Annotated in this window: 102 protein-coding genes and 4 pseudogenes (1 of these 106 only partly in view); 45 read left to right on the top strand and 61 right to left on the bottom strand. The window is 62.5% G+C overall.

Features of this window, described 5'->3' with window-relative positions:
* A protein-coding gene (locus ACF8R4_RS22960) for a glycosyltransferase family 39 protein (RefSeq protein WP_104834796.1) crosses the window boundary here: on the top strand, nt 1–928 show its 3' portion. 599 nt of this gene lie to the left of the window's left edge; the window shows 928 of its 1,527 coding nt (coding positions 600–1,527); its start codon lies beyond the left edge, outside the window; its stop codon occupies nt 926–928.
* Here ACF8R4_RS22960 and mqo read toward each other — a convergent pair.
* The gene (gene mqo / locus ACF8R4_RS22955) at nt 909–2,474 is read right to left on the bottom strand and encodes a malate dehydrogenase (quinone) (protein ID WP_392493525.1); all 1,566 of its coding nucleotides are present in this window, start codon (nt 2,472–2,474) and stop codon (nt 909–911) included. The genes ACF8R4_RS22960 and mqo overlap by 20 nt on opposite strands.
* A gap of 151 nt (nt 2,475–2,625) precedes the next feature.
* Here mqo and ACF8R4_RS22950 point away from each other — a divergent pair, with 151 nt between their 5' ends.
* Together ACF8R4_RS22950 and ACF8R4_RS22945 are read left to right on the top strand one after the other, a co-directional pair.
* Nucleotides 2,626–3,846, top strand: coding sequence for a putative DNA modification/repair radical SAM protein (locus tag ACF8R4_RS22950; protein ID WP_060499029.1), 1,221 nt, complete (start codon nt 2,626–2,628; stop codon nt 3,844–3,846).
* Nucleotides 3,837–4,724, top strand: coding sequence for a TIGR03915 family putative DNA repair protein (locus ACF8R4_RS22945; protein ID WP_104834799.1), 888 nt, complete (start codon nt 3,837–3,839; stop codon nt 4,722–4,724). The genes ACF8R4_RS22950 and ACF8R4_RS22945 overlap by 10 nt, the downstream gene beginning before the upstream one ends.
* On the opposite strand, the pseudogene ACF8R4_RS22940 reads toward ACF8R4_RS22945, so the two are convergent.
* From ACF8R4_RS22940 to ACF8R4_RS22910, 7 genes and pseudogenes are all read right to left on the bottom strand, one after another.
* Nucleotides 4,679–4,933 (bottom strand): annotated as a pseudogene (locus ACF8R4_RS22940) (PAAR domain-containing protein); the annotation flags it as partial. The gene ACF8R4_RS22945 and the pseudogene ACF8R4_RS22940 sit on opposite strands and share 46 nt — an antisense overlap.
* Complete coding sequence (locus tag ACF8R4_RS22935) at nt 4,930–5,199, bottom strand: DUF6708 domain-containing protein (protein WP_392493523.1); 270 nt, start codon at nt 5,197–5,199, stop codon at nt 4,930–4,932. The pseudogene ACF8R4_RS22940 and the gene ACF8R4_RS22935, both read right to left, overlap by 4 nt.
* Before the next feature lie 26 nt (nt 5,200–5,225).
* Nucleotides 5,226–5,339 (bottom strand): annotated as a pseudogene (locus ACF8R4_RS22930) (hypothetical protein); the annotation flags it as partial.
* A pseudogene (locus ACF8R4_RS22925) lies at nt 5,336–5,614 on the bottom strand (DotU family type IV/VI secretion system protein); the annotation flags it as partial. The pseudogenes ACF8R4_RS22925 and ACF8R4_RS22930, both read right to left, overlap by 4 nt.
* 197 nt (nt 5,615–5,811) lie before the next feature.
* Entirely contained in the window at nt 5,812–6,789 is a 978-nt protein-coding gene (locus ACF8R4_RS22920; protein WP_060499025.1) for a biotin-dependent carboxyltransferase family protein, read from the bottom strand.
* Nucleotides 6,786–7,673 (bottom strand): allophanate hydrolase subunit 1, encoded by an 888-nt coding sequence (locus ACF8R4_RS22915; RefSeq protein WP_200928462.1) that lies wholly within the window; start codon nt 7,671–7,673, stop codon nt 6,786–6,788. The genes ACF8R4_RS22920 and ACF8R4_RS22915 overlap by 4 nt, the downstream gene beginning before the upstream one ends.
* 89 nt (nt 7,674–7,762) lie before the next feature.
* Nucleotides 7,763–8,521 carry a 5-oxoprolinase subunit PxpA gene (locus tag ACF8R4_RS22910; protein ID WP_104834800.1) on the bottom strand — a complete coding sequence of 253 codons (759 nt, stop codon included), beginning with the start codon at nt 8,519–8,521 and terminating at the stop codon, nt 7,763–7,765.
* Nucleotides 8,522–8,642: 121 nt separating this feature from the next.
* On the opposite strand from ACF8R4_RS22910, the gene ACF8R4_RS22905 reads away from it, so the two are divergent.
* The 4 genes from ACF8R4_RS22905 (at nt 8,643) to ACF8R4_RS22890 (ending at nt 13,251) form a co-directional block, all read left to right on the top strand.
* Nucleotides 8,643–9,560, top strand: coding sequence for a LysR family transcriptional regulator (locus tag ACF8R4_RS22905; protein ID WP_016714094.1), 918 nt, complete (start codon nt 8,643–8,645; stop codon nt 9,558–9,560).
* 200 nt (nt 9,561–9,760) lie between these two features.
* The gene (treS, locus tag ACF8R4_RS22900; RefSeq protein WP_060499022.1) at nt 9,761–11,827 is read left to right on the top strand and encodes a maltose alpha-D-glucosyltransferase; all 2,067 of its coding nucleotides are present in this window, start codon (nt 9,761–9,763) and stop codon (nt 11,825–11,827) included.
* Nucleotides 11,828–11,910: 83 nt separating this feature from the next.
* Entirely contained in the window at nt 11,911–12,540 is a 630-nt protein-coding gene (locus tag ACF8R4_RS22895; RefSeq protein ID WP_060499021.1) for a riboflavin synthase, read from the top strand.
* Nucleotides 12,541–12,549: 9 nt separating this feature from the next.
* On the top strand, nt 12,550–13,251 hold the full coding sequence (locus tag ACF8R4_RS22890; protein ID WP_060499020.1) for a YoaK family protein: 702 nt from the start codon (nt 12,550–12,552) through the stop codon (nt 13,249–13,251).
* On the opposite strand, the gene proP is transcribed toward ACF8R4_RS22890, so the two are convergent.
* From proP to glaH, 6 genes are all read right to left on the bottom strand, one after another.
* Nucleotides 13,252–14,754 (bottom strand): glycine betaine/L-proline transporter ProP, encoded by a 1,503-nt coding sequence (proP, locus tag ACF8R4_RS22885; protein ID WP_060499019.1) that lies wholly within the window; start codon nt 14,752–14,754, stop codon nt 13,252–13,254.
* 186 nt (nt 14,755–14,940) lie between these two features.
* Nucleotides 14,941–15,915, bottom strand: coding sequence for a porphobilinogen synthase (hemB, locus tag ACF8R4_RS22880; RefSeq protein ID WP_013972900.1), 975 nt, complete (start codon nt 15,913–15,915; stop codon nt 14,941–14,943).
* Nucleotides 15,916–16,089: 174 nt separating this feature from the next.
* The gene (locus ACF8R4_RS22875; protein WP_060499018.1) at nt 16,090–16,983 is read right to left on the bottom strand and encodes a PA4780 family RIO1-like protein kinase; all 894 of its coding nucleotides are present in this window, start codon (nt 16,981–16,983) and stop codon (nt 16,090–16,092) included.
* A gap of 87 nt (nt 16,984–17,070) precedes the next feature.
* Nucleotides 17,071–18,462, bottom strand: coding sequence for a GABA permease (gabP, locus tag ACF8R4_RS22870; protein WP_104834802.1), 1,392 nt, complete (start codon nt 18,460–18,462; stop codon nt 17,071–17,073).
* Between the two features lie 152 nt (nt 18,463–18,614).
* On the bottom strand, nt 18,615–19,865 hold the full coding sequence (lhgO, locus tag ACF8R4_RS22865) for an L-2-hydroxyglutarate oxidase (RefSeq protein WP_060499016.1): 1,251 nt from the start codon (nt 19,863–19,865) through the stop codon (nt 18,615–18,617).
* 114 nt (nt 19,866–19,979) lie between these two features.
* Nucleotides 19,980–20,957 (bottom strand): glutarate dioxygenase GlaH, encoded by a 978-nt coding sequence (gene glaH, locus ACF8R4_RS22860; RefSeq protein WP_060499015.1) that lies wholly within the window; start codon nt 20,955–20,957, stop codon nt 19,980–19,982.
* Nucleotides 20,958–21,151: 194 nt separating this feature from the next.
* Here glaH and csiR point away from each other — a divergent pair, with 194 nt between their 5' ends.
* From csiR to ACF8R4_RS22845, 3 genes are all read left to right on the top strand, one after another.
* A complete protein-coding gene (gene csiR / locus ACF8R4_RS22855; protein WP_012272506.1) occupies nt 21,152–21,847 on the top strand; it encodes a DNA-binding transcriptional regulator CsiR in 696 nt (231 codons plus the stop codon).
* Between the two features lie 74 nt (nt 21,848–21,921).
* Nucleotides 21,922–22,602: a response regulator transcription factor gene (locus tag ACF8R4_RS22850; RefSeq protein WP_016714103.1), complete on the top strand. Its 681-nt coding sequence runs from the start codon at nt 21,922–21,924 to the stop codon at nt 22,600–22,602.
* Complete coding sequence (locus ACF8R4_RS22845) at nt 22,580–23,971, top strand: HAMP domain-containing sensor histidine kinase (protein WP_060499014.1); 1,392 nt, start codon at nt 22,580–22,582, stop codon at nt 23,969–23,971. Before ACF8R4_RS22850 ends, ACF8R4_RS22845 begins: the two co-directional genes overlap by 23 nt.
* A gap of 38 nt (nt 23,972–24,009) precedes the next feature.
* Here ACF8R4_RS22845 and cysS read toward each other — a convergent pair whose 3' ends face one another.
* Both cysS and ACF8R4_RS22835 read right to left on the bottom strand, forming a co-directional pair.
* Nucleotides 24,010–25,392, bottom strand: coding sequence for a cysteine--tRNA ligase (gene cysS / locus ACF8R4_RS22840; protein WP_060499013.1), 1,383 nt, complete (start codon nt 25,390–25,392; stop codon nt 24,010–24,012).
* Nucleotides 25,393–25,401: 9 nt separating this feature from the next.
* Complete coding sequence (locus ACF8R4_RS22835) at nt 25,402–27,105, bottom strand: glutamine--tRNA ligase/YqeY domain fusion protein (protein ID WP_060499012.1); 1,704 nt, start codon at nt 27,103–27,105, stop codon at nt 25,402–25,404.
* A 248-nt stretch (nt 27,106–27,353) separates the two neighbouring features.
* Here ACF8R4_RS22835 and ACF8R4_RS22830 point away from each other — a divergent pair, with 248 nt between their 5' ends.
* Nucleotides 27,354–27,854: a peptidylprolyl isomerase gene (locus ACF8R4_RS22830; RefSeq protein ID WP_060499011.1), complete on the top strand. Its 501-nt coding sequence runs from the start codon at nt 27,354–27,356 to the stop codon at nt 27,852–27,854.
* Complete coding sequence (locus ACF8R4_RS22825; protein WP_182408729.1) at nt 27,851–28,573, top strand: UDP-2,3-diacylglucosamine diphosphatase; 723 nt, start codon at nt 27,851–27,853, stop codon at nt 28,571–28,573. The genes ACF8R4_RS22830 and ACF8R4_RS22825 overlap by 4 nt, the downstream gene beginning before the upstream one ends.
* A gap of 105 nt (nt 28,574–28,678) precedes the next feature.
* Here ACF8R4_RS22825 and ACF8R4_RS22820 read toward each other — a convergent pair whose 3' ends face one another.
* A complete protein-coding gene (locus ACF8R4_RS22820) occupies nt 28,679–30,985 on the bottom strand; it encodes an acylase (protein ID WP_182408730.1) in 2,307 nt (768 codons plus the stop codon).
* Between the two features lie 196 nt (nt 30,986–31,181).
* On the opposite strand from ACF8R4_RS22820, the gene ACF8R4_RS22815 reads away from it, so the two are divergent.
* A complete protein-coding gene (locus ACF8R4_RS22815) occupies nt 31,182–31,556 on the top strand; it encodes a hypothetical protein (protein WP_060499009.1) in 375 nt (124 codons plus the stop codon).
* A 36-nt stretch (nt 31,557–31,592) separates the two neighbouring features.
* Here the strand turns inward: ACF8R4_RS22815 and ACF8R4_RS22810 are convergent, their stop codons facing one another.
* Complete coding sequence (locus ACF8R4_RS22810; RefSeq protein WP_003248064.1) at nt 31,593–31,781, bottom strand: hypothetical protein; 189 nt, start codon at nt 31,779–31,781, stop codon at nt 31,593–31,595.
* A 151-nt stretch (nt 31,782–31,932) separates the two neighbouring features.
* Between ACF8R4_RS22810 and ACF8R4_RS22805 the strand changes: the two genes are divergently transcribed.
* The 4 genes from ACF8R4_RS22805 (at nt 31,933) to ACF8R4_RS22790 (ending at nt 34,357) form a co-directional block, all read left to right on the top strand.
* Nucleotides 31,933–32,391: a hypothetical protein gene (locus ACF8R4_RS22805; RefSeq protein ID WP_060499008.1), complete on the top strand. Its 459-nt coding sequence runs from the start codon at nt 31,933–31,935 to the stop codon at nt 32,389–32,391.
* A gap of 250 nt (nt 32,392–32,641) precedes the next feature.
* Nucleotides 32,642–33,022: a Mor transcription activator family protein gene (locus tag ACF8R4_RS22800; RefSeq protein ID WP_060499007.1), complete on the top strand. Its 381-nt coding sequence runs from the start codon at nt 32,642–32,644 to the stop codon at nt 33,020–33,022.
* Between the two features lie 61 nt (nt 33,023–33,083).
* Nucleotides 33,084–33,728 (top strand): DUF2589 domain-containing protein, encoded by a 645-nt coding sequence (locus ACF8R4_RS22795; RefSeq protein WP_060499006.1) that lies wholly within the window; start codon nt 33,084–33,086, stop codon nt 33,726–33,728.
* A gap of 74 nt (nt 33,729–33,802) precedes the next feature.
* On the top strand, nt 33,803–34,357 hold the full coding sequence (locus ACF8R4_RS22790; protein ID WP_060499005.1) for a DUF2589 domain-containing protein: 555 nt from the start codon (nt 33,803–33,805) through the stop codon (nt 34,355–34,357).
* Between the two features lie 18 nt (nt 34,358–34,375).
* On the opposite strand, the gene ACF8R4_RS22785 is transcribed toward ACF8R4_RS22790, so the two are convergent.
* Genes ACF8R4_RS22785 through ACF8R4_RS22775 form a run of 3 tightly spaced genes read right to left on the bottom strand, consistent with a single transcriptional unit; the run spans nt 34,376 to nt 40,492 of the window.
* Nucleotides 34,376–38,050, bottom strand: a complete 3,675-nt coding sequence (locus ACF8R4_RS22785; protein WP_392493515.1) for a translocation/assembly module TamB domain-containing protein — start codon at nt 38,048–38,050, stop codon at nt 34,376–34,378.
* Nucleotides 38,047–39,789 carry an autotransporter assembly complex family protein gene (locus ACF8R4_RS22780; RefSeq protein ID WP_060499003.1) on the bottom strand — a complete coding sequence of 581 codons (1,743 nt, stop codon included), beginning with the start codon at nt 39,787–39,789 and terminating at the stop codon, nt 38,047–38,049. The genes ACF8R4_RS22785 and ACF8R4_RS22780 overlap by 4 nt, the downstream gene beginning before the upstream one ends.
* 52 nt (nt 39,790–39,841) lie before the next feature.
* The gene (locus tag ACF8R4_RS22775) at nt 39,842–40,492 is read right to left on the bottom strand and encodes an N-acetyltransferase (RefSeq protein ID WP_019097051.1); all 651 of its coding nucleotides are present in this window, start codon (nt 40,490–40,492) and stop codon (nt 39,842–39,844) included.
* A gap of 162 nt (nt 40,493–40,654) precedes the next feature.
* Between ACF8R4_RS22775 and xthA the strand changes: the two genes are divergently transcribed.
* Nucleotides 40,655–41,467, top strand: coding sequence for an exodeoxyribonuclease III (gene xthA / locus ACF8R4_RS22770; protein ID WP_392493512.1), 813 nt, complete (start codon nt 40,655–40,657; stop codon nt 41,465–41,467).
* Nucleotides 41,468–41,528: 61 nt separating this feature from the next.
* On the opposite strand, the gene ACF8R4_RS22765 is transcribed toward xthA, so the two are convergent.
* Together ACF8R4_RS22765 and ACF8R4_RS22760 are read right to left on the bottom strand one after the other, a co-directional pair.
* A complete protein-coding gene (locus ACF8R4_RS22765; protein ID WP_060499001.1) occupies nt 41,529–42,281 on the bottom strand; it encodes an anti-sigma factor in 753 nt (250 codons plus the stop codon).
* Nucleotides 42,278–42,799 (bottom strand): sigma-70 family RNA polymerase sigma factor, encoded by a 522-nt coding sequence (locus tag ACF8R4_RS22760; RefSeq protein WP_392493510.1) that lies wholly within the window; start codon nt 42,797–42,799, stop codon nt 42,278–42,280. The genes ACF8R4_RS22765 and ACF8R4_RS22760 overlap by 4 nt, the downstream gene beginning before the upstream one ends.
* Before the next feature lie 123 nt (nt 42,800–42,922).
* Here ACF8R4_RS22760 and ACF8R4_RS22755 point away from each other — a divergent pair, with 123 nt between their 5' ends.
* The 4 genes from ACF8R4_RS22755 (at nt 42,923) to ACF8R4_RS22740 (ending at nt 46,420) form a co-directional block, all read left to right on the top strand.
* Nucleotides 42,923–43,975: a catalase family peroxidase gene (locus ACF8R4_RS22755; RefSeq protein ID WP_104834816.1), complete on the top strand. Its 1,053-nt coding sequence runs from the start codon at nt 42,923–42,925 to the stop codon at nt 43,973–43,975.
* A complete protein-coding gene (locus ACF8R4_RS22750; RefSeq protein ID WP_104834817.1) occupies nt 43,972–44,505 on the top strand; it encodes a cytochrome b in 534 nt (177 codons plus the stop codon). Before ACF8R4_RS22755 ends, ACF8R4_RS22750 begins: the two co-directional genes overlap by 4 nt.
* Before the next feature lie 82 nt (nt 44,506–44,587).
* Nucleotides 44,588–45,793 (top strand): MFS transporter, encoded by a 1,206-nt coding sequence (locus ACF8R4_RS22745; protein WP_104834819.1) that lies wholly within the window; start codon nt 44,588–44,590, stop codon nt 45,791–45,793.
* Between the two features lie 81 nt (nt 45,794–45,874).
* A complete protein-coding gene (locus ACF8R4_RS22740; RefSeq protein ID WP_003248033.1) occupies nt 45,875–46,420 on the top strand; it encodes a cupin domain-containing protein in 546 nt (181 codons plus the stop codon).
* A 50-nt stretch (nt 46,421–46,470) separates the two neighbouring features.
* Here the strand turns inward: ACF8R4_RS22740 and ACF8R4_RS22735 are convergent, their stop codons facing one another.
* On the bottom strand, nt 46,471–47,070 hold the full coding sequence (locus ACF8R4_RS22735; RefSeq protein WP_060498996.1) for a 2-hydroxychromene-2-carboxylate isomerase: 600 nt from the start codon (nt 47,068–47,070) through the stop codon (nt 46,471–46,473).
* Between the two features lie 30 nt (nt 47,071–47,100).
* Nucleotides 47,101–47,832, bottom strand: coding sequence for an SDR family oxidoreductase (locus tag ACF8R4_RS22730; RefSeq protein WP_105947693.1), 732 nt, complete (start codon nt 47,830–47,832; stop codon nt 47,101–47,103).
* An 89-nt stretch (nt 47,833–47,921) separates the two neighbouring features.
* On the opposite strand from ACF8R4_RS22730, the gene ACF8R4_RS22725 reads away from it, so the two are divergent.
* Nucleotides 47,922–48,485, top strand: a complete 564-nt coding sequence (locus ACF8R4_RS22725) for a TetR/AcrR family transcriptional regulator (protein ID WP_156866679.1) — start codon at nt 47,922–47,924, stop codon at nt 48,483–48,485.
* On the top strand, nt 48,472–49,065 hold the full coding sequence (locus ACF8R4_RS22720; RefSeq protein WP_060498993.1) for a DUF4157 domain-containing protein: 594 nt from the start codon (nt 48,472–48,474) through the stop codon (nt 49,063–49,065). The genes ACF8R4_RS22725 and ACF8R4_RS22720 overlap by 14 nt, the downstream gene beginning before the upstream one ends.
* Nucleotides 49,066–49,112: 47 nt before the next feature.
* On the opposite strand, the gene ACF8R4_RS22715 is transcribed toward ACF8R4_RS22720, so the two are convergent.
* Nucleotides 49,113–50,105 carry a bile acid:sodium symporter family protein gene (locus ACF8R4_RS22715; RefSeq protein WP_392493506.1) on the bottom strand — a complete coding sequence of 331 codons (993 nt, stop codon included), beginning with the start codon at nt 50,103–50,105 and terminating at the stop codon, nt 49,113–49,115.
* A gap of 119 nt (nt 50,106–50,224) precedes the next feature.
* On the opposite strand from ACF8R4_RS22715, the gene ampC reads away from it, so the two are divergent.
* Together ampC and ACF8R4_RS22705 are read left to right on the top strand one after the other, a co-directional pair.
* Nucleotides 50,225–51,367, top strand: coding sequence for a class C beta-lactamase (gene ampC, locus ACF8R4_RS22710; RefSeq protein ID WP_060498991.1), 1,143 nt, complete (start codon nt 50,225–50,227; stop codon nt 51,365–51,367).
* A gap of 301 nt (nt 51,368–51,668) precedes the next feature.
* Entirely contained in the window at nt 51,669–52,001 is a 333-nt protein-coding gene (locus ACF8R4_RS22705) for a hypothetical protein (RefSeq protein ID WP_003253895.1), read from the top strand.
* A gap of 46 nt (nt 52,002–52,047) precedes the next feature.
* Here the strand turns inward: ACF8R4_RS22705 and ACF8R4_RS22700 are convergent, their stop codons facing one another.
* From ACF8R4_RS22700 to ACF8R4_RS22680, 5 genes and pseudogenes are all read right to left on the bottom strand, one after another.
* The gene (locus ACF8R4_RS22700) at nt 52,048–52,359 is read right to left on the bottom strand and encodes a hypothetical protein (protein WP_060498990.1); all 312 of its coding nucleotides are present in this window, start codon (nt 52,357–52,359) and stop codon (nt 52,048–52,050) included.
* 142 nt (nt 52,360–52,501) lie between these two features.
* A complete protein-coding gene (locus tag ACF8R4_RS22695; RefSeq protein ID WP_003253897.1) occupies nt 52,502–52,690 on the bottom strand; it encodes a hypothetical protein in 189 nt (62 codons plus the stop codon).
* A gap of 138 nt (nt 52,691–52,828) precedes the next feature.
* On the bottom strand, nt 52,829–53,149 hold the full coding sequence (locus tag ACF8R4_RS22690) for a YbjQ family protein (protein WP_060498989.1): 321 nt from the start codon (nt 53,147–53,149) through the stop codon (nt 52,829–52,831).
* Between the two features lie 69 nt (nt 53,150–53,218).
* On the bottom strand, nt 53,219–54,103 hold the full coding sequence (locus ACF8R4_RS22685; RefSeq protein ID WP_019099052.1) for an O-acetylserine/cysteine exporter: 885 nt from the start codon (nt 54,101–54,103) through the stop codon (nt 53,219–53,221).
* Between the two features lie 121 nt (nt 54,104–54,224).
* Nucleotides 54,225–54,335: pseudogene (locus tag ACF8R4_RS22680) on the bottom strand (class II aldolase/adducin family protein); the annotation flags it as partial.
* 186 nt (nt 54,336–54,521) lie between these two features.
* On the opposite strand from ACF8R4_RS22680, the gene ACF8R4_RS22675 reads away from it, so the two are divergent.
* A complete protein-coding gene (locus ACF8R4_RS22675; RefSeq protein WP_156866681.1) occupies nt 54,522–56,474 on the top strand; it encodes an FAD-dependent oxidoreductase in 1,953 nt (650 codons plus the stop codon).
* A gap of 39 nt (nt 56,475–56,513) precedes the next feature.
* Nucleotides 56,514–57,113 (top strand): helix-turn-helix domain-containing protein, encoded by a 600-nt coding sequence (locus ACF8R4_RS22670; protein ID WP_392493503.1) that lies wholly within the window; start codon nt 56,514–56,516, stop codon nt 57,111–57,113.
* A gap of 361 nt (nt 57,114–57,474) precedes the next feature.
* Here ACF8R4_RS22670 and ACF8R4_RS22665 read toward each other — a convergent pair whose 3' ends face one another.
* The gene (locus ACF8R4_RS22665) at nt 57,475–58,086 is read right to left on the bottom strand and encodes an FMN-dependent NADH-azoreductase (RefSeq protein WP_060498984.1); all 612 of its coding nucleotides are present in this window, start codon (nt 58,084–58,086) and stop codon (nt 57,475–57,477) included.
* Nucleotides 58,087–58,219: 133 nt separating this feature from the next.
* On the opposite strand from ACF8R4_RS22665, the gene ACF8R4_RS22660 reads away from it, so the two are divergent.
* The gene (locus ACF8R4_RS22660; RefSeq protein ID WP_060498983.1) at nt 58,220–59,122 is read left to right on the top strand and encodes a LysR substrate-binding domain-containing protein; all 903 of its coding nucleotides are present in this window, start codon (nt 58,220–58,222) and stop codon (nt 59,120–59,122) included.
* Nucleotides 59,115–59,474, top strand: coding sequence for an MmcQ/YjbR family DNA-binding protein (locus ACF8R4_RS22655; protein WP_060498982.1), 360 nt, complete (start codon nt 59,115–59,117; stop codon nt 59,472–59,474). The genes ACF8R4_RS22660 and ACF8R4_RS22655 overlap by 8 nt, the downstream gene beginning before the upstream one ends.
* Before the next feature lie 57 nt (nt 59,475–59,531).
* On the opposite strand, the gene ACF8R4_RS22650 is transcribed toward ACF8R4_RS22655, so the two are convergent.
* Nucleotides 59,532–59,945 (bottom strand): DUF1294 domain-containing protein, encoded by a 414-nt coding sequence (locus ACF8R4_RS22650; RefSeq protein ID WP_392493500.1) that lies wholly within the window; start codon nt 59,943–59,945, stop codon nt 59,532–59,534.
* Nucleotides 59,938–60,768, bottom strand: coding sequence for an undecaprenyl-diphosphate phosphatase (locus ACF8R4_RS22645; RefSeq protein ID WP_060499048.1), 831 nt, complete (start codon nt 60,766–60,768; stop codon nt 59,938–59,940). The genes ACF8R4_RS22650 and ACF8R4_RS22645 overlap by 8 nt, the downstream gene beginning before the upstream one ends.
* Nucleotides 60,769–61,068: 300 nt before the next feature.
* Here ACF8R4_RS22645 and mcpP point away from each other — a divergent pair, with 300 nt between their 5' ends.
* The 11 genes from mcpP to ACF8R4_RS22590 all read left to right on the top strand — a co-directional run bounded on the left by mcpP (nt 61,069) and on the right by ACF8R4_RS22590 (nt 72,821).
* Nucleotides 61,069–62,703 carry a methyl-accepting chemotaxis protein McpP gene (gene mcpP / locus ACF8R4_RS22640; protein ID WP_104834827.1) on the top strand — a complete coding sequence of 545 codons (1,635 nt, stop codon included), beginning with the start codon at nt 61,069–61,071 and terminating at the stop codon, nt 62,701–62,703.
* A 137-nt stretch (nt 62,704–62,840) separates the two neighbouring features.
* Entirely contained in the window at nt 62,841–63,407 is a 567-nt protein-coding gene (pnuC, locus tag ACF8R4_RS22635) for a nicotinamide riboside transporter PnuC (protein WP_060498979.1), read from the top strand.
* A complete protein-coding gene (locus ACF8R4_RS22630; protein WP_060498978.1) occupies nt 63,404–63,973 on the top strand; it encodes an AAA family ATPase in 570 nt (189 codons plus the stop codon). The genes pnuC and ACF8R4_RS22630 overlap by 4 nt, the downstream gene beginning before the upstream one ends.
* Before the next feature lie 297 nt (nt 63,974–64,270).
* Complete coding sequence (locus ACF8R4_RS22625; protein ID WP_060498977.1) at nt 64,271–64,711, top strand: hypothetical protein; 441 nt, start codon at nt 64,271–64,273, stop codon at nt 64,709–64,711.
* A 1-nt stretch (nt 64,712) separates the two neighbouring features.
* The gene (locus ACF8R4_RS22620) at nt 64,713–65,291 is read left to right on the top strand and encodes a hypothetical protein (RefSeq protein WP_060498976.1); all 579 of its coding nucleotides are present in this window, start codon (nt 64,713–64,715) and stop codon (nt 65,289–65,291) included.
* Between the two features lie 51 nt (nt 65,292–65,342).
* Nucleotides 65,343–66,794 (top strand): hypothetical protein, encoded by a 1,452-nt coding sequence (locus ACF8R4_RS22615; protein ID WP_060498975.1) that lies wholly within the window; start codon nt 65,343–65,345, stop codon nt 66,792–66,794.
* Between the two features lie 63 nt (nt 66,795–66,857).
* Nucleotides 66,858–67,538 carry a C39 family peptidase gene (locus tag ACF8R4_RS22610; RefSeq protein WP_060498974.1) on the top strand — a complete coding sequence of 227 codons (681 nt, stop codon included), beginning with the start codon at nt 66,858–66,860 and terminating at the stop codon, nt 67,536–67,538.
* A gap of 45 nt (nt 67,539–67,583) precedes the next feature.
* Complete coding sequence (locus ACF8R4_RS22605; protein ID WP_104834828.1) at nt 67,584–68,336, top strand: hypothetical protein; 753 nt, start codon at nt 67,584–67,586, stop codon at nt 68,334–68,336.
* 46 nt (nt 68,337–68,382) lie between these two features.
* Nucleotides 68,383–69,660 carry a hypothetical protein gene (locus ACF8R4_RS22600; RefSeq protein ID WP_060498972.1) on the top strand — a complete coding sequence of 426 codons (1,278 nt, stop codon included), beginning with the start codon at nt 68,383–68,385 and terminating at the stop codon, nt 69,658–69,660.
* Nucleotides 69,661–69,796: 136 nt separating this feature from the next.
* Nucleotides 69,797–71,998 carry an LTA synthase family protein gene (locus ACF8R4_RS22595; RefSeq protein WP_200928467.1) on the top strand — a complete coding sequence of 734 codons (2,202 nt, stop codon included), beginning with the start codon at nt 69,797–69,799 and terminating at the stop codon, nt 71,996–71,998.
* Nucleotides 71,999–72,092: 94 nt separating this feature from the next.
* Complete coding sequence (locus ACF8R4_RS22590; RefSeq protein WP_156866683.1) at nt 72,093–72,821, top strand: thioredoxin family protein; 729 nt, start codon at nt 72,093–72,095, stop codon at nt 72,819–72,821.
* 121 nt (nt 72,822–72,942) lie between these two features.
* On the opposite strand, the gene ureG is transcribed toward ACF8R4_RS22590, so the two are convergent.
* From ureG to ACF8R4_RS22505, 17 genes are all read right to left on the bottom strand, one after another.
* Entirely contained in the window at nt 72,943–73,566 is a 624-nt protein-coding gene (ureG, locus tag ACF8R4_RS22585; RefSeq protein WP_010953755.1) for an urease accessory protein UreG, read from the bottom strand.
* Between the two features lie 11 nt (nt 73,567–73,577).
* Complete coding sequence (locus ACF8R4_RS22580) at nt 73,578–74,252, bottom strand: urease accessory protein UreF (RefSeq protein WP_392493495.1); 675 nt, start codon at nt 74,250–74,252, stop codon at nt 73,578–73,580.
* Nucleotides 74,252–74,797, bottom strand: a complete 546-nt coding sequence (locus ACF8R4_RS22575) for a HupE/UreJ family protein (RefSeq protein ID WP_060498968.1) — start codon at nt 74,795–74,797, stop codon at nt 74,252–74,254. The genes ACF8R4_RS22580 and ACF8R4_RS22575 overlap by 1 nt, the downstream gene beginning before the upstream one ends.
* A gap of 18 nt (nt 74,798–74,815) precedes the next feature.
* A complete protein-coding gene (gene ureE / locus ACF8R4_RS22570) occupies nt 74,816–75,313 on the bottom strand; it encodes an urease accessory protein UreE (RefSeq protein WP_060498967.1) in 498 nt (165 codons plus the stop codon).
* Between the two features lie 10 nt (nt 75,314–75,323).
* Complete coding sequence (gene ureC, locus ACF8R4_RS22565; RefSeq protein ID WP_392493494.1) at nt 75,324–77,027, bottom strand: urease subunit alpha; 1,704 nt, start codon at nt 77,025–77,027, stop codon at nt 75,324–75,326.
* Nucleotides 77,024–77,341 carry an urease subunit beta gene (locus ACF8R4_RS22560; RefSeq protein WP_060498965.1) on the bottom strand — a complete coding sequence of 106 codons (318 nt, stop codon included), beginning with the start codon at nt 77,339–77,341 and terminating at the stop codon, nt 77,024–77,026. Before ACF8R4_RS22560 ends, ureC begins: the two co-directional genes overlap by 4 nt.
* Nucleotides 77,342–77,360: 19 nt before the next feature.
* Nucleotides 77,361–77,663, bottom strand: coding sequence for an urease subunit gamma (locus ACF8R4_RS22555; protein WP_003253929.1), 303 nt, complete (start codon nt 77,661–77,663; stop codon nt 77,361–77,363).
* A 9-nt stretch (nt 77,664–77,672) separates the two neighbouring features.
* Nucleotides 77,673–78,506 carry an urease accessory protein UreD gene (locus ACF8R4_RS22550; RefSeq protein ID WP_392493493.1) on the bottom strand — a complete coding sequence of 278 codons (834 nt, stop codon included), beginning with the start codon at nt 78,504–78,506 and terminating at the stop codon, nt 77,673–77,675.
* Nucleotides 78,507–78,785: 279 nt separating this feature from the next.
* Entirely contained in the window at nt 78,786–79,700 is a 915-nt protein-coding gene (gene xerC, locus ACF8R4_RS22545) for a tyrosine recombinase XerC (protein ID WP_060498963.1), read from the bottom strand.
* Nucleotides 79,701–79,925: 225 nt separating this feature from the next.
* Complete coding sequence (locus tag ACF8R4_RS22540; RefSeq protein ID WP_223625311.1) at nt 79,926–82,184, bottom strand: ATP-dependent DNA helicase; 2,259 nt, start codon at nt 82,182–82,184, stop codon at nt 79,926–79,928.
* Complete coding sequence (locus tag ACF8R4_RS22535; RefSeq protein WP_392493490.1) at nt 82,181–83,830, bottom strand: VRR-NUC domain-containing protein; 1,650 nt, start codon at nt 83,828–83,830, stop codon at nt 82,181–82,183. Before ACF8R4_RS22535 ends, ACF8R4_RS22540 begins: the two co-directional genes overlap by 4 nt.
* A 73-nt stretch (nt 83,831–83,903) precedes the next feature.
* Entirely contained in the window at nt 83,904–85,205 is a 1,302-nt protein-coding gene (locus ACF8R4_RS22530) for an MFS transporter (protein WP_060498961.1), read from the bottom strand.
* 99 nt (nt 85,206–85,304) lie between these two features.
* Nucleotides 85,305–86,525, bottom strand: coding sequence for a fumarylacetoacetate hydrolase family protein (locus ACF8R4_RS22525; RefSeq protein ID WP_060499046.1), 1,221 nt, complete (start codon nt 86,523–86,525; stop codon nt 85,305–85,307).
* A 20-nt stretch (nt 86,526–86,545) separates the two neighbouring features.
* Nucleotides 86,546–87,604, bottom strand: a complete 1,059-nt coding sequence (locus ACF8R4_RS22520) for an Ldh family oxidoreductase (RefSeq protein ID WP_104834838.1) — start codon at nt 87,602–87,604, stop codon at nt 86,546–86,548.
* Between the two features lie 35 nt (nt 87,605–87,639).
* The gene (locus tag ACF8R4_RS22515; RefSeq protein WP_060498959.1) at nt 87,640–89,181 is read right to left on the bottom strand and encodes a UxaA family hydrolase; all 1,542 of its coding nucleotides are present in this window, start codon (nt 89,179–89,181) and stop codon (nt 87,640–87,642) included.
* 184 nt (nt 89,182–89,365) lie between these two features.
* Complete coding sequence (locus ACF8R4_RS22510; RefSeq protein WP_060498958.1) at nt 89,366–90,319, bottom strand: LysR family transcriptional regulator; 954 nt, start codon at nt 90,317–90,319, stop codon at nt 89,366–89,368.
* Nucleotides 90,320–90,347: 28 nt separating this feature from the next.
* Nucleotides 90,348–91,295 (bottom strand): LysR family transcriptional regulator, encoded by a 948-nt coding sequence (locus tag ACF8R4_RS22505; RefSeq protein ID WP_104834841.1) that lies wholly within the window; start codon nt 91,293–91,295, stop codon nt 90,348–90,350.
* Nucleotides 91,296–91,396: 101 nt separating this feature from the next.
* Between ACF8R4_RS22505 and ACF8R4_RS22500 the strand changes: the two genes are divergently transcribed.
* Both ACF8R4_RS22500 and ACF8R4_RS22495 read left to right on the top strand, forming a co-directional pair.
* A complete protein-coding gene (locus ACF8R4_RS22500; protein WP_104834843.1) occupies nt 91,397–92,710 on the top strand; it encodes an L-fuconate dehydratase in 1,314 nt (437 codons plus the stop codon).
* Nucleotides 92,711–92,776: 66 nt separating this feature from the next.
* A complete protein-coding gene (locus tag ACF8R4_RS22495; RefSeq protein WP_060498955.1) occupies nt 92,777–94,078 on the top strand; it encodes an MFS transporter in 1,302 nt (433 codons plus the stop codon).
* Between the two features lie 64 nt (nt 94,079–94,142).
* On the opposite strand, the gene ACF8R4_RS22490 is transcribed toward ACF8R4_RS22495, so the two are convergent.
* The 3 genes from ACF8R4_RS22490 to ACF8R4_RS22480 form a co-directional block, all read right to left on the bottom strand.
* Nucleotides 94,143–95,495 carry a GntR family transcriptional regulator gene (locus ACF8R4_RS22490; protein WP_104834846.1) on the bottom strand — a complete coding sequence of 451 codons (1,353 nt, stop codon included), beginning with the start codon at nt 95,493–95,495 and terminating at the stop codon, nt 94,143–94,145.
* The gene (locus ACF8R4_RS22485) at nt 95,495–96,874 is read right to left on the bottom strand and encodes a hypothetical protein (protein ID WP_104834847.1); all 1,380 of its coding nucleotides are present in this window, start codon (nt 96,872–96,874) and stop codon (nt 95,495–95,497) included. The genes ACF8R4_RS22490 and ACF8R4_RS22485 overlap by 1 nt, the downstream gene beginning before the upstream one ends.
* A gap of 514 nt (nt 96,875–97,388) precedes the next feature.
* Nucleotides 97,389–98,411: a zinc-dependent alcohol dehydrogenase family protein gene (locus tag ACF8R4_RS22480; protein WP_104834849.1), complete on the bottom strand. Its 1,023-nt coding sequence runs from the start codon at nt 98,409–98,411 to the stop codon at nt 97,389–97,391.
* Nucleotides 98,412–98,617: 206 nt separating this feature from the next.
* On the opposite strand from ACF8R4_RS22480, the gene ACF8R4_RS22475 reads away from it, so the two are divergent.
* A complete protein-coding gene (locus tag ACF8R4_RS22475) occupies nt 98,618–99,532 on the top strand; it encodes a LysR family transcriptional regulator (protein ID WP_060498951.1) in 915 nt (304 codons plus the stop codon).
* Between the two features lie 280 nt (nt 99,533–99,812).
* A complete protein-coding gene (locus tag ACF8R4_RS22470) occupies nt 99,813–100,121 on the top strand; it encodes a transposase (RefSeq protein ID WP_392493533.1) in 309 nt (102 codons plus the stop codon).
* A gap of 92 nt (nt 100,122–100,213) precedes the next feature.
* On the opposite strand, the gene ACF8R4_RS22465 is transcribed toward ACF8R4_RS22470, so the two are convergent.
* From ACF8R4_RS22465 to tnpB, 7 genes are all read right to left on the bottom strand, one after another.
* Entirely contained in the window at nt 100,214–101,656 is a 1,443-nt protein-coding gene (locus ACF8R4_RS22465) for a multidrug DMT transporter permease (RefSeq protein WP_186723348.1), read from the bottom strand.
* Nucleotides 101,656–106,149, bottom strand: coding sequence for an ATP-binding protein (locus ACF8R4_RS22460; RefSeq protein WP_186723347.1), 4,494 nt, complete (start codon nt 106,147–106,149; stop codon nt 101,656–101,658). The genes ACF8R4_RS22465 and ACF8R4_RS22460 overlap by 1 nt, the downstream gene beginning before the upstream one ends.
* Nucleotides 106,142–109,342, bottom strand: a complete 3,201-nt coding sequence (locus tag ACF8R4_RS22455; protein ID WP_186723346.1) for a helicase-related protein — start codon at nt 109,340–109,342, stop codon at nt 106,142–106,144. Before ACF8R4_RS22455 ends, ACF8R4_RS22460 begins: the two co-directional genes overlap by 8 nt.
* Nucleotides 109,339–111,114: a phospholipase D family protein gene (locus ACF8R4_RS22450; RefSeq protein WP_186723345.1), complete on the bottom strand. Its 1,776-nt coding sequence runs from the start codon at nt 111,112–111,114 to the stop codon at nt 109,339–109,341. The genes ACF8R4_RS22455 and ACF8R4_RS22450 overlap by 4 nt, the downstream gene beginning before the upstream one ends.
* On the bottom strand, nt 111,108–112,319 hold the full coding sequence (locus ACF8R4_RS22445) for a DUF6361 family protein (protein WP_367616163.1): 1,212 nt from the start codon (nt 112,317–112,319) through the stop codon (nt 111,108–111,110). Before ACF8R4_RS22445 ends, ACF8R4_RS22450 begins: the two co-directional genes overlap by 7 nt.
* Before the next feature lie 65 nt (nt 112,320–112,384).
* On the bottom strand, nt 112,385–113,917 hold the full coding sequence (gene tnpC / locus ACF8R4_RS22440; RefSeq protein WP_392493486.1) for an IS66 family transposase: 1,533 nt from the start codon (nt 113,915–113,917) through the stop codon (nt 112,385–112,387).
* A gap of 18 nt (nt 113,918–113,935) precedes the next feature.
* Nucleotides 113,936–114,295 carry an IS66 family insertion sequence element accessory protein TnpB gene (gene tnpB / locus ACF8R4_RS22435; RefSeq protein ID WP_054913089.1) on the bottom strand — a complete coding sequence of 120 codons (360 nt, stop codon included), beginning with the start codon at nt 114,293–114,295 and terminating at the stop codon, nt 113,936–113,938.
* Between the last annotated feature and the right edge of the window lie 245 nt (nt 114,296–114,540).

Raw genomic sequence — 114,540 nt, 5'->3', positions numbered from 1 at the left:
GCACGGTGTAGTCGCCATGCCTGGCCAGAGCTGGCGCTGGAGCCTGGGGCTGCTGTGGTTGCTGGCCGGTTGCGCGGTGTGGCTGCTGCCCCTGTTGGTGTCGATCGCCCATGGCGGTGGCGCGGCGGAGCTGGCGTACCTCAAGGAGATTTTGCTACGCCAGACCGCAAGCCGCTATGCCAACGCCTGGGACCATCGCGAGCCATTCTGGTACTTCTTCGTCAAAGTCATTCCCAAATACTGGCTGCCACTGATCCTCGCCCTGCCTTGGCTGGTGCCCGCCTGGCGCCGGCAATTGCAGAAGCGCGATGGGCGCTTTCTGCTGTTGCTTGGCTGGGTGGCGCTGGTGCTGCTTTTTTTCAGCCTCAGCAGCGGCAAGCGCAAGCTGTATATCTTCCCCGCGCTGCCAGGCCTGGTGCTGGCCATCGCACCACTGGTGCCATGGTTACTCAAACACTGGTTTCAACGCCGACCGGGATGGCGCAGCGTATTCACTGCCGTGGCCTTGGTGTGGTTTGCCCTGTGGTTTGCACGTGGCTTTGTCGAGCCGCTAAAGGAGGGTCGCAACCCGCATGAAACGCTGATGAGCGAGGCGAAACGCGCCACCGGTGGCGCTGAGCTGGTGTTGGTAAGCTGGCGCGAGGGGCATTGGCTGTTTGCCCGGCAACCGATTGTGCATTTCGGCTTCACCGGCCAATCCAACGCGGATACGGCGGCCTACTGGCTACGCCAGAACCCTGCCGCTTTCGCCCTGATTCCAGCCACCGAACTGGGCCGCTGCTTCAGTGCCAGCAAGGCCCGCAAGCTGGGCCAGACCTCGCGCGCCGAATGGTATGTGGTGGGCGCCGACGCCGACAACGGCCAATGCCAAAGCGCAGCGCCCAACCACATCTACCGTTTCACATGGGCTAAGGCGCAGCCGGATTGAGCTGCAGCACCTCATTGGTGTATGCCCATTCCTTCTGTACCTGGTCCGGGTGGTCATTCAGGCGAATGCCATAGGACGGGATGATCTCCTTGATCTTGGCCTGCCATTGCGGCGTTGCCACCTTGTCCTTGAACACCTTGTTTAGCACATCGAGCATGATGGGTGGTGCGGTCGAGGCACCCGGCGAAGCCCCCAGCAAGCCGGCGATAGTGCCGTCCTTGGATGTCACCACCTCGGTACCGAGCTTGAGCACGCCACCCAATGCGTCGTCTTTCTTGATGATCTGCACCCGCTGGCCGGCCTGCCACAGCCGCCAGTCTTCCTTCTTCGCCTCGGGGAAGTAGGTGCGCAGCGCTTCGAAGCGGTCATTGTCGGATTGCAGCACCTGGCCGATCAGGTACTGCACCAGGTCAAACTCGCGTACGCCCACCCGCACCATCGGCCAGGCGTTGTGCACACTGGTACTGGCAAGCAGGTCGAGCAGCGAGCCCTGTTTGAGGAACTTGGTCGAGAACGTGGCGAACGGCCCGAACAGGATCATGCGCTTGCCATCGAGCACCCGGGTGTCCAGGTGCGGCACCGACATTGGCGGGGCACCGGTCGCGGCAATGCCGTAGGCCTTGGCCATGTGGCGCTGGGCGATGGCCGGGTTGTCGGTGACCAGGAACGAGCCACCGACCGGGAAGCCGGCATAGTCCTTGGCTTCCTCGATGCCCGACTTCTGCAGCAGTGGCAACGCCGCACCACCGGCACCAATGAACAGGAACTTGGCGTCGGTAGCCGACTTGCTGCCATCTTTCAGGTTCTTGTACTCGACGTGCCAGGAGCCGTCATCGTTACGGGTGATTTCCTGCACCTCGCTCGACAGCTTGAGGTCAAAGTTAGGCCGGGTCTGCAGATAGCCCACGTACTGCCGGGTGATCTCGCCAAAGTTGACGTCGGTACCAATCGGCGTCCAGGTCACGGCCAGCTTCTGGTTGGGGTCGCGCCCCTCCATCATCAACGGCACCCATTTGCGGATCTGCTCGTGGTCTTCGGAATACTGCATGGGCTTGAACAACGGGCTGGCCTGCAGCGCCTCATAGCGCCTTTTCAGGAAGCGGATGTTGTCGTCCCCCCACACGAAGCTCATGTGCGGCGTGGTATTGATGAAGGAATGCGGGTTCTTCAATACGCCCTGCTTCACCTGCCAGGCCAGGAACTGGCGGGTGACCTGGAACGACTCGTTGATCTCCACGGCTTTGCTGATGTCGATCTTGCCGTCTTTTTCCGGCGTGTAGTTGAGTTCAGCCAGGGCCGAGTGGCCGGTGCCGGCGTTGTTCCAGCCGTTGGAGCTTTCTTCGGCCACCTTGTCCAGGCGTTCGACCATCTCCATCGACCAGCCTGGCTCCAGCTCATTGAGCCAGACGGCCAGCGTAGAACTCATGATGCCGCCGCCCACCAGCATCACATCCACCTTTCTGGTTTCCGCTGCCTGCGCATTGAGCATGCTCAATGCCAGCGCCAGCCCGGCCAGCGCCAGTTCCGGCTTGATGGTGATCTTCATAACCTCTCCCGTGCCTCGTTGCTGTCCGTTAGTCCAGCACAAGCTTAGCTGACGGATTTACTCGGTTATGCTCAATGCGAAGCTTCGTGCCTCTTGCAATTCACCAATTCTCAAAATACTGTATGAATATTCAGTGTTGCGAGTCAGTCACATGCAGCTCATCGCCAAACTCGGCATCCTCGCCGACGCCGCCAAGTACGACGCGTCCTGCGCCAGCAGCGGCGCGCCCAAGCGTAATTCACGCGGCGGTGACGGCCTGGGCGCCACCAACGGCCTGGGCATCTGCCACAGCTACACCCCCGACGGCCGCTGCGTGTCGCTGCTCAAGGTGCTATTGACCAACTTTTGCCTGTACGACTGCCAGTACTGCGTCAACCGCCGCTCCAGCAACGTACCTCGCGCGCGCTTTACGCCCGAAGAGGTGGTCCGCCTGACGCTGGACTTCTACCGGCGAAACTGCATCAGTGGCCTGTTCCTTAGCTCCGGCATTATCCGCTCGGCGGACTACACCATGGAGCAACTGATCCGCGTAGCCCGGTTGCTGCGCGAAGAACACAACTTCCGCGGTTACATTCACCTCAAGACCATCCCGGATGCCGACCCTCTGCTGATCGAAGAAGCCGGCCGCCTGGCCGACCGACTCAGTGTCAACATCGAGCTGCCCACCGACGCCAGCCTCAAGCGCCTGGCACCGGAAAAACAGGCGCATACCATCCGCCAGGCAATGGGCGTGATTCACCTGGGCCAACAAGCCGTGGCCAACGAACCCAAGGCCCCGCGCTTCACCCCTGCCGGGCAAAGCACCCAAGTGATCGTCGGTGCCGACAGCACCGACGACAGCACCCTGCTGCGCAATGCCGAGTCGCTGTATCAAGGCTACGGCCTCAAGCGCGTGTATTACTCTGCGTTCAGCCCGATCCCCGACAGCCCCGGCAGCGTGCCCTTGGCTGCCCCGCCGCTACTGCGCGAGCACCGCCTGTACCAGGCTGACTTCCTGCTGCGTGGCTATGGCTACAAGGCGGGTGAACTGCTGGGCCAGAGCGGCAACCTGGCGCTGGACATCGACCCCAAGCTGGCCTGGGCGCTGGCCAACCGGGAGGTATTCCCGCTGGACGTGAACCGCGCCGAGCCCGCGCTGCTGGCGCGTATTCCCGGCATTGGCCTGCGTAGCGTACAGCGCCTGGTCGCACTGCGCCGAGAGCGGCGCATTCGCTATGACGACCTCATTCAGCTGCGCTGCGTACTGGACAAGGCACGGCCGTTCATCGTCACCAGCGATTATCGCCCGGCCCAGGCCGAGTTGCGCAGCGGCCTGCTAAGGGCACGTTTGCGTGAGCCGCAGGCGCCTGTGCAGATGGGGTTGTGGGGATGATCGCGCTCGATTGTGATGACCAGTTCGCCACCTGGCGGGATCAGGCCCGGGTGTTGCTGGGGCATGGCATCGACCCCGCCGAGGTTACCTGGTCGCAAGGCCCGATGGCCGACCTGCTGGCAGTACCGGCAGCGCCCCCGGAAGGCCCAGGCCCCTTTCGTGCCAAAGTCCCAGCCGTGCTGCTGAGCCAGTTGGAGCAGGCTGCCCGTTATCGTGGCGAACAGCGCTGGAACCTGCTGTATGAAGTGCTCTGGCGTGTTGCCCATGGCGACCGCACGGCCATGCTGGCGGGTGACCGGTTGGGCAGTGAGTTGCAACGGCGTATCAAGCAAGTCACCCGGGAGGCGCATCACCTGCATGCCTTTGTGCGCTTCGTACCGCTGCCAGAGGCGTTGGCTGATCGCCTGCAACTTGATCTGGTGGCCTATCACGAACCGGCGCATGACGTTCTGGAAAGTGCCAGCCCTCACTTTGCCGACCGTCTGGGGCGTTTACGCTGGTTGATCGCCACGCCACGGGATGGCATTCGCTTCGACGGCCGGGATTTCGATTACCAACGCCATTGCCCTGAGTATTGGCAGCAATGGGCACGCAATGCCGACGACCCTGGCGCCGAACTGTGGCGCACCTATTACCGCCATACCTTCAACCCTGCTCGCCTCAACCCGGACGCCTTGCGCCTGCACATGCCCGGGCGGTTCTGGCGGCATTTGCCGGAAGGCATGCTGATACCGCAGCTTGAAGGCCTTGCCCGCCAAGGCAAGCAACGGGACGGCCAGGCCCTTGAAGTGGCTTCCCAGGCCGGCAAACAGATCAGCAAACCCACACGGTCCTCCAGCAACCACCCGACATCGCCCTCATCCAGCACACCCCCATGATCCGTTCGGTCGCCTTTGCGCGCCACCGCCGCGCCTTCGATCAGGAAATGCTCTGCCCCACTCTCGATAACCGCACCACACGTGGTGCGGTCACCTACCCTCGCAACTGCCCTGCCGTTGAAGGTATAGGTAGCACTTCCGCTCTCTACCTGATTGACACCATGCAGCGGGCATTCATGTCGGTGGCCTACAAGTACAACCGGGTTCATTGGGTTTCTCCTTCAGACGGTGCTGTACGGGATTCACGGTCAATGTCTGCTGGCCACTCAACCTTTGGGGCAAGGCAATGCATGTGGCTGAGGCCATCGTCATCGTTCCAGTCGCGGGGAGGGTGCACGAATTTTGGCAAGGCTTTGGGGCCTTGTTGCATGAACAGACGGGCGATGGCCCAGTAGGCTTCGCCCTGATGCAGGGTATGCGTGAAGAAGACACGGTCAATGACTTCGTCAGTCTCAGGGTTACGGACTGAGAGCATGACGTTTTCAATCAGGCCGCCGTGGCGATGCGCGGCCGGGGCAACGGGGCCGGCCGCCATTCGGTTCTGCCGGGGACCAGCACGGCGTCCTGCTTGTAGCGTGTGCCTTGCTGGGCAGCTGCGGCTTCCTCTTGCAAGCTACGGAGTAGCCGTGCTGCCGGATTTCTTCGCGGATGTTGCGGACCTGATTCTGCACGGTCTTGTGCACGTAGGCGATGTTGGGCAGGTCATCCAGTGTGTTCAGGCGAATGGCCAGGCCGAACAGCGGGGTGGCAGCGTCGAGCATCAGGTTCTCGAAGCCGCCGCGCAGTTGGAAGTCCGGGTCCGCGGGGTAGCCTTCGTAATCCGGGTGATCGGCTCGCCTTCCCTCGTCGGCCGGGTAAGGCGAGCCGGTCTCCTGCGGGCCATCGAGCATCCCGTGCAGCGTATTTTCGGTTACATCGCGGGCATCGGAGGCGCCCTCGGGTTTTACCGGAGGAATATGGAGTGGGCCGGCATGAAGTGGTCCTTGTCTTCCAGCAGGCTGAAGACAGGCACACTATCGGGGAATCAATTCTTCAAGGAGTCTGGGGCTTCCTAAACGGTTGTAGGATCCTTCTCTTCGTCTAGTTGCTAAACATTTCCGAAGAGCCTGGTTAGGCAAGCCAGCTTCTTCTTGTACGAACGCCGTGCCTCCAGCGCCTGGTCCAGGCTTACCGCCAGGAACCGTGCCTGCTGGTTGGGCTGCATCTGGCCGATCAGGTCCAGGTCGGCGCTGATCACTGTTCCGATCATGGCGTAGCCGCCACCCGACACAGCATCGCGGTGCAGGATGATCGGCTCCAACCCTGCCGGCACCTGGATCGAGCCGATCGGGTAGCAGCTGTCGACGATGTTCGACGGATCCGACCCCGCACCGAACGGCTGTTCCCGTGGCTGAAAGCTCAAGGCACTGCCGCCTTTGTAGCGATAGCCGATACGGTCGGCTTCGGAGCCGACGGTCCAGGCTTCGGTGAAGAAGCTTTGCGCTGCAGCTTCGGTAAGACGGTGAAAGTACAGCCCCGGCACCACACGCAACACCACCTCGCCGCCCAAGGCCTGGCGCAGGGCCATGGGCAGGCTTGCACCCGCGCGGGTCTTGCCGCTGGGCATGCCGACCGGCAGCAGGTCGCCCGCTATCAGTTTGCGCCCCTGGAAGCCGCCCAACGCTCCCAACGCGTAGGTGGAACGGCTACCCAGTACCTCGGGCACATCGATGCCGCCGGCCACCGCCAGGTAAGCCCGTGCGCCTGCGGTGGGAAAGCCGAAACGCAACACCTGCCCGGCACGTACGGCAAACGCCGTGTCCGGGCGCTGCTCACGACCGTCGAGCAACGCAGGCATCTGCGCACCGCACACGGCCACCAGTGTGTCCTGCTGGAACTCCAGCTCCGGCCCCACCAGCGCGCACTCCAGGCCTGCAGCGCCGGCCGGGTTGCCCACCAGGTGGTTGGCCGCATGCAGGGCGTACTGGTCGAGGGCGCCTGACGGTGGGATACCCAGGTGGTAGTAGCCTTCGCGGCCCAAGTCCTGCACAGACGTCGCCAAGCCCGGTTTGAGGACCTTGATCATGCCAATACCTCCTGCAGCGATTTGGGGTAGCCGACCGGGTCGGCGAGGAAGGCGTCCAGGGAAAAATCGACCGGGCGAATGCGCAGGTCGAAGCGGCCTTCTTCAACATCCGCCACGGCCTGGTCATAGGCACGGCGGTCGATGGGTTTGAATTGCACGATGTCACCCGGACGGAAGAACACCATATGCGCTTTCAGGTAGTTCAAGGTTTGCTGCGGGTCGTAGATCGGTGCCGGGGTAACGCCGAACATCTGGTAGCCCCCTGCTCCGCGCACCGAGTAGATGCAGCCGAAACAGCCGCCATGGCCCAGGGTGAGCTTGGGTGTGTCGGTACGCGGGCGCAGGTACTTGGGCACCTGCAACTGCCGTTCGCGCTCGACCATCTGGAACATGAAGGGCAGGCCGGCAACGAAGCCGACCATCGACACGAACCATGGCGCGCCGCTGTGCGCGGCGATGAATGCCTCGACATCGGCCAGGCCATTGATACGTGCCGCGTACTCCAGGTCAGTGCTGGCCGGGTCTTGATGACGGTCACGAAAGCGCATCAGGGTTTCATGGGTCCAGGGATCGTTGTACAGCACCGGGATCTCGATGATTCGCGTCTGCAACGAACGCTCGGCCACGGCCTGCGCTTCGGCACCGCGCACGGCTTCAAGCAGTGCATCGGGGGCGATACGGTCCGGGTCGAAGCGGATCTGGAACGAGGCGTTGGCCAGGCACACGTCCAGCACGCCCTCCAGGGCCAGCCGCTCCACGGCGCGAGTGACGGCCATGCCCTTGAAGAAGGATTCCAGCGACATGCTGTCGCTGACTTCGGCAAACAGGTGCTCGTCTGCGCCGAAGCTGTAGCGGATCGGGGTTGTAGCAAGCGATTCGGCCATGACTGTTCCTTTTTTGGAATCTTTATAGAAAGGCAGGCGAAAACAACCTATACGGGCTCCGGCTTGTGCCTGCCGGATGCCTCATGGGCTCAACGTGGCGCACGCACCACGATACCGGCTGCGTCCAGCGCCTTGCGCGTGGCTTCTACCAGGTCGAGCGCGCCGGGAGTATCGCTGTGCAGGCAAATGGAATCGAACGCGATGGCCAGGTCCTGGCCTTCGACCGTACGTACCACGCCTTGCTGGCAAGCACGCAGTACCCGCTCTGCAACCACTGTGGGGTCATAACCACGCACATTGCGGGTGAAGACGATAGAGCCGCTCAGGTCGTACTCGCGGTCGGCGTAGAACTCGCGGACCACCGGTTGGCCAAGTTCCTGGGCAATACGACAGATCACCGAGCCCGGCATGCAGTACAGCAACAGCCCCGGCTCGATCACCCGCAGGTTTTCCACCAACAGGCGCGCGGCTTCTTCGTCACGCGCCAGGTGCATGTACAGCGCACCGTGCGGCTTGATGTGCTGCAGGCGCACACCTTGTGCACGGGCAATTTCTCGCAGTGCACCCAGCTGGTAAAGCATGTCGTCGACCAGCTCCTGGGCCGGGGCGTTGATATGCCGGCGGCCAAAGCCCACCAGGTCTCGGAAACCCGGGTGGGCGCCCACCGCAACGCCCAACGCCTTGGCCCGCTCTACAGTACGGCGCATGGTACCGGGGTCGCCGGCATGGAAGCCCGTGGCGATGTTCGCGGTGCTGATATGGCCCATCAGCTCGATGTCGACGCCATCGCCAATGGTCCACGGGCCAAACCCCTCACCCATGTCCGAGTTGAAATCCACCACCTGCATGACTGTTTCTCCTGGCGCTTGTGACTGCATGCAAGCCACGTTAGAGTCTCCACACCCCCCTTGGGAAGATCTATAAACAGATGGGGTGTCTTCGGAAAATCAGATACCACAGGAGCCAACCGTGTCACTGACACTGCGCCAGGTCCGCTATTTTGTCGCAACCGCCGAGATCGGCCAGATTTCCCAGGCAGCGATCCACCTGAATATCTCCCAGTCGGCGGTAACCACGGCCATCAAGGAACTGGAAGCCATGCTTGGCGTGCTGCTGTTCCAGCGCTCGGCTCAGGGCATGAACCTGACCGAAGCGGGCCGGCACTTTCTGAACCGCGCCTATGTGATACTGCGAAGTGTCGATGACGCGTTGAACAGCCCGCTGCCGAACGTGCGTGCAAGCGGCCTGCTGCGCCTGGCGGCAAGCTACACCGTGATCGGCTACTTCCTGCCCCACCACCTGCAGCGCCTGGAACACTGGCACCCGGACGTGACCCTGGAGCTGTACGAGCAAGAGCGCAGCGCCATCGAGCAAGGCTTGCTGGAGGGGCGTTTCGACATGGCGGTAGTGCTCACCGCCAACCTCACCCACCCCGATATCGTTTCGGAGACGCTGTTCAACTCCGAGCGCCGGCTATGGCTGCCCGGTCACCATCCGCTGTGCGAGCGCTCGTCGGTGAGCCTGGCCGACGTGGCCTGTGAGCCGTTCATTCTGCTGACAGTGGACGAAGCCGAGCAAAGCGCCATGCGCTACTGGGAACACGCCGGGCAAAGGCCGAGCGTGCGGGTGCGGACCAGTTCGGTGGAAGCGGTACGCAGCATGGTTGCCAATGGCAGTGGCGTGGCGATCCTGTCAGACCTGGTACACCGGCCCTGGTCGCTGGAGGGCAAACGCATCGAGACAGTGACCATCAGCGACCCGGTTACGCCGATGAGCGTGGGGTTGGCCTGGCACCGGGAGCGGGCGTTCAGCCCGGCGATGCAGGCCGTGCGTAACTACTTTCATGATGCATTTCTGGCGCCGCAGCAGTTGTCGGCGCGGCGGTGATCGTGTGGCTGTAGCGGCCTCCGGATACCTCGTGTGGTCATCGCCTGTGCAGCCGCGAGGCCACCCATCAGGATTCGCTGAAATGTTTGCGCAAAGCGGCCCGAATGCCGATTCGCAAGCCATCACAACTCCCAGCCGAACGATCAGCCACCTATGCCGTCATAACCTGAGCCGGTGCCGACACGCAAAGAGGACGCGAAATGACCCAGCCCGACCCGTCATACGTCAAATGGCTCGAAGACCGCGCCATGCTCAAGGCCTCCCAAGCGCGCGCCAGCCTGTATTCAGGCCAGTCCCGGTTGTGGCAGCAGCCGTACGCCGAAGCCCAGCCACGCCGCGCCACAGAAATCGCCTCGGTCTGGCTGACGGTGTACCCCGACGCCATCATCGCCCCGCCAGGCTGCTCGGTGCTCGGCGCCCTGGCCCACGAAGCGCTGTGGAAGCGCTTGTCGGATATCGGCATCCAGGGCCTGCACACCGGCCCGATCAAGTTGTCAGGCGGGATTCGCGGTCGCGAACTCACCCCCAGCGTGGACGGCAACTTCGACCGCATCAGCTTCGACATCGACCCGCTGTACGGCAGTGAACAGGAACTGATCCAGATGAGCCGCATGGCCGCGGCGCACAACGCCGTGACCATCGACGACCTGATCCCCTCACACACCGGCAAGGGTGCTGACTTCCGCTTGGCAGAACTGGCACACGGGCCCTACCCGGGGCTGTACCACATGGTCGAAATCCGCGAGGAAGACTGGCCGCTGTTGCCGGAGGTGCCCGCCGGCCGTGACGCGGTCAACCTGCTGCCGGCCCAATGCGACGAGCTCAAGGCCCGCCATTACATCGTCGGCCAGCTGCAACGTGTCATCTTCTTCGAGCCGGGTGTGAAGGAAACCGACTGGAGCGCTACACCGCCGGTTACCGGTGTCGACGGCAAGACGCGGCGCTGGGTATACCTGCACTATTTCAAGGAAGGCCAACCGTCTCTGAACTGGCTGGACCCGACCTTCGCCGCCCAGCAAATGATCATTGGCGATGCCCTGCACGCCTTGGACTGCCTGGGCGCCCGAGGCCTGCGTCTGGACGCCAACGGCTTTCTCGGCGTGGAAACACGGGCCAGCGATACCGCCTGGTCGGAAAGCCACCCGCTGTCGATTGTGGGCAATCAGCTGATCGGCGGCATGATCCGCAAAGCCGGCGGCTTCAGCTTTCAGGAGCTTAACCTCACGCTGGACGACATCGCACAGATGTCCAAAGGCGGCGCCGACCTGTCCTACGATTTCGTTACCCGGCCGGCCTACCAGCATGCACTGCTGACCGGTGACACCGCATTTCTGCGCCTGATGCTCAAGGAAATGCACGCCTTCGGCATCGACCCGGCTTCGCTGATCCATGCCCTGCAAAACCATGACGAGCTGACCGTGGAACTGGTGCACTTCTGGACCCTGCACGCCCATGACATGTACCTGTTCAAAGGCCAGACGCTACCCGGCAGCATCCTGCGCGAACACATCCGTGAAGAGATTTACGAGCGGCTATCGGGCGAGCATGCGCCGTACAACCTGCGCTTCGTCACCAACGGCATCGCCTGCACCACGGCCAGCCTGATTGCCGCAGCATTGGGCCTGCGCGATCTGGAGCAGATCGGCGCGGCAGAAATCGAACAGATCCAGAAGGTGCACCTGCTGCTGGTCATGTACAACGCCATGCAGCCGGGGGTGGTCGCGCTGTCCGGCTGGGACCTGGTCGGTGCCCTGCCCTTGCCCGCCGACGCGGTGGCCGAGCGCATGCTCGATGGCGACACCCGCTGGATTCACCGGGGCGGTTACGACCTGGCCGGGCTGGACACGCAGGCCGAGCAATCGGTGCGCGGCATGCCCCGTGCACGCGCCTTGTATGGAAGCCTGGACAGCCAGCTGGAAAACAGCGACTCGTTTGCCTGCAAGGTGAAGAAGCTACTGGCCGTACGCCAGGCCTATGGCATCGCCACCAGCCGCCAGGTGCTGGTGCCTGAAGTCAGCAGCCCGGGGTTGCTGGTGATGGTGCACGAACTGCCGGCCGGGCGCGGTATCCAGATCAGCGCGTTGAACTTTGGCCAGGACGTGATTGCGGAGGAGCTGCAACTGACCGGGTTCACGCCGGGGCCGGTGGTGGACATGATCAACGAGACGGTTGAAGGCGACCTGACCGAGGACGGGCGCCTGATGGTGAACCTGGACCCGTACGAGGCGCTGTGCCTGCGGATCGTCAACAGCAGCGGGCATTTGTAAACCTGCGCAGAGGCCGACCTTGATTTTGCAGCGCCAGAGGCATAGCGTTCGGGTGATTTCTTTTTGTGCCCAGGAGCAACTCCATGTACACCGGCATCGTCCAGGCCGTCCGCCCTCTGCTTGATGTGACCGCCTACCCGGGCCACAACCAGTTCACCATCGACCTCACCACCGAACTGCTCGACGAACTGAAGATCGGCGCCAGCGTCAGTGTCGAGGGCACTTGCCTGTCGGTCACCGAAATTCACGGTACGCAGGTCAGGTTCGACGCCATGAACGCCACCCTGGAGCGCACCAACCTGCGCAATTTCAAGGCCGGCCAAGGCGTCAACATCGAACGCTCGGCAAAAATGAACGCCGAAGTCGGCGGCCACCTGATGGCCGGCCACATCGCCACCACTGCGGAAATCGTCGAGCTGTCCATCAAGGAAACCGGTGCATTCATCAGGTTTCGCATGCCGCCGGAATGGGGCAAGTACGTGTTCCCGCGCGGCTTCATCGGGGTCAACGGCTGCAGCCTGACCGTTGCCGATGTCGACGACAATGTCATCACCATCAACCTGATCCCGGAAACCCTGCGCCAGACCACCTTCGCCCGCTACAAGGCCGGCGAGCTACTCAATATCGAGGTCGATCACCAGACCATGGTGCTGGTCGACGTGGTGGAGCGCACCCTCAAAGGCACCCTGGCCCGCGAAAAACTGCTGCCCTGAGGCCTGCGCATGCTGCCCAATGCCCTCCCAACGCGCACGGCCAGGCGGCTGCGGCTGCAAACCCTACGTGGTCGTGTCGGCCTCGGCCTGGTCGCCGCCCTGTCGGTGCTGGCTGGCATGACCGATGCCATCGGCCTGCTGGCGCTGGGTGACTTCGTGTCGTTCATGAGCGGCAACACCACGCGCCTGGCGGTGGCCATCAGTGAAGCCGACCTGGCCCTGGTGCTGCGCCTGAGTGGCGCGGTATTGGGCTTTGTCGCCGGCAATGCGCTGGGCGTACTGCTGGCACGCGGCTTTCACCGCCGGGCCTGGCCCGTGTTGCTGGTGGTCGCCGCACTGCTGGGGTTCGCGGCCGTGTGGCCGTTGGCAGCCACCTTCCCGGCATTACTGGCCGCCACACTGGCCATGGGCATGATCAATGCCGTGGTCGAACAGGTGAACGGCCTGCCCATCGGCCTGACCTACGTTACTGGCGCCCTGTCCCGCTTCGGCCGTGGCCTGGGGCGCTGGCTGCTGGGCGAGCGGCGTAACGGCTGGCGGGTGCAGCTGGTGCCTTGGGCCGGTATGCTGTCGGGGGCCGCGCTCGGCGCCTGGTTGCAACAACACCTGGGCCTGCAGGCACTGGCCGGCAGCTGCGCGCTGGCGTGTGTGCTGGCCCTGGTATCGCGGTTCATCCCGCGCGCCTGGCAGCGCGGCTACATGCCTCGCTGATCAGTCGATGCGCGGGTGCTGCTGAGCCAGCACCTTGCGTTTCGCTTCCAGCTCGGCGATCTGCGCGTCGATGTCTTCGATTTTCTGCTCGATGTTGTCGTGGTGCTCCTGCAGCAGTTCACGCGCTTCCTCGATGTCCGATGCCGCCGGTGCCGCACCGCGCAGCGGCTTGTTGGCGGTTTCCTTCATGGTCAGGCCAGTGACAAGGCCCACGGCGGCAATCGCCATCAGGTAATAAGCCGGCATGTACAGGTTGCCGGTGCTCTCCACCAGCCAGGCAGTGAGCGTCGGGGTAAGGCCGGCGATCAGCACCGAGATGTTGAAGGCACTGGCCAGGGCGCTGTAGCGGATGTGTGTGGGGAACATCGCCGGCAGCGTCGAGGCCATTACGCCGATGAAGAAGTTGAGCATGACGGCAATGATCAGCAACCCGGCGAAAATCACCGCCAGCTCACCGCTGTTGATCAGCATGAACGCCGGAATGGCCAGGGCGAACAGGCCGACACTGCCGACGATGATGAATGGCCGGCGGCCAAACTTGTCGCTGAGCAGGCCTATCATCGGTTGCACGAACAGCATGCCGACCATGATCGCGATGATGATCAGCACGCCGTGGTCTTCGCTGTAATGCAGGTTGTGCGACAGGTAGCTGGGCATGTAAGTGAGCAGCATGTAATAGGTGACGTTGGTGGCAATCACCACACCAATGCAAGTCACCAGGCTGCGCCAGTGCTGGGTGGCCACCTCCTTGAACGACACCTTAGGCCCAGAGGCAAGCCCTTCGCGGTCGCCCTGCTCCAGCTTCTCGACATGCTGCTGGAACGCGGGCGTTTCTTCCAGCGCATGGCGCAGGTACAGGCCGATGATGCCCAACGGCAGGGCCAGGAAGAACGGCAGGCGCCAGCCCCACTCCAGGAACTTTTCCTCGCCGAGAACGGTAGAAATCAGCACCACCACGCCTGCACCAAGCACAAAACCGGCAATGGAGCCGAAGTCCAGCCAGCTACCGAGAAAACCCCGCTTGCGGTCGGGAGCGTATTCGGCGACGAAGATCGACGCCCCCGTGTACTCGCCGCCCACTGAGAACCCTTGGGCCATCTTGGCCAGCAGCAACAAAATTGGCGCCCAGATGCCGATGCTGGCATAGGACGGTATCAGGCCGATAGCGAAGGTACTGAGCGACATGATCACGATAGTCGCGGCGAGGATTTTTTGCCGGCCAAACCTGTCGCCCAGGGCGCCAAAAAACAGTCCGCCCAACGGCCGGATCAAGAACGGCACAGAAAAGGTGGCCAGTGCGGCGATCATCTGCACGCTGGGGTCGGCATTGGGGAAGAACACCTTCCCCAGCGCGTAGGCGACGAAGCCGTAAACACCGAAGTCGAACCACTCCATGGCATTGCCCAGCGCTGCGGCGGTGATCGCCTTTTTCATCTTTCCGTCGTCGACGATCGTGATGTCCTTCAGGCCGATTGGCTGGACGCTTTTCTTGCGAGGTTTCATGCCCGTATCCCTGTCTATGAATGCTCTTAGGGTTCAGATACAACGGGACACTAAATAATTCAGCGCTTGACGATTTTTTGTGAATTGGCTTGCTGGCGTCTTCGCGGCTGAAGCCGCTCCCACAGGGGCATTACACGGCTTCAAGGCACAGGTGAACAGAGGCGCCGCAAAGCGGCGCCCTATTAATCAGATACCCTCGCGGGCCAGGTCCATGGCGAAGTAGGTCAGGATCAGGTCAGCACCGGCACGCTTGATTGCGCCAATGCTTTCACGCACCACCCGGCCTTCATCGATGGCACCGGCCAGGCCGCCGAACTTGATCATCGCGTACTCGCCGCTCACCTGATACGCAGCCAGAGGCAGGCGCGACGCTGCGCGGATGTCGGCGATCACGTCCAGGTAGGCGCCAGCCGGCTTGACCATCAGCACGTCTGCCCCTTCCTGCTCGTCCAGCAGCGACTCGCGCACCGCTTCGCGGCGGTTCATCGGGTTCATCTGGTAGCTCTTGCGGTCGCCCTTCAGCGCGGTACCACCGGCTTCACGGAACGGACCATACAGCGACGAGGCAAACTTGGTCGAATAGGCCATGATCGCCGTGTCATGGAAACCGGCACCATCCAGCGCGCTGCGGATAGCCTGTACCTGGCCGTCCATTGCCGCCGACGGGGCGATGAAATCGGCACCGGCAGCGGCAGCGATGACCGCTTGCTTGCCCAGGTTGGCCAGGGTGGCGTCGTTGTCCACACCGTGGTCATGCAGCACGCCGCAGTGGCCGTGGCTGGTGTATTCGCAGAAGCAGGTGTCGGACATCACCACCATTTCCGGCACGGTGTCTTTGCAGATGCGCGACATGCGCGCAACCAGGCCGTTTTCGTTCCAGGTGTCGCTGCCCACAGCGTCCAGGTTGTGCGATACGCCAAAGGTCATCACCGACTTGATCCCGGCACGGGCGTAGCGCTCGATTTCCTGGGCCAGCAGCTTTTCGGGGATGCGATTGACGCCGGGCATGCTGGTGATCGGCACGAAGTCATCGATGCCCTCTTCGACGAAGATCGGCAGGATCAGGTCTTCCAGGCGGAACTCGGTTTCCTGGAAGATCGTGCGCAGGGACTCGTTCTGGCGCAGGCGGCGGGGACGAACGGAGGGGAATTGGTTGGACATGACAGCTCCAGGGCATTTTGAACGGCGTATACCTTATGCCTGTCACGCGCCAGTGAAAAGGACAAATGACGAGATATTGTCTTGCGTCAAAGGCAATGACTGTTTGGCGCCCTGGTTATCCTGTATCGGCCTCTTCGCGGGCACGCCCGCGATGAGGCCGGTACAGGCAACCTATTACTGAAGCCAGGGCGGCGTCGGCTCTTCTGCCTTGGTCGGTCCATGCTCGGCCTCGGCCCGCGCGGCACGGCGGCGGGCATCATCCATGCGGGCAGCATCGATCTCGCGAATGACCCCCGTCACGTCAGCTTCATGTTCGTCATCCTCGAACACGCCAGTCAATGGGCTGTCGGGAAGCAAGTCACCGGCCTCGTACAGCGCCCACATTTCCTGCGCATACCGGGTGCTTTTCAGCTCCGGCGCAAAGCGCCCGAAATAGTGGGCCATGTTGTCAACGTCGCGCTGCAGCATGTTGAAGGCATGGTTGTTGGCCGCCGCATCCACCGCCTGTGGCAAGTCGATGATCACTGGCCCGTCCGGGCCCAGCAGCACGTTGAACTCCGACAGGTCGCCATGCACCAGCCCGGCACACAGCATCAAGACGATCTGACGAATGACAAAGGCATGGAACGTGCGGGCATCCTCGGCTTCAAGGTGCACGTCGTTCAGCCTTGGTGCGGCATCGCCATCGGCATCGGTTACCAGCTCCATCAACAGCACGCCGTCCTGGAAGTCGTAAGGCTTGGGCACCCTCACGCCCGCGCTGGCAAGGCGAAACAGCGCCGCCACTTCGGCGTTCTGCCAAGCGTCTTCGGCTTCCTTGCGGCCGTACTTGCTACCCTTGGCCATGGCCCGGGCCTGACGGCTGTTGCGCACCTTGCGGCCTTCCTGGTACTCGGCGGCCTGGCGGAAGCTGCGCTTGTTGGCTTCTTTATAGACCTTGGCGCAACGTACCTGGCTGCCACAGCGCACCACGTACACGGCGGCCTCCTTGCCACTCATCAACGGCCGCAGTACTTCGTCGACCAGGCCGTCTTCGATCAGGGGTTCGATTCTTTTGGGTGTCTTCATCAGGCTGTGTTCGGGGTCCTGGCTGCAATGGCGGACATCCTCTCACAGCCTGATGCGACTTGCTCGTCTGTCTTCAGACCAGACGTGTCAGGCACCCTGCCCTACGCTGTTCACCGGCACTGCACGTGCCCGGCGCCGCGTGACCAGCAGGCCGGAACACACCACAAGCACCGCCAGCACCATGGTCGACACCACCTCAAGGCGGTGATCCGGCCGGAACAGCATCAGCACCAATACGCCACTGATGAACAGGATCACGCCCCAGGTCAGCCACGGGAACAGCCACATGCGGTAACCCAACGTCTTGCCCTGTGCAGTCAAGCGTTGGCGCAGGCGCAGCTGGGAAACGGCGATCACCAGGTACACCAGCAGGGCAATGGCGCCGGAGCTTGCCATGAGGAAGCCGAACACCTTGGCTGGCACCAGGTAATTGGCAATCACCGCCAGGAACGCAGCACCGGTAGACAGCAGCACCGCTACCACTGGTGTGCCGCTGCGGCTGGTCACCTGGGCGCAAGCCGGCGCATCACCGCGACGGCTCAGCGAATAGACCATGCGCGAGGCGGTGTACAACGACGAGTTAAGGCAGCTGGTCACCGATGTCAGCACCACGAAGTCGATGATGGCCTTGGCATTTGGCACGCCCAGGGTATCCAGCACCGTAACGTATGAGCCTTCGGTGGCCAGGCGCGGGTCGGTCCACGGTACCAGTGCGATAACGATGAAGATCGACAGGATGTAGAACAGCGTGATCCGCCAGATCACCGAATTGGTGGCCTTGGAAATGTGCTTGCCCGCCTCGTCAGACTCGGCTGCCGCAATCGTCACCACCTCGGCACCGAGGAACGAGAACATGGTAATCAGCATGGCGCTGAGCACTGCGCCGAAGCCATTTGGCATGAAACCGCCGGTGTCCCACAGGCGCGAGACCCCGCTGACGCCAGAACCCGGCAACAAACCGAAAATGGCGCACACGCCAAGCGCAATAAAGCTGACGATAGCCACCACCTTGACCAGTGCCAGCCAGAATTCGAACTCACCGTAGTTCTTCACGCTGAACAGGTTGGTTGCGGTCAGCAACAACGTGATGACCAGCGACAATACCCAGATCTCCAGTTGCGGGACCCAGGAATTGATAATGGTGGCGGCGATGTTGGCTTCGATCGGGATGATCAGCACCCAGAACCACCAATACAGCCAACCGATGGTGTAGCCGGCCCATTTGCCGATGGCGAGGTCGGCATAGGTGGAAAACGACCCGGTATCTGGCGAGGCTACCGCCATTTCGGCCAGCATGCGCATCACCAGCACTACCAGGCCACCGGCCAGGATATAGGCCAGAATGGTGGCCGGCCCGGCTTCAGCAATGGCACGGCCAGAGCCGACAAACAGGCCTGCACCGATCACGCCGGCAATGGACAGCATGGTGACATGCCGTGATTTCAATCCATGACTCAAATTGTTCTTGTGGGTTTGCATGGCGCTACCTTGTTGTTTTTGTCATGCCCGCGAAGGGGCCGTCGGCTGGCACGATCACCGACGCAGGCGCGAAAAAGCCCGCCCTGCCCTAAATGGTGAGTAGGGCAGTTCGGGTTGAGTAAGAGGAGACCGCAAAACGTATTACCGGTGTGTCAGCTGGCAACCCGCTGGCTGGCTGCACGATCCGCCTTGGGGATGTGGCCCCCTTGCCGGCTGACCTGCTCGCACACCTTTTCGACAATGTAGGCGCCGATCGGAATGGCCGAGGTGGCGGCCGGCGACGGCGCATTGCACACGTTCACGCTGCGCGCGGTGTTGACGAACAGGAAGTCGTCGATCAGCTTGCCGTCACGCGACACCGCCTGGGCGCGTACGCCGGCCGGGTATGGCGTGAGGTCAGCTTTGGTGATGCTCGGGCAGTACTTCTGCACCTGCTTGAGGTAGCCGCCCTTGAACAGCGAGTTTTTCATCTCGATCAGGCCCGGGCGGAAGTTCTTCGCCAGTACCTTGAGAATGCCGGGGGTGGTGAGGGTCTGGAACAGGTCACCAGGGCTGACGTCGGTCTTGCGGTAGCCCTCGCGCTTCATTGCCAGTACGGCGTTGGGGCCGACGGTGACGGTGCCGTCGATCATGCGGGTCAGGTGCACCCCCAGGAACGGCATCGACGGATCAGGAATCGGGTAGATCAGGTGGTTTACGATCTGGTCATGTTGCTTGGGCAGCAAGTAGTACTCGCCACGGAACGGGCAGATCACGAACTCGGTGCGCAGGCCCAGCATGCTCACCACGCGGTCGGCCATCAGGCCCGAGCACGTTACCAGGAAACGGCTGCGGAACTCGTCGCGCTGTGTGCGTACGATCACTTCGCTGGCCTGCTCCTGCAAGCCGACCACCTCAGCGCCATAGCGGATTTCGCCACCGGCACGCTGGAAGTCTGCGGCCATGGCGGCGGTCACTTGCGCGTAATTGACGATGCCGCTGGACGGCACGAAGATGCCACCCATACCTACGATATTGGGCTCGCGCTCGCGCAACTCGTCTGCCGACAGCCAGTAGCGCTCCAGGCCATTGGCCTCAGTACGCTCCCACAGCGCCTTCATGCGCTGCATTTCCAGGTCGTTGGTGGCCACCAGCAACTTGCCACACTCATCGAAGCGGATGCCGTGCTGGGTGCAGAAGGCCTTGGTGGCCTTGTTGCCTTCCAGGCAGAAACGCGCCTTGAGGCTGCCGGGGGTGTAATACACGCCGGCGTGAATCACGCCGCTGTTGTGGCCGGTCTGATGGCGAGCCGGGCCGGATTCTTTCTCCAGCAGGAGAATCTTCGCGTCCGGGTAGACCTTGATCAGGTGCATGGCCGTGGACATGCCCACAATGCCACCGCCAATAATGATGAAATCGTACACAGCCTTACCTCACACGCAGGCATTGCCTGGCTGGCTCACCAAGGCCCGCGCGGGCCTTGGTGGCATCGTTTTTTTGCAAAAGCGCATGGGCGGGCGCCCGCCCGACACCCTTGATTATTGCCCGCGCTGGTACAGCGGTTTTGGGAAGGCGACGTAACCACGCTGACGCATCAGTTCACGGCGCAGGCCCTCATGCGGGGTGAAGCGGTCACGGCCATGCAGCCAGAACAGGTTGTTGATCAGCAGGAAGCTGCCTACACCTACCGGTATCGACACCTTCTTCTCGCTGCCTTCCAGCGAGTCGGACAAGGCGTTCAGCCAGATGCCTTCCTCGTAGTTTTCCGGCTGCACGAACTGGTCAATGTAGCGCATGGTCGGGCGGCCTTCGCCATCGGTGTCGAACACCGAGTGGAACACATCCTCGGCAACCTTTTTGCTGGGTGGCGCGGTCCAGCGCATTTCGCGGCGTGCCATCGGGTGGCGGAAGAATTCCTCGCACTGCTCCCAGTCGTCCAGGTGCAGCAGCAGCGAGTTGCCACCTTCCATGTTCTTTTCGTCGATCTTCAGCATCAGCACGTAGTCGGTGATCTGGTTCACGAAGGTGCCGTCGTTGTGCAGCTCCATGACCCGGTGCGGCTGGCGCAGGTAGCTGTCGGAGTTGTCGCTGTTGACCACCACGAAGCGCGCATAGAACTGCCCACTCATGGCGTCGTAGTTGGAGCGGCCGATCAGGTGTGCACAGGCGGTGGTGAACTTGACCATGTCCTCGGCCTGGCTCACGTCATCCAGGCCAATCGGGGTAATCAGCATGCCGCCGGTCGTGCGGTCGAGGATGGTGTTGAGCAGCACGGGGCGCAAGGTGCCCTGGCACAGCTCATCAAGAATCTCACCTACCCGGAAGCGCAGGAACGACTTGTACTCCAGCGCCTGCACCGGCCATTGGGCGACGGCCTGGACGAACGCTTCGACGGTTTCGCGGGCAAAGGTCAGTTCCAGCAGGCGCGGCGACTGTTTCGAGGGAGCGATGGTGTAACCACGCGGTTCGAGCGGCAGCGGCATCACAAGTTCGTCGATCTGCGTAAAGGCGTTCATGGCAGTGTCCTGGCAAAAAGGTGGTTGGCGCTATCCAGTGATGACCTGGATCAGTGAGGGCGAGCTAAAAATATCGCTACTCAATAAAAATGTCTACATTTTTATCTTTCATAGCTATTAAGCGTTATTGTCCATTGTTTTTCGTCCGCAGAGGGTTTCGGTATGATCACCAAAACGTTTTGAGGAACAGGATCTTGGAAGCGCTCGCCCCACGACAAAACTCAGCATTCAGCGGGTATGAGAGGCTCAAGAAGGACATCATTCGTGGCGTGTTCAAGCCCGGTGAAAAACTGTTGATGAGCGCCCTGAAGGAACGCTACGACCTGGGCGTGGGCCCGCTGCGCGAAGCGCTGTCGCAACTGGTGGCCGAACACCTGGTCAACGCCATCAGCCAGAAAGGCTACCGGGTGGCGCCCATGTCGCTGGACGAGATGAACGACATCTACGATGCGCGCGCCAACCTGGAGGCGATGATCATTGCCTTGGCCATCGAGCGCGGTGATGACGCCTGGGAGGCGTCAGTCCTGGCCCACTCCCATACACTGGCCAAGGTCGTGGAAGTAAAAACCCGCGAACAGCGCCTGGATGTGTGGGACGAACGGCACAAGGCGTTTCATACCGCCATTGCCTCGGGCTGCGGTTCCAAACACCTGCTGCAGGCGCGCACCTACCTGTTCGACCAGGCCGAGCGTTATCGCCACCTGTGGCTGACGCAGACGGTGTTTTCCGAACAGGCGCTGGAGCTCAAGCGCCAGGAGCATGCGGCACTGGTGGAGGTGATTCTCGCCCGCGACGCCAAGCGCGCCAGCGCCATGATGCGCTCGCACCTGATGACGCCGGTGCCGATCATTGCGCAGATCATGCATGCCGAGGGTATCGGCGCACGCTAGATGAATTTTTCTTAAATCGCCGGTTGTCTATTCTTTGGCACAATCAAATCTCTATTAGATGCCCAGGAACCAGCATGCCTCGCGTACTGACCATCGAAGACGACGCCGTCACCGGCCAGGAAATCGTCGCCGAACTTACCAGCCACGGCCTGGACGTGGATTGGGCCGACAATGGCCGTGAAGGCCTGGCCAAAGCCATTGCCGGCGGCTACGACCTGATCACCCTCGACCGCATGCTGCCCGAGGTCGACGGCCTGACCATCGTGACCACCCTGCGCAGCCTCAAGATCGCCACCCCGATCCTGATGATCAGTGCCCTCTCCGACGTCGATGAGCGGGTACGCGGCCTGCGTGCCGGCGGTGACGACTACCTGACCAAGCCGTTCGCCTCCGACGAGATGGCTGCGCGGGTCGAGGTATTGCTGCGCCGCAACAGCGTGCCCATGACCCAGACCCGCCTGCAGGTCGCCGACCTGCAGCTGGACCTGATCAGCCACGAGGCGCGCCGTGGAGACAACACCCTCAACCTGTTGCCCACCGAGTACAAGCTGCTGGAGTACCTGATGCGCCACAGCGGCCAGGTGATCACGCGGATGATGATTTTCGAGGAAGTATGGGGCTACCACTTCGACCCGGGCACCAACCTGATCGACGTGCACATCGGCCGCCTGCGCAAGAAAATCGACTCCCCCGGCCAGTCGCCGCTGATCCGTACGGTACGGGGCTCCGGCTATGCCATTGCTGAACCCGTCTAAAGGCTGGAGCTCTTCGACCAGCCGCCTGCTGGCGCTGTACAGCTTTCTGTTCGTGGCCTGGAGCAGCATCCTCATGGGGGTGCTGTATTTCGAGGTATCCAGCTACCTGAACAAACTCACCCGCCACTCCATGCTGCAACGCCAGCACCTGTTCGCGCACATGAGCGGCAAGCAGCTGGATGACGCCCTGATCGCCAGCCAGGCCTTCGAAGAACGCAGCTTCGACGCCTACGGCCTGTTTGACGCCCAGCTCAACCCGATGGGCGGCAGTGTGCGTGCCCTGCCCCCGGAACTAAGGCTGGACGGCAAGATCCATGAGTTGAAACGCTGCCTGGATGCCGACGACCCACACCTGCCCCGCGACAGCTGCGATGCGGTGGCGATCAAAGTGCAAGATGGCCGCTGGCTGGTACTGTTCCGCGATAACGGCTCACTGTTCGTGGTGACCCGGATTATTCTCGATGCCCTGCTCTGGGGTATCTCCTTGACGCTGATCCCAGGCTTTGCAGGCTGGTATCTGTTGCGCCGCCGGCCGTTAAAGCGTATCCGCGCGATCCAGGCCCAGGCCGAGCTTATCGTCGCGGGTGACCTGACGCACCGCCTGCCCTTGTCGGCCAGGCGCGACGAGCTGGACATGCTGGCCGCCATCGTCAATGCCATGCTCGACCGTATCGAGCGGTTGATGCATGAGGTGAAAGGTGTGTGCGACAACATTGCCCATGACCTGCGCACCCCTCTGACTCGCCTGCGCGCCCAGCTGTACCGCATTCGCCAGCAGAGCGATGTGGACTCTGCGCAAGCCGAGGCGCTGGACCAGGCCATCGGCGAAACCGACACCCTGATGGCACGTTTTCGTGGGTTGTTGCGCATCAGCGAACTGGAAGACCGCCAGCGCCGTGCCGGGTTCGTTCAGCTGGACCCGCATGATTTGCTGGTCGAACTGCACGACTTTTACCTGCCGTTGGCCGAAGATGGTGGTATTCATCTGGAATTGCACCAGCCCGCGCAGCTGCCGGCTCTGCACGGTGACCGCGAACTGCTGTTCGAGGCACTGGCCAATCTGGTGGGCAACGCTATCAAGTTCACGCCCGAAGGCGGGCAAGTGGGGATTAGCGCGATAGTGGACGACAACCGCCTGCAACTGGCCATCGAGGACAGTGGGCCGGGTATCCCCGAGGAAGAGCGTACTGCGGTGTTGAAGCGGTTCTATCGCAGCGATGAAGGCCATCGCCATGCCGGGTTCGGGCTGGGGTTGTCGATCGTTGCGGCGATCGTCGACCTGCACGGGTTCGGGCTGGAGATTGGGGAGAGCGAGTTGGGTGGGGCGAAGTTGGTGCTGCATTGCCCACTGGCGGGGCTAGCCAAGTAACCATTGGGGCCGCTCTGCGGCCCCAATCATCGAGCCGATCAGTCAGCCAGCCGCCAGGTAGTAGTACCCTTGCTGTCTTCCAGCACCACACCCATGGCGGTCAACTGGTCGCGAATCCGGTCCGACTCGGCCCAGTTCTTGTCCGCACGCGCCTGCAGGCGCGCCTGAATCAGGCTTTCAACCTCGGCCGCATCGACCTTGCCTTCGGCGCCCGCTCGCAGGAAGTCATCGGCTTCCAGCTGCAGCACACCCAGCACATCACCCAGCTCACGCAGACGACCCGCCAGGCCGGCAGCGGCCTCCGGGTCGCTGTCGCGCAGGCGATTGATCTCACGCACCAGGTCAAACAGCACGGCGCAGGCTTCGGGGGTACCGAAGTCGTCGTTCATCGCCACGCTGAAGCGCTCGACGAATGCCTCGCCACCCTTGGCTGCCACGCGTGGCAAGCCGCGCAGGGCGTGGTAGAAGCGTTCCAACGCGCCCTTGGCGTCACGCAGGCTGTCTTCGGAGTAGTTGATCGCGCTGCGGTAGTGGCTGGCCACCAGCAGGTAACGCACCACTTCCGGGTGGTACTTTTCCAGCACGTCACGGATGGTGAAGAAGTTGTTCAACGACTTGGACATCTTCTCGCCATTGATACGGATCATGCCGCAGTGCATCCAGGCATTGGCGTACTGCTTGCCAGTGGCCGCTTCGCTCTGGGCAATCTCGTTCTCGTGGTGCGGGAACTCCAGGTCGCTGCCACCGCCGTGGATGTCGAAGCTCTCGCCCAGGCAGCACGTGGACATCACCGAGCACTCGATGTGCCAGCCCGGACGGCCCGGGCCCCATGGCGACTCCCAGCTCGGCTCGCCCGGCTTCACGCCCTTCCACAGCACGAAGTCCAGCGGGTCTTGCTTGGCTTCGTCGACCTCGATGCGCGCGCCGATGCGCAGGTCTTCGATCTTCTTGCGCGACAGTTTTCCGTAACCGACGAACTTGCCGACGCGGTAGTACACGTCACCATTGCCCGGGGCGTACGCGTAACCCTTGTCGATCAGGGTCTGGATCATCGCGTGCATGCCGGCGATGTGGTCGGTGGCACGCGGTTCCTGGTCTGGCGGCAGGATGTTCAGGCGGCGCTCGTCTTCGTGCATCGCATCGATCATGCGGGCGGTCAAGGCGTCGAAGGTTTCGCCGTTCTCGTTGGCCCGGTTGATGATCTTGTCATCGATGTCGGTGATGTTGCGCACGTAGGTCAGGTCGTAGCCGCTCTTGCGCAGCCAGCGGGTGACCAGGTCGAATGCCACCATACTGCGGCCATGGCCCAGGTGGCAGTAGTCGTACACGGTCATGCCGCACACGTACATGCGCACCTTGTTGCCATCCAGCGGCTTGAAGGTTTCCTTCGCTTTGCTCAGGGTGTTGTAGATGGTAAGCACGGCGTTTCCTCAGCTGCCCCAGGAGTCACGCAGGGTGACAGTGCGGTTGAACACCGGGCGGCCCGGCTGGCTGTCTTTCAGGTCGGCACAGAAGTAGCCTTCGCGCTCGAACTGGAAGCGGTCCTCAGGCTGGGCCTGGGCCAGCGACGGCTCGGCACGGCAGCGGCTGAGCACTTGCAGCGAATCCGGGTTGATGTTGTCCAGGAAGCTGCCGCCCTCCTCGGTCTTTTCCGGGTTCGGCGAGCGGAACAGACGGTCGTACAGGCGCACTTCGCACTCGATGCTGCCTTCGGCCGGTACCCAGTGGATCACGCCCTTGACCTTGCGGCCTTCAGGGTTTTTGCCCAGTGTGTCCGGGTCGTACGAGCAGCGCAGCTCGACGATGTTGCCGTCGGCGTCCTTGATGGCCTCGTCGGCGCGGATCACGTAGCTGCCGCGCAGGCGCACCTCACCGGCCGGTTCCAGGCGCTTGTAGCCCTTTGGCGGCGCTTCCATGAAGTCGTCCCGGTCGATGTACAGCTCACGGGAGAACGGCAGCACGCGCACGCCCATGTCTTCTTTCGGGTGGCGCGGCAGCTCAAGCTGCTCGACCTGGCCTTCCGGGTAGTTGGTGATGACCACTTTCAGCGGGCGCAGCACGCACATGGCACGCGGCGCGGTGCGGTCGAGGTCGTCACGGATGCTGAATTCGAGCATCGACATGTCGACCACGCCGTCGGAGCGGTTGGTGCCGATCATTTCGCAGAAGTTGCGGATCGAAGCCGGGGTGTAGCCACGGCGACGGAAGCCGGACAGGGTCGACATGCGCGGGTCGTCCCAGGCTTGGACGTGCTTCTCGTCAACCAGCTGCTTCAGCTTGCGCTTGGACGTGATGGTGTAGTTCAGGTTCAGGCGGCTGAACTCGTACTGACGCGGGTGCGCCGGCACCGGCAGGTTGTCGAGGAACCAGTCGTACAGCGGACGATGCCCTTCGAACTCCAGGGTGCAGATCGAGTGGGTAATGCCCTCGATGGCATCCGACTGGCCGTGGGTAAAGTCGTAGTTGGGGTAGATGCACCACTTGTCACCGGTCTGGTGGTGGTGGGCATGGCGAATGCGGTACAGGATCGGGTCGCGCAGGTTCATGTTTGGCGAAGCCATGTCGATCTTGGCCCGCAGCACGCGCTCGCCGTCCTTGAACTCGCCAGCCTTCATGCGGGCGAACAGGTCGAGGTTGTCTTCCACGCTGCGCTCGCGGAACGGGCTGTTCTTGCCCGGCTCCTTGAGGTTGCCACGGTATTCCTTGGCTTGCTCGGGGGTAAGGTCGCAAACATAAGCCTTGCCCTGCTTGATCAGTTCGACTGCCCAGTCGTGCAACTGGTCGAAGTAGTCGGAGGCATAGCGCACGTCGCCCGCCCAATCGAAGCCCAGCCACTTCACATCGCTCTGGATGGCGTCGATGTACTCCTGGTCTTCCTTGGCCGGGTTGGTGTCGTCGAAGCGCAGGTGGCAGACGCCGCCGAATTCCTTGGCCAGGCCGAAGTTGACGCAAATCGACTTGGCGTGGCCGATGTGCAGGTAGCCGTTAGGCTCCGGCGGGAAACGGGTGACGATGCTGCTGTGCTTGCCCGAGTCCAGGTCGGCCTGGATGATCGGCCGCAGGAAGTTCGCAGGGACAGCGGGGGCGCCTTTGGCAGCGGCGTTGGGCGCGTTGTCGGCAGTGGGCTTGCTCATAGGATCCTTGAATGCACGTGTCCGGCCTGGGTAGGCCGATTGAATCAAAGGGCCTATCATAGCCGAAGCAGTCAAGCTGCTGACAGTCGGGCCCGGACAAACTGGCGTGATTTATCACGGCTTTTTGCCGCAGCCTGGCAAAATGGCCAGTGCGCGCCATGTGTCGCGATCACCTGATCCTGCGTCAGGTAATAACACGCGCCCTGCGCACCCTAATTTCTGATTGCCTTGAAGAAGCGAGTTTCAGCATGTCCAAAGTCAAACTGAGCACCAACCACGGCGACATCGTCCTGCAACTGGACGCCGAGAAAGCGCCGCAGACCACCGAAAACTTCGTTCAGTACGTCAAGGACGGCCACTACAATGGCACCGTGTTCCACCGCGTGATCAAGGGCTTCATGATCCAGGGTGGCGGCTTCGATGCCAACATGAGCCAGAAGAAAACCCGCGCCACCATCCAGAACGAAGCCGACAACGGCCTGAAGAACAAAAAGTACAGCATTGCCATGGCACGTACCATGGAGCCGCACTCCGCCTCGGCGCAGTTCTTCATCAACTCGTCCGACAACGACTTCCTCAACCACAGCGGCAAGAACGTGCAGGGCTGGGGCTACGCCGTGTTCGGCGAAGTGATCGAAGGCCGTGAAATCGTCGACGCCATCGAAAAGGTCGCCACCGGCTCCAAAGCTGGCCACCAGGACGTTCCGAAAGACGACGTGATCATCGAGAAAGCCGAGATCATTGAGTGATCCTGCTGATCTCCGATCTGCATTTGCAAGAAGAACGCCCGGATATTTCCCGGGCGTTTCTTGATCTGCTCGATGGCCGCGCCCGCCACGCCAAGGCGCTGTACATCCTGGGTGATTTTTTCGAAGCGTGGATTGGCGACGATGCCATGACGCCCTTCCAGCAGTCGATCTGCCAGGCCATGCGCCGGCTGAGTGACAGCGGAACGGCCATCTACCTGATGCACGGCAACCGCGACTTCCTGATTGGCCAGGCCTTTTGCGACGCTGCTGGCTGCACGCTGTTGATTGACCCCAGCGTGATCGAGCTGGGCGGCGAACAGGTGCTGCTGATGCATGGCGACACCCTGTGCACCCGCGACCTTGGCTACATGAAGATGCGCCGGTTACTGCGCAATCCGCTGAGTTTGTGGATCTTGCGTCACCTGCCGCTGTCGGCCCGCTACAAGCTGGCGCGCAAGCTGCGCAACGAAAGCCGCACGCAAGCGCGGATGAAGTCTACCGAGATTGTCGACGTCACGCCGGAGGAAGTACCCAAGGTGATGGCGGAACATGGCGTGCGCACGCTGGTGCATGGCCATACCCACCGACCGGCGATACACAAGCTGGTGGTCGATGGACAGCCGGCACGGCGTATCGTGCTGGGAGACTGGGACCGCCGGGGCTGGGCCTTGCAGGTGGATGAGCAAGGGTTTCAGCTGGCGCCTTTCGAGTTTTCCTGAGGGTGCAGGGTTGCCCGGGCCGGCCTCTTCGCGGGTAAACCCGCTCCTACAACGGACGCGTAAATCCTGTAGGAGCGGGTTTACCCGCGAAGGGGCCGGCATGCCTTACTGCTGAACCACGGCCCCCTTGTCCCGCTCACTGATCACCACTTCCCGATACTCTGGGTCAGCCTTGATCTGCGCTTCGGTAAACGGAATCACCGCCAGCTGCTTAGCGGCGAACGCCTTGGTCTGGTCACTGGCATGCGCCGAAGCTGCTTCGCTTGACTGGGAAAACGCCAGCAACCCACGAGCCTCTGGCCCCTTGTCGGTAAAACTGACCAGTTGCAGGTAGCTGGTACCACTCACCACCAGCCGCTTGCCCTGCCCGTGCGGCACACTGTACATCGCGTTATACACGCCCAGCGCCTGCGGGCCACCCGGCACCGGCGTGCCATCGAGCGCCTGCTGTACCTGCCCCCAACGCGCCTTACCCGCCACGCCGCTTTCATTCACCTGCTTGAGCGAAGCCAGCGCAGCCTCGTGCACCAGCTTGCTCACGGCCGCTTGCTCTACTGCCAAGCCTCGCGGGGTGTGCTGCGGATCGGCCGGGTTAAAGGCCACCCGCCAGCTTTCCGGGTGTTCGGCCAGGGCATTGAACAGGTTTTGGAAGTGCACCAGGCCAATGCCGCTGTCCAGATCAGCCTTGCCATTCCAGGCCGCCAGGCTGCTGCAGACGGCTTGCACATCCACGCCTGCGCCCTTGCACCACTGCAGCAGATCTGGCAGCACCAGGCTGGCCAGGTAAACCTCGTCGTCGGTCACCATGCGCTGCAGGTCATCCACGCCCAGCTTTGCCGTGCCCTGCAGACGTTGCAGGGCAAAGCGCCCACGCATGCCCAACGGCTGGTCATTGCGGCTGACCAACGGTGAATAACCGGTCAGCGGCTGGGCCGGGTTGGCCATCCAGGCCGGGTCGTTGGAGTTCTGCACGAAGTCCTCGCGCTCAAGGCTCGGCAGCAGTCGCGCCGGAAAAATACCCGGTTGCGCGGCCTGCGCATCGACCTTCCACTGGCATGCGCTGCGCGAACCATCCAGCACCACCAGGCGCCCCTGCCCCTTCGGGTTACTGCAGGCGTCCAGCAGTGGCTGATCCACGTAGGGCACCACCGACTGGTTCAGGTACAACGCACGCCCGCCTTGGTCCACCGCCAGGGTATTGACCCATGGGATGCCTTGCAGTTGCTCGACTGAGCCTTTCAACGCGGCCAGGCTGTCGGCACGGTTGATCTGGTACCACTGCTGCAGCACCCGGGTGTTGTCCAGGTTGGCATCACGCAAGCTGTAGGCCGCCTGCGCATCCCAATCCAGGCGCCCAGGCCACTGCACCACCGGGCCGAATTGCGAGCTGTAGACCTGCCGTTCCACCTGGCTCACGCTGCCATCTTCGGCCTTGACCGCAACACTGACGGTTTGCCTCACCAGTGGCAGCGACTTGCCATCGAGCAGGTAGCGGGTCGGGTCTTTGGGATCGAGCTGCAAACGGTACAAGGTGAAGTGATTTGACGTATCGACGGTGTGCGTCCAGGCCAGGTGCCGGTTGAACCCGATGTTGACCACCGGCAGGCCGGGCAATGCGGCGCCCATGACATCAAGCTGGCCGGGGATGGTCAGCTGCATCTGGTAAAAGCGCATGCCGCCCATCCACGGGAAGTGCGGGTTGGCCAACAGCAAGCCACGGCCATTGGCCGAACGCTGCGCGCCTACGGCCACCGCGTTGCTGCCGCGCTCCGTGGCAAAGCGCTCTTGCCTCGCCAGTGCGGTACCGAAGCCAGCCGGTGCCTGCTGGCTGGTCTGTGCAGGAGGTTGCGCCCCCGCCACCGCCTCGACGAACTGCCCGACGCCGCCTTCGGCCAGCAGCCGACGGGTCAGTTTGACCAGGTCCTCGCTACTGATGGGCCGCACCCACTCGCCATTGCCGCACTCGGCAGGCAAGCCTTGCCTGCGACGCTCAGCCAACGCCCGGTTGTAGCCGGTGGCATAGCCCTCCAGCAGCGCTTTCACCGGTGCGGGCTGCGCCTGCAAGTACGCACTGACCGCCGCCGGGCTGTTGAGCCAGGTGAAGAACAGGTCACTGGCCAGGTTGTCACGCTGTTCCAGGGTCTTGCCTTTGGCACCGAAATGGCGTGACCGCTCGCCGCTCACGGTCAGCACCTCGTTGGCCAGCAGGCACAAGTTGTCCTGCGCATAGGCGTAGCCGACACCATAGCCCAGACCACGCTCATCCTTGGCCACGATATGCGGCACCCCGTAACTGGTACGTCGGATCTGCGCACTGGCATCAAGGTTGGGCTGCGCCTGAACGGTAACGCTGAAGGCCACCAGCGCGGCGGCCAGGCCAGCGCAAGTCATGGGACGGGAAAGTGGAAACACGGGCACTCCTCGGGTTCGGGGGTCATCCCGATCAGACGAATGGCCAGATGAAAATTTTACGTATTACAAGGCGGTGGAACGTCTTGATGAGAAAGCGGCATTTTTTTCACGAGTGGGTTGCAGTTTTTGCGTTCTCATTCGTCCTAGTAAGTGAGGCAACCACATTTCGGGTTCGTCCACGAAAAGGAGCATTCACATGCACAACCCGCAACCCTCGATCCAGGCTGGGCGCGTCCCAGGCAAAGCGCCCAAGGGACAGGGCATTTTTGCCGAGGAACGCACCGGCAACGAACAGATCCGCGAACTGCTGCGCACCTTTGGCCTGCGTACCAGCCTGATTCGCCTCAAGGTGATCGACGCCTTGCACGCCGCAGACCGAAACGGCCGCAGCATTGGCGTGCGCGGTGTGCACGCCCAACTGGAACAGCTGGACATCCCGCTGTCGTTTCTCAGCGTGCGCGAAGTGCTCAAGCGCCTGTGCGCCGAAGGCGTCATTCAGCTGGGCAGCGACAAGTGCTACAGCCTGAACCCTCAGGCCCGCGCCGTGCTGGAGCAAACACCGCTGCGCTGAGCGTATGGCCGGCCAGACCTGGCCGGCCCGCACAGGTCAGGGCTTGACCTTGCGCCGCAGGATGCCATTGATCACCACGACCACCACCGCAATGGCAATGGCCAGCATCTGGAAGGTCTGCTCACTGATCGTGCCCTGCTTCTGCAGGTGGGACAGGCCCAGCATCAGACCCAGTACAACCAGGATGATCAAAAGGGAATATTTCAGGCGCTGCACGTGTGTCATCGAAGGTTCCTTGCAACATCAGGGGCAAAAGGCTCGCAACGGGCCGCGGCCATGATACAACGGCCACCGCCCCCGGCGCTGCATTTCCTGCTGGGTGGGGCGGGGTCAGCCTGAAAGCATGAGGCTCCCAAGCACCCAAGCCGGAGTTACCATGTACAAACCCCTGCTGTTCACTTCGCTGTTTCTGACCCCCTTTTCCCTTCATGCACTGGACACCCGGCAAACACCCGCCGAGCACCTGCTCGAACTGGGGCGCGAGCTGGCCGCCCATGCCGGCAGCAGCCAATGGCAACAACTGTGGCAACGCGTGCGCCAGGCCGGGTACCTGCAGGCCAATGCGGCGCCAGTCCATTTCAGTGTGCCAGCGGCCCGGCTACCCGACCTGGCCCGGCAAACCCTGACCCAGGCCGATCAGGTACAGGCTCAGCGCCAGACCCAGGCCCTGTACCGCCGCCACTTTGCGGGCCAGGTCATCGGCCAGCGCAACGGCCAGCCCCTGCATGCGCTGTGCCTGCTGGTTGACTGGCGCACATTGCCCCAGGACATGCGCGCCACCCCTCAAGCCTACCTGAGCAGCGCCAGCTTGCTGAACAGCTATCCGTGCGAGTGAAGGTTACCGGACACATCCGCAACAATCGGCGTGATCAGATGAGAAATCACCAGTCCCCGCCAAATGTCGATGCCATTTCCTACAGCACCGGATAACGCTGCCTGCAAAACCTGTTCACCGAAGCTACAACTCCCAACCCATATGCCGCCTAGCGACGTGCCTTGGCAGTCGCACAGAATTTGCTCACACCTTCGACATAACGCCGCGGGTGATCGGGTCGCACATCCCACCCATCCCGAAGGAGCGCCATATGCAAACGCCAGACTTGAGCCAGATCGATATCAGCCAACTGCCCCACTCGCTACAGGCCCTGATCGACTGCATCGGCATCGAAAACGCCTACCAGCTGACCTGCGCCTTTGGTGGCAGGCCCAAGTACATCCCCAAGCACCGCGAGCGTACCAAGCTTGCCGACGTGCTGCCGACCGATGCGCTCGATGCGTTGATCAAGCGCTTTGCCGGGGTCGCCCTGGAGATCCCCAAGGCTGACCACTTCCTGCGCCAGCTGCGCAACCAGCAGATCCAGAAGGAAAGCGCCAACGGCCTGTCCCGCAGCCTGTTGGCCAACAAATACGGCCTGAGCCTGCGCCAGATCGGCAACATTCGGCGCCAGGAGCCTTGCGCTCGCTGACGCCACTGCACCATTGCCGCCACTGGCGGCTTCCTTACCCCACGAGAAAGAGCATCCCGATATGTCGATAGACAACAGCCTTATTGGCTCGGTCATCAACGCCCTGCCGATGGACCGCATGATCGCCGGCCCCCTGCAGGCCATGGTCCAGGCGCAGGTAACCGCCAGCAAATCGTACGCCGACTTCCTGATGCAGGTGTGCGTCCAGGATGGCAAGGCAGTCGCCATCCAGTTCGACTACGACGAAACCATCGTCGACGAACAGGGCGAATACAAAGGCGTGGTCAGCAAGACCATGAAAGTGCCGCTGCTGGCTGCCATTACGCACCCGAATATCTCGATCGAAGAGGGCAATGTAGAGTTCGAACTGGTGATCAACCAGATGTCGGAGGATACATCCAGCAAGGACATGAACGCAGAAGCGACCGGCTCACTGGGCTGGGGGCCGTTCAAGCTGAACGTGAAAGGCAGCGTCAGCCACAAGTCCACGCAAACCCGCAAGACGGATACACGCGCCCGCTATGCCTTCAACACCACCCTGAAGCGCCAGGAGCCGCCCGAAGCAATGATGAGGGTGATCGAGTTCCTGACGGACGCCGCGACCAAGCCAACCGTTGTCAGAACCGCTGAACTGCAAAGCCCGGACGAGATTTCTCAGGCCGATACCCTGAAAGGGCCAAAACCGGAAGGCCCACCGGCGCCGTGAGACGTTTGAGTGCCCCCATCAACCCCTCCTGCCCGCAACGGGAGGGGCATCACCTGGCTTGAGGAGTCGAATCGTTGCAAAAGCCCCCCGCCCCCATGACCTCCATCGACCTGCGCGAAATCACCCGTGGCCTGCAAGAAGCCGCCAGCGCCACCAACAGTTTGATTGCACAGCAGTACATCAACCTGTTCGACCAGTTTTTCGAGTGCGACACCGAGGCGTTGGGCGCTCCCATGAAGGCCAAGATGGTCGAAGTGGCGATGGACGGCCAGCACATCATGCGCGTTCCCCTGTTCGCTTTGGTGTCGCCCAAAGGCCTGGCCCTGGAGCGTATGCAGGTCGACTTGTCGGTGCGGGTCAAAGGCACTGAAGCGCAGCAGGCCCTGCTGACGGCGGGCGAGAACAAGGCCGCCAGCTTCAAGGTCACCATCGGCGGCCAGGGCCGTCAGGGTGACAGCCGTGACCCTGACGAAGTGCAGATACGCATGCAGTTCCAGGCCAGCGAACCACCCGAGGCCCTGAACCGACTGATCGAGGAATACACCAGCCTGATTGTCCCGGTACGTGTTCCCGATGCCCCGCCCTCGCCCGACACCAATGAATTCATCGAGGCAGCCACCGTCCGCTGACGACCGCCCCGTCCCCCTTCAGAAGTCGCGTTTGTAGAAGATGTCCAAAGAACTGGCCAACCCGCTGGCGGCTTCCAGGTACACTTTTTTGCTCAGTTTGTAGCGCAACGCAATGGTGTTGGCAGGCTCGAACACGCCTACGCCGTAACGCAGGCTCAACTTCTCGGTCAGGTTGCCGCTGGCGACCACGCTGGTTGTGTTGCCAGAACCCTCGGTATCCAGCTGGAAATCGTCAATCCCAAGGCTTGAAGCCAGGCTGCCGGTAATGCCGGCGCTACCGGCCAAGCCCAGGCCCAAGGCCGCTTCGGCGAGCATGTTGTTGTCTTCACCGGACGTGCCCAACGGGCGCCCCAACACCAGGTACGACAACGCTTGCTCTTGGCTCATGGCCGGTTCCGAGAACACTTTGGTGGTCGGCTGCTCGGCACTGCCGCTCAGGCGGATACCGGCGATTACATCGTCAACCTTGCGGATGGCTTCGATATCCAGATACGGCTGGTCAATCGGGCCGGCGAACAGCAACCGCGCCCGGCGGATGGTCAAGCGCTGGCCGTAGGCACGGTAGCGTCCGTCTGCCAGGCTCAGTTCACCACGGGTGTCGAGGTTATCGCCGATGTGTACATGGCCAAGCAGGTTGGCGGTGAGGCCAAAGCCGCTGAACGACAGCTTGTCGCGGCCCACTTCGACGTCAATGTCCATGGCCATCGCCATGGGCGGTTTGCCCTCTTCTGTCTGGTGGCCAACGATGACCGTGTCATCCGACACTTTGACGGTGGACGGGGGCAACTCGCGAACAGTGATCTTGCCCTTGGGCACCTGTACCTTGCCGGTAACCGCCAGCTTGTCGTCGATCAGGCGCAGGGTCAGGTCCGGGGCAACTTCCAGCGTGGCATAAGGCTCGACCGTGACCGGCAGTTGCTGGCCTTGCAAGCGCACGTCCATGCCCAGTGCTTGGCCCCAGGTGAGGTTCCCGCTCAACTGCCCACGCCCTGCCTCGCCACTGCGCCAGTTGCCGTTAAGCTGCACGTGCTCGCCGGCAATCAGCGCTTGCAATGACAGGTACTGAAGGCTGGCCGGCAGTTCGGCGCCGCTGACTTCGCCGCCACTGAGCATCAGGTTGCCGTTGACCTGCGGCGCCAGCAACGTACCGGAAAGCCGGCCACTGCCATTGAGCTGCCCGGCCAGCCGCTCGACCATCGGCACGAACGGACGGGCTACCGACAGGTCCAGCCCGGCCAGGCGGAAATCACCCGACAACGGTTTGTTTTTGCCCAACGGGTCGAGCCGGGCCGTGACGCTCAACTCACCCAGGCGCTCGCCGCGAAACGCCAGGCGCGTATCGACGCGCCGCGGGGCCAGTGTGCTGTCCAGGCGCAGGGCCTGGTAAGGGAAGTCGATCCAGCGGTCCTTGTCTTTCACACGCAGGGTGCCGCCACTGGCATCGACCACGACCGTACCCTTGGGGCCACTGGCCGGGATGTCCAGGTTGATATCAGCATTGAGCAGGCCTTGCCAGGCGAAGTCCTTCGGCAGCCATTGGGCCAAGCTGTCCAGCGGGAACTGCTTGAGGTGGTAGCGCAGACGCGGCTCGGGGGCCAGGCGCTGGTCATCACCACACAGGCTGGCCTGGCCGGAGCGCCAGCAATGGGCACCGAAATCCAACTGCCCACTGGCCAGGCGCTGAAGCCGTGCCGGCGCCTGCAACTGCCAGTCCTGGCCACCGGCCTGAATACGCCCACTGGCCAGGCGCCCTCGCCAGTCACCCTTGCTCAACTGGCCATCCAGCCCAAGGTCGAGCTTCAGTTGCGGGCCGTCCAGCGCCAGGGTCAAGGCTTGCTGGCGAATGTCACCTTTGCCGTTGGCCTGCAGTGTGCCCAAGGCGGTGTCGCCAAGCTGGATGCCTGTGGCCTTGAGTTCGATTACACCGCGCTGGGCGTTGTCCAGCCGGGCCTCCAGGCCCAGCTGCTGCAGGCGGTTTTCGGCCTGGGCCAACCGCTGGCCCTGCAAGGTCAGCGTACCTTGCGGGGCCTGCAAGGTGCCGGCGAGGTCCAGCCGGCCCTTGACCTGGCCTTGCAGCCTCGGCCACAACTGGCCCAGGCGCGGCAAATCGAGGTCGATACGCCCGGCCAGGCGCTGCTGCAGGCTGCCACTGCCGTTGATGCGGTTGTCACCCAGCTGGATAGCCAGTGCGCCGAGCGTCCAGCTCTGCCCTGCCCCCTGCGCCTCAGCCTTGAGCACTGCCGGCTGGCCACGCAGACGGCCTTTCAGGTCAAGTTGCGCGTCAAGGGCGAGCGCCTCGCCTTTCAGCTCGCCTTTGCTGCGCAGCGGCCCTGCCAGCGTGCCCGGCAGTTCGGCCAGCCAATAGGCAGGGTCGAGCGCCGAAAGCTGCAAGTCGACATCCCAGGCCAGCGTGTCGGCAAAGCGCACAGCGACACCGCCGGCGGCCTTGCCCTGGCCGGCGGTCAGCGCCAACTGCGGCAGCTTCACCTGGCTTAGGTCGCCTTCGAACGGGCTGGCCAAACTGAATGCACCCGCTGGGCCGTCAAGGTCGCCCTTGAAGGTACCCTGATAGTTGCCATCGCGATAATGCACCTGGGTATTGAAGGCCTTGAGGGTAACCTGAGGCGGCGTCTCCAATGGATACAGGCGCAACCACGGGAAGTCCTGCCAGTCCAGTTGCGCATCGGCGCTCAGGCCTTGCTGCCAGTCGGCCGTGGCTTGCAGCTTGAGCCGTTGGGTGTCGCTGGCGGTCAGGTCAAGCGCATCGAGCCTGGCGCCTTTACTGTCGACCAGGCCGGACAAGGCCAAGGCGATCGGCGACTGTTCAGCCGGCAGGCTGGCCGTACCCGACAGCTGATAACCCCTGAGCAAGTCGCCTTTGGCATCGAGCTTGAGCTGGTTCAACTGCAAAGTGTCAGGCAACGCGCCCGCCGGTTTGAATGCCTCGGAACGGATCTGCAAGGTTGCGGGCAGGTGCTCGGCCAACGCCTGCAACTGCCCGTTCAACGTGGCGTCGAGGTAACCGCTGCTGGTGCCTGCCAGCTTAAGGGTCTTCTGCAAATCACCCGTGGCGGTCAGCGCCAGCTGCCAGGGTTTGCCCTCTACTGCCGGTAACTGCAGCTGTGCCTGCAGTTGCAGCGGCCAGTCACCCTCGGGCTGCAGGTCACCCTGCAGGGTCAGTTTCAGGTCATCGCGCTGCAGGTGCAGGCTGTCGATGCGCATGCCGGTGCTGGTCCAGTGTGCCGCCAGTTGCAAGTCGCCCAGCAGGTCACTGCCGTCCAGCCGCAGTTGGCCGACCTTGACCTCACCCAGTTCGATGGCCAACGGCAAGCGCAACGCGGGCAGCTGCAGCGGGCCGCTGTCGGCCGGTTCGGCACTGGGTGCGAAGGCCATGTCGATGCGCTGCGCCTGCAACTGGTCAATGCACAGGGCGGAACGCATCAGGCACGCTGGCGACCAGGCCAGCAGCGGTGCCTGCACCTCTACTGTGCTGCCACCATCGGCCCAGCGCAGCCTGCTGGCCTGCCAACTGCCCGCCAGGCGCCCCTGAAAATCAGTTACTTCAAGCCCGGGCACCTTGCCCAGCGCCCAGCGGCTGCCTGCCTCGGTGCCCACCAGCAGGCCCAGTGCCAGACCCAGGCTCACGACGACCCCGAACAGACCCAGCAGAATGTATTTGGTCACACGTTTCAAAGCTCAGGCCCCATGGAAAAGTGCAGGCGAATGCCCCCTTCGTCATCCAGCGCCTTGGCCAGGTCCAGGCGCAGCGGCCCGACCGGCGACACCCAGCGCACACCAAAGCCCACCCCGGTCTTGAGGCTGGGCAGCTCCAGGTTGTTGAACGAGTTGCCTTGGTCGACGAACGTTGCAAGCCGCCACTTCTCGGTCAGCGAATACTGGTACTCGACACTGCCGGCCACCAGGTAGCGCCCGCCGATACGGTCACCGTCGCTGTTCTTGGGCGACAGGGTCTGGTAGTCGTAGCCACGCACGCTCTGGTCACCACCGGCGAAGAAGCGCAGCGACGGCGGGATGTTGTTCTTGAAGCCATTGGTTGCACTGCCGCCGAACTGTACGCGGCCGAGCAAGCGGTGGTTGTGGCCGAGCGTGGTCAGGCCCTTGAGCAGCACGTTGCCATGCAACAGGTTGGTGTCGGAAACCAGCCCTTCCTTGGCCCCCTGTACATCGAACTGCAGGCGGTAGCCGTTATGCGGGTCGATACGGTTGTCACTGCGCAGGAAGGAATAGCTGACGCCCGGCATGAGCAAGTTGCTCAACCCAGAGTCGTCACCCAGGCGATATTCCTCGCGCTGGTACTTGAGCGATATCACCCGCTGCCAGCCACTGGGCAGCTTGCTGTGCCACTCGGGGCCGACCGTCAACAGTTTGCTGAGGGTGTCGGTACCGGCAAGTTCCTCGTTCTGGTAGCCACCGGCGAAGCGCAGCTTGTCGGTCAGCGGCGGGTCGAGGGGAATGTCGTACCACAGGCCAACGTTCTGCCGCGGCGCCGACAGCTCGGTTTCCCAGCCGTAGCTGTGGCCCTGTGGGTTAACCCAGTGGCGAGTCCAGTTGGCCTTGCCGCGTGGCCCGACGTCGGTCGAGAAGCCCAAGCCCAGGCCCATGGTGCGAGGTTTGCGGGTTTCCAGGCGCACATCCACAGGGACTTCTTCGCCCACCGCGGCGGTGGGTGCTGCATCCACGCGCACACCTTCAAAATAGCCGCTCGACTGCAAGTCATTGTTCAGTTCGGCGATCAGTTCAGAATCGTAGGGAGTGCCCGGTTTGAACGACACCATGCGGTGCAGCAGGTCGTCGTCCAGTGGCGTGTCGCCACCGAAGGTGACGGCACCCAGGCGATAACGCGGGCCACTTTGGTAGACCAGTTCGATATCGGCCACGCCGGCTTGCGGGTCGACCGCCAGGCGCTGGCGGGTAAAGCGGCCGCTGAAGAAGCCGTAGCGTGATGCCTGGTTCTGGATCAGGCGTTTGGCATCCTCGTAATGGCCATGGTTAAGTTGTTCCCCAGCACGCAATGCCTTGCTGTCGGGAACGCGGAAGGCCTTCATTTCGCTGGCCGGGCCGTCGATGCGCACGGTCACGTTACGCAAGCGAATCGGCTCGCCGGGGTTAATGCGGATGATCAGTTGCGGGGAGTGGTCAGCGTCACTGGCGGGCTTGACCTCGGTATCGATTTGCGCCTGATAGTAGCCAAGTGCCTGCGCGGCTTTGCGCGCCTGCTCCTCTGCCCCGCGACTGAAGCGCAGAAGCGCTTCTTCATCGCGGTCACCCAAAGTGCCTATATAGCCTTCGACATTGGCCTTGAGCGCCTTGTTGGCCGGTTTTACCTTCACCAGCAACTCGCTCTGGCCCCATGCTGCGAAACTGGCGGCCCAGAAAACCAGGCCCCAGGTCAATCTTCCTGAATACGTCATGCGGTGAATGCTACCAGAGCCAGGCGCTCAAGGGAGCCGCCTGGCAGCCTGTTCAGGCAAAAGCGGAATTTGAAGAGACCGGATTCGGATGGAAGAACACCCTTTCCCGGATGGGGCCTACAGCCACTTCGCCAATTTCCTCATAACCCTGACGCTGGTAAAAGGCCAGGTAATGCTCGTTTCCGGTGTCCAGCACCACACCCTGGGTACCAGGGTCGTCCGCGCACCAGTCGTGCACCGCTTGTAACAATTGCTCACCGTAGTGCTTACCCTGAAACTGCGGGTGTACGCCCAGCAACGGCAGTACATGCACTTGGTCGGTGGGCAGGCAGGTAGCCAGTGCGGCCTGGTAGTCCATGTAGCGCCGCGTGCAGCGCGGGCCCGTACCCAGGATCATGCGCAGGCGCCAGGCCCAGCTGTCGGCCACGCCCAGCCGGCGCAGCGGCGGCACGATCAGTGCCAGGGCGATCAGGCGGTCCTCCACCAGCAGGCCGATGGCAGGCAACTGCAGGTAGAAATGCTGGCGCACCCATTCGCGCACCATCACCCGCAGGCGCCGCTCATACCCTGGGCGCTGGGCCTCGAAAATATATGCAAAGGTGGGTTCATGGCGGTAGGCGTTATACAGCAGCGAACGCGCCTCGCGGCTGTAACCATCATCAAGCAGGCAGACACGGGCCGGGGCGGCGTTGGTATCGGGCATTGCGGGCAGACCTCCTGGAATGGGCGTACGGTGCCTTGGAGGTGCCCCAGCGCGCTTCGTTCACCCCCAACAGCACGTTAGCAGTAGGTTCGCCTGGCCGCCACGCTGGTGATGACGAGCGATGTCGGCTAGCATCGCGCCTTTTACCGGGATTATCTTTCCATGAAGATCGTCTGTTTCAACATCAACGGCCTGCGGGCCCGCCCGCACCAGCTGGCGGCGCTGATAGAAAAGCACCAGCCGGACGTGATCGGCCTGCAGGAAACCAAGGTCAGCGACGATCAGTTCCCGCTGGCCGACGTGCAGGCATTGGGTTACCACGTGGACTACCACGGCCAGAAAGGCCACTACGGCGTGGCCCTGCTGTCGCGCCAGGCACCGCTTAGCGTGCACAAAGGCTTTGCAACCGATGAAGAAGACGCCCAGCGCCGCTTTATCTGGGGCACCTTCGCCGATGCCGATGGCAACCCGATCACCATCATGAATGGCTATTTCCCCCAAGGCGAAAGCCGCGACCACCCCACCAAGTTCCCGGCCAAGCAGCGCTTCTACAGCGACCTGCAGGCACTGCTGGAGGACAAGTTCCGTAACGACCAGCCGCTGCTGGTGATGGGCGACATGAACATTTCGCCGCAGGACTGCGATATCGGTATCGGCCCGGACAACGCCAAGCGCTGGCTGAAGACCGGCAAGTGCAGCTTCCTGCCGGAAGAGCGTGAGTGGATGGAGCGGTTGAAAGGCTGGGGGCTGGTCGACAGCTTCCGTCACCTTTACCCGGATGTTTCCGACCGCTTCAGCTGGTTCGACTACCGCAGCCGTGGTTTCGAGGACGATCCCAAGCGTGGGCTGCGCATCGACCTGATCATGGCCTCGCAGCAACTGGTGCCACGGATCAAAGCGGCGGGTGTGGACTATGAACTGCGCGGGATGGAAAAGCCGTCGGACCATGCACCGATCTGGCTGGAGTTGAACTGACCTAAAAGGCTGCACTGGGGCCGCTGTGCGGCCCCGGCAATTTTGACGGCGAAGCTGATCTTCACAAACCCAGCCGCAACGCCTCCCCCACCCTCGCCCCGCGCACATCGTCCGCCGCGCTGACCAGGGCAAAGTTGTAAGCCCCATGCGACCAATACCTTGCCTCCAGCTGACCATCGACCCGCTGCCCGTCCGGCATGCGCCGATAAAGCTCGCCCGGTGAGCGCAGGAACAGGCTGATGCGCTGGCCTTTGCCATCTTCAAACACCAGCAGGGCCGCCGGCCCCTGCTCGTTGCTGAGCAAGCGAGCGCCTACTGGTTTGAAACCATAGCCCGCCAAATCCGGCAATTGCCCCACGCGATTGAAATGTCGACCCAGCCAGTCGCGCAACTGCCCCGGGTCGCTGGCCTGGATATCCAGCGCCTGACTGTCGGCAAACAAGCGGTGCGCCTGGACGGCATCGGCCATGGGCAGGTCGACCCGCGCCAGCGTGGCATCGCGCACTTGCCAGCCGCCCAGCCCTCCCACTCCCAACGCCAGCATAACCACCGCCGCCGTCGCCCAGCGCCGCTGACGACGCTGACGCAATTGCCGCCGTAACTGCCCAAGGTCCAGCTGCGCGGCCCCGGGCATTTCGCCAAACCCGGCCAACGCGGTACGCAGCCGGCGGCCATCGGCACGCCAGCCCTCTACCCGCTCTGCAGCCTGTGGGTTGGCCACCAGCCAGGCCTGCACCTCGGCCCGGCGCACAGGCCCAAGGCGCTCATCGACGTAAGCGTGCAATTCGTCTTCGCTGGGGATCAGGCGCGTCATTTCAGTCTCCGCAAGGCCGGGGGCTGCGGGTTGCCCTCGGTCAGTTCGCGCAAGGCATTGCGCGCGCGCGACAGGCGCGACATCACAGTGCCGATGGGAATGCCCAAGGCCTGGGCAGCCTCCTTGTAACTCAAACCTTCGATGCTGACCAGCAGCAACAGGGCGCGCTGCTCTGCCGACAGCCGGGCGAACGCCTGCAGGTCGGCATGGGCCAGGACGATGGCTTCGAGGTTGTCGCCAACCGGCTCGTCGTCGCGCTCGGCGCGGCCAAACCAGGACAACCAGCGCGCATGCAGGCGCTCGCGGCGTTTACCGTCGAGAAACTGCCGATAAAGAATGGTGAACAGCCAGGCGCGCAGCGCATCAGCATCGCGTTGCTGGTCACGCCGGCTCAGGGCCCGCTCGACCGTGGCCTGCACCAGGTCGTCGGCTCTGCCCGGCTCGCGGGTCAGCCACACGGCAAAGCGGCGCAGGCGGGTCAGCAGCTCGCGCCACTGGTGGTCGTCCAGATCGTGCATGGCAAAGTCCCGGCCTTTGAAGTTGTCAGTGTAAAAGGCAGACGCCTGGCGGCAAATTCTATTCCCGCCGAGGGAATAAGTTTTTCCCTGAGCCGTCGTACCGGCACATTCCCCAACCGGACGATGACCATGAACTCACCCTTGCACGGCCCGGCCAAAGCGTTGCGCTTGGCTGCCATCGGCGCCGTGATGCTGGCCGCAGGCGCCGGCTTTGCCTATGCCGCCGGCTGGCTCGGCGAAAGCCGGCTGACGCCGCAGCGCATCATCGACACCTTCGAAGCCCAGGCCGGGCATTACCCGGGCTATCGCAAGAACCACGCCAAAGGCCTGTGCGTCAGCGGCTACTTCCAGGCCAGCGGGCAGGCCGCCAAGCTGTCCACGGCGCGAGCATTCAGCCAGTCGCGGGTACCGGTGATCGGCCGTTTCGCCATCGGCGGTGCCAACCCGTTTGCCCCGGACACCGGCATTCCGGTACGCAGCCTGGCGATCCAGCTGAGCACCGACGACGGCCAGGTCTGGCGCACCGGCATGAACAACCCGCCAGTGCTGGCGGTCAGCACCCCACAAGAGTTCTACGAGCAAGTACTGGCGGGCGCACCAGACCCAACCACCCACAAGCCAGACCCCGCCAGGCTGCAGGCGTTCTTCGCTGCCCACCCGCAAAGCGCGGCATTTCGCCAATGGGCGGCCAGCTACAAGCCCAGCGACAGCTTCGCCAGCACGCAATACCACAGCATCAATGCCTTCCGCCTGATCGACGCAGCCGGGGTGGCCCACCCGGTGCGCTGGCAGCTAGAGCCACAAGCCGCATTTGCCGCGTTGCCCGCCCAAGTAGATGACAAGCAGTTCCTGCAACACGACCTGCAGCAACGCTTGGCCCAAGGCCCGCTGCGCTGGACGCTGCGCCTGGTGCTGGCCGACCCGGGCGATGCAGTGGACGATCCTGCCCGCCCCTGGCCCACCGAGCGGCGCAGCGTAGACGCCGGCACCCTGGTGCTGGAGCAGGTCGACGCTCCGGAACAAGGGGCCTGCCGCGACCTCAACTTTGACCCGCTGATTCTGCCGCACGGCATCGAGGCGTCAGGCGACCCGATTCTCGCCGCCCGCTCCGCCGCCTATTCGGAATCGTTCAATCGCCGCAGCCGTGAATCGCTCAGCACCGGAGCCCAGCCATGAGACCCGAAGCCTTCCACCCGTTCGCCCGTTTGCTGCACTGGTTGATGGCCGTGCTGATCCTGGCCATGTTGTTCATCGGCGTAAGCATGGTCGCCGACCTGTCGCCGCGCCACCCCGTGCTGGTCAGCCTGCACAAGGCCACCGGCCTGGCCCTGTTGGTACTGGTCGTGCTGCGCATCGCTGTACGCCTGGCCGTGCCTCACCCGCCGCTGCCGCCGGCGCTGCCGACACTGCAGCGCCGGGCCGCCGGGGCCTCGCACCTGTTGCTCTATGCCCTGATGCTGGCCATGCCGTTGCTGGGCTGGGCCATGCTGTCGGCCGGCGACTACCCTCGCCCGCTGGGCTTGCCCGCCATCGCCCCGCACAACCTGCAGTTGTATGCCGTGCTGCGTCAGGCCCATGGCTGGGCCGGCTACCTGCTGTTCGCCACGGTGCTGGTGCATGTGGCGGCGGCTTTGATGCACGCATGGGTGCGCCGCGACGGCGTGTTGCGTAGCATGTGGCCTGGCCCCCTGCGTCGCAACGACTGACCGGCAGCAGCCCAGGGGCTCGATAAACGATAATTATCCTTAATATGGCCGGCTTTCACTTGCCGCACTACCTGGACTGCCCATGAACGTCGCAAAGGACTCTGCAACCCTTCTACCTGCCAGCACGCTGGACTTACGCCCACTGCTGCTGGCCAACATGGCCTGTACCATGTCGATGATGGCCTTCGTCTCCCTGATCGGCCCGATCGCCCGCCAACTCGGCATGGCCACCTGGCAGGCCGGCGCCGCCGTAACGGTGGCCGGCGTGGTCTGGGTGCTGCTGGCACGGCCCTGGGGCCGGGCTTCAGACCGCCTGGGCCGCCGGCGCATTCTGTTGCTGGGCACTGCCGGATTCACCCTGGCGTACTGGCTGTTGTGCCTGTTCGTCGAAGGCGCACTGCGCTTCATGCCGGGGGCGACCCTGGCCTTCTTCGGCCTGATGGTCGCGCGCGGCTGTATCGGCGCTTTCTATGCCGCCATCCCGGTGGGCTGCAACGCACTGATTGCCGACCATGTCGAGCCACAGCGACGCGCGCGCGCCATGGCCTCGCTAGGGGCGGCCAACGCTGTCGGCCTGGTGGTGGGGCCAGCGCTGGCTGCGCTACTTGCGCGGCATAGTCTGAGCCTGCCATTCCATATCATGTCGCTGCTGCCGGCCAGCGCCTTCCTTGTGCTGCTGTTCACCCTCAAGCCGCAGGCACTGCCCCACAGCCACGCCCCCAGCCCGGTGCGGCTGGGCGACCCACGCCTGCGTCGGCCCTTGCTGGTGGCGTTCAGCGCCATGCTCAGTGTCACCGTGTCGCAGATCGTCGTCGGTTTCTTCGCCCTCGACCGCCTGCACCTGGGCCCGGCAGAAGCGGCCCAGGCCGCCGGCATCGCGCTGACTACCGTGGGCGTGGCACTGATGCTGTCGCAGATACTGCTGCGCAAGCTGGAATGGCCACCGCTGAAGATGATCCGGGTAGGCGCCACGCTTTCGGCCATCGGCTTTGCCTGCGGCTCGCTCGCGGCTACCGCACCTTGGCTATGGGCGTGCTACTTCGTCGCGGCAGCCGGCATGGGCTTTGTCTTCCCGTCGTTCTCAGCGCTGGCGGCCAATGCCATGCAGGCGTCTGAACAAGGCGCTACAGCCGGCTCCATTGGCGCGGCACAAGGCATGGGCGCCGTGTTCGGGCCACTGGCAGGTACCTTGGTGTATGCCCTCGATCCGCGCTTGCCATTCCTGGCCGTGGCCGTGCTGTTGTTGCTGGTCGGGTTGTGGCCAATACCGCGTGAACAGCGGCTTTGACAAGCACAGCGCGCAAGCGCGCAGAGTGTGTTTTAATGCGCATCGCTCATTATTATTGACACCTCTGATTACAAGGCGGCTATGGACACGGGGACGCGACTCAAACTGGTGCGTGAACGCAACAACCTCTCCCAACGGGAACTGGCCCGTCGCAGCGGGCTGACCAATTCGACGATCTCGCAGATCGAGCAGAATCGCGTCAGCCCTTCGGTCAGCTCCCTGAAAAAACTGCTTGAAGGCATTCCCATGAGCCTGGCGGAGTTTTTCAGTTTCGACGAGCCGGTGCGTGAAGAGCGCTACGTGTTCCGGGGTGGCGAACAGCCCGACCTGGGCCGTAACGGTCTGCGCATGTTGCTGGTCGGTGCCAGTGTCGAAGGCCGACAGATGCGCATGCTGCGTGAACTGTATGCCCCCGGCGCCGACTCGGGCGAGCCGATCGTGCATGCCGAGGGCGAAGAATGTGGCCTGGTCACTCGCGGCACCGTGGAGCTGTGGGTCGATGGCCAGGTCAGCGTCCTCAACTCGGGCGATGGCTACTACATTCCCACTACCCTGCCGCACAGTTTCAAGAACATTGGCCCGGACGAGGCCGAGATCATCAGCGCCAACACTCCGGCGAACTTCTGACTGTTCGATGTGTGGGGGCTTGCCCGCCCCCACAGTGATAGCGGCAGCTTTCACGTTGTGTGCAACAGCGCTTCCTCGACAAAGTCCAGGCGGTCCTGCCCAAAGAACATCGCCTCACCCACAAAACAGGTCGGCGCACCAAACACCCCACGCGCCACAGCCGCCTCGGTCGCCTGCTTGAGCGCCGCCTTCACGTCACCGTCAGCCGTCAGTGCGTGAAAAGCCTGTGGATCGAAGCCTGCCGCTGTCAGTGCTTCATCCAGAACGGCGCTGTCGCCCAGGTTACGCCGCTGCGCCCACAGCCCATTGAACAGCGCCGACAGCAATGGCTCGAACCGCTCCGGTGAATGCAGCTGGGTGCCCATAACGCCGCGCATCAAGCTCAGCGTATTGACCGGGAACCCCGGCGGCATGCCGAACGGCACGCCATAACGTGCGGCAAAGCGCGCCAGGTCGGTGAACATATAGCGGCCCTTGGCCGGGATCATGGCCGGCGAAGCATTGCCAGTCGCTTGAAACACCCCTCCCAGCAGCATTGGCCGGTAGCGCAGTGTGGCCCCCTGGCGAGCGCACAGGCCCGGCAGTTGCGTCCAGGCCAGGTAGCTGGCCGGGCTGCCCAGGTCAAAATAGAAATCGACAGTGTTGTGCATGGGTTTCGGTCCTTGCTGGGTGAGAGGGGCTTACCAACGTTCCATCCAGGGGCGCAGGTCCAGTTCGAATGTCCAGGCGTCTCGCGGCTGGGCGTGCAAGAACCAGTAGCTGTCGGCGATGTGCGCGGGGTCGAGAATGCCATCCTGGTCCTTGAGGGCGTAACGCTCGGGGAAGCTGTCACGGATGAAGGCCGTGTCGATGGCCCCGTCTACCACCACATGCGCGACATGAATATTCCGTGGCCCCAGCTCGCGCGCCATGCTCTGGGCCAGGGCACGCAAGCCATGCTTGGCCCCGGCAAAAGCGGCGAACCCGGCTGCACCACGCGTGCCAGCGGTGGCGCCAGTGAACAGAAGGGTGCCACGCTCACGTTGGACCATGCGCCGGGCAACTGCTTGAGCCGTGAGAAAACCGGCAAAGCAGGCCATTTCCCAGATCTTGAAGTACTTGCGCGGGGTTTCTTCAAGGATGCTGCAGGGAACATTGGCACCGATATTGAAGACAAACGCCTCGATAGGGCCAATATCACGTTCGATAGTCTCCACCAGCGCGGCCACTTCATCCTCCTTGCGCGCATCAGAACCAAACCCATGGGCCTGGCCACCGGCAGCGCGTATTTCCTCCAGCAGCGGTTGCAGTTTTTCGGCCTGGCGCCGGGTCACGCAAGCGACATAACCCTCGCGGGCAAAGCGCTTGGCAATCTCACCCCCAGTGGCGTCGCCCGCACCAATCACCAGCACTACTTTTTGTTGTTCTGCCATGCCTGCTTCCATTGGTGAATGATCGTTTAGTAAACGAACGCTATGTTAAGATCGCGGTCATCGTCAAGCCCGCCGGCAGAGGCATGTGAATGCGCTACTCCAATGAACACAAACAGCAAACCCGCGAACGGCTGTTGGCCAGCAGCGGCGCGCTGGCCAAGCGGGGAGGTTTTTCCAGCACCGGCGTGGCCGGGCTGATGAAAGCGATTGGCCTGACCGGCGGCGCCTTCTACAACCACTTCCCGTCCAAAGATGACCTGTTCACCGAAGTGGTACGCCAGGAGCTGTGCAACAGCCCACTGGCACGCCTGGCCAGTTCGGGCGCAAGCCGCGAGCGGCTGGGCCGTTGCTTACAGCAGTACCTGAGCCTGGCCCACCTGCACAATGCCGAGGGTGGCTGCCCGCTGCCGCCGCTGGGTGTGGAAATCGCCCGGGCCGCCGCGCCCGTACGCGAAGAGGCCGAGCACTGGCTGGTCAGCCTTCACCAGGCCTGGCGTGCAACACTGGAGGATGATCAACTGGCCTGGGTGCTCATCAGCCAATGCGTCGGTGCGTTGATGGTCGGGCGCATGCTGGCCACTGAGGGTGTGCAGTCGCAGGTGCTGGACGCAAGCCGCCAGTTTGTCGAAAAGGCCCTGCATGAAGCGGATTAGCCTGCTGCTGGGCCTCACACTGGCGCTGCCCGCGCTTGCCGAACAAGCGTGCCCGCCCGGGCAATACCAGGTGTGCCTGATGGGGTGTTTTTGTGCGCCGATAGACCCGGGTCAGGCCGGCCAGATTCTCAAGGATGTGGAGGTCATGGCGTCCTCCAGCCTGACGTTCGCCTTGCGCCAGGCCAGGGATGATGCCACCGCCAACGGCGTCGAGCCGATCCCGCTGCATATCCGGGCGCAACTCGAACCCTGGTACAACTTTGCCGTGCTTGACGCAGCGCGCTTCCGGGTGGGTGACGAACAGCAAATGAGCGCGGCCAATGCAGTGTTGCAGAACCCTGATGTGAACGCTGTGACGCTGATCGACACGATCATCTTCCGGCGGGCCGACGATGCCGAGAACAACGTGGCCCTGTGGGCGCATGAGCTCAAGCATGTGCAGCAATATCAGGAATTGGGGGTAGAGGAATTCGCCCGGCGCTATACGCGCAACTACGACGACCTGGAGGGACCGGCCTACAAGATCGAGGCCGAGGTGGGCAAGGCACTGCGCGAACGCGGCTCGGGCCAGGCCAGATAGCAGCAGCGGTGCGCGACGCTGTGGGCACGCCCGCTGCGCTTGGTTTTTCAGGACGCCACCGATGCCTCTTCTGCCACTTGCTCTCGGCTGGCATAACGCTGCGCCAACACCGCGCAGACCATCAGCTGGATCTGATGGAACAGCATCAGCGGCAAGATCATCGCACCAATGCCGCTGCCCACGAACAACACCTGGGCCATCGGCACGCCGGTCGCCAAACTCTTCTTGGAGCCGGCGAACAGGATGGTGATACGGTCTTCCAGGCCAAAGCCCAGCACCTTGCCAAGCAGACGCGTGCCAAACAGCACTACCGCCAGCAAAATCCCGCACACGGCGAACAACCCGGCCAGGTGCTGCGGCGATACCGTGTGCCACAGCCCGGTGACAACTGCCTCGCTGAAGGCGGTGTACACCACCAGCAGGATCGAGCCCTGATCCACCACCTTGAGCCAACGAGCATTGCGCTTGACCCAGGCGCCGATCCAGCGTCGCGCAATCTGCCCCGCCACGAACGGCACCAGCAGTTGCAAGGTGATCTTCAGCACGGCATCCAGGCCGGAGCCGGTGTCGCCACTGGCGCCCAGCAGCAGCATCACCAGCAACGGGGTAAGGAAGATGCCCAGCAGGCTGGATGCGGCAGCACTGCAAATGGCCGCCGGCACATTGCCACGGGCCAGCGAAGTGAACGCGATGGCCGACTGCACGGTAGCCGGCAAGGCACACAGGTAGAGCACGCCCAGGTACAGTTCATTGCCCACCAGCGGCACGAACAGCGGCTTGAAGGCCAGGCCCAGCAGCGGGAACAGCACGAACGTGCAGGAGAACACCAGCAGGTGCAGGCGCCAGTGCCCGGCACCGGCAATGATCGCCTCGCGCGACAGCTTGGCGCCGTGCAGGAAGAACAGCAGGCCGATGGCCAGGTTGGTCAGCCAGCCGAAATACACTGCGCCATCCCCTGAGCAAGGCAGCACGGTGGCAATCAGCACCACCCCGAGCAAGGCCAGGGTGAAATTGTCGAATAACATGCGCAAATACTTCATCACTGTGTCCATCTTGTCATTGTGCAAGGGCAAACGATAAGGTCTGCGGCTTTTCGCCGCTAACGCCGGAACCCCCACCGGTATCGCTCAACGGACACGCGCCACAAAAGGACCCCACCATGCCCCTCTCCCGCCTGGCCGCGCTTGCTGCCGCCATTACCCTCACCTTGGGCCATGCTGGCGCCCAGGCCGATGACCAGCTGCAAGCCAAGGTAGACCGTATCATCCGCCCACTGATGCAGGCGCAAGGCATCAGCGGCATGGCCGTGGCCATCTACGCCCGCGACCACGCGCACTACTTCAGCTACGGCGTGGCCAGCAAGGCCGACAACGTGCCGGTGAGCCGTGACACGCTGTTCGAGATCGGTTCGCTGAGCAAGACCTACACCGCCACCCTGGCGGCACTGGCCAGTGCCGAGGGCCAGCTGGACCTCACCGCGCCGGCCAAACGCTACCACCCGGCGCTGGCCGGCACGCCCATCGGCGACGCCACGGTGCTGGAACTGGGCGCCTACAGTGCCGACTGCCTGCCCTTGCAGTTCCCGGATGCGGTGCAGACGTCGCAGCAGGTCGTCGATTTCTTCCGACACTGGCAGCCCCACGCCAAGCCCGGTACGCAACGCTGCTATTCCAATCCTAGCCTTGGCTTGTTTGGTGACCTTGCCGCCCGCGCGCAGCACCAGCCGTTTGCCACACTGATGACCGAAGGCCTGCTGCCGAAAATGGGCCTGGAGAACACCTACCTGCACATCCCGGCCAGCGCCCAGGGCCTTTATGCCCAAGGGTACGATGCCGCCGGAAAACCGGTGCGCGTCGGCCCCGGCCCGTACGCCGACGAAGCCTACGGCATCAAGACCAGTGCCAGCGACTTGCTGCGTTACGTGCGCCTGCAGATGCAGCCTGAAGGCTTGCCACCGGCACTGGTGAAAGCCATCGACATCACCCAGCAAGGCTACTTCCAGGTCGGCGCCATGACGCAGGGCCTGGGGTGGGAACGCTACGCCTACCCGGCAACCCTGGCCACACTGGTCGATGGCAACAGCCCGCGGCTGATCCGTGAACCCCAAGCAACCACACGCTTGCAACCGGCCCTGCCCGCCCAGCCGGCTGCCTGGTACAACAAGACCGGTTCAACCAACGGTTTTGGTGCCTACGCCGCGTTCGTGCCTTCCGAACAGCTGGCGATCGTGTTACTGGCCAACCGAAACTACCCGAACGAAGCGCGGGTGCGCGCCGCCTTCGAGATACTGTCCAGCCTTTAGTACAAGCAGCGATTGTCAAACAAAACGACAGAAATGTAGTGCCAGAAAATATTCACTACAAAATGGTTGACGCCGTTCATCGCCCTTGTGCATGATGAAGCCGTCTCCCCGATCGGGAGCGGTGGCAAGGGTGTTCCAGACGGCCTGCGCGGTAACGCAGGCCGTCCGTGGAGAGGGAAACTGTCCAAAAGGCAGCGTGAGAAAGCCCCTGTTGCGATGCTGCTGTAGCAGCCTTGGTAGTGCGCTACACCGTGGTAGCGCCAACTGTGAAAATCACCTACGAATGGGTAATGGGGGCTTTATGATGAACTTGAACAACAATCCTACTATCGACCAATTGGCCCAGCTGTTCGCCGTGCGCAAAGACAGCCTTGACGACCACCTGCTGTGGGTCAGCCAAACCGGTGAAGTGCGCCTCGACCGCCTGCCACCGAACACCGTCGAAGATGAATTTGAAGAGCACCTGCCCAGCATGCGTGCACGCTTCAAGGTCTACCGCCGTGGCCAGGGCTACGTTGGCAAGAAGGCCGCCGCAGACACCGAGTTCGTTGGCCGCGTGCTGCAGACCCTGCAACAAGAATGGCCCGCTGCCCGTGAGCAGCAGGCAGTCAAGGTGATCGAACCGCTCAATTGAGGGTTCCCGCCTTTACCTGAGCCCGGCCCTCTTTGGCCGGGCTTTTTCATGCCTGGCGCCGCTGGCTGCAGGTTTCTGGCAAGGGCAAGGCACCGGTTGCCATCGCCCTGGCGCGGTCGACACCCCATACCAAGGCGCGGGTCATGGTCTCGCCCGGCCGTGTCGGGTAGTACTCCTCCAACAGTGCGCGCCCATCTCCAGCGTACAACCCCAAAAACAGCTGAGTGGCCCCCAGGCGCGACAGGCGCACCTGCACATCCAGCGTGGTGCCGTCACTGAGGGCTTCATCGTGGCTGCGGCTGTGCAGTTGGGCGTCGGCCCACTGCCAATAGGTCTGTTCCCTGACTCGCATGAGCATTCAATCCTCCGTTACTGGAATGCCCCGCCAGAAAACCACAACCTCGGCCAGCCGGCGAGTGCTACCCGGCAATGCCATGAGGCGGGTCAACAAAGCGCAATAAAAACCCCGCCATTCAGCGGGATCATGTACGGGGGCGGGATCACTTCTTCAGCGGAACCCGCGGCATGAAGCGGCCTTTTTTGCTGCGCTGCAGGTGTGCAGGCTGGAGCTGTTCGGAATCATCCAGCGTCATGTGGGCGAAGCCCAGGCGAAAGGCCGCCTGACCGCAACGCACCTGGCTGTTGATCGGGAACGCGTCATTCAGGTCTTCGAAAAAGGATTCGCTCATGCCCTGTCTCCCTCCAGTGGCGGTCGCGTCGGCAACCAGAAGAGCTGCCCAGGAAACGCGGCCTGTGAGAATGAGACTAGCTGGTCATTTGCGGACCGACCGGACAAGATTCCGGCAGCCGACCAGTGGCAACCCGCTCTACTTCAAGCGCACTGCCGTACCGGTGGCAAATACCACGACCATACCGCCCTGTACCGACGGCATACTGATCTCGAAATCCACACCCACTACTGCATCGGCTTGCAACTGGCGTGCCCGAGCCTTGAGTTCTTCGGTGGCCTGCTCGCGCGCCTCGCGCAGCGCGCTCTCCAGGGTTTGCGAACGGCCGCCGAAAACATCACGAAAGCGTGCAAAGAAATCGCGCACGAAGTTGATGCCCTGCACCGATTCGGAGCTGACCACGCCCAGGTATTCGGCAATCGGGCGGCCTTCGAGCTGGCTGGTGGTGGAAATGATCATGGGTGCGCTCCGCTGGCCTGGCAAAAGAGGCCGATTCTAACAGAGCGCAGTCCGGCAGATAGGGCCGCTTTACGCGTTGGCCGCGCGCAAGCGCTGGCCAAGCCGCGCGCCAAACACGTTCACCAGCAACCCGGCCATGACCAGCAATGCCCCCCAGCCTTGGGTTGCGGTCAGCCGTTCGCCCAGCAGCAATGCCGACGAACTCAGGCCGATCACCGGCACCAGCAGCGAAAAAGGTGCCACCTTGCCAGCCGGATGGCGTGACAACAGCTTGCTCCACAAACTGTAGCCAAGCATGGTGGCGACAAAGGCCAGGTACGCCAACGCCAGCACCGAGCTCCAGCTGATGTTGGCCAGCGCATGGCCAATGCGCTCAGGCCCTTCCAGCCACCAGGACAACGCCAGGAACGGCAACGGCGGGATCAGGCCGCCCCAGATCACCAGTGCCACCAGGTCAACCGAACCAAACCGTCGCGTGATGATGTTACCCAGGCCCCACATGGCACCGCCGCACAGGGTCAGCACCAGCGCCAGCATGGGCACATGGCCGCCGTCTTCGCTGCCGATCAATGCCAGGCCGCTGGCCGCCACCAACAGCCCCAGCACGCTGGCCAGGCGCAGCCGCTCACCCAGGAACAACGCCGCGAAACCGAGGGTGAAGAACGCTTGCGACTGCAAAATCAACGAGGCCAGCCCTGGCGGCATGCCGCTGTACATGGCCTGGAACAGAAAGGCGAACTGGCCCAGCGAAATGGTGGCCCCGTAGGCGATCAGCCAGCGCCACGGCAGTTTGGGCCGCCTGACCAGCAAGATGGCCGGAAACGCCACCAACAAGAAGCGCAATGCCCCCAGCAACATCGGCGGCAAGCCATCGAGGCCAACCTTGATGACCACGAAGTTGACTCCCCAGGCGACAATCACCACCAGGGCGATGAGCAGGTCCTTGAGCGGCATTGCGAGTTCCTTCTTCAGGCTTTTCTAGACATATTTCGTTACAGCATAAGACTATTCCTTTGGCTGCGACCAGCACAGTTGTGGCCAAGGGTTGCGCAACAGTGACTGTTACTGCATCCGTTCAATCCCGAAAGCCAGGCGCCGTCTTTTCCAGCATCCGCAACAGCGCAGCCCATGCCAATTGCAGTGCATCCGGGTCCGCCAGCTCCCCCTGCCTCAAGCCCCTGCCCGGCTCCATCAGGATCAGTTCGGCGGCATGGCCCAGGCGTTTCCAGTCAAGGCGCTCATTTGTGAGCTCACGCCCGCCGTGAGGGTGAACAAAACCCCGTTGCGTATCAGTAAATAAAAACGTTATTTTTTTACTAAGGCTACACTTTAATAAACAAAACAAGAACAACACCGCACTGGAGCCGCCTGTATGCAGACCGCCTTCCCTCACCTGTTCGAACCCTTGCAGATCCGCGGCAAACGCCTAAAGAACCGCATCATGTCCACCGGCCATGACACCTGCCTGCCTACCGACAATCTGGTGAATGACAAACTGATCGCCTACCAGCGCGACCGCGCCGCCGGGGGCGTCGGCCTGATCGTGCTGCAAGTTGCCGGAGTGCATGACAGCGCCCGCTACACCTCGCATGTGCTGATGGCCACCGACGATGCCTGCATCGACGGCTACCGCCAGCTGGCCGAAGCCTGCCATGCGCACGGTACTGTGGTGCTCTCGCAGCTGTTTCACCCCGGGCGGGAGATCATGGAGTCGGCAGACGGCCTGTTGGCGGTGGCGTACTCGGCGTCTTCGGTGCCCAACGAACGCTTCCGCGTCATGCCCCGCGCGCTGGACCAGGCGATGATCGATGAAATCGTCCAGGGCTACGCCAGCGCCGCCCGCCGCCTGCAGCAGGCCGGGCTGGATGGTGTCGAGGTGGTGGCCAGCCATGGCTATCTGCCCGCGCAGTTCCTCAACCCACGGGTGAACCTGCGCAGCGACGGCTACAACGGCGAACTGGAACAACGCCTGAGGTTCCTGCGTGAAGTGCTGGCCGCCGTGCGCGCCGCCACCGATGAGCAGTTCATCATCGGCCTGCGCATCAGCGCCGACGAACGTGACAGCCAAGGCCTGAGCGAGGACGAGTCACTGGCCGCCGCAATTGCCTTGCAGGGCCAACTCGACTACCTGCACATCGTCGCCGGTACCTCAGCGTCACTGGGTGGCGCCGTGCATATCGTGCCGCCCATGGCCATTGAGCCCGCCTACCTGGCACGCGAGGCCGCTGCCTTCAAGCAACAGCTGGCTATCCCGCTGTTCGTGACCGGGCGCATCAACCAGCCCCAGGATGCCGAACTGATTCTGGCCCGCGGCCAGGCCGATGTCTGCGGCATGACCCGTGCCTTGATCTGCGACCCGTTGATGCCGAACAAAACCGAACGCGGCCAGGTCGAAGATGTACGCGCCTGCATCGCCTGCAACCAAGCGTGCATCGGCCACTTCCACCGTGGCCTGGCCATCTCCTGCATCCAGCGCCCCGAAACCGGTCGAGAACTGCAGTACGGGCAACTGACGCCCACGGTCACACCCAAGCGCATCCTCGTGGCCGGCGGTGGGCCATCTGGCATGAAGGCCGCCGCCGTGGCCGCTGCCCGAGGGCACCAGGTAACACTGTACGAGGCTGGCCCCCAACTCGGCGGCCAGGTGCTGCTGGCCCAGTTGCTACCGCGCCGCGCCGAGTTCGGAGGGGCCAGCACCAACCTGCAGCGGGAAATGGCCCTGGCCGGCGTGGAAGTCGTGCGCAACACCCGGGTCGACCGCGCCTTGGTCGAGCGCGAGCGCCCCGACCTGGTCATTGCCGCCACCGGTGCCACTCCTTACTGGCCAGCGTTCGAACGCACTGGCGACTTGCAAGTGGTGGACGCCTGGCAGGTGCTGCGCAATGAAGTGAAGCCGGGGCGCTCGGTGCTGGTCATCGACTGGCGCTGCGACTGGATCGGCCCGGGCATCGCCGAACGCCTGGTGCGCGAGGGGCATCACGTGCAGCTGGCGGTTAACGGTACCCATTGCGGCGAAAGCCTGCCGCTGTACGTGCGCGATCAACTGGCCGGCGAGTTGCATCGCCTGGGCATCCCCATCACCCCGTACGCGCGCCTGTATGGCAGCGACGACAACACGGTGTACTTGCAGCACACTGCCAGTGGCGAGCCGATGATCTTCGAGGGTATCGACACCCTGGTGCTGTGCCTGGGCCATCAGCCTGAAGACAGGCTGGCCAGCGAGCTGGCCGGCCTGGTGGAAGTTCGGCGTGTTGGCGACTGCCTGGCGCCACGCACCGCCGAAGAAGCGATTCACGACGGCCTGACGGTTGCCTGGTCGCTCTGAGGCTGTACATACTGCGGCTTTTACGATGGTCCGACCTGCATGAGCCAACTTCCCCAGCCCCCCGCCAGTAAAGCCGGGGGCGCCGCGCCGCAGTTCCTGGGCACCCGCATCCGCGGCCTGCGCAAGCGCCGTGGCATGACCCTGGCGGAGTTGGCTGCACACAGTGAACTGACTGCCGGTTACATCAGCCAGCTGGAGCGCAACCTCTCCTATCCGTCGATCCCCGCGTTGTTCAACATCGCCCGCAGCCTGGGCGTGACCATCCAGTGGTTCTTTGCCAGCGAAGCCAGCACCGCCCCCGAAGACCAAGGCTACGTGGTACGACGCAACAGCCGCCTGAGCGTGCATTACGAAGATGGCATTGTCGATCAGTTGCTCACCCCCCAACCCAACCGCCAGCTGGAAATCCTGCACTCACGCTTCCCCCCGGGCACCTACAGCCAGCAAAGCTACAGCCATGAGGGCGAAGAAGCCGGCTACCTCCTCAGCGGCAGCTTCGAGCTTTGGGTGGGCGAGCGGCATTTCCAGCTGGGTGAAGGCGACAGTTTCAGCTTTTCCAGCCAGGAACCCCATCGCTATGGCAACCCCGGCGAAGTGGATGCCGTGGTGATCTGGGTGATCACGCCGCCAACATTTTGAAGCACTCCCGCAGGCCTTGGTAACACTGCTGACCCTCGATAGGGCCTACCTTGCCAGTACGGTGGTCTGGACAGTAGGTTTCAAGGCCAACCCGCTCACCGAACAGATCACCGGCGAGCGCGACCGCCAAGGTCGAGGCCAAGGTGTTGAAATCGCAGATCAACTCCGTGTGGATCTACCCGCCAGCGGCAGATCGTACAGCGGCTTTGGAAGCGGCTGATCCCGCCATACCGGTTGCCTGAAACGGCCTCATCGCCGGCAAGCCAGCTCCCACATCGACCGCATCGACATTAAGTCATGCGCTGTACCTGTGGGAGCTGGCTTGCCGGCGATGAGGCCGTGACAGGCCTGCTACAAAGGTTCAGGCAGCTGCAAACAGCTCGTTGGCAATCTGAGCCTGGGCGGCGTCAATCGCCTGGCTACGGTGTTCCGGGCCATAGGCCAGGCCATGGGCGCGGACGATCTCCAGGTCGGTGACACCGATGAAGCCCAGGAACACTTTCAGGAAGTCCTCATGCCCGGCGCCTGTCGGCTGGCCAGCGTGCAGGCCACCGGCAGTGGAAACCAGCACCACTTTCTTGTTGCCGCACAGGCCTTCCGGGCCAGCTTCGGTGTAGCGGAACGTTTTGCCGGCAACGGCCACGCGGTCGATCCAGGCCTTGAGTTGGGTCGGTACCGTGAAGTTGTACATCGGCGCACCAATGACTACAGCATCAGCAGCCAGGAATTCTTCCAGGGTTTCAGCACTGAGCCTGGCTTCAAAAGCCTGGGCAGCATCACGCATGTCTTCAGGGGTGCCAGCTGCTACCAAGGTGGCAGCAGAAAAGTGGGCGATGGCGTCAGCGGCCAGGTCACGGTAAACCACTTCCACGCTTGGATCAGCGGCTTTCCAGGCCTCGACCACTTCACGGCTTAGCTGGCGGGAAGCGGAATTGTCGCCCAGGATGCTCGAATCGATGTGCAACAGTTTCATGGGACTCTCCTGTGATTGAAGACCGCGCCAGTGGGCGATCACGATGGGGAGAATCCTACCGGGGTGCGCAATGGCTGATAAGGAGGCAAAAATGCGTTAGTTTGTCCCACAGGTGGAACAGTGAGACAGGCCCATGCAAGACCTTAACGACCTCTTTTACTTCGCGCGCGTCGTCGAAGCCGGTGGATTCGCCGCAGCCGGGCGCCAGCTGGGTATCCCCAAGTCGCGCCTGTCGCGGCGTATCGCCGAGCTGGAAGAGCGCCTTGGCACGCGCCTGCTGCAACGCACCACGCGGCAGCTCAAGCTCACCGCAGTAGGTGAACGCTACCTGCATCATTGCCAGGCCATGCTGCTGGAAGCCGAAGCGGCCGATGAAGCCGTCGCCAGCATGAGCAGTGAACCGCGCGGGCGCTTGCGGGTGTCTTGCCCGGTGGCGCTGGCACACGCATTCCTGCCAGATGTGATCAGCCGTTTTCTTGAGCAGTACCCGCTGGTGCAACTGGACATGGTGCTGCTCAACCGCCGGGTCGACCTGATTTCCGAAGGCATCGACGTGGCACTGCGCGTGCGTGACCTGGGCGATGAAGACCCGGCGCTGGTCACCCGCCGCCTTCGCCAGGCGCAAATGCAACTGGTAGCTGCGCCCGGGTTCGCCGATCACATTCGTGAACCTGCCGAGCTGGCGTCACTTCCCGTGCTGGGCGCTGCCGAAGCAGACCGGTTGGTACACTTTCGCTTGTTCGGCCCTCATGGCAAGCAGCAGGAAATCGCTCTGGAACCGCGCTTGGCCATTGATGATTTCGTAGTACGTAATGCTGCTGTACGAGCCGGCCTCGGCTTCACTGCCCTGCCCAGCATGTTTTGCGAGGAAGAACTGGAGCGCGGCGAACTGGTGCGCCTGCTGCCAGACTGGTCGCTACCGGGTGGCTACCTGCAAGCGGTATACCCCCACCGGCGGGGTGTACTGCCTGCAGTGCGGGTATGGATCGATCACCTGGCAGCATCATTCGAGGCCTGTGGAGAACGGTATGTCTGAAAGGAAAATGAGCGAAGCCGAAGTGGCAGCGTTTTGCCTGAGCCTGCCGGGTGCGCGGGAAGACTACAAATGGGGTGGCATTCGGGTGTTTTCAGTGGCTGGCAACAAGATGTTCGCCGTGCTCGACCTGGCCGGTGCGGGTTTGTCGTTCAAAGTGGCCGATGAACTGTTTCTCGGCTACTGCGACCGCCCAGGGGTACGACCTGCGCCGTATCTGGCGCGAGCAAAATGGATCAGCATGGCGCAGCCCTATCCCATGGGGCGTGATGAGCTTAGAGATTTGCTGCAGCGCTCGCACCAGTTGGTGGTCCGGCGCTTGCCGAAGCGATTGCAGGTGGGGTTGGTGATGTAGTTTCCTGTACCGGCCTCTTCGCGGGCGTGCCCGCTAAGAGGCCGGTACAGGCAATAATCAAGTTAAGGGCAGATAACGCCCCTCAAAAAACAGCCAGTCCGCCCAGAACACCTGGTGTACCAGCACAATCCCCCAGAACACCAGCTGGTAAGACAGCTTGCGTGTCTTGTGCCGAAATATCTGCTGCGCCACCAGTGCCCCCGGCCAGCCACCCAACAGCTCACTGGCATGCAGCACTTTCTCGGGCGTACGCCAGGCCTGGGTACGCGCCTGTTGCTTATCCTGCCAATACAGCAACAGGCTGATCAGGCTCATCGCCGGGTACAGCGCCAGCAGCCACCAGGCCTGGTCGTTCCAGGCCATGCGCGCAGCGCCCAGCCCGGGCAACAGGCACAGCCCCCCCAACAGCAGCAGTTTGAGGCGCATATTGCGTACGCCCTCCGCCCGTTGCCCGCGCAACACCTCAGCCATGCGCTGTCGACCAGTCAACCCAGCCGAACTGCCAAGTCGCCAGAATCAGCAGGCCGAACACAATGCGATACCAGGCAAACGCCGCGTAGCTGTGGTTGGCAATGAACTTGAGCAACGCCCGCACGGCGATCATGGCGAAAATGAACGACGTCACGAAACCAACGGCAAATACCGGCAAGTCACCGGGCTGGAACAGGTCACGGTATTTGTAACCCGAATACACCGCCGCGCCGACCATGGTCGGCATCGCCAGAAAGAACGAAAATTCGGTCGCGGCCTTGCGCGACAACCCGAACAGCAGGCCGCCAATGATGGTCGAGCCCGAGCGGGAAGTGCCCGGAATCATTGCCAGGCACTGGATGAAGCCGATCTTCAGCGCATGGCTCCAGCGCATGTCGTCCACATGGTCCACCTGCACGCGGTGTTCGCGGCGCTCGGCCCAGAGCATGATGATGCCACCCACCACCAATGCCGCCGCCACGGTGATCGGGTTGAACAGGTATTCGTGAATCAGGTCGGCGAACAGCACGCCCAGCACCACCGCCGGCATGAACGCCAACAGCAGGTTACCGGTGAAACGCCGCGCCTTGGGCTGGCTGGCCAGGCCAAACACCACTTCGAAAATTTTGCCACGAAACTCCCACACCACCGCCAGGATCGCTGCCAGCTGAATGATGATGTTGAATGCCATGGCCCGCTCACCGCCAAAACCTATCAGGTCGGCGACGATGATCTGGTGCCCGGTACTGGAGATCGGCAGAAACTCCGTCAGCCCTTCGACCACGCCTAAGATGATTGCCTGAAAGGCAGTCCAAAAATCCATCATTCCCCCGGATGGAGCGCCGCTTGCTGCGGGCCCCTTGTTCTTGATTTGCTTGAATTTGCCGCACGCGGCCCGGCTGTTTTACAGCGACTGTTGGGCGCAACGCCAGTAGAAAAGTTCACGCCCGCTAAAGGTTTCATCTTACGCGGCCGAAATCCTAGCAGAGCGCCTTTGCAATCGCTTTACGCGACCTGCTGCAGACTGTTTCAAAGATAGCACTTAGCCATTAGTCGGGTGGGGACCTGTCGCAAAGCATGCTTGGATGCACCTCAATAAAAAGAACAATGCGGGAGCTCCTGGATGAACACGTTGAGATCGATGTCGATCAGCCGGCGCCTGTGGCTGATCCTTGTGGTGGCGGTGGCCATGCTGGTGGTGCTTGGCCTGCTCATGCTGCGCCAGATCCACGGTGACCTTTACCAGGCCAAAGCGGAAAAAACCCGCCATGTGGTGCAGACCGCCGCGGGCGTGCTGGCCTATTACCAAGGGCTGGAGGCGGCCGGTACGCTCAGCCGCGAAGCTGCCCAGCAACAGGCACTGCAGGTGGTACGTGCGTTGCGCTACGACCACGATGACTACTTCTGGATCAACGACCTGGGGCCAAAGATGATCATGCATCCGGCCAACCCCAAGCTCGATGGCCAGGACCTTTCTGCCATCCGCGACCCCGACGGCTTTGCCGTGTTCAACGAAATGGTCGCCCTGGCCCGCCAGCAGGATGCAGGGCCGGTCAACTACCGCTGGCCCAAACCCGGTGCCAGCGAGCCGGTCGCCAAGACCTCCTATATACAGCTGTTCAAACCCTGGGGCTGGATTATCGGTTCGGGCGTGTACGTCGATGACGTGCAGGCCGAATTCGCCCGCCAGTTGCGCGATGCCTCGCTGGTGGGCGTGGGCATTGCCCTGCTGATGGCACTGGTGGTCCTGCTGATTGCGCGCAGCATTGCCCGCCCCTTGCAAGAGGCTGTGCAGGCCATGGGCAATATCGCCAGCGGCGAAAGCGACCTGACCCGGCGCCTGGACACCCACGGCCGTGACGAAATCACCCACCTGGGCGAGCACTTCAACCGTTTCAACGGCAAGCTGCAGGGTGTGGTCGGCCAGCTGCAAGGGGCAGCCCACGCGCTGGCCCAGTCCGCCGGGCACGTCGGCGACAATGCAGGCGCCGCACAGCAGCACAGCGCCCAACAATCGCTACAGATGGACCAGGTAGCCACCGCTGTGAATGAGGTGACCTATGCCGTGCAGGACGTAGCCAAGACCGCCGAACAGGCCGCCGGGGAAATGCGCACCGCGCAGCAGCAGGTAACCCATGGCCAGCAAGCAATTCATGGCAGCCTGGCGCAGATCGACCGGTTGTCGCTGACCATCGACCAGGCCGTGCAGGTGATTCGCGACCTGGCCGGCCACAGCACGCGCATCGGCGGAGTGCTCGATGTCATCCGCTCCATCGCCGAGCAGACCAACCTGCTGGCGTTGAATGCGGCCATCGAAGCGGCGCGGGCCGGGGAACAAGGCCGTGGCTTTGCCGTGGTCGCCGACGAAGTTCGCCTGCTGGCCCAGCGCACGGCACAATCGACGGCCGAGATCCATACCATGATCGAACACCTGCAAAGCCAGTCGGACGCAGCGGTCAAAGCCATCGACACCAGCAGCGAAGCCTCGCGCCAAACCGTCGAGCAGGCCCGCGAAGCCGGCGCCAGCCTGGATGCCATCAACCAAGCACTGACCAACCTGACCGCGCTGAATGCCTCCATTGCCAGCGCCACCTTGCAGCAGTCGCATGTGGTCGAGGAAATCAACCGCAATGTGCTGGATACCGCCGGGCTGTCCCAGCAGACGGCCGATGCGGCGCGCCAGTCCAGCGATGCCGGGGTGGCATTGGGGCAGTTGAGCAAAGAGCTGGAACAGTTGCTGCGGCAGTTCCGAGTGTAGCGCCGGCCTCTTTTGTGGGAGTGGGCATGCCCGCTCCCACACAGAGCCTATGCATCCCCACCTACTGCGCCCTACACCTTCCCTGGCCGACCCGCTACAATCGCGCCCTTCCCCGATAGTCTCCCCAAGGATCGCCGATGTCCGGCCTTGAACTCATCGCCGCCGTCCTCGGCGTCACCGCTGTCTGGCTCACGGTCAAACAAAACGCCTGGTGCTGGCCGATCGGCCTGGTCATGGTGCTGATCTATGGCTGGCTGTTCTACGAGGTAAAGCTGTACTCGGGCATGCTGCTGCAACTGGCCTACGCGATTCTGCAACTGTACGGCTGGTGGCAATGGAAACGCCCCGGCCGCACCGAAGACGCCCGCCAGGTATCGCGGCTGCAAGGCCCTGCGTTGTGTGCCGGCCTGGCTGCCGGGGTATTCCTGAGCGCAGCCCTGGGTTCGGCCATGGCCAACTGGACCGATGCCGCCCTGCCCTGGCTCGACGCCACCCTGACAGGTTTCAGCCTGGTGGCGCAACTGTGGATGGCCCAGAAGCGCCTGCAATGCTGGCCGCTGTGGGTGGCAGTAGACATCGTCTACGTAGGCCTTTACCTGCACCAGCAGCTGTACTTCACGGCGGGCTTCTTTGCCGTACTCACCCTGATTGCCGTGCGCGGCTGGCTGGAATGGCGCCGCGACCCGGCGTTGGCGCAACCATGAGCACGCAACACGCCATGAAGGTCGTGGTGCTGTGCGGCCCCGAATCCAGCGGCAAGAGCTGGCTCAGCGGTGTGATCCAGGCGCATTTCGGCGGTGTGGTGGTGGCCGAGTACGTGCGCCACTTCATCGACCAGGAGTGCCGCGATACCTGCTATGCCGATATCCCTGCCATCGCCCACGGCCAGCTGGCCTGGGAGGACCGGGCGCGCGAACAGGCGCCACCGCTGCTGATCCTCGACACTCACCTGCTCAGCAACATGCTCTGGAGCCGCGCCTTGTTCGATGACTGCCCGGCCTGGCTGGAACAAGCCTTGCTTGAACGGCACTACGACCTGCACCTGCTGCTGAGCCCGCAAGGGGTGGAATGGGTTGCCGATGGCCAGCGCAGCCAACCCGACATCAACGACCGCCAGCGCTTTTTCGACGACAGCCTTGCCTGGCTGCAGCAGCATAATCAGGCGCACCAGATACTTGAGGGCAATTGGCCGCAACGCCAGTTTCTGGCCTTGCAAGCCGTTGCTACGCTGCTTGATAGCGATGCGCCATCCTGCCCGACCGAGTGTTAACCTACTGACACACTCCAGTGGGGCGAAGCCCCCGAATTTGCGGGGCTTCCCCCCGTCTCGGGGGCAGTGTCAAGCCCGTGAAACACTCCTGCAAAAACCCTTCCAATCAAGGCAACAGCTGGCTTGGCCAGCAACGCCCACGGCTGGCTGTTTCACCGCTGAGACAGAATACGCCGCAGTTTGTCAGCCTCTTGTCCTAACTGTCTGATCTGAATACGGTTCTCAAAAGCGGCACACCATCTGCTCTGTCCTTCGCATCGCTGAACAAGGCCAGCGCTCAGAGAAGGGGATGCCGTCGTGAGGAAGAGTGACAAACGCCTCTATCACCTGTTGGTGGCGGGTTGTGTACTGGGGGCATTGAGCCTCACGGCCCACGCAGACAAAGGCATCATCATCATCAAGCGCGACGTGCAGGTGCGCAACGCGACGATCCCGCCCTTGATCCCTGACCCGAGCCCGACCACGGTCAACGCCAACCCTTCTGCCCACGTGCTCAAGCAAACCAACGAGCTGAGCGATGGCGATTTCGCCAGCATCAGCAGTGGCGCCGGCATCAGCAACATGATTACCCAGCAGACCAATAACCTAGGGGGCAACCTCGGTAACCAGCACCAATTGCCCAACCTGTCAGGCGGCCGTGGCACGGGGGGCGCGGGTAACGGCATCTCCAACATGGTCAACTCAAGTGTGCAACGCGGCCTCGCGCCATTGCAGATTCTGACCGGCGGGGGCAAGTGACATGAAGCACATGCTGCTGATTCTGGCCACCCTGTGCAGCACCCCAGGCCTCGCCGATTCCCTGGTTCCCGTCATCGACAATGCCAACATCGACAGCTCCGGCAGCCGCTATCAGGGCAACCTCTCCGTTAACCAGGCTGCCGGCGACAAACAGCAACAGGCCAATGCGCGGGCCATCGCCGTCGGGCCCGAAGCGAATGCCAGCACGCAGATCCGGCAACGGCTGAACACACCCGCCGACCCGACAATGGACGCCCGCTCGACCATTCAAGGCAACGCGTTCAGCAACGGCAGTGGTGCGCTGGGCGTCAACCAGAGCGCCGGCGCCAATACCCAGCAAGCCAATGCCCTGAGCATAACCCTCAGTGCTCAACCGCAAAGCATCGACGACAGCGTCCTCATGCAACAGAACGTGGCGCTGCTCAACAACTCCGGTCCAACTGACACCCCGACAGGCCATCGCCAGGTCACCACCAGTGACCAGGCCTTCACCGGTAGCCGCGGGGTGATCCAGTTGAACCAGAGTGCCGGGGTGGGAAACCGAATGGCTAACACCTTGAGCATCCGGGTCGCGGATTGACCCTTTCAGTTAAGAACGACACTTAACCAACATAGAGTACGGAGAATCACCATGAAACCCTCGATGGCAATCAAGCCTCTGGTGTTCGCAATTGCTGCGGTCATGGCTGTTGCTGTACAAGCTGGGCAAAACGATCGACGCAATGACCACCACAACGGCCACCATAACAATGGTCAGCACACGCCTCCTCCAACCAAAATCCCTGTGTATGCAACGGCCAATGCCTGGGATACCCAAACCAGCACCAATAACCGTATCAGCAACCAGGGCACTATAAACGAAGCCGAGATGAGCCAGTCGGGCGAAGGCTCCAGTGGCAACGTCGGTATCAACGTGGCAGCCGGTAACGGCAACCAGCAGGATAACGCCGCAGCCATTGCCAACGCCGGTTCCGAGTCGAGCCTGGACAACAGCTTCGTGTTCGGCATGGCCAGTGCCACTGCCGATGTCGTGCAATCCAGCGACAACAACCGGGTCGACAACTATTCGACCCAGTCGTCTGCTGTGATGAGCGGCTCGGCCAGCGGGGCTGAGGGCAACATCGGCATTAACATCGCCGGTGGCGACCTCAACCAACAGAAAAACACCATGGCCATCGCCAACACCGGTGCGCCTCTGGGTAACGCCACTGCCACGGCTTCTGCCCAACAGGACGGGCCAGGCCTGGTCGTGAACAACAGTGCTGACCGCACTTACCGCGTCGACACGATCACCATCACCACCTCGGCCAGTGGCTCGAGCTCGCGTGATGGTACGTTCAACTCGACCGACGACCGCAGCTCGTCGTCGAGCTTCAGCGTGGCCGGTTCGCAAAGTGCCAGCTCCAGCGGCTCTAGCGGCTGGAACTCCAGCGGCTCGAAATCCAGCAACGCCAGTGGCTCCAGCAGCATGTCGGCAAGCGGCTCCAACGGCTGGAATGCCAGTGGCTCTGCCAGCGGCAGCAACAGCTCGTCGAGCAGCGCCAGCCTGAACGCTTCGCTGGATGCCGCAGCCAATGCTACGCGCACCTTCACCACCGATGATGGCCGCCGCGAACGCACCCGCTCCAGCACCTTCGATGGTTCGCTCAATGCATCGTTGGACGTATCGGTCGACAAGTCGCGCGAAAGTGCGTACGACAAGTCGTTCGAGAAAGCCTTCGACTCCAGCTACGACAAGTCGCGCGAATCGTCTTACGACAAGTCCAAAGACTCTTCGTACACCAAGTCTCACGACTCTTCGTACGAGAATGCTTCGGCTTCGGCGTTTGAAAAGTCTGGCGAGAAATCGAAACAATCCTCGAACGACGTTTCGAAGAGCTACAGCGAAAGCAGCGCTTACGACTTGAGCAATACCGTGTCCTTCCAAGTGCTGACCCCGACCGGCTGGGCCAACCCTGTTACCAATACTGCAACCCTTAGCGGTTCGGTCAACGGTGGCAGCGGCAACCTGGGCGTGAACGTGGCAGCCGGTGTGGGCAACCAGCAGAGCAACTCGCTGGCCATTTCCAACACCTCGTTCTAAACGCTGCGCTTGAGGCCCCCTTCGGGGGGCCTTTCTTCAACACCCACCGGAAGGCATCCGATCATGCGCATTATCGCCTTGGCGTTTTTGCTGTGCCTGGCCAGCGTGAGCGAAGCTGCACAAATGCCGCTGTCCGTCCTGCCGGGCGGTGCCGTGGTATTCAAGCCCATCCAGAGTGTGCGTGAGCGCAAGTTCGCTGACCTGGTACAACAGAAAACCGATTTCAGCTGCGGCGCCGCCGCACTGGCGACCATCCTGCGCCAGGCCTACTGGCTGGATGTGGACGAACACCAGATCATCGAAGGCATGCTGGCCCACGCCGACCAGGACCTGGTGCGCACGCAAGGCTTTTCGATGCTCGACATGAAGCGCTACGTGGAAAGCTTGGGCATGCGCGCCCGCGGCTACCGGGTAGCGCCCGACACTCTGCACAGCGTGCGCATCCCGGTCGTGGTGCTGATGGATGTGCGCGGCTACAAGCACTTCGTGGTCATGCAGAAGGTCGACAAAGGCTGGGTGTATGTCGGCGACCCGGTACTGGGCCATCGGCGTTACAAAGTCGACGACTTCCTCAAAGGTTGGAACGGCATCATCTTCGCCGTGATCGGCCAGGGTTACGACAAGAACAACGTCCTGCTCGACCCACCCCTGCCGCTGACCGCCAAGGGCCGGGTGAACAACTTCACCCCAGTGAAGGACACCGAGCTACTGGACTTCGGCTTCATCAAAAGCGACTTCTTCTAACGACTGTTCTAATGACAAGGAGCATGAAGCTCCAGGGAGCATTTCATGAAGACTTCATTGTGGCTGGCCATGGCCTGCCTGGCCGCCAGCCTGCCAAGCCACGCCGAGCCGTTGAAACCCATCGAACTGAAGGACCAGGAGCTGGCCAACCTGCGTGGCCGCTACGTGATGCCGGGGCGCATCGTGAGTTTCGGCATTGTCATGTCCAGCACCTGGCAAAATGCCAAAGGGGACGTGATCGGGGCGACCTCCACGCTGCAGGTCCAGCAATCGACCATCAAGCCCCAGTTCTATGTCTCGATGATTGATGAAAAAGGCACAGGTGCGGCGTCGAGCAACGCGTCTGCTGCGGGCACCGGCGTGGTGACCGGCGGCAACGGCCTTTCCACTACCGAAGGCGTCACCCAGGTGGTGCGGGCTGCCGGTGACAATAACACGGCCTACAACAACGTCGATATCAACGTCACCAAGGCCAACCAGGCCCCCGCCGTGCAACAGCAAGGCCAGGTGCTCGCTGCCGGCCAGACCCTGGTCGGCGAAAATGGCGCCGGCTCGCTCAGCGTGTCATCCAGCGGCGTGGGCGTGCAGCTCAACATCAACGCCAGCAACAACCAGGGCAGCAGCGTTCAGCGCCTGGCCCAAGGCGGCCTGATGCAGAACTCGACGCTGCTCGGTAACGGCAACCTGGTCAGCAACGTCACCTCATTGAACGTTGTCATGCGCGAGAGCGTACCGACCGCTGCGTCGCTGAACGGCAGCCTTGACCAGCTCAAAGGTCTACGTACCTTCGGATACTGATCTACGCTCTGTCTCATCAAAAGTAGTTGGAAGGGACGGCAACTCCATGTACCGATCTTTTACGCTTCGCGCTTTTGTTTGCTTGACTACCCTGGCACCCACCGCACTCTACGCAGCCGCCGACCCGCAGGTCGAAGCGCTGAAACAGGAACTGATAGAACTCAAGCGCCGTTACGAGGCGCAGCAACAGGCGCTGATGGTGCTTGAGCAGCGCGTGCGCCAGGTCGAGGAGGCCCCTGCGGCGGCGCCACCCAAACGCCTGGTCAAGTCCCCCGCCGAGGGGGTCAAGGGGGCGCAGACCGTTGCGTCTGGCGCACCAGGCACTACAGGCAGCTCCTACGGCCAGGCGCTGACGGCCGATTCGGAACCGGCGCAGAGCGTGTCCAACCTGTATGACGAGGCCAGCGGCTTCTTTGGCGGCGGCAAGTTCAGCTTCGAAACAGGTGTTACCTACACCCATTACGATACCCGGGCGCTCACGCTCAATGGCTTTCTGGCGCTGGACTCGATCTTCCTCGGCAGTATCAACCTCGACCGCATCAAGGCCGACAACTGGACCCTGGACATGACCGCGCGCTACAACCTGGCGCAGCGCTGGCAGTTCGACATCAACGTACCCGTGGTCTACCGCGAGTCCACCTACTCTTCTGGCGGCGCCGGTGGCGCCGGGGCCAGTACCTCGGATGCCACCGTTACCCGCGACCCTGAAATTGGCGATATCAACGTGGGTGTGGCCTATAAGTTCATCGACGAGGACGAAACCTGGCCAGACGCCGTCGCCACCCTGCGGGTCAAGGCACCGACCGGCAAGGACCCGTATGGCATCAAGCTGCGCGAGGTCGACGGCAACAGCAACCTGTCGGTACCGGACAGCCTGCCAACCGGCAACGGTGTGTGGTCGATCACGCCTGGCATCTCCCTGGTCAAGACCTTCGACCCAGCCGTGCTGTTCGGCAGCCTGTCGTACACCTACAATATGCAGGACTCGTTCAGCGATATCAGCCCACAGGTCAACAGCAAGGTGCCCGGTGACGTGAAACTCGGCGACTCCTGGCAGATTGGTGGCGGTATCGCCTTTGCCCTGAACGAAAAGATGAGTATGTCGTTCTCGGTGTCTGACCAGTTCGCCCGCAAAAGCAAGATCAAACCCGATGGCGGTGACTGGCAGTCCATCTCCAACAGTGACTACAACGCGGCCAACTTCAACGTCGGCCTGACCTTCGCTGCCACCAACAACCTCACCATCGTACCTAACCTGTCCATTGGTCTGACCGATGATGCGCCTGACTTTTCCTTCAGCCTGAAATTCCCCTACTACTTCTGATACTTGCCCTCAGCCTGGCCCGCGCAAGCGTGCCAGGCTTTTGGTTACCAGCCTTGTAGCGAACCGCTTTCCCTTCCCCGGCCTGTTATCATCCAGCACAGATGCATGACGATTTAATGGCAAAAGGGAAGTTTTTGTGAAGAACCTGTCCGACCACCCACGTACCCGGCTTGCCGCCTTGGCAGCCCTGGTGCTGGTGATCCCACTGGGTACGCGCGCCATGCTGGGTTGGTCCAACCCGCTCGGTTACCTGTCCGACCTCGCCCTCGGCAGCCTGCTGGTCTTGCTGCTGCACCGTCGGCCATGGTGGCTGGCCCTGCCCGTGCTGCTGGCCTGGGCTGCCCTGTGGGTGGCCTCGGCCGAACTCGTGAGCGCGGTGGGCCGGTTGCCCACCAGCGCCGACCTGACGTACCTCGTCGACCCGCAATTCATGGAGAACTCTACCGGCGGCGGCCTAGCCCATGCCTGGCTGCCCTGGGTAATGGGCGCAGGCCTGCTGGCCTGGCTGGCCACCGCTTGGCGTGGCCGCACCCGGCGCAGCCCGCCGCTGCCGCGCAAGGCCTGGGCCATTCCCGCGCTGCTGTTCGCTACCCACTGGGGCAGCCAGCAGCTGGTCCCCAGCGACGCCGATCAATGGCGGCAATACAACCTCACCCACCAACTGATGTCTGCCGGGGTGGGCACCCTGGAGCGCAAGGTCGAGGGCTGGATGGGCCGCACGCAAACGTTCACGCCGCTGGCCAGCAGCGGCCTGACGCAATCCGACCTGCATGGCCAGCGCCTACTGGCCGGGCCAGGCAGTGCTCGCAACCTGCTGGTCATCACGGTGGAAGGTATCCCCGGGGCCTACCTGCGGCCCAATCGCCAGGCCCTGCACAGCCGCTTCGACGAAGACCTGATGCCCAAGGTCAGCCAGTGGGCCGAGCGCGGCATGAACACCCCGGACTACGTGCTGCACACCCACCAGACCATCCGCGGCCTGTACGCGATGCTGTGTGGTGACTACGACAAACTGGCCAATGGCACGCCCAAGGGCGTCGAGCTGCTAACCCAGAACGAACGCAACCAGGCCTGCCTGCCGGCGCAACTGCGCCAGGCCGGCTTTACCACCCATTACCTGCAAGGGGCCGGCCTGCGCTTCATGGCCAAGGACCGCATCATGCCGCACATCGGCTTCGATTCGGTGCACGGCCTCGAGTGGTTCCGCAACAAGAACTACCTGGATTTCCCTTGGGGCAAGGATGACCGGGCCTTCTTCGAAGGTGCCCTGGATTACGTCGGCCAGCTGCAAAAGCAGGACAAACCCTGGATGCTGACCCTGCTTACCGTGGGCACGCACCAGCCGTATTCGGCACCCGCCGATTACCTGGAACGCTATGACACGCCCAAACAGGCTGCCGTGGCTTACCTGGACGATGCACTGGGGGCGTTTCTCGATAACCTGGAACGCCAGGGCGTGCTGAAGGACACGTTGGTGGTGGTGACCTCCGACGAATCCCACGGCATCGACGGTGTGCGCCTGGCCTCGTCCTGGGGCTTCAACCTCACCCTGGCGCCGGAGCAGGCGCAACTGCCCCACATCAAGCGCGGCACGTACGGCCATATCGACCTGGCCACCTCCGTGCTCGACTACTTTGCACTGCCCATTCCAATAGCGCTTGGTGGTCGCTCGCTGTACCGCGACTACGATACCGGCCGCGAAATGATTTCCTACACCAATGGCATGCTGCGCTATCACAACGGCCAGGGCGTCTTCACCGAATGTGACTTCCAGCAGCGCTGCCGGCGTTACGCCAGCGAGGGCTTCATTGCCGACCAGGCCCGCTATCTGGGCCCGGGCGACAGCCTGCTCGGCCAGCAGATCGGCGCTTTGGCCGGGGTACTCGACCAGTCCCTGCTGCAAACCCCGCTTAACCTGCGTTACCAGTTCGGCGGCCCTTCGCCGATCAAGCTGCGCAAGCGCATTCACGATGACTGGGCCGATAACCTGATCGGCGCCCAGTACCTTGAAATGCCGGAAGGCTCGCACACCCGCGTGCGGGTGAAGGTGCGCTCGCTGGACCCCAAGCGTGTCGCCTACATCCAGCTCAAGGCCAAGCAACTGGAGCAGGATGTGCCACTGGGCCTGCCTGCCGAGGTGAAGGTCACCGCCGACGAACCGCTGGAGATGGAGTTCAGCTTCGACAACCCGACCGAACGCAAAGCGTTTTCCTTCCATTTGCTGGGGTATGGCGGCGGTAAGGTGGAAGTCAGCGACTTCAGCGTGATCACCGCGCTGCCCGGAGAGGATGACGCCGCAGATGAACTGACCGAGGGCCACATTGCCCATTCGGGCTAAGCGGATAACCACTCATCGCCCGGCTACCGGTGCCTGTCGAATCGGCAAACGCGTGCTCGACTAGTGTGTGAATCCCCAGTGTGGAGACAGCACCATGAGCACAAGCGAAAGCAGGCACCCGGTGGTTTCCCGTAGCCAGTGGCTGGCAGCACGCCGGCAACTTTGGCTGCACGAAAAGGCCTTTACCCACCACCGCGCCGCGCTGTCCGCAGCGCGGCGCGCCCTGCCCTGGGTCAAGGTCGAGCAAGGCTATCGCTTCCAGGGGCCGGACGGCGAACTGAGCCTGGCTGACCTGTTCGCAGGCCGCAGCCAGCTACTGCTTTATCACTTCATGTTCGCCGAAGGCTGGAGTGAAGGCTGCACCGGCTGTTCGTTCCTGGCCGACCACTTTGACGGCGCCAACCTGCACCTGGCGCACCACGACGTGTCGCTGGTGGCGGTGTCGCGGGCCCCCTATGCCGAATTTCAGGCGTTTCGCCGCCGCATGGGCTGGCAGTTCCCGTGGTACTCGTCACAGGGCAGTGGTTTCAACGAGGACTTTGGCGTCAGTGTGGGCAGCGAGGGAGAACGGCAGTACAACTATGAGCCGTATGACGGCAGTGAAAGCGAGTTGCCTGGCCTGAGCGCGTTCTACCGTGAAGCGGACGGCAGCGTTTACCACACCTACTCGACCTATGCCCGTGGGCTGGACATCCTGGTCAACACCTACAACTTCCTGGACATTGCGCCACTGGGGCGCAACGAAGGCGGGACCATGGACTGGGTGCGGCACCATGACCGGTATGAAGGGCAGCCAGAAAAGCCCCACTGCTGCCACACCTAAGCTCCAAGGCACCACACACTCCTGTGGAAGCGGGCGTGCCCGCGAACACCGGCAAAGCCGGTGCCAGGCACCGAGTCGCCTGCTTCGCGGGCACGCCCGCTCCCACAAGGGACGCGTTTAGTCAGCCGCGCACGCCCAGCATCCCGCGTTCGACGATAAAGTCGATCACCGCCTGCAACCCCTCGCCCTTCTTCAGGTTGCTGAACGTCCACGGCCGCTGCGGGCGCATGCGCTGGGTGTCGCGCTCCATCACTTCCAGCGAAGCCCCCACATAGGGCGCCAGATCAGTCTTGTTGATCACCAGGAAGTCCGACTTGGTAATACCCGGGCCGCCCTTGCGCGGAATCTTCTCGCCCTCAGCCACGTCGATCACATAGATCGTCAGGTCGGCCAGCTCCGGGCTGAACGTGGCGCTGAGGTTGTCACCGCCGCTTTCCACGAAAATGACCTCAAGGTTACCGAACTTGCGCGCCAGCGCCTCAACGGCGGCCAGGTTCATCGAGGCGTCTTCGCGGATGGCCGTGTGCGGGCAACCGCCGGTTTCCACGCCCACGATGCGCTCCGGCTCCAGGGCGCCGGCTTCGGTGAGGATGCGCTGGTCTTCCTTGGTGTAGATGTCATTGGTAACCACAGCGATCTGGTAGTGATCGCGCATGGCCTTGCACAGCGCTTCCAGCAGTGCGGTCTTGCCAGAGCCGACCGGGCCGCCGACACCGACGCGCAGGGGTTGTTGATAGCTTTGCATGAAGGCAGTCCTCAGGAACGGAACAAACGGGTGTATTGGGTTTCGTGACGCGATGAGGCAATGGCCAGCAATGGCAGGCCGCCACCGAGCTGGTCATCGGCCAGCGCCAGGGCCTGGTCAAGTGCAGCGGGCAATTCGGTGCCCAGGTCGCGCAGCAAGGTCTGGGCCGCCTGCTGGCCGAACGGCACCAGCTTGACCCCGGCCATGACCGCGCCTTCGAGCCAGGCAAAGCCATGGCCCAGGGCCAGCTGACGCAGTGGAATGCCCCAGTGCGCAGCCAACCAGGCCATACCGCCCAACTGGGTCAGTTCAAGGCTGGCGCGCCATGCGGGTGACTGGCCCAGTTGCCAGCCGTCGAGCAGCCGCGCCAAGGCCGCACCACGCTGCTGCTCTTCCAGGCGCAGCTCGGCGGTTTCGCGGTTGGCCAGCAAGAAGCGGCTCCAGTGGCTGAAGGCCTCGGCGTCCTCGGCCTGACACGCGTGATACAGGCGCGCCAGCACCGGCCATTCCAGGCACGCCAAGGTGTCTTCGACCTGCTCGCGCTGCCAGGCAGCGAAGCCGTCCACGCCTTTCACCCAGCCCGCCTCGACCGCCCACTCCAGGCCTTGCGAATACGTAAAGCCGCCCACCGGCAGGCCGGGGCTGGCCAGCTGCAACAGGCGCAGCAACGCCAGGTCGCTGTCCATCAACCGGCCAGCACCAGCGCGGCACCGGCTAGCAGGCCACCACCGAAGGCTTTCTGCAGGCCACTGTGCCGGCGCAGCAGGCACCCGACGGCGAAGCCCACCGCCAACAGCAAGCCGCTGACCGTGACAAAGCCGGCGCTGAACTGCCAGAACGCGCTTGGCGTGGCTTCCACGCCATGGGCCCAGCCGTGGAACAGGGCAAACACCGGCATGGCCATGGCCAGCAGCAACTGCCGGCTCGGTAGCAGCACCGCCCCGGCGGCCACCAGCAGCGACACGGCAATCAGGGTTTCCATGCCCAGCACGTCACCGAACAAGTGGCCAAAGACTGCCCCGCCAAACATCGCCGCCAGGGTTGCCAAGGGCAGCATCAGGCTACGTCGGGTCAGTGCAGCGAGTACGCCAGTGCCCAACAGCATCAGCAGGTGGTCAAGGCCCGTCAGCGGGTGCAGCAGGCCATCGTGCAACGGATTGCTGTCATGCCCAGGGTGAGCGAAAGCCGGCAGCGCCAGCATCAGCAGAAACAGGGCGAAGGTCTTTTTCATGGGTTGCTCCAGGGCAGTTCAGGAATGGGCAGGCAGGCGAACGAACGGGTGATCGTTGCCGTGGGCATGGCTGTGGCCATGCGGCGCGCTCTGGTAGGCGCCCGCTTCGGGCTCGAACGGCGCCTGTTCAGCCTCCACCGTCAGGCCCAGACCACACAGCATGTCGTCCAGCACATGGTCGTGCTGAAAACGCAGCAGGCCAGGCTCGATCTGCAGGGGCACGTGGCGGTTCCCCAGGTGATAGGCCGCACGGGCCAACAGGTGCGGGTCGGCACAGCGCACCGTCGACACCGTTTCGGGTGCCGCCAGCACGCGAATCAGCTGGCTGCCATCGGCATCGGCAAGCAACTCTCCCCCGCGTAGCAGGTGGCCGCGTTCGAGCATCAGGCCGGCTTCGCGGCCATCGTCCAGGGTCACGCGCAGGCGGCTCTTGATACGGCTGTCCACATCCAGGGTGACAGTGCCGGTTTCGGTGAGCGTGCCGGGCTCGGTGATGCGGCGGGTCAAGACAATCATTGGTACTCCTTCAAAACAGGAAATAACGCTGGGCCAGCGGCAACTCGCTGGCCGGCTCGCAGACCAGCAGCTCGCCATCGGCACGCACCTGGTAGGTTTGCGCATCGACCTCGATCAGCGGCTGCAAGGTGTTGTGGACCATGTCCGGCTTGCGCACGCGGCGGCAGCCGTTGACCACGCCTATCAGGCTGCGCAGTTTCAGCTCCTCTGCCAGGCCGCGGTCCATGGCCGCCTGGGGCAGGAAGGTCATGCGCGTGGCATGCCGCGCCGCGCCCAGAGCGCCGAACATGGGCCGGTAGTGCACCGGCTGCGGCGTGGGGATGGAGCCGTTGATATCGCCCATGGGTGCGGTGACGATCATTCCACCCTTGATCACCAGCGCCGGCTTGACCGCGAAGAACGCCGGCGACCACAGCACCAGGTCGGCCAGCTTGCCCGCCTCCACCGACCCCACTTCGTGGCCGATGCCATGGGTGAGTGCCGGGTTGATGGTGTACTTGGCGATGTAGCGCTTGACCCGGAAGTTATCGCTGTAGGCGGTGTCGGGCGCCAGAGGCCCACGGCGAAGCTTCATCTGGTGCGCGACCTGCCAGGTACGCAATACCACTTCCCCGACCCGGCCCATGGCCTGGGAGTCGGACGACGTCATGGCAAAGGCGCCCATGTCGTGGAGAATGTCCTCGGCTGCGATGGTTTCGCGGCGGATGCGTGATTCGGCAAAGGCCACGTCCTCGGCAATGCTTGGGTCAAGGTGGTGGCAGACCATCAGCATGTCCAGGTGCTCGTCGACGGTGTTGACCGTGTACGGTAGGGTCGGGTTGGTCGAGGAAGGCAACACGTTGGCCTGCCCCGCCGCGCGGATGATGTCCGGCGCATGGCCACCGCCGGCACCTTCGGTGTGGAAGGTATGGATGGTGCGGTCGCCGATGGCCGCCAAGGTGTCTTCGATGCAACCGGATTCGTTGAGTGTGTCGGTGTGGATCGCCACCTGGATGTCCATTTCCTCGGCCACGCCCAGGCAACAGTCGATGGCGGCCGGCGTCGAGCCCCAGTCCTCATGCAGCTTGAGGCCCACCGCACCAGCCGCAATCTGCTCACGCAGCGCTTCAGGCCGCGAGGCATTGCCCTTGCCCAGCAAACCGATGTTGATCGGCAGGCTGTCGGCGGCCTGCAGCATGCGCGCCAGGTACCAGGGGCCGGGCGTGCAGGTGGTGGCATTGGTGCCGGTGGCCGGCCCGGTGCCGCCGCCGATGAAGGTGGTGACGCCACTGTTCAGCGCCTCGTCCACCTGCTGCGGGCAGATGAAATGGATATGCGAGTCCACGCCGCCGGCGGTGACGATCTTGCCCTCGGCCGCGATCACTTCGGTACCTGGCCCGACCGGTACGTTAACGCCCGGCTGCACATCGGGGTTGCCGGCCTTGCCGATCACCGCGATACGCCCGTGCTTGATGCCGATATCGGCCTTGACGATGCCCCAGTGGTCGATGATCAGCGCGTTGGTCAGCACCAGGTCCATGGCTTCGGCGGCCAGCATCTGACCTTGCCCCATGCCGTCGCGGATCACCTTGCCGCCGCCGAACTTCACTTCTTCGCCATAGATCGTGAAGTCCTTCTCTACCTCAACCCACAGCGCCGTGTCGGCCAGCCGCACGCGGTCGCCCACCGTGGGGCCGAACATGTCGGCATAGGCCTGGCGGGAAATACGGCTCATACCTTGCCCTCCAGTGCACCCATCACCTTGCCCTGGAAGCCGTAGACCTCACGCTTGCCGGCGTAGGCCACCAATTGCACGGTGCGCGCCTGGCCTGGCTCGAAACGCACGGCAGTGCCGGCCGGAATGTCCAGACGAAAGCCCAAGGTGGGCGCTCTGTCGAACACCAACGCGTCGTTGACTTCGTAGAAGTGGTAATGCGAGCCGACCTGCACCGGCCGGTCACCGTGGTTGGCCACGCTGACGCTGACGGTTTCCCGGCCACTGTTCAGTTCGATGTCGCCAGCAGCGACCTGGATTTCACCTGGAATCATGCGGGGCTCCTTGGCAGGTTCAGACGATGGGGTCATGCACGGTCACCAGCTTGGTGCCATCCGGGAAGGTCGCTTCGACCTGCACGTCGTGGAGCATTTCGGCAATGCCGGGCATCACCTGCTCGCGGGTCAGCACTTCGCGCCCCAGGCTCATCAACTCGGCCACGGTGCGGCCATCGCGTGCGCCTTCGAGCACGGCGGCGCTGATCAGCGCCACCGCTTCCGGGTAGTTCAGCTTCAGGCCACGGGCCAGGCGCCGTTCCGCCAGCAGTGCGGCGGTAAACAGCAGCAGTTTGTCTTTCTCTCTCGGGGTCAGCTCCATGGCGCTCTCTCAGGTGGCCCAAATGCGTGGTGGGCAAGCTGGCAGGCCAAGGACGGCCGGGCGCAGCACATGCCACAGGCGTTGCAGGGTGCGTTGCAGGTGTTGGTTGTCGTGGTCGAGCACACGGATGACCAGCAACGAACCCAGCAGGGTCGCGCCGGCCGGGGTGGCCAGCTCATCCAGCAGCGGGCGAACTTGCTCCAGCACCGCCTGGTCGGCCGGTGCTGCACAGAACGTGGCGAGCAGCGGGTGGCCGCCGAGCTTGTCCAGGCGCCCGCCTTCGATGCGCAGGCGTTCGTGCAGGCCGACTTCGTCGGGCAGTTCAATGTGCAAACGGCTGTCCAGCCTGCCCTGCTCGAAACGCTCGTTCATGACCGGGCGCCCGAGACACAAGGTTTCCCAGGCCAGCAGCCGCGCCCCGGGTTCCAGGGTGAAACGGCTGTCGAGGCTGGCGCGGGCGCCGGAGAAGAAAATGCTGTCTTGCGGCAGCCATTCCAGGGTGCTGCCCGCCGCCAGCCGAAAACGCTGGGTCAGCCGTGCGGTGGGGCCGATGCTGCGGTAGAACTTGCTGGCGCCGGGCATGGTCAGCAGCGCGTGGCTGCCAGGTTCCAGGTGGATATCCAGTTCCAGGCGGTCGCCGGCGACGATGCCTCCCGGCGGGTGCAACACATAGACATGGCACGGGGCACCTTCAGGATAGAAAGGCCGCTGCACCAAAAGAGGTCCGAAATGGCGACACGCACCAAGGCGGGTCACGTCGTCGCGCCTGACAAAGCGCAACTGCAGGTGGGCGCTCCAGCCTGCATCGTCTTGTTGTTGTTCGATCTGCTCCGCGAGCGACATCCTGCGGCCCCTGAAATTCGTGGCCTGCTGGCCGTTTAGAGGGTCCGGCGCGGGCGGCTGCTAGCGCGCACGGCCTGACCACTCGATCAAATTCGCAGGCTGGATATAGCAGTTTGCGGGCCAACTTCGCAGGTGAAGGCAGATGAAACTTTTCTCAAAGCCGCTCTGGCACAGGGCATACGGGGGAATTGCGCACAAAGCGGGGGCGCGCACTGGCCCTGTTTCGGTGCCAGCAGAAATGCAATCGGGGCTGCAAAGCGGCCCCGAATACATCAAGACTCAGTAGTCGAAGCGGTCCACCGCACGGCGGCGTTCGTTGTCATCGCGCCGGTCGTAGATGGCCGTGGTCTGGATATTGGCATGGTGTGCCAGCTTCTGCGCAATCGACAGGTCGTGCTCTTCGATCACCCGGGTAATGAATGCCCGACGGAAGTCATGCGGCATGATCTTCACCCCCACCTGCGCACCGCGCTGGCGGGCGATGTAGTAGATGGCATGTTTGGTAATGCGCGCCCGGGTAATGTGGCTGCCACGGCGGATGCGGTTGAACAGGAACGGGTCATCTTCCGCACCGGCAGGCAGGTCCTGGCGGCGCAGGTCGAGCCAAGCCTGCAACTTCTCGAATGCCCATGGCGGGGCATACTTGACCAATTGGTGGTTGCCCTTGCCCACCACCTGCAGGCTACGCGCCTGGAAATCGACCTGGTTCAGGTCGATGTCGACCGACTCCGACTTGCGCATGCCGGTACCGTACAGCAAGGCAATGATCGCGGCATCGCGTACGCCTTGCGGCCGAGGGTCGGCCGCGCACACATCCATCAGCTCGCGAATCAGGCTGCGCCGCAAGTTGCGCCCGGGTGGCAGGCGAGTGCCAGTGGCCGGCTTGACCTCGCGAATGCGCAACAGCTGCTCATGATCGATCAGGCCCTGCCGCCAGGCCTCGTTCATCACCCCGCGAATCGCGTTGACGTACAGCGACGAGCTGTTGGGGGCATATCCGTCGGCACGCAGGGCAGCCACCAGCGCAATCACATGACCGGGTTCGAGCCGATGCCAAGGCACATCGACGATGTTGCAGTCGACAAAGCCCAGCCGGTCGGCGGCGTCCTGAAGGATGTAGCGCATGGTTTGCTGGCTGGATGGGGCCAGGCGGGCCATGTACTGCAGCAGGGGATTGTTGGAGAGATCGGACAAAACGTGAATCCTGTAGCGAAGCGGCGGCCGGTATTGAGCCGGCCAGCATCTGAAGCAAGTCGAAACGATTGATGAACAAGGGCCAATGACGTTTCAAGCGCACGCCATTCGAACCCGAAGCAGTGCCATCATCTTGATATTCAGGGACTTATAGCTGAACGGGCCAGATCTTAACCCATTTACAGCGTCGAGGGCCGCCCGTACGGCGCTAAGCCGGCCAGCCAACTAAATGGCCGTCGGCCACCACCCTGGGAACATCTGCTGCACCCGGGGCTCGGCGAAGCGCTCATCAATCAGCACCAGTACGCCACGGTCCTGGTCACCTCGGATAACCCGGCCCGCCGCCTGGATCACCTTGCGCACCCCCGGGTAGAGATAGGCGTAATCGAACCCCGCACCAAACTGCCGCCCAAGGCGCTGCTTGAACTGCTCGTTGACCGGGTTGACCTGCGGCAGCCCGAGAGTGGCGACAAAGGCGCCGATCAGCCGCGTGCCCGGTAAATCCACCCCCTCACCGAAAGCACCGCCCAATACGGCAAAGCCGATGCCCTGCCCGTCGCTGACAAAACGATCGAGAAATGCCTGACGGGCCGCCTCGTCCATGCCCGGTTCCTGAGCCCATTGCGGAATCTGCGGATGCTGCTCTGCCAACAGCCCTGCCACCTGCTGCAGGTATTCGAAACTGCTGAAGAACGCCAGGTAGTTGCCCGGCATCCGCTCATACTGCCGGGCCATCAGCTCGACGATTGGCGCCAGAGAGGCGTGACGCTGCTGGTAACGGGTAGACACCTGGCTGGCAATCCGCACCTCAAGTTGCTCTGCGCGAAACGGCGCAGCCACTTCCAGCCAGGCGGTGTCGGCTGGCATGCCCAGCAGGTCGCTGTAGAAATGCCGCGGGGTCAATGTGGCGGAAAACAGCGTCACGCTACGCGCCGCCTGCATGCGCGGGGCCAGTAGGCGCGCGGGGGTGACATTGCGCAGGCACAGCGTGGCCAGCCGGCGCTTGCGTGGGCCCTGGCGCTGGCTGATGTCGAACAGAAAGTGCTCGTCGAACAGCTCGGCCACCCGGGTGAATTGCAAGGCTTGGTAGAAGAACTGCAACACCTGCGGGTCCAAGTGTGCGGGCGCCTGGTTCATCTGATCATGAATCAGCCCGATGCACTGCTGCAAGGCACGCAGCAAGCCTTCGGGCACCGACTCGCTGGCCTTGTACGGTGCACGCTGCTCTTTATACAGTGCATTCCATTGGCGGTTCAGCCGGTCCAGCGCACTGCCAAGCCCGGGTGGTTTGCTCTGGCGTAACGCCAGCAACTGGCCCTGGTCGAGGCTGGCGCTGTACATGCCGCGCCCACGCTCGACCAGGTTGTGCGCCTCGTCCACCAGCACGGCAACGCGCCACTGGTTGAGCTGGGCAAGGCTGTACAGCAGCGCATGCGCATCGAAGTAGTAGTTGTAGTCGGCGACCAGCACGTCGACCCAGCGGGCCATCTCCTGGCCCAGGTAGTAAGGGCATACCTGATGTGCCAAGGCCACTTCGCGCAGGTTGGCGCGGTCGAGCAGCGGCCGTGCTGCCGCCGCTTCGCGCGCCGCCGGCAAGCGGTCGTAGAAACCCGCCGCCAATGGGCAGGACTCGCCATGACAGGCCTTGTCCGGGTGCTCGCAGGCTTTGTCGCGGGCGATCAGCTCCAGTGTGCGCAACGCGGGCTGCGGCGTTGCTTCGGTAATCTGGCGCATGGCATCCAGCGCCAGCGCCCGGCCCGGCGTCTTGGCCGTAAGAAAAAACAGTTTGTCCAGCTGCTGCGGCACCATGGCCTTGAGCAGCGGGAACAAGGTCCCGAGGGTCTTGCCAATGCCGGTGCTGGCCTGGGCCATCAGGCAACGGCCGGTACTCACCGCCTTGTACAAGGTTTCGGCCAATTGCCGTTGGCCCTGGCGGAACTGTGGGTAGGGAAAGCTCAGTGCCTGAAGGCCCTGGTCGCGTTCGGCCAGACGTCGTTGCTGGCATTGAGCCCAGCCCAGAAAGCGCTGACACTGGATTTCGAAGAAGGCCCGCAGTTCAGTCGCCGTGTAATGCTCACTGAACAGCGTCTGCCCATCGCTGTCGACGTCCAGGTACACCAACGTCACCTCAATGGCTGGCAGTTGACGTGCCTGACACATCAGCCAGCCATAGACCTTGGCCTGCGCCCAGTGCAACTGCCGGTGGTTGGCCGGCTGGCGCGCCAGGTCGCCACGGTGTGTCTTGATCTCTTCCAGGCGATTGCTGGCCGGGTCATAACCGTCGGCACGGCCGCGCACCTTGAGGGTTTCGAACTGGCCTTCGAGGGTAATTTCCGACTCGTAGCCGGCAGCACGCCGTGCCACTACCCGCTGGTGCCCTTCAATGCCCTCTTGAGCGGTGGGCGACGGGGTGAAGCGCAGGTCCAGGTCACCCACCTTGGCACTGAACTCGCACAAGGCGCGCACCGCCACGCTGTAGCTCAAGGTGTGTCGCACCAGCGCACATGGCACACCGCGACCGGTAGCCCGTGTTGCCGGCAGAATTCCAGCCAGCGCAGTTGGTTATCCTGCAGGCGGTCACCTGGGCCCTTCACCTCGACCATGCGATAACGGCCCTGCTCGGGCCAGAACTGGATCAGGTCGGGCATGCCGGCACGGTTGCTGCGAATGTCCTGCAACAGGCGCAGGAAGCACTGCTTCAACTGGGCCGCTGGCAGGCAAGCCAAGGCCTGTTCCAGCAGTTCCTCGCTGAGCATGGACCAGAACACGAATGGCGACTGCAAACCCTGCTTGGCCTTGTAGCAGTCGAGAATCGCCTGGTGATGGCTGCCATCGTCGAGCCGACCGAGGCAGTGATCGAACAGCGCACTGCGCCGTTGCTGGAAGTCGCTGTCGTGCAGGTCTTGCGGCCCTGCCTGGAACGGGTTGAAGAACGCGCCGGGCACCGGCGCGAAGATGGCCTCCCAGCACAACAGGCCAAACAGGCTGTTGAACAGCGTGTTCTCCACGTAGTGTGCCTGGCCTCCCGCTTGTGCCAGATGCTGGCGGACGGCTTCCTCCACGCCGAGTGCTGCGTGCTCGCGGGGCAGTTCGAGTTCGATCAGCTCCAGTGGCGCAACCCGCTGGCGCCGCTGTGGCGGGCCGCCGAGTTTTCGCGCCAGGCGCGGCAGCATGCGCTCCAGCGCCTGCACTTCCAGCGCATTGGCAGGTGCCGCAGCCAGCTGCAACGCCAATGCGTGGGCCTGGGGCCACTGTTCGCTGCGCTCCAGCACCCGCACCTGGCGGATACGCGCCTGGGCATGGTTGCACTGCGCATACACGGCCATGGCCAGGTCCCATTCAGCCAGGCGCTCGCAGTGTTGGCCCAGGGCGAATTGCAGCCGCGCATGGCGCCGGGCCAGCCAGGGGTTGTCGCTGTGCAGGCCCTGCAAGGCGGCGAGGATGGGCAGCGGGTCGCCGCCCTGCTCCAGCCGCTCGGCGCACTGGTGCAGCGCCATGGCCAGGTCGACTTCGGCACGTTGCTGCAAGGCGCGTGAATCGGTGCTGAACGGTACCTGCTCGTAACGCAGCACCCCCAGGTCGGCGAGGACGAAGTCAGACCAGTCCTGGTACAGGTTGCCGAAAAACAGCAAGCGCATGCGGTCGCACAGGGGCTGCAGGCACCACTGGACAATGCGTACTTCGCTGTCGGGGAACCACTCGCTCAGTGGTCGGGCAGCCAGTTCCAAGGGTTGCAGCTGTGCCAGCAGGTCCTGCTTGGCGGCGCGGGGGCGGGTCAATTGCGGGGCGAAGCAATGGGCCAGCTCGTCTTTGCGCAGCAAGGCGAACAGTTGCTCCAGCGCCAGTTGCTCGGGCTCGCGTACCCAGCCGAGCGCCTGCAACGGCTGCAGCGCCAGCACGGTATCGCCGATTTCGACGTAGTCCAGCCGGTCGCTGCGAAACAACTCGCCCTTGCGCATGACCATGCGCACCATCAAGGCCTGAGCTGGCGCCTCCAGTTGGTTGAAGGCCTGGATGAACGCCAGCTCCTGTTCATCGAGCAGGTCCTGGTAGCGCTGTTCTACCCACAGCAGCACCTGGCGGAAATTGTGCAAGTAGTAGAACGGGTCGTCGACGGAATGAGCGATCACAAATACAGAGTCAGGCGGCTGGAACAAACACTGGTTATACATACAGACTTGCACGCCTGGCAAGTACCGTGGGTCACTCCGTCGCGGTGACCATGTCCCCCGCCTCAGCCTTCACGCTGCCAAGCGGCGCCTGCAGCAGCAGGAAGTAAGCCACCGCCGAGCACAGCGCCACCACCGCACTGATCATGAACGCCGTGGCGAACGAGCCCGAATACTGGATGCTGAAGCCGGTCACGATCGGCGCGACAGAGCCGGCGATATAACCGCCGAAGTTCTGGATCGAACCGAACGAGGCCACGCGCTGGCTGTCGACGATGGTGTTGACGATCATCCAGGCCGTTGCGCTGGCCATGTTGATGCTGAACAGCGCCAGGCACAGCAGGATGATGCAGCCGGTCAGGCCGGTGACGAACGACAGCGGCAAGGTGAACAGTGCTGCCAGCACCAGACCGGTGATGACACTGAACTTGCGGCTGCCCAGCACACTCATGCCACGCTTTACCAGCCAGTCGCAGAAGCGGCCGGCAACGATGGTACCTGCCGCGCCAAAACCGTAGGCCAGCGACACGACCCAGGCGGTCTTGTACAGGTCAAGGCCGTGCTCACGCTCGAAGTAACCCGGCAACCAGGTCAGGTGCAGCCACAGCATGTAGATCACACCCATGAAGCCCAGTACCGCCCCCCAGGTGCTGCGGTGCTTGAACAGGTCGAGCCAGCCGGCAAAGTAGGAAGGCTTCGGCGCATGAACCGAGGCCGCAGGCGCCAGGTGCTCATCCGGCAGCGGTTTGCCTTCGGCGGCCAGCTCGGCCAGGTATCGCGCCTTGCTTTTGTAGAAGCTCAGCCAGCACACCGCCAGTACCACGCCGATCACGCCGGTAATGATGAACATGCCGCGCCAGCCGAAGTTGACCATGAACAGCGTCAGCAACGGCGGTGCCAGGCAGGGGCCAAGACAGGTCGACGACCACACCACGCCGGTTGGTGTGCCGCGTTCGTTGGCATCGAACCACTCCGACAAGGCCTTGGCGGCCGACGGGAACATCGGCGCCTCGCCAATCCCCAGCAATACTCGCAGGCCCATGAAACCGGCAAAACTGCTGACCATGCCGAACGCGGCCTGGGCAACCGACCAGCCCAGCAACGAGGCACCGAGGGCGATCTTGCTGCCCAGGCGGTCGATGATCATGCCCATCGGCAGTTGGGCAAAGGCATAGGCGATGGAAAACGCCGACAACAGGATGCCCATCTGCGAAGGGCTGATCATCATGTCTTTCTGGATGGAGGTGTTGGCGATCGACAGCGCACTACGGTCCAGGTAGTTGACGATGCCGATCAGCAGCAGGAACACGACGGTGATGCGCTGGTACTTCTTCATAGGGTTCATGTGTCGACCTTTATTATTATTGTTGCCGCGCTGTCAGCGCCTTGACGATCCCTCGTTGATGCTGCGCCCCTCCCTGGCGCAGCCTGTCGTTCAGGGCCTGCGTGCAGTGGCTGCAACCTCCAGCAGGCCACGCCGGCCAAGGTTGTCGATCAGCGCGCGCAGGCCAAACGCCCATTGCGGGGCCAGGTCGCTGGTGGTCACGCGGTTGCACAGGGTACCCAGTTGCGGGTTGCTGATGCTCACCACATCGCCCGGCTTGTGGGTAAAGCCGTTACCCGACTGGTCGCGGTCCTGCTTGGGCGCGAACAGGGTGCCAAGGAACAGCACCAGGCCGTCGGGGTATTGATGGTTTTCGTTAAGCGTCTGCTGCACCAGGTCTTGCGGGTCGCGGCTGATCTGGCGCATGGAGCTGCGACCCGACAGCACGAAACCGTCTTCACCTTCGACCCGCAGGTCCACGTCGGCAGCGCGTACGTCGTCCAGCCCGAAGCTTTCGTCAAACAGCCGCAGCAGCGGCCCCAATGCAGTGGAGGCGTTGTTGTCCTTGGCTTTGGACAGCAGCAAGGCACTACGCCCTTCAAAGTCGCGCAGGTTGACGTCGTTGCCGAGCATGGCGCCCTTGATGCTGCCATCGCTGGACACCGCCAGCACCACTTCCGGCTCCGGGTTGTTCCAGCTGGACTTGGGGTGGATGCCGATGTCCGCGCCATGGCCAACCGCCGACAGCGGCTGGGCCTTGGTGAACACTTCGGCATCCGGGCCAATGCCCACTTCCAGGTATTGCGACCACAGGCCCTGCTCCACCAGCACCTTGCGCAGCGCTTCGGCCTGGGCCGAACCCGGCACGATCTGCGACAGGTCGGCGCCAATCCGGCTGGCCAAGGTGTCACGGATAGCATCGGCCTTGGCCGGGTCGCCCTTGGCCTGCTCTTCAACCACACGCTCCAGCAGGCTGGTGGCGAACGTCACACCAGCGGCCTTCACCGCCTGCAGGTCGATGGGTGCCAACAGCCATGGCTGGCGCGGGTCGCGCCGGGCGGGGTCGCTGTTGGCCAGTAACGCCGGTAGCGCGATGAGCGGCTCGGCCAACGGCAAGCCACGCAGGTAAGCGGCCGGGTCGTCCACTTCAAGCAGCGCCGAGACCGTCGCCACATGGGTGCTGATATCGTAGACGGCGCCAGCCTTCACCCGCACCACCGCCGGCCCCTGTTCCGGCAACCAGACGCGCCCTACCCAACTGCCACTGTCGAACACGCTGGCATCACAACTTAGCGGTAGCGGTTGATGGGTGTTCGATCGTTCATCAGTCATCTGTGTACCCTTACTGTGCATTATTGGGAAAATGTCGGCAGTTCCAGCAGCCCGGCCAGGCGGTCGAGGTCGGCCATCAACTGTGGCGACAGGCTCACGCCCTGCGCCAGTGCCTGGCGACGCAGGGCAAGGCCGGCCTGCCCGGGCAGGCGTACCGGGCGTTCGGGATCGAGCGGGCGGCTCGCCAGGATCAGGCGGCCAAGGAAGCTGATTTCGTGGGTGAACGCCTCCAGGCCACCGAAGAAGCGTGGGTCAATGACCACGGCAGTGGCCGAGGCGCCCCACTGGGTGGGTTCGTCCTTGCGTCCATGACCGGCCAGGCCCGAGGTCAGGGCTTCGACCAGCAGCGCCAGGGCGAAGCCTTTGTGACCAAAGGCCTGCCCCCCCAAAGGCAGGATGCTGCCTGGCGGGGTGGTGAAGAAATCACGCGGGTCATCACTCAGTTGCCCGTCGTTGCTCACCAGCACCGGGTGCGGCAGGCGGCTGCCGGCATCGCGGCATTGGCCCACCAACCCGAGGGTGACCGTGGACATGCTGACGTCCAGCAGTATCGGCTCGCCCTGGGTCGGTATACCGGCAGCAATCGGGTTGGGGGTGTATACCGGCTCCACGCCGCCATGGGCGCAGACCAGCGCCACAGAGGGGTCCGACGAGTAGACCATGGCCACCAGGCCTTGGTCGGTATAGGGCTTCAGATAAGCGGCCAAGCAACCTATGTGCGACGCCCGGCGCACCACGGCGATACCGATGCCCTGCGCCACCGCACCTTTGGCTGCGCAGTCCAGTGCACGGCTGACGCAGTAGGGCCCCAGTACATAATGGCCGTCGAACACGCTGGAAATACCACTGTCCGACACCTGCTCCAGTGCCTGTGCGCGGGCCTTGACCTGCCCGCTGAGCATGCCATCGATGTAACGGCTGACCAGATTCAGGCCATGAGTACGGTGCCCGAGCAGCTCGCCTTCGAGCAGCACCCGGGTGACCACCTGGGCGACTTCGCTATCGGCACCGGCCTTTACGAACAGTTGCTCAACAAAGGCGATGAGCGCTTGCACGTTGTAACGTGTGATTTGAGTCATTACGGTTGCCTCAAAAAAGGGACGGGAGCGGACGATCAGGTCACGGCGCCAATCTGCCAGGGCACGAATTCGTTCTGCCCATAGCCGTGCTGTTCGCTTTTGCTGCGCGCCCCGGAGGCAATGCGCAGCATCTGCTCGAAGATGTAAGCACCCCGCTCCTCGATGCTGGTGGAGCCATCGGCGATGCCTCCGCAATTGACGTCCATGTCTTCTTGCTGGTGCTCGAATACCCGGTTGTTGGTGGCCAACTTGATCGACGGCGCCGGGGCACAGCCGTATGCCGAACCTCGACCAGTGGTGAACGCGATCAGGTTGGCACCGCCGGCCACCTGGCCGGTGGCCGAGACCGGGTCGTAGCCGGGGGTGTCCATGAACACCAGGCCTTGTGCGCGCACGGCTTCGGCATACTGATACACATCGACCAGGTTGCTGGAGCCCGCCTTGGCCACCGCACCGAGGGATTTCTCGAGGATGGTGGTCAGCCCGCCTGCCTTGTTACCGGCCGAAGGGTTGTTGTTCAGTTCGGCGTTCATACGTTGGCAGTAGTCTTCCCACCAGCGAATGCGCGCCACCAGTTTCTCCCCCACCTCACGGCTGACCGCGCGGCGCGTCAGCAAGTGCTCGGCGCCGTAGATTTCCGGGGTTTCGGAAAGGATCGCGGTACCACCGGCCGCCACCAAACGGTCAACCGCATTGCCCAGTGCGGGGTTGGCGGTAATCCCCGAGTAGCCATCGGAGCCGCCGCATTGCAAGCCGACGACCAGATGCTGTGCGCTGACCGGTTGGCGCCTCACTTGGTTGGCCTCGGCCAGCAGGCTGCGAACCTGCTCGATGCCCGCCGCGATGGTTTTCGAGGTGCCACCGATGCCCTGGATCGTGAAGGCACGCAACTGTGCGCTGCCCTGCAGGCCCTGGGTTTCCAGCAGGCTTTCGATCTGGTTGGTTTCGCAGCCCAGGCCGATGATCAGTACGGCCGCGAAGTTGGGGTGCACGGCGTACCCGGCCAGGGTTCGGCGCAGTAGGCCAAGGGCTTCGCCGCTGGGGTCCACGGCGCAGCCGGCACCGTGGGTCAGGGCCACCACCCCGTCGATGTTCGGGTAGTCGGCAAGCGCTTCGGGGTGGATGTCGCGGCGGAAATGGTCGGCCACCGCCCGGGCCACCGTTGCCGAGCAGTTCACCGATGTGAGAATGCCGATGTAGTTGCGGGTGGCGACCCGGCCATCGGCGCGCACGATGCCCTGGAACTGCGCTGCACTGCCCGGCTGGCTGCGGGTATCAACACCGAAGGCATAGTCGCGGGCAAAATCACCCATCTGGACGTTGTGCACATGCACATGGTCGCCAGCGTCGATGGCCTGCGATGCAAAACCGATGATCTGGCCATACCGGCGCAGCGGCTGGCCCTGCTCCACACGAACCGTGGCGAGCTTGTGGCCCGAAGGGATAGGCTGGCGCACAGTAATCGCCTCGGCTTCCAGGCGCAGGCCTTGCGGCAGCGGCTGACGGGCGATCAGTACATTGTCCAGCGGGTTTAAGCGGATGACGGCAGGGTCACCGGATTTGGCAATCAGTTGCATGGGACCTCTCAGGGCGGTGCGGCTGACTTCTTGTTATGGCTGTGGCCACTTTAAGAAGCCTTGCGTGGCATTCCCAATGAGATGATCCGATCAAGCGATAACCTGGCGTTATCGCAAGCGGATTTCAGCACCTGATCATCAATCACCTGGGGGCCATGAGGGCGGCGCCATATGGCCCTCGGGGCTACCTCTGCACGGCCCTGCGACGCTGTGCGCCCTCCAGCAGGATCTCGACAAACGCCCGGGCCGAAGCGCTCAGCGGTTCATCCTTACGGGTGACCACGCCATACTCCAGCGCAGGTACATGCAAGGGGCTGCTCAGCTCCTTGAATTGCCCGCTGGCCAGCTGTGCAGCAACCATCGAGCGCGGCAACATGGCAATCATCGGTGCCGATTGCAGCAGTTGCAGGAACATCGGCATGGAGATAGTCTCGACGCTGTCGGCAGGCGTGGCGATACCGGCCACCCGGAACGCTTGCTCCAGGCGGTTGCGGATCGGCGTGCCCACCGGATACAGCACCCACGGCCAGTCGCCCAGCGCTTCAAGGGGGGTGCTGTCGAGCAGGTTGAGCGGGTGCTCGCTGTTCACCACCAGGCTGAAAGGTTCGGGCTCCAAGGGCTGGAAGTCGAACAGCTGGCTGTAGCGTTCCTCGGTAAAGCGGCCAATCATGATGTCCAGCTTGTTCTGCTCGAGCATGGCCAGCAGGTGATCGCTGGAGTGCTCCACCACCTCAATCGACAGTAACGGGCTGCGCGCCTTGATGGCGGCGATGGCCTGCGGCAGAACCAATGCAGTCGCGGCAAAGATACCGCCAACCCGAATAAAGCCGTGCCCGCCGTTGCGCAAGCGGTTGACCTGGTCGACGAACTGCTGCGACTCGGCCAGCGCACCCTGTGCGTAACGCACTACGTATTCGCCCAGTTCGGTAGGTGGCATGCTGCGCGGCAGGCGCTCGAACAGGGCGAAGCCGAACTGCTCCTCAAGGTCGCGCAGCATCTTGCTCAGGGCCGGCTGGCTAAGGTTCATGCGGGTGGCGGTTGCATGCATGTTGCGCGTGCGCGCCAGGGTGTCGATCAGCACCAGGTGCTTGTAGCGGATCCAATTGCAAAAGCTGGAATGGGTCATGTCCGGCGGCATAGACGCAGGGCCTCATGCAGGGTGAAGGTCATTGCGCCCGCAAGTAGCGCAGCAAAGTATCGAGGGCAACCGAGTGGGGCCGTGAACGCAAGGTGAGTACACCGAGGTTGGCCATGGCCAGCGGCAGCTCCACCGGCAGGATGGCGACCATGCCATAGCGGGCATAATGCTCGGCCACGTCGTTGGGCACCACTGCAATCATTTCAGAGGTTTCAAGCATGGCCGTGGTCGCCAGGATCGAGGCGGTTTCGACGATGTCCAGCGACTGCACCATGCCGCCGGCCTGCAGTGCGCTTTCGACACGGCGGCGCATCGGGCTGCCAATGGGATGCAGGATCCAGGTCAGGCTCACTAGGTCGGCCAACTGCAGCCCGGTGGCGCGGGCCAAGGGGTGGCCTGCGCGGGCAATCACGCGCATCTGCTCACCGCCTTCGAACAGCTCGATGTTCAGCGCCTGGCTGTCGCTCTGCTCCGGCAGGCGCCCCACCACCATGTCGAAGTCACCGCGCAGCAAGGCGGGCAGCAAAGTATCGCTGGTACCCACTTCCAGGGCGATGCGTACCTTGGGGTGGTCGTGCTTGTAAGCCAGTATCGCCTTGGTCAGCACGCCCGGCACCGGCCCCATGACGCTACCCACCCGCACCAGGCCCAAGGCCCCGCGCGCCAGCTCGGCGATTTGCGCCTGGGCATGTTCGAACTCATGCAACGCGTTCTGTGCGTAGCGGATCATCACCTCGCCGTACAGCGTTGCTTGCATGCCCCTTGGCAAACGCTCGAACAAACGTACGCCAAGACGCTCCTCCAGTTGCTGCAGCAACAGGCTGGCCGCCGGTTGCGTGGTGTGCATCGCTGCCGCAGCGCGGCGCAGGTTGCCAAACTCGCCCAATGCATTGAGCAGCGTGATCTGCCGGCTGGAGATTTTCAGTGCGCCGAGGCTGGCAGGCACCTGGGCGTTATCGGGCAGCAAGCGAGACATATCGAATCCGGTATCGCTGGTTAAGATTTGGCGATTATGCCTGTATCGCTCGACAACCTACAGTCAGCGCTCCCAGTGCTTGAACAGAACAAGAGCCGACCATGAGCATTCGTATTACCCACCTCAGCGTACGTGACATCCGCTTCCCCACTTCACTGTCGCTGGATGGCTCAGACGCCATGAACAGCGCCCCCGACTATTCTGCGGCCTATGTGGTGCTGCACACCGATGCCGAGGCCCTCGAAGGCCACGGCCTGACGTTCACCATCGGCCGCGGCAACGAGATATGCGCGGCGGCGGTGCAGTCACTGGCGCCCTTGATCGTCGGCCTCACCCTCGATGAAATCACCGCCGACATGGGCGGCTTCTGGCACCGCTTTACCGTCAGCGACAGCCAACTGCGCTGGCTGGGCCCGGAAAAGGGCGTGATCCACCTGGCCACGGCCGCCATCATCAACGCCGTGTGGGACCTGTGGGCCAAGCACGAAGGCAAGCCCGTGTGGAAACTGCTGGCCGACATGACGCCGGAGCAAGTGGTGCGCTGCCTGGACTTCAGCTATGTCACCGACGTGCTCACCCCCGAAGAAGCCATTGCCCTGCTGCGACGCCAGGCGCCAGGCAAAGCCCAGCGCGAGGCGCAGATGCTGCGTGAGGGCTACCCCGGCTACACCACCGCGCCAGGCTGGTTGGGCTACAGCGAAGAGAAAATGCGCAAACTGGCCCGCGAGGCCGTGGAAGATGGCTGGACCCACATCAAGCAGAAGATCGGTGCCGACCTGGAAGAAGACATCCGCCGCGCCAGTATCCTGCGCGACGAAATCGGCTGGGAGCGCACCCTGATGATGGATGCCAACCAAGTGTGGGGGGTCGAGGAGTCGATCACCAACATGCGCCGCCTGGCCGCCTTCGAACCCCTGTGGATCGAAGAGCCGACCAGCCCGGACGACATTCTCGGCCACGCCACCATTCGCCAGCGCATCGCGCCCATTGGCGTGGCTACCGGTGAACATTGCCACAACCGTGTCATGTTCAAGCAAATGTTCCAGGCCGGTGCGCTGGACTTCTGCCAGCTGGACGCTGCCCGCCTGGGCGGCCTGAACGAGGTGCTGATCGTGCTGCTGATGGCGGCCAAGTACAACGTACCGGTGTGCCCGCACGGTGGTGGCGTCGGGCTGTGCGAATATGTGCAGAACATCGCCCTGTTCGACTACATCGCAGTGTCTGCCTCGCTGCACAACCGGGTGCTGGAGTACGTCGACCACCTGCACGAGCACTTCATCGACCCGGTGGTGATCCGCCGCGGGCGCTACATGCCGCCACAACGCCCGGGCTACAGCATCGAAATGCACGCCGAAACCCTGGAGCGCTACCAGTACCCCAACGGCGCCGTGTGGCTCGACATCAACCGCTCCTGACCCACAGACCTTGGCGTGTCGCGGTTACGCGACACGTCACCAGCACATTTCACGGGGAAAAAAACAATGACAACCCTCACCCGTGCAGCGGCTTCGGCCCCTGCCGCCACCACAGAGCAGCGCCTGAACGGCCTGCTGTTGCGCAAATTGATGCCACTGCTCATCGTCGTCTATGTGATGAGCTTTCTTGACCGCACCAACATCGCCCTGGCGAAAGCCAGCATGGGCATCGACCTGGGCCTGTCGGCAGCGGCGTACGGCCTGGGTGCCGGCCTGTTCTTCCTTACCTATGCGCTGGCCGAAGTGCCCAGCAACCTGATCATGCATCGGGTGGGCGCGCGCTTCTGGATCACCCGCATCATGATTACGTGGGGTCTGCTTTCGGCGGGCATGGCCTTCGTCCAGGGTGAAACCTCGTTCTACATCATGCGCCTGTTGCTGGGCGTGGCCGAAGCGGGCCTGTTCCCGGGTGTCATGTTGTACCTGACCTACTGGTTCGACCGGGAACAGCGCGCCCGTGCGACGGGGTATTTCCTGCTGGGCGTGTGCCTGGCCAATATCCTCAGCGGGCCACTGGGCGGTGCCCTGCTGGAAATGGACGGCGTACTTGGCTGGCATGGCTGGCAATGGCTGTTCGTACTCGAGGGCCTGCCCGCCGTGGCCTTGGCCTTCGTGGTGTGGAAGAAGCTACCGGACGGCCCCGCATCGGCGCCTTGGTTGTCGGCTGCCGATGCCAAGGATATCGAACGCCGCCTGGCTGCGGAGCGGGCTGGTGCGCCACAGCAAAGCAAGTTGGGACAGATGTTCCGCGACCGGCAGATCTGGCTGGCGATCGTGGTGTACTTCGTGCACCAGATCACCATCTACACGGTGATTTTCTTCTTGCCGGGTATTATCGGCACATACGCTGCGCTTTCGCCTTTCCAGGTTGGCCTGCTGACCGCGGTGCCATGGGTTGCCGCCGCCATCGGTGCCGCCACCTTCCCACGGCTGGCCACCTCACCACGCCGCTGCCGCACCTTGCTGTTCTTCGGCCTGCTGACCATGGCGGCCGGGCTGCTGCTGGCCTCGCTGGCCAACTCGTTCCTTGGCCTGATCGGGTTCTCCCTGACGGCGCTGATGCTGTTCGTGGTGCAATCGATCATCTTCGTCTTCCCCTCGAGCCGCCTGAGCGGCAATGCGCTGGCGGCCGGCCTGGCCTTCGTTACCACCTGCGGTCTGTTTGGCGGCTTCGTCGGGCCTTCGGTGATGGGGCTCATCGAGCAGACCACCGGCAGCACCCGCAATGGTTTGTGGGTCATTGCTGCGTTGCTGGTAGTGGCGGCACTGGTCAGCACCCGCCTGCGCCAAGGGCAGGAAAAACACTGAGCAACACGCACGCTTGCACCGCCTCCAAGCGCAGCCCTGTGCTGCCCTTGCAGGCACTTCGATTTCAATGTGAGAAGCGGGCACGGCGCCGACAGCCTTGCTCCAGCGCTTGCGCCAAACGCTCCACCGCTTGGTGCAGGTCGTCCGGCAGCCCGCCCGACCACATCAACGCCAAGTATTGCGGGTAACGCCCCTGCAGGCAGAACTGCGCGCCCGGTAGCGCATGCAACGCTGAACCTGCCAAGGCTGCGGCAACACGCTCCCATACCAGCGGCTGGCGAAAGCATACCCACAGCATGTGCCCACCTTGCGGCATCTCAAACCTCACCTGTTGGCCAAATTGCAGCTCAAGCACATGCGCCAGGCCGTGAGTGCGCCTTTGCAGGTCTGTGCGCAGGTGTACCAGTTGTACGTCCATTTCCCCCTTGCCGAGCATATGCGCAAGCGCCTGCAGACGCAGTGGCGCAAGCCGAAACGCACGTTCGGCGAACGCCTTGGCCAGCACGGCGTCTTTGCTCAACACATAGGCATACGGTGCTTCGGCCCCTACCGCAGGCTCGAACGTGCCCATCACCAGCAGCCAGCGCGGGTCGACCCAGTCGCGCAGGCGCTTTTTGGGTGGCCCGTTGTAACAGAGCTCACTGTCCAGGTCGTTTTCCAGCAGCCAAACAGGGTGTTGGCCTAGCAACAGGCCAAGCTGTTGCTGATAGTACGGTGAAACCAGCCGCCCTTGCGGCATGCCCAGGCACGATGGCATGACCAGCATCTTTACAGGCTCGCTCCCCAGCAGCGTGGCCAAGTTGTGCAGGTCCGGATTACCACGGGCATCCGGTGGTACCTCTAGCACACGCATGCCTGCACGCGTCAGGGCGCGCAGCACTTGCCGGCAACAGGGTGAATGCACCAGCACGGTACCGCCCTGCAAGGCCAGCGCCGCCAGCAGCGTCTCCAGCAACGCCGGCACATCAGGTGCCAGTTGCACGTCATCGCGACACCAGTACTGGCTGGAAGAACGGGTATAGCGCTCTGCCAATGCACTGCGCAGGCGGGTGCTGCCAAGTGCCCCCCAAGGCTCGACGCTGCGGTCCCGCTGGCGGGCGAAACGCCGTTCGTGGCCAAACAGGGCACGTTCCAGCAGCGGTTGCACGGGGGGGGGCAGGCAGGGCGTGATCACCGCTTGCACTGTGCCGGCAAGTTGTACGTAATAACCCGACCTCGGCAAGCAGCGTACACGGCCCTCCTCTTCCAGCAGGCTGTAGGCACTCTGCACGGTTGCCAACGACACCCGCAGCCGTCGCGACAGTGTGCGCAGTGACGGCAAGCGGCATGGACCACCGCTTGCCGCCTGGTCGATCAAGGCTTCCAGGTAGCGATATACCTGGCGATACGCGAACTCGCCGGGGGCCACTCGCCCCATCAGGACAACCCCACAAAACCGCGCCTCAGCCCCGACGCCTGCCGAGGCATCAACCTCAAGTGCACGTCGCGGCGGGCCAGATTGTTCAGCAGGCGCCAGGCGGTCAGCGGCAACTGCCCGCTATAAATCGCCCGCAACTGCACCAGCGGCAGGCCACTGGTGTTCACCAGCCAGGCTTTCACCGCATCTGGGCAGGGTTTGCCCTGCAACGCCCGGTGAAGATACGGCAACGCCACCAACATATCGGCATGCCGGCATTGCAGGAAACGTTCAAGGTTCTTCCCTTGCCGGGCAAAAGGGCTGAAGAGCAAGCACACCAGCTGCGTCTGATTGATGCCGTAGATTTTGCCGAGTTGCGACTGATGCATTTCGTGTTGCTTGCTACCGCCCGACTGCCCGGCCAGGCGCAACGCGGGGCGGCTGGACTGGGGATCCAGGCTGCGTGCACGCAGTTCATGCAACTGTACTGCGGCTTGCGGATCGACGAATGCCGACAGTGGCCAGGCATTCGGGGCGTTCTCGATGCTAAAAGCCAGCATGCTATCAAGCGGCTGTGCTTCGACCACGTACGGTAGCAGGTCATCAAGGGCAATCAGCCGCACCATGTCCCTTTCCGTTGCGTCGCCCAATGCCGGCTGGCTAGTGGGGGCGCCCCCGACAAGCCCGTGCAACCGGCCCAGACCTTGGGCCAGCACCGCCAGGCACTGGTGCATCGCATACGGGCCGCGCTCACCGGACAGGCGCAGGCTACGCCGGGCCCATGCCAGGTATCGGCGCCGCTGGGCACCGGGTATGGCGGTGACCAATGCATCGGCAGGTGCCTGTGCCTGCAAGGCAAAACCTATAGCCCCCGCCAACTCCAGGTGCAGACGGCTACCCAGCAAGGCTTCAGGCCTGGCGTCGACCAAGTGGCCGAACATCAACAAGGCGTCTTTCGCCAGTGCCCAACGCTCGGGCCTGGCCGAGGGCTGGCGGCGAAACGGTACCACTGCGCCACCCTCGATCATCTGCAGCTGCACCCGCAGGTCATCCTGCATGAACAGTGCGCTGAAGCTGCGCTCATGCGCGTCCAGCCTGGCGCTGTCCGCAACCGGTAGACTGACCACCAGCACCCGCAGCTGGAAGGTTACCGGCGCACGCAGGGCGATACTCAATTGTGCGGCACGCAGCATCGCCAACAGCCTGGCACTGTTGCGATCGCCGCCCTGCAACACCTGCAAGCGGAAGGTCCCGATGTACTCGAGCCCGCCTGCCGCAACCAGCAGCCGTTGTATCAGCAACTGCAGAGAAGCACGCTGCGACTGTGACATGTGGCTCAGCAAGCGTTCAAGCACTTGTTCGTAGACGTAATGCATTGCCTGGTCGTGAATAGCTGTCACGAAATCACCTCACCCACTTCATTCAGCCGACACATGCCGAGCCCACTGTATTGAGCTTGAACCTGTGCCAAAACTACCCAGAAGAAATTTCCTACAATCAAATGGAAGTAATGACGTAACCCTTCACTGTCGCCAAGCCATCGAGAAAAGCCCTCCGCCACGATGCTCTATCGCTAACGCACATTGCCTTGGCCTGGGCATAGCCATGCTCATTTCACGCTCCTTGCGCAAACTACTACCGGGCCATTATCGAGGGATGCAGAGCGAATTGAAGATACAGATAGCGGTAAAAAAACCATTCACCAGAAGTACGGGTGCACATTGAAGCGCATGGCGAATGCGTTCAAGCCAGATTATTTGGCGAAATATTTACGACACTTAAAAACCAATCCACTTAGATGTAGTACTTGTCACATTCAATTGTAGGAACGTTCCTATTTTTAATATTTCAACCCCACCCCGCAGACAAAAAAACCCGGGACTCGCCCGGGTTTTCCAGTAACGCATGCAACCGTCAGTGTTGTGCCATGTCCAGCACCACCCGCCCGCCGCACGGGCATTGGTCCATGTAGCGATGCGCCTCTACCACCTGCTCGAACGGGTACACCTTGATGATCTGCGGTGTCAGCAACTGGTCGGCGGTGAACTGGTTGATGTCGCGCAAGGCGCGCTGCAAGGCCACTTGGTCCTGGCTGATGCCAAGTTCTGGCTTGCCGGTGAAGTTGCCAATGCAATGCACATAGAACTGGATGTTCTTCTGGAAAGCCGCGCACGCCGGGAACGGCGTCTGATTGCCGCCTTGCAGGCCATACAGCACCAGGCTGCCACGCGGTGCCAGCACGTCGCCCAGCAGCGACATCTGCGGGCCGCCCATGCCATCGAGAACCATGTCCACGCCGCGGCCATCGGTATACTTGCCAACCTGCAGCAGCAAGTCCTGCTCTTCGGTGACAATCACTTTGTCGGCGCCCAGGCCCAGCAGGTACTCACGCTGATCCGCTTCCTTGGTGGCCGCAAACACTTTCAGCCCCAATGCCTTGCCCAGCTGCACGAAGGCAGGGCCGGCGCAATGGCTGGCATCGGTGACCAGCGCAGTCTGCCCGGCCTTGGCCCGCGCCAGGTCGACGTAGGCGAAATAGGCGATCAACAGCGGCGTATAATGCACGCTGGCCTCGATCGGGGTCAGTACATCCGGATAGCGGGTAATGGCTGAGCGCGGCAGCACGATGACATCACCATACACCGGGTGGTCGTTGGCACTGGTAGCCGGGAAGCTGGCAACCCGATCACCGACGGCAATGTCTTCGACCCCTTCACCGACCGCCGTCACCACCCCGGCCATTTCGTGGCCGATCCCCGCAGGCAGGCGTGCCTGGGACGGCGCCAGGTTCTGGCGCCAAAGCACGTCATACCAGCTGACGCCAACCGCCTGGACGCGGATCTGAACCTCGTCGGCAGCGGGTGACGGTTCGGCCTGCTCCTCGCAACGGAGCACATCGGCAGCGCCGAACTTGTGGAAACGGATCATGCGGGACATCGCATACCTCGCCTTTGTGAACCTCTAATTACCACTGACTCTATCCGGGCTTTACCGGTTAGACCATCAGCGGTCATTAATAGTCGACATGCTTGTCATCGATTGGGCACCTCACTTTCCCTGCAATTGGTCCCCCTAAACCCGTGCAGGGTAACAGCCTTTGGCCTTAAGATTCATCCCTGCCCCACTTTAGGCGAAGCGCACCGATGAATCGAAACGACCTGCGTCGCGTAGACCTCAACCTGCTGATCGTGTTCGAAACGCTGATGCACGAGCGCAGCGTGACCCGTGCCGCGGAAAAACTGTTCCTCGGCCAACCGGCCATCAGCGCGGCCCTGTCGCGCCTGCGCAACCTGTTCGACGACCCGCTGTTCGTACGCACCGGCCGCAGCATGGAGCCCTCGGCACGGGCCCACGAGATCTTCGCCCTGCTGTCGCCGGCGCTGGACTCCATTTCCACGGCGGTGAGCCGCGCGGCCGAGTTCGACCCCGCCACCAGCAATGCCGTCTTCCGCATCGGCCTGTCGGACGACGCCGAGTTCGCCCTGCTGCCACAGTTGCTCAAGCGCATTCGCGCAGAAGCGCCTGGTATCGTGCTGGTGGTGCGGCGGGTCAATTACCTGCTGATGCCGACGTTGCTGGCTTCGGGCGAGATTTCGGTGGGCGTCAGCTACACCAGCGAACTGCCGGCCAACGCCAAGCGCAAAGTACTGCGCCGCAGCATGCCGAAACTGCTGCGGGCCGACAGCGTGCCCGGCAGCATCACCCTGGACGACTTCTGTGCGCGCCCGCATGCACTGGTGTCGTTTGCCGGGGACCTTTCAGGGTTTATCGACGAAGCGCTGGAAGAGATTGGTTGCAAGCGCCATGTGGTGCTGGCGGTGCCGCAGTTCAACGGGCTGGGAAGCTTGCTGGCAGGCACGGATATCGTGGCGACGGTGCCGGACTACACGGCCGATGCACTGACGGCGGCGGGTGGTTTGCGTGCCGAGGACTTGCCGATACCCGTGCGCAGTTTCGAGCTGCACATGGCTTGGCGTGGAGCGCAGGATAACGACCCGGCGGAGCGGTGGTTACGGTCGAGGATCCAGATGTTCTTCGGCGACCCCGACAGTCTTTAGGGGCTTCGCGCATGCTTGATTAGTTGATCATTTCTGCCTTTTTCTAGCCTCGAATAGCCATTTACTTCCAGCTAATTGCTACATTTGGGGCAAATTTGAGGGCATGCTTTGGATGGTTTGAAAAGGATGCCCCCAACCGAAAATGCTCAGCGCTTTCGGTAATCTGCCGACCACGCTGTTCATCTTGGGTGCCAAAACTGTCTTCGCGGTGATTTTTCGCTTTCCAGAGTGCTCCCGAGAGTAAGACCGCCGCTTAAGCTCACCACCTTCGAAAACCAAGCTGCTCCAACAGACGTGGCGCGGAGGATTATCGGCACTGACCAACGGCCGGAGGTTACCGCGCCATGAAACGCAAGCCGAAACCCGGCCTCCCACGGCTATTCGACAAACCAAGTACCGGGAGCGGGATGTCATCGAGCGTCTATTTGGCTGGCTGAAAGAGCACCGCCGGCTGGCCACGCGTTACTGCAAGCTCACAATAAGTTATCTCACCATGGTCACGTTGGCCTGCTGCCGGATCTCTCTTCGTACAGTGCCTAGAAAAAAGCTACAACAGTATCGATGCCGCTCGTTCGCTTGGACTGGTTGAGCCAACCTTGCGCTGGGTGGTCACCCAGCTCGAGGGCGTCACGTTCCGGTACAAGCGCCGCCCTACCCCGTCAGCGTGGAAGCGACAGTTGATTAGACAAAGAAGACCCCGCCCTTCAAGACCTCATCGAACGCTTCCTGCGTGCTGTTCCGCTGAAGTATCCGAACTTGCCAGAGATAGAATGACCGAACCACTTGGCCTTCAGAAGCAGGCACTTCGCGGTAGGCCGTTCCGCACGACACTAAGGCTGCACCACAGGCCCCACTCAGCTGCGTCGGCCGCACCGGCCCCCAGCCCGAGTTCCAATGGGAATAATCCGCCACCACTTGTTCACCCTCTAGGACCTCAAGCATACCGCCCTCTTGGCGCACCTCGATTTGATCAGTATGCACGAGAGTAGGCACAAATAATCTAGATGGATAGAGGTGCAGTTGCAGGTATCCCATGCGATCAAAGTCAACCCGTCCCGCCAAAGGCAAAGACGCCGACGGGTCGTCCAAGAGCTCATCGATAGGCATTCTACGCAGCCATATCTTTCCGTCGAGTGGCTTCGTAGGAGCGCTCGACAGCGTAGGCATGTCGTGCCAGTAGGTGTCGAGATGTACTGCCAAGTCCTGATCCGCCACCTCACTGTCACCGACCTGCAACCAACGCACCAGCGATACCTCAACACAACGCCCCATCGTCATCTCTACGGGAGAGCTGAGCGCAACTAACTCATCACCGGGCCGCTCGGCTGCAACGCGGTCGACGACACCTCGCAGGATTTCCTCAATCACCTTTGAGCCCCCACTGAAGTCCCCCCGAATCAGCCCCCATGCCGGACGTGACGGACTCAGCGCAGCCAGCGCTGGATGAACGGGCAGTGCTTTAAGCGCGTAATGGCGAACGACGCCGGCCGGCAGCCCCCACAACTGTTCTCCTACCACCAAGGTACGCAGATAGGCAGAAATCCCACGAAGGGCGGCACGACTCGAGTACGGCCCCACGAATCCTTCGCCCAGCGACCGCGCAAAGTGCCAGAAGTCCCCCTGTATGGGCGACTCAGGATAAGCCGTCTGGTTCTGAGTCCATTCGAACGCCATCTGGCGGATTAGCGGGAGCGAGGTCCGATTCTCTAGCCGGCTCAGATTCGTTCGTAAGTTCCTGGCCAGTTGCAGCCCCTGCATGCCATCGAAGTCAGCAGGGATCTCGAAGTCTGGCGGCGCCACTTTAAGGTCGACATCGAGCGCCTGCGCCTCAAAACCGAGGGTCTGTAAGAACAGGTTGGACAGCAGGGACGGTTTGGGTGTTCGCTTCAACAAGTCCAGATTGGCAACGTATCCCTCCACCGCCGCAGCAATCCAGAAAATGCAAAGCGCCTCGACGACTTCCGCCTCAAGCTTGCACGAGTTCAGTAATCTCAGGAGCGCAGCCTCGGTTTCTGCCGCTGTGGCAGGGGCGCCCAGTCGTTTTGCCAACTCCTGCATTGTCCACCATCGGCCTGCAGGTATTGGCCATCCGAGACGAGCAATGAGAATTCGAAGATCGTCCATCACTCCTCCTGAAGGTCTGCTGTCGCCAGTTCGACTCCCCAGCACGGCATAGTCAGGGGTAGCGTTCGAGTATCTTCGAGCACGCAATCGACCATCACCTGCGCAAATGCGACCGCTTCATCAATGCGCTTTTGCTTCGCATAGAAATAGACCATGGCTTCGCCCGGAGCCAATCTCGGCCGCTCTGGCTCACCGAACATGGAATAGGTCGTTTCACTTACGAATTCGTCACATCGCTTCGGGTAATGCTTCGCCACAAGGTCCAACCGTGCCAACGTCTTCTCTTCGCCCTCCATGAAGTTCATCCACCCGCCACTGTTGATCTGTGCCTCCACGAGATACTTCCAAGCCGCCCTCAGACCACTCATTTTGCGTCTGGTGTGGAAGGCGTGACCGGACATATGAAGTAAACCACGGCCCAGCCCCCGGGCCGACAACAACGGAACATCGAGCACCTCTAGAAGCCGCTTCCCTTGACCGTTACCCTCCCAATACCGATACCAGTCCTGTAGCACCGCTTCGTCGTCGTAGCCACGACCCGAGAGACGATCCAGCAAAGCCTCCAGTTGTTCGGGTTCGAAGGCTGAGACGTCACCATCAAAAGGTTTTCGATCGGTGTTAGAACGAGGATGTTCCTCGCGATCCAGCACACCGATATCCCATCCTCCGTGAGCGATGAGTTCCTGCAGTCGCTCAGCGGCACCCGGAATACCCTCCTTGGAAAGGCGCTGCAGCACGTTGCCAACATTCGGATGCAACCCTGTGCGCATCAGCGCGTCAAGCTGCCAGCCAGACTTCACTCCGTGCTCAATGTAAGCACTCAGACTATTCTCAGCCGCAGTCCACTGCCCCGCGCTCAGATGCTCCTCATACTTGGTCACTAATGCGGCAGGAGCCAGCTTGGCCAGCAACACGTCTGCCTCGGCCAACACATGTCGGGTACCACTGCCGTCCGTGTAGTCGAGCACCGAGTGGACTTGAGAAGCCACCTGCGCCAGCAGTTGGCGTGCAGCCTCTGGCGCGTGGTCGACCAGGAAGCCTATCGCATCAAGAGTCTTGCTCAACGTCGGGTCTTTGCGATGCGAAAAGCCAGTTGCCAGCTCCCAGGTCTGTCGACATAGTTTACGCGCGGGGTCCCCCAAACCATGCGCAACGGCGATTCCACACAGTTGCAGCGGCGTCTGCAAATGCACGCTGGTCTCCTGACGAACTTCCGCATCAAAAAGCTCGTGTTGGGATCTCACAAAGGTTGCGGCGGCCTCATGAGACATCTTCGTCAAACGTCCAGAGGCATACTGCTCACGGAAGGACACGGCATCGAACCATTTGAAGGTCCGTGAGGCGGACAACGTAGCTTCGGTCAGATCAGCTTCGACGTCATGGCCTAACAGGATGCTGCCGAGTCGGACATCACAGGCCACGCGATGCAGCGCTGCCCGAAAATCATCAGCCGACGATTGCCAGTCGTAGCTTTGTCGAAAATGTCGGTACTCGAGCGGCTCCAGTAACTCATAGAGGTCGTGGAAATCCACAAACTCTCCTCGCCACCAGCGATTCGCAACCTGTGTCGCGACGCCCGAAAGGGCATTCAGGAAGTCTGTAATGCTTTCTCGGTCCGCATAGATTGGTGCGCGTACAATGCTGAATTCAGTTTGCGCCTCTGCGGCCATGCAAAAACTCAAATGCACGGTACTGAAAAACCAGTGGTGTACCAACCTCGCCAGCCCCAGCCTCCGTTTACGGTAGTCCAGCTCCAGCCAATCAATCGGGATATCCGCGCTCAATGGCGTCACAGACCGTGTGCAGCCAGCCCTGATAGCAGCAACAAAGGGTGTCGTCGAGAGCTCATTGAAGTCGGGACGCTCGACAATGTTGACATTGACTTGAGCCGCAGCTCGGAGGCAGGCATCGCTGACCACATGCTTGCGCCAGCCGTCACCCATCGACGCTGCGAGTGACATCAATTCGTCCAGTTGCCCCTCTGCGGCCATCAACCGTACGCACGGCAACCACCATTCCGGATGAGCCCGTGTTGCAAGCTGCGTGAGCCACTCCGGGGTGGTCCCTACTGCACCCAACTGCGCAAACGCAGCAGCCAGGAATCTGAAAGCATCCAAACCGCTCCCCGTCGCATACTGGCTCGAGAACCGACTCGCACCTCGGAAGCGTCGCAGCGTTTCTTCACCACACATCTCAGCCACGGTATGGTCGCCGCGCGATTGCAGCGCAAGTCCCAACGCCGCTACAAGTTCTATTTCCGCCTCGTGCCTGGAAGCAACGTTTTCTTGGATCACTCCATCGTCCGGCGCCAGCGTCCACGTATAGGAAGCCAGTCGAGCCATGTCCTCGTCCGGCATCTGGTATTTGCTGCCCTCAATCATGCGGTCCTTCAAGTGCTGAAGGCGATAGGCCTGCGCGAACTCAGCCCGGTCAAGCGCTGCAGTTACGGCGTCGGTGATCAATGTGTCGAATAGCGACTGCGGATAACCCTCTTCCAGGCGCTGTAGCACCCAGTCACGGGTCAAACCGGCGATAAGATTGCCTGGATCACCGAGCTGCGCCTGGATCGTCCAGAGCCAGTTCACCCTCAACGCGTCGGGCGCCAAAGTCTCTAGCCAATGCGCAACCTGCGGCCTCAGTTCAGCGATACGATCGGAGTATCCATCGGTCGAGCGCACGTATACGGCAAGACTCTCGTGAAAGACCTTCAGCCCAGCGGCCGACGAATGAAGCAGATGTGCAACCTTCTCGATTTCCGGCGCAGCCAGCCCCATCGCGGTAGCGATCTCAGCGAATGCGGTTCGCGGCCAGAAGAACGGAAAGGCGCATACCAATCGCAGGGCATCTTTCGAGCTAGGAGAAAGACGCTCCCACAGTGATCCGTAATAGAACTTCGCTTCTTGGCTCAGATCACCAGTGAGTTGTTCGACGTCCCATCGCGTAACCTTGCCACCAGCAAGCACCAGTGCAGAGGTTGCGTAAATGACATGCAGCGGATGCCCATTGGTCCTGGCGCGGAGCGCGGCAGCAGCACTTTGCAACTCCTGCTTGATAGCTGCCTCATGTATTGCGGAAGCTCTAAACGTTTCAGCCTTACTCTCCTCACCATGAGGTTCCGGTTCCTCAAGCTCTACGGGCTCAAGACGCGTGCTCAACCGACCGGTCTGCACTGCCTGTTGCAGGTATGAAAGGACGGCGTCGCCGGACATGGGCGGGAGCATCTTCCAATTTGCCCTGGGCGCTGCTACCAAAAGGTCGGCAGGCAATTGAGTGTCGTCCACTGGCTGTGTACCGACCAGCAGCACCAAGTTCTCAGGGCAAGGCACCAACTGAGAAAACAAGTCCTCAAGCGGTTGTTTGTCTGCAGCATGGATGCGCCATACGTGGTCAAGACCGTCCAAGATCAGCACGAACGGTTTGTCGAGCGACTTGTAGTGGGATGCAGCGGCTTCCAATAACGCTCGTAGGCTGTCTGAGGTAGAAGGAACGTTCGGATTAAATCGTTTGATCTGCGACCGGATGGACTCCTCGACAACGTAGCTGTGTACGCGATCCCGACCACGCTCCGTCGTGGACAAAAAGTAGTGGTGGCGTACAGTTGGAATATCTTTCTCGGCAAACGTGTCGCACAGAGCGCTGAGGTAGGTGCTCTTGCCACGGCCTGGCGGCCCAGTCAAGACAATCGCCTTACCGGCCGAGCGCATGGCTTCCTCGACGAATTCGCGATGGAAGACTGCATCGGGCACCTCATACCCCTTGGGGACTGCAAAATCCTCGGGCAGCGGTGCAGGCGGCGTCGCTTGAAGGATCGCGCGAAGCTCTGGCAACGTAATCCAGCCGGACGGCGGCGGAGAGTCCTTCTGAGTAGCCCAGTTCAACGCAAGGGTTTTGAGTATGGCGATGCCCTCCGGCGTGCCATGCGCGCGTAACCTTGCGTCAATCTCGTGCTCAAGGGTTTCGTAACCCTTATCGCTGTGCGTGATCTGCAACTGGTCGAGAAACTTCTTGCAGTCGTTCTCGTCGCCAAGCTCGGCGATAAGCGCCGCGCGCCTCGGACCAGCAACTTTGGAAAAATCAATCTTGCCGTTCGATAGGCAGACTTCGATCTCGGCATCTGGTCGGCGATTGGTCAGCAGAGAGATCTCGCCGATCCGCGCGGGGTCCAGCGACCTGTATGCGTCGTACCATTTTTTCAACATCGACCGGGACCGCTCTGTCTTACCAGACTTTTCAAGCAACCAATCCCAGGACAGCGGATGTGCATCAGAGTTTGGCGTGAACTTTACCTGCTTGAGATCCTGCAGACCGTCTGAACGCTCCACCACGATGTCATCCAGCCCCATCGGTGCATCCGCCTCGACGTCACATTCGAACTTGACCTTTGCGTAGCGACTCGGCGCATCTAGCCAGTCGCACAACACCCTCAACCCCTGCCTATTCTGATAGATGTAGCCGGCAGCGGTGATCGCCGTGTTCTTAATATTCTCAGTCATCGTTTACGGTCCTTTGCACCGCGATTAAATGTCGGCCCACATCCGTGCGGTACAAAACCGGCGCCAATCGGATCATCAACTGACGTTTCAGATAGGCAAGCGCATCGCTGTCGAGGTTCAGGCTTTTCAAATGTTCGAGCAACTCGCTTTGCCCAGGTTGGCCGAAGGCCAAGCGATAGAGAGACAGCACCTTCTGCATATTCGGATAACGCCGTGCCTCCTCGCTGAAGGCTAGGCTTGGGATCAGGCGACGAATCTTCGCTTCGCCCAGCGGATAGTGCCAGTAAGGCACCAAGTCAGTGCCCCAGGCCGGGCTCTCGGCAGACTTGAACAGGTGTTCCCAACTAGTTGAAGGCGTTTCGCCCCCTGCCACTGCCTGTACCACCCGCCGCCTGACCACAAGCGACTGGTAGCGATTGACCCGCCCTTCACGTTGTTCCAGATCGATGGGGTTGCTGGGCAGGTTCCAGTGCACCACCTCACTACAGTACCAGTGAAAGTCCAGCCCCTCCTGCCCGATGGAGGTCGATGCCAGGACGAAGGGGCGAAACGGCGAGTTGAAGCTTTCCCGAATGCTCACAATGCGAACCTGGCCGGCATCGTCCGTAGCCTTTTGCGCGCCCAGCGGCACTGCGTAATGGCAGCGCAGGTGGGTGTCGTCCTGGTCGCGGTCGAGCTTCCATACCTTCACGCTCGACGGCGAGGTACGCAGCACGTTTTCCAGGGTCGACACCACGCCCTCGAGCGAGCGGTTGGGGGCCAGCAGATAGAGGTATTCCTCCAGCATCGCCTGAATACCGCCCTCGGCGCAGTAGCGGACAATGCCGCGCCAGGGGTGCTCGGCGTCCAGCCGCCTGGCGATAGTACTGCCGGCCACCCCGTTGAACAGGCTCACGAATCCCAGCGCCACTCGGATGACAGGCCCATGCAGGCAGTCTTGGTTCGGGTAATACTGCTTGAGGGCACGGTGTGCACAGATCGCCGGCGACCCCAGCGCAAGCTTGGCAAGGTACTCCGGTAGGTCGGCCGGCATGGCGCCAAGGTCTTCCAGTTGCTCGAAGCGACGGGCAATCTCAGCCGCTCGCAGGTGCATTCCCCCGGACAGCAGATTCGACAGCACTTCGAGCCAGTCACTGGTCCAGCCCTCATGAACGTCGTCCAGCAACATCGGCGCGAACAGATACCAATGATGGCTGTTGTGCCCTCCCCTATGGCTGCGTTTGAACGGCGCCAGCTGCTGCTTGAAGTGCCGAGTCAATTCGGCGACTCGCTGCTGCAGGGTGATTGCCGAACGCTGGACAGGGATTTCGATCAGGCAGCGCGCAGGATAGATCAATGACCAGTTCGCCAAGTCGCCACTGTCAAGCTTGATCACGGCGCGCCGCTGCTGCGCATGGGTGTCTTGCGCGTCCTGGCTCAAGCCCGCGCGGCGCCTGCTGAAGTACTCGGGCTTGTCGGCGATGTGCTGCTGAACCCGCCGCTCCGCCTCGTAACTGACCAGGCCACTGACCATCCTCGGCACCATGGCCCATGAGGAGAACAACAGCGTTTTGCTGAACTGTTCATGGCCTGCGAAAAACCCGTCGAGCGGATAGTGCGGCCAGCTGGGCGGCAGCCACAGCAGCATTTCCGGGCCGGCTTTGCGTCCTTGTGCGAACAGGTGATTGGTCAGCCAGCGAACTTGGGGGTTGGGTGCTTCGCGGGCAACGTCGAGGGTGAACTTGTGCACCCGCTCTCGGGGTAGCCAGAGCTGCTTGCTGGCGTTGATGCGCTTGAGCGTCTGCGGCGAGCGCTGGTAATGGCGCTGCAACAGCTGCTGGATGTTGTAACCGGTACTGAACGACAACGGCCAGGCCGCTGACTTGAAGAAACTCATGAGCTGGCTGGCCAGCTGACGCGCGCTGTCGTTTTCGAGGAGCACGGCGAGTCGGTCGAGTTCGACGTAGGCTCGGATATCGTCAGCCCGCAGTTCTGGCCCGGGCCGCGAGGGTGTAGCATCGATCAGACCATCGACATCCGGCGCTATCTGACCGCGTTCTGTACGGCAGATCAGCGGGCGCAACAAGTTTTCTACCGCTCTCCTGGGCGCGTCATCGAGGACCTTGGCGTTGACGCTGTCGGTCCTCAAAGTCAGCAGTTCGGCCTGCAATGCCTTGCGCGCCGGCTCATACGCCTGCAGCGGCGACAGGCTCAGAAACGCCAGAATTTGTTTCAGTTTGCTCAAGTGGCTGTCATCGTTCTCGTCGTCCGCCACCGTGCTCATGGCCTTGAACGGCGTGGCCGAGAGCAGCAGCACCTTGCAGTCGCGCTCGCGGCTGAAGATCTCCCGGGCAATCAGCGAGTGCTCGTTGTCCTCGGCTTGGTCCAGCAGGCTTTCGAAGCGCTGGAACTCATCGAGAATGAACAGGTCGGCACGCAACTGCGTGGCGCAGCAGTGCGCGAACAGCACCCGCAGCTTGCGCATCATCTCGCGCTTGCTGGCGCGGTGGCGCTGGGCACGCAGGCCGGCAACGCTGCGCAACTGCTCCAGTAGGGTCGGCCCCTGGTCTGGCTGCGCACAGTCGATCTGCGCAAGGAAGGCGTCCAGGATCGACTTGAGCAAGCCTTGTCGCTCGATTTGGCGAAGCTCATCCTCCCATCCCTTGGCGTCCTGCACCCGGTCCTGAAACAGCGCCGTCAAGCTGCGACGCGAGCCTTTCAACTGCGGATGGCGCAGCAACGCCGCCAGGATGATGCCCCGCTCACGCCGATTGCCAGTGCCCTTGGTCAACGCAAAGGACGTGGCCGGGGTGAGCGTGCATATTTCCAGCACCGCACCTTCCTGCTCGGGCTGACAAAGGGCGACGTGGGCCAGGCGTTCATAGGAAGGCTGACGAACCCAGCCACTACCACAGGGAAACACCGCCAGCTTGGTCAAGTTTTCGGCGGCCAGGCTCAGGTTGGAGCAGATATAGGTGACCCGCATGGGTTCGCGCTTGCGCCAGTCGCGCAACATCGACACGATCAAGCCCTTAGCAACGATCGTCTTGCCCAGCCCCACCTCGTCGGCGACCAGCACCCGTCCACCATGCTGCGGATCATTGAACTGCGCACTGATGCGCTCGACTGTGGCGCGCTGAAAATCCTTGAGCTTGCACCAGGTGCCCTGCAGGGCAAGCTCGATGCTTTCGCGGTCCGATACACACCCGGTCATGCCTTGCTCCTCGAAAACGCTTGGTACTGTGCCCACAAGCTGTGGAGATCCGGGGGAATCAGGTTCTCGGTTTCGGCCAGTTTCGCCAGGATGTCGTCGATGCGTTGCAGCTTTTGCGGCTGGCGGGCGGCGCATCGCAGCAGCGCTTCATGCAGCGGACCGTTGAACATCTGACCGATGAACGCGTCGGCATCACTGCCGTTGACTCCCCTTTCCCTTTCGCAGGGGGCGACTTGGTGCACATGCGTGGGGCTAAGCAGCATGTGAAGGTAGGCGAGCAGCTTGTGTGGGCTGTCGATCAGGGTAGTGGTGATGTGCTGCTCCCGGTTGTCGCCACCGTCGATTTCCAGGCGCAGCTTGATCACCAGCTCACTCGTCACCTCGGCCCCGGCGACCACCCGCAGAATAAGGAAGGCGCTGAGCTGGGTGAGCCCCACACCCTCCCACTCCAGGCGCGGGGCCAACACCTGAGGCTGCCCACTGACCAGCGGCTGCGCCTCGATCACCCAGTTGTCATCGGGCACCAGTACCTCTGTCGGGCATTCGATGACGCAGCGGTAGGTGCCATTGGCATCAGCCGCTGCGCGCATGCACCAGTCGGCCTGGATCAACCGGTACAACAGCCTACGCAGACACTCTTCGGTTGGCTGCTCGGGCTGCAACGACAATGTGCCAAAGCTATGGGGTAGGAAAATTCCCTTGGCTTCCTGCTCGTTGCCCACCAACTCGTCACGCAGTTGCTGCGCCGACTGCCGGGCGATGCCGCTCGACAGGCGCAACATGAACTCGGTATTGCGCGGCTGCGCACCGATGCTGCCCAGTGCAGCCCTGGTGGCATTGGCCGACCCCACATGCCAGTGGCTGATCGGCCCCTCCTGCAGCAGTACCATCTTGGCGTGCAGATCCTGTGGACGAGCGTGGCTGAGTTCATCCTCGCCGTCGATCAGTCTGGGGTTGAGCGCGAAGCATTCCCAGCCTTGCAACCGCTCCTGACCAAGGCGCTCGAGTTCCTGCGCGCGACTGAACAGCCAACGGCGCTCGCAACCCTGTTTGAGCTGATCAAGGGCATCGGGGTGCAGAAACGGCGACATAACCATCACGGTGTCAGCGTTCGGACACGACAGCAGCGGCGACTGCCCGGGTTGCTCGGGCAAGGTGCTCAAGGCACTGAAGCCATCCGGTCTGTCCCAGGTAACACGCGGCAGCTCCTTTGCCAGCAACGCCAGCTCGCTGCGAAAGTCTTCGGTGCCAGCCATCAATGACTTGAGCAGCGCCACCAGCCCTTGGTTGTCGTCACTGCGGGCACCGGCCAGCTCGCCTTCCAGGGCGACCGCAAGGTCCCAGCTGCGGTCGAAGGTCAGGTTGCGCGACAGTACCAGCAGCCGGTAACGCACCTTCTTGGCCGGACCGGTGAAGCGCAGCAGCCACAGCTTTGGATGGAAGGCACTGAAGGGTTGCGTCGGCACCTGGGGCGCCAACAGGGGTTCGAGCAACGAAAAAAGCAGATTGAACTGGCGCGGTACCTTGATGCCTCCCTGCTGGAAGAACACCTTGACCTTGCCCTTGAGCTGGCTGATGGCCTCGAGCAGCGCCAACTTGTCGGCCTTCAGGTCGCCTTCAGGCGTGCAATTGAACGACAGCGCCAATGGGAGACACAGCAAGGTCTCCAGATCCAGCGAGTAGGTCGTCGCCACCGCGTGGCTCAAGGTAAAACCTTCAGGCGCGGTGAGCTTATCGCCGTAGTCGATACGGTCGGAATACGGATTTAGCATGCCAGGCCCTCCTGAACATCCCTCAGTACGCTGCGCACCTGTGCCCAGCGGTAATCCAGCCGCGACATACCATGCCATTCGAAGCCCTCGGGCAGGCGCCTGTTGAGGATGCTGCGCTGGTTCTTGTTGGACCTGGCCTGCGCTTCGACCAAACTGTCCAACGCGTCCTCCCGTACATTACCGGCAAGGCCTCTGGCCCAGTTTTCAAGAAATGCCCGGGTGTGTCCGGCCAGCGAAACCTGGGTGTGGGCTAGCCATTGATCGACCTGCTGCGGTTGGGCATGAGCCTTCGAGCGCCAGCTGTCCCAGTATTGGCTGTAGGTATCCAGCAATGCCCGGTGTTCGGCGCTGTTACGCACCAGCAGCATGTTCAAGCGCAGATGGGCACCGTAAATCAGCTCACTGAACGCCTGTGCCTTGGCCACGCTGTCGCGGGCTTGGCTAGACAGTTGCGCCTGATCGCCCACCCAGGCTGCCAACGCAGGAAACCCGCCCTGGCCCTTGACCAGCGCCTGCTCGCGCAGGCCGGACCTTTCAAGCTCAGTAACGAGGTTGTGCCCAGGCCCGGCCTTGAGTTTTTCGCTCAAGAAGCGCGCCTCCGAACCGGTCAGCTCTATGCGGATGTCGTCAAGCCAGGTTGGCTCATGGCGATCCAGATGGACGAGGCTCGCCGGGCTATGAGCGTCGCCGTCATCCCCCGTCTCTTCCTGCGGGCCGGCCCAGGGCTCCTCTGCCGAGCCGATGGCCTGCGCGAACTGGCGCAGCGATCCTTGGGTATCGATCAGTTTCCAGGTGCGCAAGCCCACCCAATAAATGGACGATGGCTGTCGGGAAACCCGCTCGCCTTTTGACAGCGAGAAGCCGGAGATACCCGTCACACCAGAACCACGGTGGCGCTCCCTGAGAAGTTCTGAAAGGTACGCCTCTTGTTCGTCCAGGTAGTGGGCAAGTGTCTGCTTGCGCTGGCGTGCACAACTGAGCTGCAAGTAATCGCGGATGATCCGCGGCACGGTGATGAAGTACTTGGCCCGGGTCTGCAGAGTAGAAAAGCCCGGGAACATCAGGTCGGCGAATGCGTCGCGCAAGCCCCCGATGCCCAATTCGTCCAGCGTGCCGGGCTGCGCAAGCTGGCTGAGCGCATGTTTGACCCGCTCACGGTCTTCGTTGGAAAAGTCCACCCATCCCAGTTGGCTACGATTCGACACCCTGTCTCGCTCCTTGTTATGTAAGCGCTCCATGAACCCCACCTAACCAACGATGGGCAGAGCACTCAGCTATGTATTTGAGGTGTGCAATTCCACGGCAGCAGCGCTTCGTAGTCTTCCACTGAGGCCGCATGCGGCAAGCGCTCCAGTGCGTGGCGCAGCCACGCATAGGGTTCTTGGCCGTTGGCTTTGGCCGTTTCTAGCAAGCTGTAAAGTTGTGCGCTGGCAGTGGCACCTTTGGGCGTGTCACTGAACAACCAGTTCTTTCTGCCGATGACAAACGGGCGGATCGCTCGCTCGGCTGCGTTGTTGTCGATCGGTAAGCAGCCGTGCTCGACGTAGCGTTCCAACTTGCTCCAGTTGCTGGCCAAGTAGCCGATGGCCTTGCCCAAGGCATTCTGCGTCGTGACCTGAGGTTGCGTTTTCTCTACCCAGCTTTTCAGTTGAGCCAGCAATGGCAGGCTGCGCTCCATGCGGGCAGCCTTACGATCTTCATCGCTGCCGTCCTTAAGGTCGCGCTCGATGCCATACAGCTTGTTGATCAAATTCAGGGCGATGTCTGCGCGCCCGGTTTTACCCTTGGGCTGCACTTTCTGCGCTTCGACGAACTTGCGGCGTGCGTGCGCCCAACAGCCCAATCGCTCCACGCCGTCCTGCGCGGCCAGCGCGTTGTAACCGGCGTAGTCGTCGGCCATGACATAGCCGCGATAGCCATCCAACAGGCGCGTCGGCACCTCCTGCGCTCGGCTGGTGGCGTAGTCGAAAAGGATCACCGGGCGATCAGGTGGGCCGCCGGTTTGTACCCACATCCAGGATTGGCTGCAGGGCTCACGACCCGGCTCTTTCAACACCTGCACACGTGTTTCGTCACAGTGGATGATCCGACTGCTCGACAGGCTTTCGCGCATCAGATTCAGCAGCGGTTGGAAGTGCTCGCTGCATTGAATCACCCAGCGTGCCAAGGTTTGGCGCGAGATATCGATACCGTGGCGCCCCAACACTTTTTCGAAGCGATGAAGCGGCAAGCTGTCTACGTATTTGGTGGTGAGCAGCATGGCCAGCACACTCGGGCTAGCCATGCTCTTCTCGATCACCTGGGCAGGCTTGTCCGCCGTTACGGGCGCTGACTCGCAGTTGCGGCAGCCATACACCTTGCGAACATGTTTGATGACGCGAATCTGCATCGGGACGATTTCAAGCTGTTCGCTGACCTCTTCACCGATGGCATGTTTGCGGCAGCCACAAGCGCACGTCAGCTCATGCTCGGGCAGTTCGTGGACAACCTCGATACGCGGCAAATCAGCCGGCAGAGGTTTGCGTTTACCACGGCGCTTGGTCGGTGCAACGACTTCTTCATCGCCAGCCTCATCCAAGGGTTCTGCCAGGCTTTCCGCTTCGTCGAAGAGCGGCAACTGTGGCATCGCCGCATCGCTTGTCTGCTCGGTCTTGCGTCCGAACAGGCGCTGGCGCAACAGCGCAACTTCCTCTTCGAGATGAACGATCTTGCCCTTGTCGGACGCGCGCTCGTTGATCATCTGCTCAAGCAGTTGCTTGAGCAGAACAGGATCGTCAGGGAGGTCTTCGGGCATGGAAATCATGCCGCGGATTATACCGAATCAGGCGACGTATCGAGGCGTCAAAACCTGATGCGGACGGTTGCGCCAGAGGTCGAAGCCGTCGAGTAGCCAGTTCAGTTCCTGAACGGTCAGTACGATGGCCACGTCAGTCGGATCGGGTGAGGTTTTGAACCGTTCGGAGTCCAGGCGTTTGAGCCAGAGGCAGAAGCCGTTGCGTTCCCAGTACAAGATCTTCACGCGGTTGCGCGGCTTGTTGAGAAAGACGAAAAGCACCGGGTCGAACACCGCCACTTTGATATCGAGTTCGACCAGCGCAGCCAGGCCATCGATGGACTTTCGGAAGTCGACGGGCTTGGGGTAGAGGTACACTTTTTCGACTTTGGCGTCGGGTCGCATCATGGTCGGCGAACTCCAGAAAGAAATCGGGAGCACAGCATCGGGGATTAGGTAAGCGCTTTGAATGTGGGGTTCATGGAGCGCTTACCTTGTTATCTTCCCGCAGAGGCCTCAGGCTATAGATAGTCTTTGGCCACCGCTCGCTAAGCTCGTTCGTCTCAATGGACAAATATATCTGCAGATAGGCAGATCTTCTGCTTACATTTGAATAGTAACTTGCTTGTCAATCTGAATTTTGAACATGCTCA

The organism is Pseudomonas sp. FYR_2 (genome assembly GCF_043106425.1).
Lineage (GTDB): Bacteria > Pseudomonadota > Gammaproteobacteria > Pseudomonadales > Pseudomonadaceae > Aquipseudomonas > Aquipseudomonas monteilii.
This window is presented reverse-complemented; position numbering and strand designations above follow the sequence as displayed.

Excerpts from the sequence above, each read along its gene's own strand:
- ACF8R4_RS22835 (WP_060499012.1), bottom strand. The coding sequence starts at position 27,105 with ATGAGCAAGCCCACTGCCGACAACGCGCCCAACGCCGCTGCCAAAGGC.
- ACF8R4_RS22950 (WP_060499029.1), top strand. The coding sequence starts at position 2,626 with ATGCAGCTCATCGCCAAACTCGGCATCCTCGCCGACGCCGCCAAGTAC.
- treS (WP_060499022.1), top strand. The coding sequence starts at position 9,761 with ATGACCCAGCCCGACCCGTCATACGTCAAATGGCTCGAAGACCGCGCC.
- ACF8R4_RS22720 (WP_060498993.1), top strand. The coding sequence starts at position 48,472 with ATGAAGCGGATTAGCCTGCTGCTGGGCCTCACACTGGCGCTGCCCGCG.
- ACF8R4_RS22830 (WP_060499011.1), top strand. The coding sequence starts at position 27,354 with ATGTCCAAAGTCAAACTGAGCACCAACCACGGCGACATCGTCCTGCAA.
- ACF8R4_RS22530 (WP_060498961.1), bottom strand. The coding sequence starts at position 85,205 with ATGAAGAAGTACCAGCGCATCACCGTCGTGTTCCTGCTGCTGATCGGC.
- ACF8R4_RS22920 (WP_060499025.1), bottom strand. The coding sequence starts at position 6,789 with ATGATCAAGGTCCTCAAACCGGGCTTGGCGACGTCTGTGCAGGACTTG.
- mqo (WP_392493525.1), bottom strand. The coding sequence starts at position 2,474 with ATGAAGATCACCATCAAGCCGGAACTGGCGCTGGCCGGGCTGGCGCTG.
- ACF8R4_RS22525 (WP_060499046.1), bottom strand. The coding sequence starts at position 86,525 with ATGACTGATGAACGATCGAACACCCATCAACCGCTACCGCTAAGTTGT.
- ACF8R4_RS22490 (WP_104834846.1), bottom strand. The coding sequence starts at position 95,495 with ATGGGGCGAGTGGCCCCCGGCGAGTTCGCGTATCGCCAGGTATATCGC.
- ACF8R4_RS22670 (WP_392493503.1), top strand. The coding sequence starts at position 56,514 with ATGAGCCAACTTCCCCAGCCCCCCGCCAGTAAAGCCGGGGGCGCCGCG.
- ACF8R4_RS22660 (WP_060498983.1), top strand. The coding sequence starts at position 58,220 with ATGCAAGACCTTAACGACCTCTTTTACTTCGCGCGCGTCGTCGAAGCC.
- ACF8R4_RS22645 (WP_060499048.1), bottom strand. The coding sequence starts at position 60,768 with ATGGATTTTTGGACTGCCTTTCAGGCAATCATCTTAGGCGTGGTCGAA.
- ACF8R4_RS22705 (WP_003253895.1), top strand. The coding sequence starts at position 51,669 with ATGATGAACTTGAACAACAATCCTACTATCGACCAATTGGCCCAGCTG.
- tnpB (WP_054913089.1), bottom strand. The coding sequence starts at position 114,295 with ATGATGCGACCCGACGCCAAAGTCGAAAAAGTGTACCTCTACCCCAAG.
- ACF8R4_RS22610 (WP_060498974.1), top strand. The coding sequence starts at position 66,858 with ATGCGCATTATCGCCTTGGCGTTTTTGCTGTGCCTGGCCAGCGTGAGC.
- ACF8R4_RS22895 (WP_060499021.1), top strand. The coding sequence starts at position 11,911 with ATGTACACCGGCATCGTCCAGGCCGTCCGCCCTCTGCTTGATGTGACC.
- ACF8R4_RS22695 (WP_003253897.1), bottom strand. The coding sequence starts at position 52,690 with ATGAGCGAATCCTTTTTCGAAGACCTGAATGACGCGTTCCCGATCAAC.
- glaH (WP_060499015.1), bottom strand. The coding sequence starts at position 20,957 with ATGAACGCCTTTACGCAGATCGACGAACTTGTGATGCCGCTGCCGCTC.
- ACF8R4_RS22580 (WP_392493495.1), bottom strand. The coding sequence starts at position 74,252 with ATGGACAGCGACCTGGCGTTGCTGCGCCTGTTGCAGCTGGCCAGCCCC.
- ACF8R4_RS22655 (WP_060498982.1), top strand. The coding sequence starts at position 59,115 with ATGTCTGAAAGGAAAATGAGCGAAGCCGAAGTGGCAGCGTTTTGCCTG.
- ACF8R4_RS22750 (WP_104834817.1), top strand. The coding sequence starts at position 43,972 with ATGAGACCCGAAGCCTTCCACCCGTTCGCCCGTTTGCTGCACTGGTTG.
- ACF8R4_RS22500 (WP_104834843.1), top strand. The coding sequence starts at position 91,397 with ATGAGCATTCGTATTACCCACCTCAGCGTACGTGACATCCGCTTCCCC.
- pnuC (WP_060498979.1), top strand. The coding sequence starts at position 62,841 with ATGTCCGGCCTTGAACTCATCGCCGCCGTCCTCGGCGTCACCGCTGTC.
- ACF8R4_RS22780 (WP_060499003.1), bottom strand. The coding sequence starts at position 39,789 with ATGACGTATTCAGGAAGATTGACCTGGGGCCTGGTTTTCTGGGCCGCC.
- ACF8R4_RS22555 (WP_003253929.1), bottom strand. The coding sequence starts at position 77,663 with ATGGAGCTGACCCCGAGAGAGAAAGACAAACTGCTGCTGTTTACCGCC.
- ureC (WP_392493494.1), bottom strand. The coding sequence starts at position 77,027 with ATGAGCCGTATTTCCCGCCAGGCCTATGCCGACATGTTCGGCCCCACG.
- ACF8R4_RS22480 (WP_104834849.1), bottom strand. The coding sequence starts at position 98,411 with ATGTCCCGCATGATCCGTTTCCACAAGTTCGGCGCTGCCGATGTGCTC.
- ACF8R4_RS22455 (WP_186723346.1), bottom strand. The coding sequence starts at position 109,342 with ATGACCGGGTGTGTATCGGACCGCGAAAGCATCGAGCTTGCCCTGCAG.
- ACF8R4_RS22775 (WP_019097051.1), bottom strand. The coding sequence starts at position 40,492 with ATGCCCGATACCAACGCCGCCCCGGCCCGTGTCTGCCTGCTTGATGAT.
- ACF8R4_RS22550 (WP_392493493.1), bottom strand. The coding sequence starts at position 78,506 with ATGTCGCTCGCGGAGCAGATCGAACAACAACAAGACGATGCAGGCTGG.
- ACF8R4_RS22890 (WP_060499020.1), top strand. The coding sequence starts at position 12,550 with ATGCTGCCCAATGCCCTCCCAACGCGCACGGCCAGGCGGCTGCGGCTG.
- ACF8R4_RS22845 (WP_060499014.1), top strand. The coding sequence starts at position 22,580 with ATGCCATTGCTGAACCCGTCTAAAGGCTGGAGCTCTTCGACCAGCCGC.
- ACF8R4_RS22690 (WP_060498989.1), bottom strand. The coding sequence starts at position 53,149 with ATGATCATTTCCACCACCAGCCAGCTCGAAGGCCGCCCGATTGCCGAA.
- ACF8R4_RS22740 (WP_003248033.1), top strand. The coding sequence starts at position 45,875 with ATGGACACGGGGACGCGACTCAAACTGGTGCGTGAACGCAACAACCTC.
- xthA (WP_392493512.1), top strand. The coding sequence starts at position 40,655 with ATGAAGATCGTCTGTTTCAACATCAACGGCCTGCGGGCCCGCCCGCAC.
- ACF8R4_RS22685 (WP_019099052.1), bottom strand. The coding sequence starts at position 54,103 with ATGCCGCTCAAGGACCTGCTCATCGCCCTGGTGGTGATTGTCGCCTGG.
- ACF8R4_RS22505 (WP_104834841.1), bottom strand. The coding sequence starts at position 91,295 with ATGTCTCGCTTGCTGCCCGATAACGCCCAGGTGCCTGCCAGCCTCGGC.
- tnpC (WP_392493486.1), bottom strand. The coding sequence starts at position 113,917 with ATGATTTCCATGCCCGAAGACCTCCCTGACGATCCTGTTCTGCTCAAG.
- ACF8R4_RS22850 (WP_016714103.1), top strand. The coding sequence starts at position 21,922 with ATGCCTCGCGTACTGACCATCGAAGACGACGCCGTCACCGGCCAGGAA.
- ACF8R4_RS22460 (WP_186723347.1), bottom strand. The coding sequence starts at position 106,149 with ATGACTGAGAATATTAAGAACACGGCGATCACCGCTGCCGGCTACATC.
- ACF8R4_RS22700 (WP_060498990.1), bottom strand. The coding sequence starts at position 52,359 with ATGCTCATGCGAGTCAGGGAACAGACCTATTGGCAGTGGGCCGACGCC.
- ACF8R4_RS22730 (WP_105947693.1), bottom strand. The coding sequence starts at position 47,832 with ATGGCAGAACAACAAAAAGTAGTGCTGGTGATTGGTGCGGGCGACGCC.
- ACF8R4_RS22805 (WP_060499008.1), top strand. The coding sequence starts at position 31,933 with ATGTACAAACCCCTGCTGTTCACTTCGCTGTTTCTGACCCCCTTTTCC.
- ACF8R4_RS22755 (WP_104834816.1), top strand. The coding sequence starts at position 42,923 with ATGACCATGAACTCACCCTTGCACGGCCCGGCCAAAGCGTTGCGCTTG.
- ACF8R4_RS22915 (WP_200928462.1), bottom strand. The coding sequence starts at position 7,673 with ATGGCCGAATCGCTTGCTACAACCCCGATCCGCTACAGCTTCGGCGCA.
- ACF8R4_RS22935 (WP_392493523.1), bottom strand. The coding sequence starts at position 5,199 with ATGCTCTCAGTCCGTAACCCTGAGACTGACGAAGTCATTGACCGTGTC.
- ureE (WP_060498967.1), bottom strand. The coding sequence starts at position 75,313 with ATGATTGTCTTGACCCGCCGCATCACCGAGCCCGGCACGCTCACCGAA.
- ACF8R4_RS22475 (WP_060498951.1), top strand. The coding sequence starts at position 98,618 with ATGAATCGAAACGACCTGCGTCGCGTAGACCTCAACCTGCTGATCGTG.
- ACF8R4_RS22715 (WP_392493506.1), bottom strand. The coding sequence starts at position 50,105 with ATGAAGTATTTGCGCATGTTATTCGACAATTTCACCCTGGCCTTGCTC.
- ureG (WP_010953755.1), bottom strand. The coding sequence starts at position 73,566 with ATGCAAAGCTATCAACAACCCCTGCGCGTCGGTGTCGGCGGCCCGGTC.
- ACF8R4_RS22675 (WP_156866681.1), top strand. The coding sequence starts at position 54,522 with ATGCAGACCGCCTTCCCTCACCTGTTCGAACCCTTGCAGATCCGCGGC.
- ACF8R4_RS22810 (WP_003248064.1), bottom strand. The coding sequence starts at position 31,781 with ATGACACACGTGCAGCGCCTGAAATATTCCCTTTTGATCATCCTGGTT.
- ACF8R4_RS22605 (WP_104834828.1), top strand. The coding sequence starts at position 67,584 with ATGAAGACTTCATTGTGGCTGGCCATGGCCTGCCTGGCCGCCAGCCTG.
- ACF8R4_RS22815 (WP_060499009.1), top strand. The coding sequence starts at position 31,182 with ATGCACAACCCGCAACCCTCGATCCAGGCTGGGCGCGTCCCAGGCAAA.
- gabP (WP_104834802.1), bottom strand. The coding sequence starts at position 18,462 with ATGCAAACCCACAAGAACAATTTGAGTCATGGATTGAAATCACGGCAT.
- ACF8R4_RS22725 (WP_156866679.1), top strand. The coding sequence starts at position 47,922 with ATGCGCTACTCCAATGAACACAAACAGCAAACCCGCGAACGGCTGTTG.
- ACF8R4_RS22600 (WP_060498972.1), top strand. The coding sequence starts at position 68,383 with ATGTACCGATCTTTTACGCTTCGCGCTTTTGTTTGCTTGACTACCCTG.
- ACF8R4_RS22650 (WP_392493500.1), bottom strand. The coding sequence starts at position 59,945 with ATGGCTGAGGTGTTGCGCGGGCAACGGGCGGAGGGCGTACGCAATATG.
- ampC (WP_060498991.1), top strand. The coding sequence starts at position 50,225 with ATGCCCCTCTCCCGCCTGGCCGCGCTTGCTGCCGCCATTACCCTCACC.
- ACF8R4_RS22760 (WP_392493510.1), bottom strand. The coding sequence starts at position 42,799 with ATGCACGATCTGGACGACCACCAGTGGCGCGAGCTGCTGACCCGCCTG.
- ACF8R4_RS22575 (WP_060498968.1), bottom strand. The coding sequence starts at position 74,797 with ATGAAAAAGACCTTCGCCCTGTTTCTGCTGATGCTGGCGCTGCCGGCT.
- ACF8R4_RS22620 (WP_060498976.1), top strand. The coding sequence starts at position 64,713 with ATGAAGCACATGCTGCTGATTCTGGCCACCCTGTGCAGCACCCCAGGC.
- ACF8R4_RS22630 (WP_060498978.1), top strand. The coding sequence starts at position 63,404 with ATGAGCACGCAACACGCCATGAAGGTCGTGGTGCTGTGCGGCCCCGAA.
- ACF8R4_RS22765 (WP_060499001.1), bottom strand. The coding sequence starts at position 42,281 with ATGACGCGCCTGATCCCCAGCGAAGACGAATTGCACGCTTACGTCGAT.
- ACF8R4_RS22590 (WP_156866683.1), top strand. The coding sequence starts at position 72,093 with ATGAGCACAAGCGAAAGCAGGCACCCGGTGGTTTCCCGTAGCCAGTGG.
- ACF8R4_RS22800 (WP_060499007.1), top strand. The coding sequence starts at position 32,642 with ATGCAAACGCCAGACTTGAGCCAGATCGATATCAGCCAACTGCCCCAC.
- ACF8R4_RS22510 (WP_060498958.1), bottom strand. The coding sequence starts at position 90,319 with ATGCCGCCGGACATGACCCATTCCAGCTTTTGCAATTGGATCCGCTAC.
- ACF8R4_RS22735 (WP_060498996.1), bottom strand. The coding sequence starts at position 47,070 with ATGCACAACACTGTCGATTTCTATTTTGACCTGGGCAGCCCGGCCAGC.
- mcpP (WP_104834827.1), top strand. The coding sequence starts at position 61,069 with ATGAACACGTTGAGATCGATGTCGATCAGCCGGCGCCTGTGGCTGATC.
- ACF8R4_RS22450 (WP_186723345.1), bottom strand. The coding sequence starts at position 111,114 with ATGCTAAATCCGTATTCCGACCGTATCGACTACGGCGATAAGCTCACC.
- ACF8R4_RS22465 (WP_186723348.1), bottom strand. The coding sequence starts at position 101,656 with ATGGACGATCTTCGAATTCTCATTGCTCGTCTCGGATGGCCAATACCT.
- ACF8R4_RS22615 (WP_060498975.1), top strand. The coding sequence starts at position 65,343 with ATGAAACCCTCGATGGCAATCAAGCCTCTGGTGTTCGCAATTGCTGCG.
- ACF8R4_RS22515 (WP_060498959.1), bottom strand. The coding sequence starts at position 89,181 with ATGCAACTGATTGCCAAATCCGGTGACCCTGCCGTCATCCGCTTAAAC.
- ACF8R4_RS22875 (WP_060499018.1), bottom strand. The coding sequence starts at position 16,983 with ATGAAGACACCCAAAAGAATCGAACCCCTGATCGAAGACGGCCTGGTC.
- ACF8R4_RS22910 (WP_104834800.1), bottom strand. The coding sequence starts at position 8,521 with ATGCAGGTGGTGGATTTCAACTCGGACATGGGTGAGGGGTTTGGCCCG.
- ACF8R4_RS22745 (WP_104834819.1), top strand. The coding sequence starts at position 44,588 with ATGAACGTCGCAAAGGACTCTGCAACCCTTCTACCTGCCAGCACGCTG.
- ACF8R4_RS22495 (WP_060498955.1), top strand. The coding sequence starts at position 92,777 with ATGACAACCCTCACCCGTGCAGCGGCTTCGGCCCCTGCCGCCACCACA.
- hemB (WP_013972900.1), bottom strand. The coding sequence starts at position 15,915 with ATGTCCAACCAATTCCCCTCCGTTCGTCCCCGCCGCCTGCGCCAGAAC.
- ACF8R4_RS22665 (WP_060498984.1), bottom strand. The coding sequence starts at position 58,086 with ATGAAACTGTTGCACATCGATTCGAGCATCCTGGGCGACAATTCCGCT.
- ACF8R4_RS22520 (WP_104834838.1), bottom strand. The coding sequence starts at position 87,604 with ATGACTCAAATCACACGTTACAACGTGCAAGCGCTCATCGCCTTTGTT.
- proP (WP_060499019.1), bottom strand. The coding sequence starts at position 14,754 with ATGAAACCTCGCAAGAAAAGCGTCCAGCCAATCGGCCTGAAGGACATC.
- ACF8R4_RS22795 (WP_060499006.1), top strand. The coding sequence starts at position 33,084 with ATGTCGATAGACAACAGCCTTATTGGCTCGGTCATCAACGCCCTGCCG.
- ACF8R4_RS22560 (WP_060498965.1), bottom strand. The coding sequence starts at position 77,341 with ATGATTCCAGGTGAAATCCAGGTCGCTGCTGGCGACATCGAACTGAAC.